The organism is Ruegeria sp. P10, from assembly GCF_056534925.1.
Genome location: NZ_JBQERJ010000012.1, coordinates 1 through 109433 on the forward strand (window position 1 = coordinate 1; position 109433 = coordinate 109433).

A 109433-nucleotide genomic window follows, 5' to 3' on the forward strand; every position below is an offset into this window, starting at 1 on the left:
CTGCGGTCAGCGTGGTCTTGCCGTGGTCAACGTGGCCAATCGTGCCGATGTTGACGTGCGGTTTTGTACGCTCAAACTTTTCCTTTGCCATTCCTCAGGCGCCCTTTTGCGATTTGGGGGACCCTTGGTCCCGTGGTTACATCTGCGCGCGCGAGATATTTGGTTCAAAGGGGAAAATCAAGCACATCCTGAGGGAAAAGCGCTTATCCTGCCGGATTTTGCGTGACCTCGACAGATTCCAACGGCTGGATAAGGTCCGGCCGTTTGTCGAACCAGCCATTTTCCTTGTGCTCTTCAGCCAGCCATTCCTCGACCCGGTCGGCTATCTTGAGGGCCAGACCGCTCATCTGTTCTTCTTTTGTGCGCTCATGCCCCGATCCTTTGAGGGCACTTCCGCCGGTGGTGTCTTCCAGCACCTGGAATTGCTTACCCTTGGCCAGAAACTCTTTTTTCTTCACGTCATAGACGTTGACCAACACAATCGCAGTGCTTTTGGGGTTGTAGATCACAGGGATCCCCGGCGGGGCCAGCATGTAACCTTCAAGGCTGATGCCAAGGTCATAATCCTGTGAGCCTTCGTAACGCCCCAAACGAATATCAACCGCGTTCTGGATCGCTTTTGTCCATTCGTCAGGTGTGGCGTCCCGCGATACAGGTCCCTGAACGGCCTTGTCCGCAAAGGCATAATTCACACGAAGCTTGAATTCTCCGAGGGATTCAGGCGGCTCATACACCTGTGTCTGTGTGCAAGCGGCCATCAGGGCCAGTCCGGTGATCAGCGTCAGAATGCGCAACATGTGTCGTCTCGATAGGCCTGTTTTTGTTGATCTAGCGCACCGATACGGGTTGTGCAAAGCCGTATCGGCGGAAATTCACCCGCGCAGCAGCGCGATCACGAAAACTTATAGTCGCGCGGGAAGCCATAGGGCGGTTTTTTCCCGACACTGGCGCGTTTTGCCAGCCATTGCGTCATATCCGCCTCATGTCGGGTCTTGTCGCCGCCCATGGACCATTTGAGACCGTCTTCCCAGTTGAACGTCGTGATGTCGGACAAGCCCCCATCCAGCTCAAGCGTTCCCTGACGGCCCCGCGCCATATTGTATTTCTGCAAACGCACGCCCTTGCCGCGACCCATCTCTGGCAGTTCTTCCGTGGGGAAGACCAGGAATTTGCCGTTTTGGGACACGACAGCGACATGATCGCCTTCCACAGGCTTACAGATCATGGCCGTCTCATCACCCTTGACGTTCAGCACTTGTTTGCCGTTGCGCGTCTGCGCCAGCACGTCATCTTCCGGCACCATAAAGCCGTTGCCCGCGTCCGAGGCCACCAGCAGCTTGCGCCCCGGCTTGTGGATCAGGATGTCGATGATCTGCGCCTCGTTGGGCAAATCCACCATCAGGCGCAAGGGCTCGCCCATGCCGCGCCCGCCAGGCAGGTTGGCTGCGCTGACAGTATAGAATCGGCCATTCGAGGCAAAGACCAGCAACCGGTCGGTCGTTTCCGCGTGGAAGATGAAACGCGGGCCGTCGCCGTCCTTGAACTTCAACTCTCGCTTCAGGTCGATATGGCCGGTCATGGCGCGAATCCAGCCCATCTGCGAGCAGACGACCGTGATCGGTTCCTTGTCGATCATCGCCTCAAGCGGAACTTCCTCGACCTGCCCCGCCTCGGCAAACCGGGTGCGGCGCGCACCGCCTTCATAATCTTTGCCAAAGGTCTTTTTCGTCTCTTTCAATTGCTCGGCAATCTTGGCCCATTGCAGGGCGGGGTCGGCCAGCAGATCTTCGAGATTGGCGCGTTCTTCCATCAGCGCGTCGCGTTCGCGAACCAGCTCCATCTCTTCCAGACGGCGCAAGGAGCGCAGGCGCATATTGAGGATGGCGTCGACCTGAACTTCCGACAGCTCGCCCTCGCCCGGCTTAGGCGTGACGTAGTCAGATTCGTCGGTGGCGCGAACGTGGTCGATGCCCCAATCCTCGCGCATCAGCGCGGCCTTGGGGTCGTCGTCATAACGGATGATGTCGATCACACGGTCGAGGTTCAGGAAGGCGACGATAAAGCCTTCGAGCACTTCCAACCGGTGGTCGATCTTGGCCATGCGGTGACGCGAGCGGCGCAGCAGCACCTCTTGCCGGTGATCGAGGAAGGCTCGCAAAACTTCCTTCATCGAACAGACCTTGGGCGTCACCCCATCGATCAGCACGTTCATGTTCAGGCTGAACCGCACCTCGAGGTCCGAGTTGCGATAAAGCATGCCCATCAGAACCTCGGGGTCCACGTTTTTCGAACGCGGTTCAAGGATCAGACGGATATCGTCGGCGGATTCGTCGCGCACATCTGCGAGGATCGGGATTTTCTTGGTCTGGATCAGTTCCGCGATCTTTTCGATCAGCTTGGATTTCTGAACCTGATAGGGAATCTCGGTGACCACGATCTGCCACTGGCCACGGCCCAGATCCTCGACCTCGAACTTGCAGCGCAGTCGGAACGAGCCGCGCCCGGTGCGATAGGCTTGCGCGATGTTCTCGGGCGGTTCGACGATCACGCCACCGGTCGGAAAATCCGGGCCGGGGACATAGTTCAGCAACGTGTCGTCCCGCGCGTCCGGTGTTTTGATCAGGTGCAGGCAGGCGTCGCAAAGCTCCGAGATGTTGTGCGGCGGGATGTTCGTGGCCATGCCGACGGCGATACCGCTGGCGCCGTTGGCCAAAAGATTCGGAAACTGCGCAGGCAGCACCACAGGTTCGGTCAGCGTGCCATCATAGTTGTCGCGGAAATCCACGGCGTCTTCGTTCAGACCTTCCAGCAGCGCCTCGGCCACGATGGTCATCCGCGCCTCGGTATATCGCGAGGCCGCCGGATTGTCGCCGTCGATATTCCCGAAATTCCCCTGCCCGTCGACCAGCGGGTAACGCACGTTGAAGTCCTGCGCCAGGCGCGCCATTGCGTCGTAAATCGCGGCGTCGCCATGCGGGTGGTAATTACCCATCACGTCGCCGGAAATCTTGGCGGATTTGCGAAAACCTCCGGTTGCGCTGAGTCGCAGCTCTCTCATCGCAAAGAGGATTCGCCGGTGCACCGGCTTCAATCCGTCCCGCGCGTCCGGCAGGGCGCGGTGCATGATTGTGGACAGCGCATAGGTCAGGTAACGCTCGCCTATCGCGCGGCGCAGCGGTTCTGCAACCTCACCCCCGTGGTCGGGGGCCTCCATGTTGGGGTCGTCGATCGTATCGTTCATATATGATGTGATACGACGCAAGAACGCCTTGGTAAAGCAAGCAACGCGTATTTTACTGGGGACAAGTCGGGCTTTTTGCAACAGGGGGAGGCAAGTCGGTGTTTTCCCCGAATTTTCGACTCTGCCCTTCTATTATGCTACCATTCCAACAATTGAATGATTGCTGCCTTTTTTGTTGTTACGATTGAATTGGGGGATGCGCCATGACGCGCCTTGTACTTGTTACTTTCGCCGCGCTCGGCTGGGCTTTTTACGTGATGAGCGGAGGTCCGGACTTTGAGCCGCGCGGGGTCCGCACAGCGGAGCCCGAGCGTGTTGCCATTGTCCCGAAACCTTCAAGACCAGCTATCGAACCCGCGCCCGCGGAAACGTTGGTCGTGCGCGCCGCGGTGAAGCCTCCGGCGCCGGTCGCACCGGTCACTGAACCTGTCGCCGAATTGGACGAAGCAGAAACCAAAGCGCTGTTGTCGCAAGTCGCGGCTGGTCTGAAGGCAAACCCCTCACTGTTCGCTGACGAAAACGTCACTCTGACCCTTGCATCGCTGGAACAGGGTCTGGCCTCTCTCGAACAGGTCACCACCGACGCCGAGCTACCAACGGTCGAACTGCCCGCCCCTGTCGAGGCCGCCAAGGATATCCGTGAAATTTCGGGAACCCGCGTGAACCTGCGCGATGGGCCGGGGACGATCTATCCGATCATCGGCAAAGCCAGGATCGGCCAGCAGGTTGAGGTATTTGGGGACTCAGGTACCGGCTGGTTGCGCCTGCGCGTGTTGCCGGGGCAACAGGTTGGGTGGATTTCGGCATCACTCGTCCGGAAAACAACGAACTGACATCGAAGTGTCATTGCCCTGCCGCAAACCCCGCCATAGCTATGGGCGGGGATCAGGCTCGGAAGGTATATGCAGAAATCGATTCTTATCACGGGATGCTCGTCAGGCATCGGTCTGGACGCAGCACACGGGATGCGTGCACGAGGCTGGCGCGTTTTTGCATCCTGCCGCCAGCAACGCGACTGTGATCGCCTACGCGCACAGGGCTTTGAAAGCCCCAGAATCGACTACACTGATGCAGACAGCATTACATCGGGCTTGTCCCACGTTCTCGAGGCTACAGGCGGCTCTCTGGATGCCCTTTTCAACAATGGCGCACATGGCTTGCCCGGCGCGGTTGAGGATGTTCCGACGGATGGCCTGCGCCATATATTTGAGACCAATGTCTTTGGCTGGCACGAGCTGACCCGACAGGTCATTCCCGTCATGCGGGAACAGGGTCATGGCCGGATTGTGCAGTGTTCCTCGGTTCTGGGGCTTGTCGCCTTCCCGTGGCGCGGCGCATATGTCGCCACAAAATACGCGATCGAAGGGCTGACCGACACGCTGCGGCTGGAACTTCGGGATACCGACATCCACGTCGCCCTGATCGAACCCGGCCCCATCACCTCAAAACTCCGGGAAAAGGCGATCCCATTGTTCGAGAAATACATCGACTGGGAAAACTCGGCCATTCGGGAGAAGTATGAAGGCTCACTGCTTAATCGCCTTTATGAAAGCAGTGGGCCAGACCGATTTGAACTGCCCGCCTCTGCCGTCACGGACAAGCTGGCCCATGCGGTCGAGGCCCGACGCCCCAAACCACGTTACTATGTGACCACTCCGACATATATCGCCGGGATACTGCGCCGCATTCTGCCTACAAACGCCTCTGATCGAATCCTTTCGGATATCTGAGACGATATTTCCCGTTCGCTTTTCGACGCCCTGACGCTAGATGGGTGGTAATCGAAAAAAACCGGACGGTGACTTCAAATGGACCTTGTGATGGTCATTCTGCTTCTGGCTATGGCGGCAGTTGTCGTAGTGCTGGCTTTAGGCATCGCGAATTTCGGCAAAGGCGGCATGGAAGCGGCCAAGAAAAGCAACAAGATGATGCGCCTGCGCATTCTCTTTCAGTTCATCGCCGTGTTGCTGATCGTGCTTTTCGTGTATCTGCGCGGACAGGGAGTTCAATAAATGGTCGTACTCAACAAAATCTACACACGCACTGGCGATGACGGGAAAACCGCCCTGGGCAACGGAGAGCGCGTGGCAAAATATTCGGGCCGCGTTGCAGCCTATGGCACCGTGGACGAACTGAACGCTTTTGTCGGCGTGGCACGGACCGAGGCCGAAGGTGATGTCGAAACCGCGCTGTCGCGCATTCAAAATGACCTGTTCGATCTGGGTGCCGACTTCTGTCGCCCCGACATGGAAAAAGACGCCGAGGCCGATTATCCCCCCCTACGCATCGTGCCTGCCCAGATCGACCGGCTGGAAGCCGAGATCGACGCAATGAACGAGACGCTGGAACCTCTGCGCAGTTTCATCCTGCCCGGTGGCTCGCGCTTGGCAGCACATCTGCATGTCTGCCGGACCGTTTCGCGCCGGGCGGAACGGCTTGCGGTCGAGCTGACGAATATGGAGCCCGTCAACGACGTGGCGGTCAAATACCTCAACCGTCTCAGCGACTGGTTCTTTGTTGCAGCACGCTGCGCAAACGCAAACGGCAAAGACGACGTGTTGTGGGTTCCGGGCGCGAACCGCTGATCGCGAAATACAGAGTCGCGGGTAATATTCTTTCGCCACTTGGCAAAAAAATTGCAAAACGCGACGTCCCGACGCCATGACGTGACGATTTTGCTCTGTTGTGCCACTGCGGCAGGCGCTATCTAGTCGGTCGAGAGCATTGGTGGAGTCGCCTGCGCGGCTTACCGTTTTTTTGAGGAGAAAGCGCTACAATGAAGGTACTGGTGCCTGTCAAACGCGTGATTGACTACAATGTGAAGGTCCGCGTGAAAGCGGACGGTAGCGGTGTTGATCTCGCCAATGTCAAAATGTCGATGAACCCGTTCGACGAGATTGCGGTGGAAGAAGCTATCCGCCTGAAAGAAGCCGGCAAGGCCGACGAGGTCGTTGCTGTTTCGATCGGCGTGAAGCAGGCGCAGGAGACGCTGCGCACGGCGCTGGCCATGGGGGCTGACCGCGCAATCCTGGTTGTGGCGACTGACGATGTACACACCGATATCGAGCCTCTGGCCGTTGCCAAGATCCTGGCCAAAGTGGTCGAAGAAGAGCAGCCCGGCATTGTTCTGGCAGGCAAGCAGGCGATCGACAACGACATGAACGCCACCGGCCAGATGCTGTCGGCGCTGTTGGGCTGGTCCCAGGGCACCTTCGCGTCCGAGCTGGACATCGAAGGCGACACCGCCAAGGTCACCCGCGAGGTCGATGGCGGCCTACAGACCATCAGCGTCAAGATGCCCGCCATCATCACCGTCGACCTGCGTCTGAACGAGCCGCGCTATGCCTCGCTGCCCAACATCATGAAGGCGAAGAAAAAGCCGCTGGACGAGAAAACCGCCGCCGATTACGGCGTCGACGTCACCCCGCGTCTGGAAATCGTCAAGACCGAAGAGCCGCCGGCGCGCGCGGCGGGCATCATCGTGGGCTCGGTTGACGAGCTGGTCGAGAAACTCAAAGAAGCGGGGGCTGTGTAATGGCTGTACTTCTGCTTGCCGAAGTGAACAACGGCGAATTGGCGATGGATGCGACCGCAAAGGCCGTGACCGCCGCGAAAGTGCTGGGCGACGTGACCGTTCTGGCCGCTGGTGGGTCTGCCGCTGCTGCCGGTGAGGCCGCCGCCAAGATCGACGGCGTATCCAAGGTTCTGGTCGCCGAAGACGCATCGCTGGGCCACCGCCTGGCGGAATCGACCGCAGCCCTGATCGTGGGCCTGGCCGATGGGTATGAGCACATCGTTGCCCCTGCCACCACCGACGCCAAGAACGTGATGCCGCGCGTTGCAGCGCTGCTGGACGTGATGGTGATCTCGGATGCCTCGGGCGTGGTCGATGGCTCTACGTTTGAGCGCCCAATCTATGCGGGCAACGCGATCCAGACCGTGAAGTCGAACGACGCCAAGAAGGTCGTCACCATCCGGACCGCCAGCTTTGACGCTGCCGGCGAAGGTGGTTCGGCCGCGGTCGAGACCGTGTCGGTCGGCGAGAACCCCGGCCTGTCGTCCTGGGTTGAGGACAAGGTTGCCGAAAGCGACCGTCCAGAGCTGACCTCGGCCGGCGTTGTTGTTTCGGGCGGCCGCGGTGTCGGCTCGGAAGAAGACTTCAAACTGATCGAAGCCCTGGCTGACAAGCTGGGCGCTGCGGTTGGTGCGTCGCGTGCGGCCGTTGACTCGGGCTATGCGCCGAACGACTGGCAGGTGGGTCAGACCGGCAAGGTTGTTGCCCCAGATCTGTATGTCGCCGTCGGTATTTCGGGCGCGATCCAGCACCTGGCCGGCATGAAGGACTCGAAGGTCATCGTGGCGATTAACAAGGACGAAGAGGCGCCGATCTTCCAGGTCGCCGATTTCGGCCTGGTCGCAGACCTGTTCCAGGCGGTACCGGAACTGACCGAAAAGCTCGGCTGAACCGGATATCCGGATTGATCTGTAAAGGCCCGCCAACAGGCGGGCCTTTTTCAGTTCAGGTTCCGCAAGGCGATTAGCAGGTGTTCGGCAATTTCTCGATGCGCGGACGGGCCGATCATATGTTCCGCAATTGGCTGCTGAAGCGTTCCGAACATTACGTCTTCGAGAGCATCCGATCGCGCGGATACAGCGACCGAAACCTCGACGACATCTGCGCATAGCGGGCGTAGCATTTCGATCATGGCGGCGTCGGGCACGATATGGTCGACATGCGATCCGGTTTGCCGCTGCACATGCAGCCAAAGCAGAACCACGCCGGGTTCGACCCGTTCTATCAAGTCCCCGGTGGCGCGTATCCAGACCTCTCGCAGCTCCTGCGTTACGACTTCGAATCGTGCGTCTTCTGTTGCGCTCAGCTGCTCCAACAAATGGCGCACAAAATGGATTTCCGTGAAGTCAACATCCGGGTACAGCCCCAGCAAGTCCGCGGTGGGTTCAAGGAACCGATCGTTGCGACGCGGGTGCACGCGGTAAAACCGGTTCGATTGACGCAGAAGATCGGGCACCTGCAACACGCACAGGTCTGACTGATTGACCAGATTCAGCACCCCCGGATCAGTGGACAACGCTTCGATTCCGCAAAACAGGCTGCCGAAGTTTACGCATGGCTTTCCCAATCGCTTCTCAAGCACGGCAGGAAACGGGTAATCGACGAATCTGCCGAAAGTTTCCTCTCCTCCCAGACAGGCCACATAGGGCTGGTTCAACGTGCCGGGTGGACCCCGGAACCAAAGTTTCGAGTTGGCATATTGGCAGGCGGACTCCCCGCCGCTGTTTGTCTGATGAAAGCTCATATCAAGCCCCCGTTTTCTCACCCGGTGCCATCTTGCGGCCTTAGATATTGAGATTTTCCTAATGCGCGCATTTGAAGCGAAATTGACCGCCTTGATCCTCTTGCCGCCTGCCCCGGTCTGCCGATACTGTCGCGGTATCCTACAGGGCAAAGGCAGCTGAACATGGAAGTTAAATCGGTCGGGGTGATTGGCGCGGGGCAAATGGGCAACGGCATTGCCCATGTTATGGCGTTGGCGGGATACGACGTCTTGCTGAACGATGTCAGCCAGGATGCTCTGGACAACGCCATTGCCACAATCGAAGGTAACCTGGCGCGGCAGGCGTCGCGTGGCAAAATCACCGAAGAGGCGATGAAGGCTGCACTGAAACGGATTACGACCACGCTTGAGTTGCCGAAACTGGGCCAAACCGATCTGGTTATCGAGGCAGCAACCGAGCGGGAAACGATCAAGCAGGCGATTTTCGAGGACCTGCAACCTCACCTGCTGCCGCATACGATTCTGACGTCAAATACATCCTCGATTTCCATCACCCGCCTGGCAAGCCGCACGGATCGGCCCGAACGGTTCATGGGTTTTCATTTCATGAACCCTGTCCCTGTTATGCAGCTGGTGGAATTGATCCGCGGCATCGCCACGGATGAAGAAACTTTCAAGGCCTGCAAAGCGGTGGTGGATCGGTTGGGCAAAACGGCGGCCAGCGCCGAGGACTTTCCGGCCTTTATCGTGAACCGGATCCTGATGCCCATGATCAACGAGGCTGTCTACACACTCTATGAAGGTGTGGGGAACGTTCAATCCATCGACCAGTCCATGAAACTTGGGGCGAATCATCCCATGGGCCCGCTGGAATTGGCGGACTTCATCGGGTTGGATACCTGTCTGGCGATCATGAACGTGTTGCATGACGGGTTGGCCGATACCAAATACCGCCCCTGCCCCCTGCTGACGAAATATGTCGAGGCCGGGTGGCTGGGGCGCAAGACCGAGCGCGGCTTTTATGATTACCGTGGTGAAGTTCCGGTACCGACACGCTGAAGGGGGCCAACCCCCTCGCCCGGACTTTGTCCGGGCTCACCCCCGGGATATTTTTGGCCAGATGAAGACGCGGGTCAGGTCTGTTCCGACTTGCCCAGAGACATGGTGTGATTTCTGAGCCAGGCCATGAAACCGCGCGGGTCGCGTTCCAGCAGTTCCATGTCGCGGTCTGAAATCGGTTCGCCGATCACCGGCGACTGAGGTTTGTTGCAGGATCGGACGATCTCGTGCAGCAACAATCCCTGCCGGAGAATTGCAGAGACACGGTTGGCGATCTGATACCAGCGCGAATTGCTGCCCGGAAAGAAAATCGGCACGACACGCGCGCCTGAACGGCGGATCATCTTGGCGGTGAACACGTTCCATTCCCGCTCGATCGCAGGCCCGAACCAATCATCCGAGGACATCACAACACCGGATGGGAACAGCGCCACAACGCCGCCGTTTTTGAGATGTTTCATGGCTTTGCCGCGCATTTCCAGCATCTTGGCCTGCGCCTCGGGGTCATGTGGGAACGGAACCGGAATCATGAATGACGTGGCCGCTTCGTCCAGCCCTGTCAGGACCGAACGGGTCAGGATGCGGTAATCGCTGCGCACCCGACCGATCAGTTCTGCCAAAATCATGCCATCGACCATACCGTGCGGGTGGTTCGCGACAACAACAACCGGGCCGGTCTTGGGAATGCGGTCAATCTGTTCCTGCGGTGTGGTCAGGTCGATTCCCATAGTCTTGAGGGCACCGCCCCAGAACCGCTGGCCGCGATAGTATTCGTTCTTTTTTTCGAACTTGTTGACCATGCGCAAAATGGTCAGCTTGCCTGTGCACCACTCGATGGCCCGAATGGCGGTCGCTGTCCAGGCATCGTCGAATGAATTCGCATAGGTCAGCGTTCTACGGTCGTAGATCTCACCCTGATCTGTGGTCCCATCCACCACCGGGTTTGTCTTGGTCTCGTGCGTCGTTTCCGCCAATTCCTGGTCTTCCCGTTCTTCCTGTCCCGGCGGGGTGGCTTAGAACCCCTCTCCGAACTTGTCGTTCACAAGCGTTTCCAGAGCTTCTGCCAATGCCTCAGCATCCGGCCCGGACGTCTCGACGTCAATAGTTGTTCCGCGCGATGCTGCCAACATCAAAAGGCCCATGATGCTGTCGCCCGATGCAGAAAGTCCGTCTTTTGACACCTCAGCATGTGCATCAAACCCCTCGACTACCTCAACCAGCTTTGCCGAGGCGCGTGCATGCAGGCCCTTTTCATTGATAATTTTTAGGCTTCGGCTCGTCATATTCAATAATCCGTTTTTAATCCAATGTCACATTCTGCGCATTGATGTACTTCCGTCCAGCCTCCATTGCCTGACGGACGGCATCACCAATGGGCAAGTGGCGACTTTTGGCCAATTTGATCAGCATCGGCAGGTTTGCCCCATACAGAATACGCCGATCCTGAGGCGCGCAGGCACGCAGGCTGAGATTCGAGGGGCTTCCGCCAAAGAGGTCGGTGACAACAACGACACCATCTCCGGTGTCCACTTCGTCCGCGGCACGGCAGATTTCGGCCTGTTTTTCGTCCCGATCATGGTCAGCCTCGATCGCGACCGCCACGAGGCTGGCCTGTGGTCCGACCACGTGTTGTGTGGCGGCCAGGTATTCCTGAGCCAACCCACCATGTGCAACGATCACAATTCCGATCAATCCGACCTCACATTCAACGACCGACGTTCCATCTCGCGATGCCTAATTGCCACCTGCTGCCCGTCTTCCGCAAGGGCCTTTGCAACGGCCTCTGCCAGGGCAACTGATCTGTGCTGGCCCCCTGTGCACCCAAACGCCACGGAAAGATGCGCTTTGCCCTCGGCCCGAAAAGCCGGCAGCAACAGGGTCAGCAAGTCCAGCACACGTTCAAAAAACGGTAAGTAGTTAGCGTCTGACTGCACATAGTGCGCAACGTCAGGGTTTCGACCATCCGCTGCGCGAAATTCCGGGCGCCAGTACGGATTCGCCAGAAATCTGCAATCGAACACCATGTCCAATCCACGCGGCAGACCGCGTTTGTAAGAAAAGGATTCGATGGAAACCGCCAGATGCCGCCCGCCTTGCGGGGCGAACCAGTTCTCGACCTCTTCCCGCAGCTGATGCACATTCAGAAGGCTGGTGTCGATCAGTGTATCCGCAATCTCACGTATCGGCGCCAGCAGCTCTTTTTCGCGCTGAACGCCGGTTTCCGGGCTGGCATTCTTGGCGACGGGATGCCGCCTTCGGGTTTCTGAAAACCTACGCACCAGAACATCATCACTGCAATCCAGGTACAGAACCGTCAGATCGACCTGCGCCAAACGGCCCAGCTTTTCAGCCAATTCTATGAAACCGATCGTCGAAAAATCACGGTTGCGGGCATCTATACCCAAAGCCATCGGACGGTCGCTGTCAGCACTGTCGAGCAAGCGCGACAAAAGACCCATCGGCAGATTGTCGATGGCTTCAAAGCCCAGATCTTCCAGCACATGAATGGCTGTGGATCTGCCTGCCCCAGAGGGCCCCGTGACAAGTACGATCCGTCTTTGCGATGTCATGTGTTCGGCCATTCCGGGTTTACGTGCCCATTTCCTAGAAGCTGCATCATCGCTACAGCCAAGTTGGGCACGCCCGCGCCCCTAAGCAAGGGAACAGTTTGCCTCAGCACGGAAACCGTCAAAGGGTCGGGCAGACGCTCGGGCTCAGGCTGATCCAGATCCACCACGTAATCCAGCGGAACCGGACCGCTGGGTTCGGCTTTGATCAGGCCAATTTGGCGCGCCTCGATCAAACCGCGAATCTGCGATACGGCCGAAGCGATCACCCGATTCTGCTGCATCTCTAGATTGACTCGGTCATCGGCGACCAGTTTCGCGCCGAACGCCATCATTTGCAACGCCAGCCCGGACTTCCCTGTGCCGGACGCACCGATGATCAAAAGCCCGCGTCCGGCAACCGAAACGCAGGAGGCATGAACACAGGCGCTGTCCTGATCTTTCGCGAGTGACAACGAATCAATATGCATGGATTTAGACGGGCAACCCCACGACAAAGCGGGCACCCAGCGGATCCGATGTGATATCGGCCTCTGTCGGGCGGATGTTCTCAGCCCAGATCACCCCGCCATGCGCTTCGACAATCTGCTTGGAGATCGCCAAGCCGAGACCCGAGTTATTGCCGAAATGTTCCGCCGGACGCTGCGAGTAGAAACGCTTGAACACTTTGGTAAGCGCCTGTTCGGGAATCCCCGGGCCAGTGTCTTCGACAACCACCAGCACGCGGTTGTCCCGCTGCCGGACCCAAACGCGAATTGCGTCATTTTCCTCGCAGAACGAAATGGCGTTGGTGATCAGATTGACAAAGACCTGCGCAAGACGCGCTTCCAGCCCGTTGATCACAATTGGCTCAGAGGGCAGATCCGTAATGTAATCGATGCCCTTGGAGCGTGCATCTTCACCCAGATACTGGCCGAGATTGCCCAGCAGCTTAAGCAGGTCAAAGGGCTGCTCTTCTTCCTTGACCAGTTCCGCATCCAGACGCGACGCATTTGATATGTCGCTGACCAGCCGGTCCAGACGCCGTACGTCATGCTCGATCACGTCCAGCAGCTTGTCGCGCTGATCCTCGCGCTTGACCATCCGCAGCGTTCCCACGGCGGATTGCAGGCTGGCCAGCGGGTTTTTGATTTCATGGGCGACATCGGCGGCAAACTGTTCGTTTGCGTCGATCCGGTTGTAGAGCGCGGTCACCATACCCCGCAAAGCGCGGCTGAGACGCCCGATTTCATCAGGACGGGCGCTGAGGTCGGGAATGCGGATGCGCCCGGGATTGACACCCGTGCCCCGGTCTTTGCCCATCTCTGCCGCGGATGCCAGATCGGCCAGCGGGTTCGCAATGGTCGAGGCCAGGACAAGGCTGAGGCCCACGGAAACCAGCAGGGCCACGACAAACATCTGAAGAATGCGCTCCTGCTCGCGGCGGGCAAGCGCGTCGATTTCACCAGCCGGGCCGGTAATCGCCACCGCGCCGGCGGGTACATCCTGATAAAGAACTGGTGCCGCAGCCACGATGACCGTCTCACCCGCTCCATCTTGTACCGCCTGCACCTGGCTTTGACCGGCAATCGCTTGTGGAATAATGGTCTGAACACGCTGCGCCAACGTCGGTGCCTCGGTGTCAGTCGACCAGTTCAGCAGGTTTGACAAACCCGTCCAAACGGCATGCAGCGTGTCGCTGATCACCGTACTGCCGGTCTGCATCTCGGCCTCGGATTGCAGAAGAACCGGCATGTCAGAGGCTTGCGGAGCACCACGTGTCCAGCCGATCAGCGTGCCACTGGCGTCATAAACAAAAACCTCGCCCCCTTCGGGTAAGGTGAGGCCAGACAGGGTATCCTTGACGTCCAGGTTCCCGGCATTCTGCCCGGATTGCTGTGCGCCCTGACGCAACTGGGTTTCAAAAACGTTGCTGACAAGTTGCGCATCGCCCAGCAGATTGCGGGCGGTCTGCTGAACCTTCTCTTTTCGCGAGTCGTCCAGATACAACAACCCAGTGACCAGGATCACCAGAGCGATCAGATTGAACGTGATGATTTTGCGCGCCAGAGGAGAACCACGCAGCGAAAACAGGTTTCTCCGCGATCGCTTTTCCCTCAGCTCCGCTGACTCGGGGTCCTGGGGAATGACCCAGTCATCCCCAAGAACGACGTCACCGTCGCGCAATTCGCTGGCTTGTTCGGTGTCGCGCACGAGACCCCATTACCTCTTGCAGGCGGCGGCGCCTATTCTTCGTTGTACCGGTAACCGATACCATACAAGGTTTCGATCGCCGAGAACTCGGGATCAGCCGCGCGCATCTTTTTCCGCAGACGCTTTATGTGGCTGTCGATCGTCCGGTCATCCACATAGACCTGATCATCATAGGCGACATCCATCAGCTGGTCGCGGCTTTTGACGAATCCCGGACGTTGGGCCAGCGCCTGAAGCAGCAGGAACTCGGTCACGGTCAGGGACACATCATTACCTTTCCAGCTGACCGCATGGCGCAGCGGGTCCATCCGCAAGTCGCCGCGCTCCATGACTTTGGTGTCATTGCTGTTGGATGCGACCGCATCGCCGCTTGTCGCCTCTTGCCGGCGCAGCAAGGCCCGAATGCGTTCGACCAGCAGACGCTGCGAAAAAGGTTTCTTTACATAGTCATCCGCGCCCATGCGCAGGCCCAAAACCTCGTCGATCTCATCGTCTTTCGAGGTCAGAAAGATCACCGGCATCTGCGTCTTCTGACGCAGCCGTTGCAACAGATCCATGCCGTCCATCCGCGGCATCTTAATATCCAGAACAGCCATGTCCGGCAGTTTCTTGTTGAACGCATCCAACGCGGCCTGGCCATCATTATATGTTTCAACCTCGAAACCTTCGGCTTCGAGGGTCATGGATACAGACGTCAGAATGTTTCTATCGTCATCCACAAGTGCAATCTTTGACATCGGGCTCACCCCTATTCCTGCTCACTCGCGCAATAATTCGCTTATTTGTAAGGCATTGTTGGCGGTTTTAAGACGCCGAATCAATCCGTAACTGCGAATCATGCCTTTGTTGCGGCAGGTCTGCGGCAAATTTGCCTTTATGCCCGCAAAAATCTGCCCGCTTTTCCGACATTGAATTTCTGATGGCGCTAAACCCGGACTTGGTTGCGCTAACTGCGTCAAACCCGCCTGTTCATGCCATGAACGACCGTGATAAGACGCGCTCAGCCGCCGGTTTTCCCGGCTCACTGCCCCAAAGGCGCAACGGCCAACGACCTTCGCGCCGCCACAGGAGAAGACACACATGACATCTGGACGGGTTAACCCGCAATTCCGCCTCGAAGATCAGGGCATCGAGGGTCTGGGCAATGTCTATTACAACTTCATGGAGCCGGCGCTGATCGAAGAGGCGCTGAAGCGCGGCGAAGGCACACTTGGCAATGGTGGAGCGTTCCTGGTTACCACAGGCAAGTTCACCGGCCGGTCGCCAAAGGACAAACACGTCGTCAAGACCGACACCGTTGCCGACACCATCTGGTGGGAAAACAATGCCGAAATGAGCCCCGAGGGCTTTGACGCGCTGTACGAAGACATGCTGGCTCACATGAAGGGCCGCGATTATTTCGTGCAGGACCTCGTCGGTGGTGCGGACCCGGCTTACGCAATCAATGTACGAATGGTTACCGAGCTGGCGTGGCACAACCTGTTCATCCGCCACCTTCTGCGTCGCCCGGACCGCGAAGATCTGGATGAGTTCACGGCCGATTTCACTGTCATCAACTGCCCCAGCTTTCAGGCCGACCCGGCAAAGCATGGCTGCCGCAGCGAGACTGTGATTGCGATGAACTTCGACCGCAAACTGATCCTGATCGGCGGCACTGAATATGCCGGTGAAAACAAGAAGTCCGTTTTCACCCTGCTGAACTACATGCTTCCTGAAAAAGGCGTGATGCCGATGCACTGCTCGGCCAACCATGCTGTTGGCAACCCGGTCGATACGGCCGTGTTCTTTGGCCTGTCCGGCACCGGAAAGACCACCTTGTCCGCAGATCCTTCGCGCATACTGATCGGGGATGACGAGCACGGCTGGTCCGATCGCGGCACCTTCAACTTCGAAGGCGGTTGCTATGCCAAGACCATTAACCTGAATGCCGAGGCAGAGCCGGAAATCTATGCCACCACTTCGAAGTTCGGAACCGTGATCGAAAACATGGTCTTCGACCCCGAAACCAAGGAACTGGATTTCGACGATGACTCGCTGACCGCCAACATGCGCTGCGCCTATCCGCTTGAATATATCTCGAACGCATCCAAAAGCGCACTGGGTGGTCACCCGAAGAATATTATCATGCTGACCTGCGACGCGTTTGGCGTTCTGCCTCCGATCGCGCGGCTGACGCCGGCACAGGCCATGTATCACTTCCTGTCGGGTTTCACGTCAAAAGTCGCCGGGACCGAACGCGGCATCACCGAGCCGCAGCCGACATTCTCGACCTGTTTCGGCGCGCCGTTCATGCCCCGTCGCCCTGAGGAATACGGCAATCTGCTGCGGGACAAGATCGCCCAGCACGGCGCGACCTGCTGGCTTGTGAACACCGGCTGGACCGGCGGCGCCTATGGCGTGGGCAGCCGGATGCCGATCCGCGCGACACGCGCCTTGCTGACCGCCGCTCTGGAAGGGTCCCTGCGCGACGCCGAGTTCCGCAAGGATGCCAATTTCGGCTTTGACGTTCCAGTCTCTGTCCCGGGGGTTGCCGAAGTTCTGCTGGACCCGCGCCGTACCTGGGACGATCAGGCAGCCTTTGACAAACAGGCCGAAAAACTGGTGCAGATGTTTGCCGAGAACTTTGAACAATATCTGCCCTTCATTGACGATGACATCAAAGCCGTCGCAATCGGATAAATCAGGAAAAGGGGCCACAGCGCCCCTTTTTTACTACACTCACTGTGCTTCTCCCTAAGGTTGTTTGTCGCAAAAAGCACATACAATTGCGTTGTTTCAAAATGAAATTTGCGCTAGCCCTGGTAATCGCTGAGACGAAAAAACCCGGCACTTTTGCGCCGGGCACTGACTGAAATTAGATTGGGGGTTGCTCATGTGCGCACACTCACAACGCTGGATTGAGCAACCTAATCAGTCACCTAGTCTAAGTAAATGGGGATGAGTGTCAACACGAGACCGGCTGACTTGCGCGTCATTCAGCATGGCTCAAACAGTCGCAATTAGGCGGCAAATGACACGGCAAACGATAGGTAACATTATGACTGAGATCTCGAAACTCACCGAACTGCGCAAATTGATGCAAAGCATGGAGCGCACTTTAGGCCTGGAAAAACTATCTCCGGTTGAACGCGACATCTACTATGCCGCCGAAGAGCTTTCCAAGTCCGATCAGGAAGTGCGCACATTCGGCCTGATCGAGCACACGTTGGTTCAAAGTGTTTCGCGCCCAACATTCTTTCGCGCACTGAAGTCGCTGGTCGAAAAAGGCTATCTTTCTCAAAGCGGCAGCGCCAACCGGGGACGGTATATCGTTCATGCACCCAAATGATGCGATCCACCCGCGCAAGAGGCCGTGATTACTTTGCGCGGGTGGGCTACTGAAACGCTTCTGGCCTCATTGGCCTATGTGCTGGCGTCGTTCCTTACATTCGCCGTCCTCATGCCGTTACAGAACGTGTTTTTCCCGGAATACCCAAGCAGGGCGAGCCTGTTGTTTCTGCCGCATGGCGTGCGGGTTCTGTCGGCGTGGCTGTTGGGGTGGCGCGCCGTTTTCGCATTGTTGCCCGGCGTGTTCATCGTTTTTGCCTATTTGGGTCAAACGGATGTGTTCCTGCCCAGCCGCCTGATGGCCATGGCGATTGCGGTTCTGACGGCCCCGATCGTGTTCTATCTTCTCAAGGCAATCGGGTGGGATCTGTTTCCCCGTCCGGATCGCAAACCCTGTTGGATATGTGTGATGGGCATCGGAATCGTAACGTCCTTCCTTGTCTCCGGGTTGACCAACCTGGCTTTTGGCAGCGCGACGGTGGAATATATCGCATTCCTGATCGGCGATATCTCGGGTTTGTTCTTTCTGATGCTGGGCCTGTATTTTGCTTTCCGGTTTGCCGACAAGCGCTCGGGCTGACGTGTTACCCCACCAAACCGCGTCGAAGCAGGTTCAGGCCCGCGATCAGCAATACCAACAAGGTCGCCTTGCGAAAGCTTGCCTGATCAATACGGTCCTGCAGCTTCATGCCGATCCACATCCCGGCCAGGGCCGGAACGATCAGGGCTGCCGAAAACTCAAGTGTTTCTGCATACAGAATGCCTGATCCAAGATGTGCGACCAGCAACAAAACCGCCCCCAAACCGTAGATTACGCCCTGAATTCGAATCTGTTCGGTCTTGGGGGTGTTCAGCGCCGTCAGATAGGCAACTGTCGGAGGCCCCCAAACTCCTGACATGCCGCCAACAAACCCAGCCAAGCCACCAACCACAGCCTCGACTGCGGTCGAGGGTTGGTTCAGCGCCATTCTGAACCCCAGAACCTGTAACAGCGCAAAAACTGACACAAAGCCGCCCATCAGAACCAGAAAGACAGACCCTGGGATCAATGCGACCAACTGTGCGCTCAGCAGCAGAAGAAGACCGCCAACAACAAGGAAGACCCGAAAGCGCCGAATCGAGGCAAACGCGGCGACACGGCCACCGCGAAGGGCCTGCAGCCCATTGGTCACCAGCGTCGGCAGGATAAGTCCCGCCAGGGTCAGATCCGGCGGCAGAAATGAATTCAACCCTGATACCAAAATCATGGGCATCGCGAAACCAACCATGCCCTTGACCCACCCAGAGGCAAACGCGATTGCCATGGCCAACAACAGTTCCTGCGGGGAAAGAATGGAAAACAGGGTCATGCCCCCTAGATATCATCTGGATTTTCTTCTGCATTGCAAAAATGGTGGGGTAATTTTTGAACTTTTTCGCAGCGTAATAAGTATTTTTGTTGCGCTGCACGTGCAGCATGATATGACCAGACGACCGAGGAAAGGACGCGATTCATGGCCCACGACGGACAGGATATGACCGAGATGACAACTGCTGCAGTTTTGCCCGATCTTCTGAATTTGACCCGGGCTGCCCTACCCGCGGTAGAAGCTGTTTTTGAAAAAGCCCGTGAATCCGTGCGCGACATGGTCTCGGCGGATGGCCGTATCTCTGGCGCTCTGATCGAGGCAAACCAGACCGCCGCGCATGGCCTGGCCTGGCTGGCCACGTATAACCAGTCGCTGCAACAGATGCAGCGCTGGGCCGAAGCACTTCAGGCCGAAGGCAAGTTCGGTGAGGTCGAGCAGTTGCTTCACCAGATCGCCTTTGGCGAGTACCTGCATCAGGTCGCAGGCGGCATCCCGATGAACCAGGGCGAAGTCGTGCGCCTTCAGGATATGGGTCTCGGCTGGGATGCGCTGTCGGGCTTTCAGTCGTCCGAAGTACAGACCTTGATGGCGCAGGCGAATTCACAAGCCGCACGCAGCCGTTTGGTCGAGCTGATGCAAGATCAGGCCGGCGCCACAATGTTCGGCGCGTCGGGCCTGGACGAAGAACTGGAAATGATCCGCGACCAGTTCCGCCGCTATGCGCAGGAAAAGGTCGAACCGTATGCCCATGAATGGCACCTCAAGGATGAGCTGATCCCGCTGGAAATCATCGAAGAACTGGCGGAAATGGGCGTTTTCGGGCTGACCATCCCGGAAGAGTTTGGCGGTTTCGGACTGTCCAAAGCATCCATGTGCGTCGTTTCCGAAGAACTGTCGCGTGGCTATATCGGCGTCGGCTCGCTGGGCACGCGTTCGGAAATCGCGGCCGAGTTGATCATTGCCGGCGGTACGGACGAGCAAAAAGCCAACTGGCTGCCAAAACTGGCCAGCGCTGAAATTCTGCCGACGGCTGTCTTCACTGAACCCAACACCGGCTCGGATCTTGGCAGCCTGCGCACCCGTGCCGTGAAGGACGAGAACGGTGATTACCGGATCACCGGCAACAAGACCTGGATCACCCACGCCGCGCGGACCCATGTCATGACGTTGCTGGCGCGGACCGATCCCGACAGCACCGATCACCGCGGCCTGTCCATGTTCCTGGCGGAAAAGACACCCGGCACGGACGACAATCCCTTCCCCACCCCCGGCATGACCGGTGGTGAGATCGAGGTTCTGGGATACCGCGGCATGAAGGAATACGAGCTGGGCTTTGACGGCTTTCACGTCAAGGGTGAAAACCTGCTGGGCGGTGAAGAAGGCAAGGGTTTCAAACAGCTGATGGAAACCTTTGAAAGTGCCCGTATCCAGACCGCCGCGCGCGCCATCGGCGTGGCGCAAAGCGCGCTGGATATCGCCATGCAATATGCCGTCGACCGCAAGCAATTCGGCAAATCGCTGATCAACTTCCCGCGTGTCTCGGGCAAGCTGGCAATGATGGCGGTCGAGATCATGATCGCGCGCCAGCTGACCTATTTCAGCGCATGGGAAAAAGACCACGGCCAGCGCTGTGATCTAGAGGCCGGTATGGCCAAGCTGCTTGGCGCGCGTGTGGCCTGGGCTGCGGCGGACAACGGGCTGCAAATCCACGGCGGAAACGGCTTTGCACTGGAATACAAGATCAGCCGCGTTCTGTGCGACGCGCGTATTCTTAACATTTTCGAAGGGGCGGCCGAGATTCAGGCACAGGTCATCGCACGACGTCTGCTCGGGTGACCCATTCCGGCAGCCCTGTTTCCCCGACTGGCCCGGCGCTTGCGCCGGGTCTTTTTCCTGTTTTGTACAATCTGTACGCGGTCCGAACCATGCAGAGTGTGTTTTGTACAAAACATACCATCGCCCCTCGTAGCCCGCGTGACGGTCACAAATGACCCACGTGTTTCAAAACTTCCCCCTTTGATCCCGCCCCTTTCACCGGTAGAGCATCAGCCGAACACGAGACGTCGAAATTAACTTTTGGGATACCGCATGACCCGATCTTTCCTTGCCATGTGTGCTGTTCTTGCGGCTCTTGCTCTGGCGGCTTGCACCACGTCTCAACCGACGGTGAGCCGGAACGATATTGATGCGCTGGCTCAGTCGATCCAGGCGCTCGGGTCGGATGTCGATCCGGCCGAGGCTCAGAGGGCGGCCACAATCGCCTATTCCTACTCGCAGCAGTTGGCACGGGATTGGAATGTCACCGACCCGGCTATCATCCACAACGCCAAGGTCATCAACGGGTTCCGCGAAAAGGGCCTGTGCAATGACTGGGCCGAAGCGATGACCAAACGCTTGCGGCAGGAAAATTTCCTGACGCTGGACCTGAACTGGGCCACGTCGCCGCCGACCCCGTTTCGCATCATCCACCATTCGGCATCGATCAGCGCCAAGGGGGACACAATGTATGACGGTATCATCCTCGACCCATGGCGCAACAGCGGTGCCTTGTTCTGGGCGCCGGTGCGTGAAGATACGCGCTATAACTGGAAACCCCGGCAGGAAGTGCGTGCGCAACTGCTGAACGGGTCTCTTCCTTACTGATCCGGTTCCAACAACATCCCCTATGCGCTAAGACCCAGCCATGACTCGTCTGATCCTGACCCTGCCCTTGTTGGCACTGTTCCAATGCGACAAGGACGAAACCGTCGCCGCCTATGGTGCGGCGGACCAGATTTGGGTGCTGCAGGAGATCGATGGTCAGCCCTATGAGGCGAGCGCTCTGCTGCGGTTTCCGGAAGAAGGCAGGATTGCCGGCAACGCTCCGTGCAACAGCTATGACGGAACACTCAACGCGCCTTACCCTTGGTTTGAGGTTCAGAACCTCAACGCGACGCGCGCCGCCTGCGCGGGACTCGAGGCGGAAGGGGTCTACTTTGCCGCCCTCATGGCCATGACCCAATCCGAGGTGTCAGGCAATGTTCTGATCCTGCGCAATGAGGACGGGCACGAGATGGTGTTCACAGCCGCCGAGTGACCTGATCCACGAACCGAGCCCGCGCTTCGGGCAGCGGATTATGCCCCAAAGACGGAGCAACGCGGTGCTCCAGGAAATATCCGGTTGTGCGCAGGGCCTCTGCGACCTCGGCATCGGGCGCAGTGCCCTCACCTCGCAGACAAGGCGGCAGAGGCAACAGCTTGTCAGCCCATTCCCCGGCGCCATTGGCGCTGACGGAACGGCCTGTTTTGGGGGATACATAGATCAATCCTTCGGTCACACCGGTCACGGCGCAGGCTGTCAGATCAAGGCCAAAGCCAAGTTCGTCAAGCAACGCGACCTCCCATCGCAGATAGGCCAGAGGCCAGACCTCGTCCTGCCCCAACAGATCCATCAACTGTTCCGTCCGGGAATAAAGCGCGGGGTGTGGTTCCCGTTCGGGCAGACAAAAGGACAACAGCGAAACGACCGCGTTCAGCCCGGACAAGGCCAGCCGCCCTGAAAAAGCGGCTGCCGCGCGGGACCGCAGGGGTTCGACCTGAAAGGTGCCGATATGTTCTTCCAGCCGCGCACGCCACAGCACGTCCAATTGCGCCCCAGGTTGCAGGATCGGCGCGATCTTGCGGCTGGTCCCGCCGCGCATCACACCTGCGTGGCGCCCGTGGCCTTCGGTAAAGACCTCGATGATCGCCGCTGTTTCACCATGGCGGCGTAATGTCAGGAGTATTCCGTGATCGCGCCAGTCCAAAACCTGACCCTGTTGCTGGTTTGGTTGGTTCGCAGAAAATCCCAAGCGACGTTGGCACGCAAGAGCGGAAGTGCTTCAACCCCTTTTCAGCGCGTGTTCTTTTCCGAAGCTGCCATAGTTTTGTGACTTCGCGCCACCCGGCTTGTACGTGTTTTTACGACCCCCAACTGCGCTTCAACAAAAGGGGCCGCAGCATGATCGATGACGAACCGAAACCCGCCACATATTACGACGAACTCGAAATCTGGACACCGGATCCAACGGCGGCAGACATGCAGGTCTATGAGACATTTGCGTCAGCCATCGTCGAACTTGTGCAGGTTTTGGATGACAACAAGCCGATGTTGTCGAGGGATGTCTACGCACGCTTTTCTGCCTCTCTGCTGCACCTGTCCAGGGTGTTGGGCGAGTATGAAGACGGGTGGAACGGCGGACATGGCGCGTAATCCCAAGACATGCAAAGACTGAAGGGCAGAGCATCGGCTTTTCATTGCAACGGTCCAGTCCGATATAGCGACCAGACCTGACCACGGTGGATTCCGTTGTGCCTCAACATGAACCCGCCGCCATTCCTCAGATCACCAATGTGCCCCGGCAGAACGCGCCTGCTGCCCCTTGGTCGATGGAAACCCCTCTGTCGTCCGGGGTATCGCCAACTGCGGGCAAAAGAATGCGTTGCTTTAATCCCGTTCAGGCCATAATGTTCTACTTATGTTCCAAAACGGGATTCCCAAAATGTCTCTTAATTACGTCATGATCGGTTCCAACGACGTTGCCAAGGCACGCAGCTATTACGACGCGGTTATGCCCCGGATCGGCGGAAAGGTCGTCGCTGAGTATATGCCGCATGCCGTATGTTATGAGCTGCGCGGCGGCGGATGCATATGGGTCGCGACACCGTTCGACAAAAAAGACGCGACGATCGGCAACGGAAACATGGTTGGCCTGCTGTGCCAAAGCACAGAGGAAGTGCGTGAGGCGCACGCGGCCGCGCTTGCAAATGGCGGAACAAACGAAGGTGATCCGGGGGACCGCCCCCAATATGGCCCAAACTTTTTTGGTGCCTACGCACGCGACCCCGATGGGAACAAGATGAGCTTTGTCTATTTTGGCGACGCGGATTGATGGCCCCGAGCATCGTCTGCGACCGCGAACAAGAAAGACCCAAGCCAGCGTGAAGTTCAGAACGTCACACCCGCATGAACCAGAATTCCTATGACCATCAGCAGGTTCAGCACCATCGAGATACCGTTGCCCACATAGATGGGCAACTTGCCGACCACCAGACCATATGCGAACCACAGGAAGGACAGCCCGGCATAAAGCGACCAGGACAGAAGCGACTGACCAGTAGCGTGTTCGGAATGGGTGAAGTAGAGCTTGATCAGTTGCGGAAGCGTGGCAAAAGGACCAACAACCCCGACAAAGACCATGAAGCTTTCGAAACGCTGCATCCAGTGGCCGAGTTCCGATTTTTCCAGTTTCTCAGCAAGCGTTTTAGCCACGAAAGCACCTCTTGGTTGCGCCTGTCCACAGGGCAAGCCAGCCCTGCCAGTGTAATTGCCGGGGTAAAATAGTCATTTTGGTCTCTGCGTCAAAGACCCGTCTGTACCGTGGTCACTCCAGCCCTTCTTCGCCCAGCAGGTGCCGCCCCTGCCGGTCTTCGACCTCGATCACCCAGAGGTCGGGGTCAAAGCTGCGTTGGCGCTGAATGGCCTGGTCCACGTCACCTTCAAGGCCGGACGAGAGTTCGACCCATTTCCGTTCGCCACTCATCAGATCAAAGCTGCGTTGGAAGGCAACGGCCTGCCCGTTTAGTGTGTTCAGCTTGACCAGAACTGCGCCTGCGGTGTCATCGCCATGGGCAACCACATAGGCCGGGATATCCTGAAATCGCAGCCGCGCCAGATAGGCGTGAACCCAGAATTCCGCCGTCAGCCGCGTCATGCGTTTCCGTCTTTGAAATCCAGCCCCATTTCCGAATACCGCTCGGATTCTTCCAGCCAATTGGGCCGGACCTTCACTTGCAGGAACAGGTGAATCCTGCGGTCGAGGAATTCTTCCAGCTCGGCCCGTGCGGCCTGACTGACGGCCTTGATCGTCTCGCCCTTCTTGCCCAGAACGATGCCCTTGTGGCCGTCGCGCATGACATAGATGACCTGATCGATCTTGGCAGAGCCGTCTTTGCGCTCTTCCCAGTTTTCGGTCTCGACGGTCAGTTGATAGGGCAATTCCTGATGCAGACGCAGGGTCAGCTTCTCGCGCGTCATTTCGGCGGCGATCATGCGCAGGGGCAGATCGGCGATCTGGTCTTCGGGATACAACCACGGGCCTTCAGGCAGTTCAGAGGCCAGCCACTTGCGCAAATCCTCGACGCCGTGTCCCTTTTCAGCAGAGATCATGAAGGTTTCGGCAAACGGGTAGCGCGCGTTCAGGTCACTGGTCAGCGCCAGCAGCTTCTCGGACGGCACCTTGTCGATCTTGTTGATGGCCAACGCGATCGTGCGGCCCTGCCCGATCTCTTCCAGACCTTCTAGAATGCGCTCGACGCCTTCAGTAATGCCACGATGCGCCTCGACCATGAGCACAACGATGTCGGCATCCGCGGCCCCGCCCCATGCGGCGGCGACCATGGCGCGATCCAGTCGGCGGCGGGGTTTGAACAGGCCCGGCGTGTCGACGAAGACCAGTTGCGCGTCGCCTTCCATCGCCACGCCGCGGATACGCGCGCGGGTGGTCTGCACCTTATGCGTCACGATCGACACCTTGGCCCCGACCATGCGGTTCAGGAGGGTGGATTTGCCCGCATTGGGCTCTCCGATCAGGGCGATAAATCCGGCGCGTGTGGTCATGTGTCTGGCAATCCTGTCTGCAACTGCGCCCCCCTATAGCAGAAAGGGGCGGCGGGCCAGAGGGATTTGTCGCATTGCAGCCCTGCACTTGCAGTGGCAGGACAGGATTAGATGCCCAGCCAGTTCCAGCCCGGCAGCAAATCCTTTCAGTGAGGTTGTCATGAAACGTCGCGAGTTTCTTCTTGGAAGCGGTGCCGCCGCTGGTGCGTTTGGGTTGGGCGGATGGTCGCTGGCGGCAGGCAATGCGGCGCAGGAGCTGGTGCTGCAACCCGCCAGTTACCGGCTGCGCGAAGGGCTGACCACAGGGATGGTCAGCCTGTCGCCCGATGCGCCGCCGCCGATTCTGTATGGGCGGCAGGGCGAGCCTATGCGGCTGAGCGTTCGCAACACCTTGCCGGATTATACCTCGATGCACTGGCACGGGCTGCGCATTCGAAACGGGATGGACGGGGTGCCCTACCTGACCCAAATGCCCATCGGCGAGGGCGAAAGTTTCGCCTATGAGTTCACGCCGCCGGATGCGGGCACGTATTGGTATCATCCCCATTGCATGACGATGGACCAGATGGCGCGCGGGCTGACCGGCGTGATGGTGATTGCCGAGCCGGACGAGCCGGGGTTCGACAGCGAACAGGTGATCAATCTGCGGGATTTCCGTCTGGACGAGGATGACGCGTTCCTGCCTGCCTATACGGCGCGAGGTGCGGCGCGGGCGGGCACGTTTGGCACGGTGCAGACCGCCAACTGGCAGAGCGAGGCGGTCTATGAACACACGGCGGGTAGTCTGGTGCGACTGCGGGTGGTCAACACGGACACGACCCGCATCTATAGGTTGCATCCTGAGGGGGCCGAGACCCGGATCATCGCCTGGGACGGGCATCCGGTCGAGATCGATCTGCCGGTGCCAACGGCGGACGAACCGCTGTTTCTGGGCCCCGGTCAACGGGTGGATATTGCCGTCCGGATGCCCGAGGGCGAAGGGCAGTCGGCGGACCTGATAGCCAAGTTTCCCGGTCAACCACATCGCGCCATGGCGCGCTTGCGGGCGACCGGCACATCAGCGGCGCGCGATCTGCGAGAGCTGCGCCCATTGCGTGCAAACCCTGTCGCGCGCCCAGATCTTGATCAGGCCGAGTTGCATGAATTCGTGTTCGGCTGGACCCCGGAAGGCGGCGCCCCGAATGACGGGTTCTGCGGGTCGTTGGGCTATAGTTTCTGGTCGATCAACCGCACACCCTGGCCGGGCGATGCGGCGCAGGAAACCGGGCCGCTGGCCGTGCTGCAACGGGGCAAGAGCTATGTTTTGCGATTGCGCAATGAATCGCCCAATCTGCACCCGATCCACCTGCACGGGCTGGCCTTCGTGCCGCTGCGATCCAACCTGCGCACCCTGCCACCGCTGATGACGGACACGATGCTGCTGTTGAAGGATGAGGTGGCGGATATCGCACTGGTGGCGGACAACCCCGGCGACTGGGCGTTTCATTGCCATGTGATCGAACATCAGAAAACCGGGCTGACCGGGTTCATTCGCGTGGAGTGATCAATGAAAACCGTCGGCCCGACACCGGACCGACGGATAGTACGGGTCAGATCACGGGTGACGGCGCAGGATGGGGTTCAGCACGGCCACAAACACGATACCGTACAAAACGTGTCCGATCAGCGCGACCCATGTGATGCCGACAAAGTTCAGGAACGGTGGCAGACCGGCAAAGGTCGTGACACCTCCGATAGCAAACACCCACAGACCGAAACCATAGATTGCCGAGGCTACAAAGATGTGGGCCGGACCCAGAACCTTGACCCAGATTGGCTGGAAAATAAGGAACCAACCCAAAGGATAGGCAATCAGGCCGACAATGTAGAAATGCACAAAGAAGCCCAGAAAAGCGTTGCTGGGCAGGCCCAGACTGGACAGCAAACTCTGCGCCAGACCTTCGGGTGACAGGTTGGCCCAGCCGATCCCGGGACTGACAACCTGCCCCCAGAAATCGAAGGCCATGGTTGCCACAAACCCGGCAATGAACAGAAAGCCGATATTGACGAGCGAGAGTTTAGCACGTTGCATTAGATTGCCTTTTTTATGTTGTTTCCTGAGTGCTTTGACCTGCCGTAGCCTGACTGGTGCCAAAACGACTGATACCCAGATACAGGTCGTCTGTCGTGGCTTCTATAGTCTTCAAGTTAGATTGAAGTTTGTGACAGGTCGAGCTTAGACAGAGATCAGCCGACCCGCTCCAGCAAGGCCTTGGCGGCCGCCTGTTCGGCCTGGCGCTTGGAACCTGCCGTGGCTTGTGCCTCGGTTCCGTCCTGAAGGCGGGCGGCGATGGTGAAGACGGGGGCGTGGTCGGGGCCGCTGCGTTTGACCTCGACATAGCTGGGTGGTTTCTGGCCGCGCGCCTGCGCCCATTCCTGAAGCGCGGTTTTGGCGTCGCGGGCGTCGGCCTCGACCTTGTGGATGCGGTCCCCCCAGAGGGCGAGGATGACATCGCGGGCGGCCTCAAACCCCGTATCCCGATAGATTGCAGCGATCACGGCCTCCATCGCGTCGCCCAGCAGCGCTTGCTTGCGACGGCCACCGGACAGCATCTCGGACCGGCCTAGTTTCAACACCGCGCCCAGGTCAATCTGGCGGGCCACATCAGCGCAGGCTTCTTTGCGGACCAGTGCGTTGAACCGTGGGGCCAACTGACCCTCGGACGCCTTCTTGTCTGCTTCAAGCAGCGCAGTGGCCATGACAAGGCCCAGCACCCGGTCTCCCAGAAACTCCAGCCGCTGATTGTCGGGGCGGGTGGACGAAGACACCGAGCCATGGGTCAGCGCGCGCACCAGCAGTTCGGGGTTTTTGAACTCATACCCCAATCGCCGCTGGAACGCCTTTATTTCAGCCGAGAGCTTCATTTGACCGCCTTGAAGAACCGATCACCGCGCCATGTCCAGAAGAACAGCATCGAACGGCCCGCGGACGAGAACATGATCCGGTCGGCACGACCGATCAGGTTTTCGTAAGGCACGTATCCGACACCACCGGCAGATTGCGGCAGACGGCTGTCGCTGGAATTGTCACGGTTGTCACCCATGAAGAAATAATGACCCTCGGGCACGGTATAGATGCCGGTATTGTCCGATGCCTGGTTGCCGATATTCAGCACGTCATAGGACACACCGTTGGGCAGGGTTTCGATCAGGCGCGACTTTTCACAGGTACCACCGATTCCAACAGGGCCGTTTTCACAGCGGGGGCGCAGGCGCTGCGGGCCTTGCGGTTCGGCAATTTCAGTAAACACGCCGTCGGGCTGCTGAGGAACCGGAGTGCCATTGAGGATGATCTGGCCATTGCGGACCTGGATCCGGTCGCCCGGCAACCCAATCAGGCGTTTGATATAATCACGCCCGGTGACCGGATGGCGAAAGACGATGACATCGCCACGTTCGGGATCACCGCCCCAGATACGGGTATTGTCTTCGCCCTGCATCCAGCCACAGATATCTTCGGCATCCACGTTCAGGCCGACGCTGGGGATGATCAGGCTGGGGCAGGATGCGTAGGAATAGCCATAGGCCATCTTGTTGACGAAGAGGAAATCGCCGATCAGCAGCGTCTGCTTCATCGAGCCCGAGGGGATCCAGAACGGTTGAAAGAAGAGGGTGCGGAACACGCCGGCAATCAACAGCGCGTAGACGATGGTCTTGATCGTCTCCCAGACGGGATTTCCGGTTTTGGCGTCCTCGGCCATTCTGCTCGCTCCAGTTCTTTGCTTGGCTTCGCTGCTACATGCGGGGGGGATGGGGGCAAGTCAAGGCTGCGCGGGCTGATCTTGAACCGGACGCGCCTCGATCACCACAAAAGCCTGCGCCCAAGGGTGATCATCGGTCAGGGTGACGTGGATGATCGCCTCGTGCCCGTCGGGGGTCATTTCCTTGAGGCGCTCGGCGGCCCAGCCGGTCACGTGCATCACCGGTTGGCCGGTGCGCAGATTGGTGACGGCCATGTCCTTCCACGAAATGCCCATGCGCAGGCCGGTGCCGAGCGCTTTGGAACAGGCCTCTTTCGCGGCCCAGCGTTTGGCATAGGTTCCGGCCGTATCGGCGCGGCGTTCGGCCTTGCGCTGTTCGGTGTCGGTGAAGACCCGGTTGCGGAAGCGGTCGCCGAACCGGTCGAGCGTGCCCTGGATGCGGTCGATGTTTGCGAGGTCTGTGCCGATTCCGAGGATCATGACAACCGCACCGTGAGGATCTTGTAACTCGCCACCCCGAAGAACCCGGCAAAGGCGAAATCGAACCAGCGGCGGGCGCGGCGGTAGGTTCGAACCAGGCGTTCGGAGGAAAACAGAAACGCATAGCCGATAAAAATCATCAACGATCCAGCATAGAGCATGGTGAAATAGCCCAGCAGCATCGAAAGGCTGGCATCGCTGGGGGCGACGATGGCATAGATCGAGCCCCAGCTGAGGATCGCCTTGGGGTTCGTCAGGTGGATGGCGGCACCTTTGGCGAAGATCGTCGGCAGCGCGCCCGTGACCGGTCTGCCCAAAGCGACCTCATCCGCGGTCATCGCGCGGCGCAGGGCCTTGAGGGCCAGCCAACCCAGATAGGCCACGCCGACATAGCGGATCACTTCGAACACCCAGACATTGGCCAGCATGATCGCCGACAGGCCAAGCGCTGCAGCAATGCCCCAGGCGGCGGACCCGGCACAGATGCCCAGCGCGAAGACCAGACCAGCGCGGCGGCCTTCGTTCATGGCGGTTCCGGCAATGCCCATCGTGGCGGGGCCCGGAGAGCCCCCGGCCATCAGCCAGGCGAACCAGATGGCGACAAAGCCGGGGGTGATCACGCGCGCGCCTCGTCCATCAGGCGACGCATTGCCTGAATGGCCGGGGTCATGCCCAGAAAAATCGCCTCGCCAATCAGGAAATGACCGATATTCAGCTCTTTTACTTCTGGGAAAGCGGCAACCGGTTTTACGGTGTCATAGGTCAGGCCATGGCCCGCATGAACCTCGAGCCCAAGCGAATGGGCGAAGGTGGACATCTGGCGCAGCGACTCAAGCTCGCGTTCGGCATCTTCCATGCGACCTTCGGCATGGGCGTCGCAATAGGCGCCGGTGTGCAGCTCGATCACTTCGGCACCAATGCGATGCGCGGCTTCGATCTGACGCTGATCGGCGGCAATGAAGATCGACACGCGGCAGCCGGCCTCACGCAGGGGCGCGATGAAATGCGCCAGCTTGTTTTCCTCGCGCGCGACTTCAAGCCCGCCTTCGGTCGTGCGCTCTTCGCGCTTTTCAGGCACGATGCAGACCGCGTGAGGATTGTGGCGCAGGGCGATTTTCTGCATCTCGGGCGTCGCGGCCATCTCAAAATTCAGCGGCACCGACAGAACCTCCATCAACCCGTCGATATCGGCGTCCGAGATATGGCGTCGATCTTCGCGCAGATGCGCGGTGATGCCATCCGCCCCCGCTTCTTCCGCCAGTTTGGCAGCGCGCAGCGGATCTGGATAATCCCCACCCCGCGCATTGCGCACGGTGGCCACGTGATCGATGTTCACACCCAGACGCAGATGGTTCTCAGACATCACTCGATTCCTTTTGCATGTTTCTGCCCGAGCCTAGAGGCTCTGCCGAAGAAACGGCAGCCGAATCTTCGGCCAAACGCTTGATTTCCTCGAACTTCGCCTTGATCCTGGCGCGGCGGCGCTGCTGATACGTCAGGATCAGCGGCAGGCTGAGGTAATAGCAGATCACCCCCGCAACGACGCCCGGAATGATCCCACCGATCATATAGGGATAGAAGACGTCATCGTAGAACTGCGACAGCCCGTGCCAGTCGGCCACGCGATCCGTAAACAACGCCAGAAAATTGTTCTTGAGGTCCCCTATGGCGCTGGCGAATTTGCCCATCAGCCCTTGTGTGTCGCCTTCTTCGTATTCTGTCCCCAGCAGGAAATGCCCAGTCTGAAGACAGATCACCCCGATCGGAACATAGGTGAGCGGGTTGCCAAAAAACGTGCCGCTGAGCGCGGCCAGAATATTTCCCTTGATCAGCCGGGCACCGATGGCGGCGACAAGAAAATGCAACCCGTAAAACGGCGTAAAGGCCGCGAAAACACCCGCCCCTATACCGCGCGCGATCCGGTCAGGGGTATCCGGCAAGCGCCGGACGCGGTGTTTCACGTAATGGAAGGCGCGGGTCCATCCGCCACGCGGATAGACGAAATCCGATGCAATCTGGACTGGAGAGCGTCGGTCTCGGCGCTTGAATACCACCCGTGATCACCCCTTCTCAGCCAGCCGCGGTCGCGGTTTTGGTCCGGTCCCGATAACGTTCGACCGCTGCAACGTCGCTTTCCGCCTCCAGCATCAGCATGAGTGAATGAAGCTGTTCAAGGTCGCGCAGTTCGACATTGATCAGAAGGCGGTAAAAATCCGGTTTGCGGTCAACAAATTCCAGGTTCGAGATATTGGCCTTTTTCTCGCCGATCAATGTGCAAATACGCCCCAGAACCCCGGCATCGTTGCCAATGGTCAGATCCAGCGTCGCGCCATAGACGGCCGGGTGCGTGCCCGAATGCCAGTGCAGATCGACCCACCGGTCAGGTTCGCCTTCGAACTCGCTGAGCCGATCGCAATCGATGGCATGCACGACCACGCCCTTGCCCCGATAGGTGATACCGACGATACGTTCCCCCGGCAGCGGCTGACAGCAGGGGGCCCGGTCGAACTTCTGCCCCGGCTCCAGGCCAATCACCGCACGGCGCAGCGGAATGGCGTCGCCGTCGTCCTTGGCAAGTTCGGGATAGACGGCCTGAACCACCTCATGTGCGGTCAGTTCGGCGCTGCCAAGGCGGGCCAGCAGCTCGTGCCGGTCTTTCAGGCGCAGGTGTTTTGCTGCGGTATCCAGCGCCTTGTCGGTCGCCTTGCGGCCCACGTGCTCGAACCCGGAACGGGCAAGTTCCTTGCCCAGCTTGATGAATCGTTCCCGATCCACCTCGCGCAGGGCGCGGCGAATGGCGGTACGGGCCTTGCCGGTGACTGCAATCTCCAGCCACGTGACCTGCGGCGTCTGACCATCGGCGGTAATGATGTCCACGGACTGGCCATTCTTGAGCCGCGTCCAGAGCGGAACGCGGATCCCGTCAACCTTGGCCCCGACACAGGCATGACCGATCCGGGTGTGAATGGCATAGGCAAAATCGATCGGCGTCGCGCCACGCGGCAGCTTCACCACGTCGCCCTTGGGGGTGAAACAGAACACCTGGTCCGAATACATCTCGAGCTTGACGGCCTCGAGGAAGTCTTCGTGATCTTCCTCGTTGTCGAACTGCTCGGTCAGATTGGAAATCCATTTGGCCGGGTCGACGGCGAACGGGTTCTCGGTGCGCACACCGTCGCGATAGGACCAATGCGCCGCGACCCCGGTTTCGGCCACGTCGTGCATCTGGCGGGTGCGGATCTGGACCTCGACCCGTTTGCCGTCCCGGCCCGACACCGTGGTGTGGATCGAACGGTAACCGTTCGATTTGGGCTGGCTGATGTAGTCCTTGAAGCGCCCCGGCACCGCGCGCCAGCGCTGGTGGATGGCCCCCAGGGTTCGATAGCAGTCTTCCTCGGTCTGGGTGATGATGCGGAACCCATAGATGTCGGACAGGCGCGAAAAGCCCTGATCCTTTTCCTGCATCTTGCGCCAGATCGAATAGGGTTTCTTGGCGCGGCCGAACACCTCGGCCTCGATCCCGGCCTTTTCCAACTCGTGCCGCATGTCGCCGGTGATGCGATGGATCACGTCGCCGGTCTCGCGTTGCAGGGTAATAAAGCGACGGATGATCGACTGGCGGCCTTCGGGATTGAGAACACGGAAAGCCAGGTCTTCCAGTTCCTCGCGCATCCACTGCATACCCATCCGGCCCGCAAGCGGTGCGTAGATGTCCATCGTCTCGCGGGCCTTGACGATCTGTTTTTCGGGACGCATCGCCTTGATCGTCCGCATGTTGTGCAAACGGTCGGCCAGCTTGACCAGGATCACGCGCAAGTCCTTGGACATGGCCATGAACAGCTTGCGGAAGTTCTCGGCCTGCTTGGTCTCGCGACTGGACAGTTGCAGATTGGTCAGCTTGGTGACGCCGTCGACCAGTTTGGCGACTTCATCCCCAAAAAGTTCAGCCACCTTGCCATAGTTGGCCTTGGTGTCTTCGATCGTGTCGTGAAGCAGCGCCGTGATTATGGTCGCATCATCCAGACGCTGTTCGGTCAGGATAGCGGCAACGGCAACGGGATGAGTGAAATAGGGCTCGCCGGAATGGCGGAACTGCCCTTCGTGCATCTGCTGGCCAAATTCATAGGCCAGCGCAATGCGGTCAGCATTCGTCTTGGGATTGTAGTTGCGGACCAGCGCAATCAGATCGTCAGCAGAAATCATCCGGTCCGCACCTTCGTCTTCAGGGCTTACCCCTGCCCTTGAGCCTCCATCAGAGCGCGCAGGAGCTTCTCTTCCGACATGTCGTCCATGGCGGGTCTGTCCGTTTCGGCACCCATCAGCAGCGCCATCTGATCTTCTTCGGGCTCATCAACCTCGATCTGGGTCTGGTTGGCCTCGATCAGGCGCTCGCGCAGTTCGTCCGCGCTTTGGGTTTCATCGGCGATCTCACGCAGAGACACGACAGGGTTCTTGTCGTTGTCGCGGTCAACGGTAATCGATGCACCGGCGGAAATCTCACGCGCCCGATGGGCGGCGAGCATCACCAGCTCGAACCGGTTTGGAACCTTGTCTACGCAATCTTCAACCGTCACGCGGGCCATTGGGCGCTCTCCGTTTCTGAATCCATGTCAGGAAGGGGTTTATCTAAGCGCGAATCCGCGCCTTGACAAGCAGGAAATGCTGCATTTGCACGGATCACAGCGCCGTGACCGCCGCAACCTCTGCCGCGGGAAGGGTCTGGATCATCTCGCAGACCGTGCGACCCAGAACCGGATGACGCCAGTCGGGCACGATATCGGCCATCGGCACCAGGACAAAGGCGCGATCCTGAAGGCGCGGATGCGGCAAGATCAACTGATCCGGTGCCTCTTGCCTTTGCGCGTCGGTCGGCAGGGTCCGCCAGCGATCAAACGTGGCGCGATTCGGCAGGACCTGATCTTCGAAACAGACCAGATCCAGATCCAGCGTCCGCATCCCCCAGCGCTGCACCCGTTCACGCCCGAATTCCTGTTCCACCTCGTGCAGCACCTGCAACAGCTGCGACGGAGATTTCTCGGTCGCAATCAGCGCCGCAGCATTCACATAATCCGGGCCTGCCCCGGCGGGAAAGCACGGGGTGGAAAAAAAACGACTGACGGAGCGAATCACCACATCGTGACGCGATAACGCGTCAAGCGCGTTCTGAAGTGTTACAGCGGGACCATTTCCTCTCAAATCGAGATTTGCGCCCAGCGCAACAACGGCATTTGGCATGGATTTGCTCATGTGATACCCTACATTCGACCCATTGCATACTTGCGATAATCGACAGAAGTTCTAATTATAGGCGTACCAGGGCGCGTCATTTTATCACTCACTCACTCACGTAACGCGGCACGCACTGGATTATACCGGAAGGGAACATTTATGTTTTATAAAGACGAACGGCTAGCGCTGTTCATCGACGGCTCGAATCTTTATGCCGCGGCAAAAGCACTCGGTTTCGACATTGACTACAAACTTCTGCGGCAGGAATTCATGCGCCGCGGCAAGCTTCTTCGGGCCTTCTATTATACAGCGCTGCTGGAAAACGACGAGTATTCGCCGATCCGCCCATTGGTTGACTGGCTGCATTACAACGGCTTCACCATGGTTACGAAACCGGCCAAGGAATACACCGACAGCATGGGGCGTCGGAAAGTCAAAGGAAATATGGATATCGAGCTTACCGTCGATGCCATGGAACTGGCGCCGCGCGTCGATCATATCGTGCTGTTCTCGGGTGATGGGGATTTCCGCCCGCTGATCGCCAGCCTGCAACGGCAGGGCGTGCGCGTATCTGTGGTTTCGACCATCCGCAGCCAACCGCCGATGATCTCGGACGAACTGCGCCGCCAGGCCGACAATTTCATCGAACTGGAAGATCTGCGCGATGTCATCGGTCGCCCGCCGCGTGAAATGCCGACGGAGCATCGCAGCGTCGCTGTTGCCAGCAACAGCTGACAAGGCGACAAGCCTGTCATGATGGGGAAAAAATTTGCGCGGTCAGGACATCAGTCCTGGCCGCGCTTCTTTAACAAGGTACAGGTGCTTAAACATCACCCGAGTAGCAACGATTCGTGTCAGATGAATGACAATGTCCTGTCTGGACCAAGGCCGGGAAAAGACTTACCTGTGCCACAAGGAGACAGCCTGATGAAAAAGCCGCCACTGACACTTTACCTTGCCGCCCCACGCGGGTTCTGCGCCGGTGTGGACCGTGCCATCAAAATCGTTGAGATGGCTTTGCAGAAATGGGGACCACCGGTCTATGTGCGCCACGAGATCGTGCACAACAAATTCGTGGTCGATGGCCTTCGCGCCAAAGGGGCTGTGTTTGTCGAAGAATTGCAGGAATGCCCCGATGACCGCCCGGTGATCTTTTCCGCCCACGGTGTTCCGAAATCCGTTCCCGCCGAGGCTGCCCAGCGCGAGATGATCTATGTGGACGCCACCTGTCCTCTGGTTTCCAAGGTGCATGTCGAGGCGCAGCGCCACGCGGACGCGGGGTTGCAGATGATCATGATCGGCCATAAAGGCCATCCCGAAACCGTGGGCACCATGGGGCAGCTGCCCGAGGGCGATGTGCTGCTGGTCGAGACCGTGGACGACGTGGCCACGGTGCAGGTGCGTGACCCGGATAAGCTGGCCTTTGTCACCCAAACCACCCTTTCGGTCGATGACACCAAGGATATCATAGCCGCCCTTCAGGCCCGGTTCCCGGCCATTGTCGGACCGCACAAGGAAGATATCTGTTACGCCACCACCAACCGGCAGGAAGCGGTGAAAGCCGTGGCCCCCAAGGCGGACGCCTTGCTGGTAGTAGGCGCGCCGAACTCATCGAACTCGCGCCGTCTGGTCGAGGTTGCCTCGCGCGAGGGGTGCCAGTACGCGCAGCTGGTCCAGCGCGCCACCGAGATTGACTGGCGCGCGCTCGAGGGTATCTCGACCGTGGCTGTCACCGCAGGCGCGTCGGCCCCGGAGGTTCTGGTAAACGAGGTGATCGAAGCGTTCAGCGCGCATTATGATGTCACCGTCGAGCCGGTCGAGACCGCCGTTGAAAACGTCGAGTTCAAAGTTCCCCGCGTGTTGAGGCAACCGGCGTGAACGGAGTGCCGAAAGCGCCTCTCTATCTGGGGCTGGCGGGACTGATCCCGTTTATCTGGGGCGCCCTGACCTATCTGAATGGCGATCTGAATGCCTGGGGCGCGCAAACCTTTGGCCCGCGTTTCGTGGGCCCTTATGTGCAACTGTTCTATGGATCAGTCATCCTCAGCTTCATGTCCGGTGTACTCTGGGGTTTTGCCACCAAGACATCGGGCAGCAAGGCGGCCCTGTGTTATCTGTTGTCGGTTCTGCCCGCGCTTTGGGCCTTTGCCATGACAGGTGGTGGGCCGGTGAATGCGGGCACCAATCTGATGTATGGGTTCGCTGGTTTGTTGTTGCTGGATGCCCTGTTTTCCTACTGGCGCCTGACACCGGTCTGGTGGATGCGGTTGCGCATCCTGCTGACCGCGGTCGTATTGGCCAGTCTTGCAGTCGGAGTCTATCTGTGACCGATGAACGTACGATCACCGCTTATACCAACAGGGTGGCGGAATATCTGAAGATCCCTCTGCCGCCCGAGCAGCTTGAGGCCCGACAGGCTTTTGCTGATGCGGTCGGCCCAAGCAGCTATGTGCTGGATTTGGGGTCCGGGCCGGGATCGGACAGCGGGTTCCTGATGCGTCAGGGGCTGAAGGTTCGCGCGCTGGATGCAACGCCGGCCTTTGTTGAACATGCGCGCGAAAACGGTGTGGATGCTCATCTGGGTACGTTCGATGACGTCACCGAGACAGCCGAATATGACGGTGTTTACGCCAGCTTTTCCCTGCTGCACGCGCCGCGCGCTGATTTCCAGCGGCATCTGAATGCGATCCACAGGGCTCTGAAACCCGGTGGACAGCTGTTTCTGGGGATGAAGCTGGGCACTGGTGAACATCGGGATGATCTGGATCGTTATTATTCCTATTACACGGAGGCCGAGATCGAGGACGCCTTGAACAAGGCCGGGTTCACGATTGACCGCGCAGTCCATGGCATGGGCAAAGGCCTGGCCGGATCGTATGACGGATATATCCTGGTGTTCGCCCATGCCTGAATTGTTTGCCTATACAGACGGTGCCTGTTCCGGAAACCCCGGCCCCGGAGGCTGGGGCGTGCTGTTGCGCGCGATGGACGGGGACAGCGTTCTGAAAGAGCGTGAGCTGAACGGGGGTGAGGCCGAGACGACCAACAACCGGATGGAGTTGCTGGCCGCCATCAGCGCGCTTGAAGCGCTGGAGCGACCGTCGAAGATAACCGTCGTCACCGACAGTGCCTATGTGAAGAACGGCGTCACTGGCTGGATTTTTGGTTGGAAACGCAACGGCTGGAAAACCTCGAACAAGAAACCGGTCAAGAATGTCGATCTTTGGCAGCGTCTGGACGAGGCGCAGGAACGGCATGATGTGACATGGGAATGGGTCAAGGGCCACGCAGGCCACCCCGAGAATGAAAAAGCTGATGAGCTGGCCCGGGCCGGAATGGCGCCGTTCAAACCGAAAAAGGCACAGGCGTGACCGCGCTGACGCTGCTGGACTATGCCTCGGTTCTGATCTTCGCGTTGACGGGGGCACTGGTGGCCAGCCGTGCCCAGCTGGATCTGGTGGGATTTGCCTTCATGGCCTGCCTGACTGCCGTCGGGGGCGGCACTGTACGAGACCTTTTGCTGGATCGTCACCCGATCTTTTGGGTCGGGCAGCCGGATTACATCCTGATCGCAGTCGCGGCGTCGGTCCTGGTGTTCTTTACCGCACATCTGGTGGAAAGCCGCTATAACTGGCTGGTCTGGCTGGACAGTTTTGCACTGTCAGTGGCTGTTGCGGCCGGAACCGGCGCGGCATTGTCGCTGGATCAGTCCGGGGTCATTGTCGTTTTGATGGGTGTGACGACCGGATGCCTGGGCGGGCTGATGCGCGATGTGGTCTGCAACGAAGTGCCGCTGGTGCTGAAACAAGGTGAGCTTTATGTGTCCTGCGCCTTTACAGGTGCCCTGACGGCGGTTCTGGCTGCCCGATTGGGGACAGAGCCTGCGTTTTCTCTGGCTCTCTGCGCCTTGGTGTGCTGGGCGTTGCGTGCCGGGTCGTTGATGTTTGGCTGGCAATTGCCGGTCTACAAAAGCCGTCCGCCGCGCAACTGAGCCCGATAGTGGACGCCAAAGCGGCTGGCTGATACCCCTTTTGAAAGCACAGCCCGGAGGCCAACGTGACATTCAGACTTGCATCCATCACAGCCTGCCTGGCCCTGCTCGCCTCATGCGGCGCGTATTACACCCCTGTCAGTTTTGTTGCGCAGGGCGACCAGATCATCGCCTCGGGCACGATTGACGAGACAACGCTGTCTGCCTTTGAGGAAGTGACAGCCCAAAACCCCGAAGCCCGCACTTTGGTTCTGCAATACATTGAAGGATCGGTTGATGATGACGCCAATGTCATCTTCGCCCGCGAAGTGCACAGGGCCGGGTTCGATACTGTTGTTCCATCGAACGGTCTGGTTGCCAGCGGCGGCACCGATCTGTTCCTGGCCGGAAACCGCCGCGTGCTGCAACCGGGGGCCTGTGTCGGTGTCCACAGCTGGGCCGGGTCGGGTCTGGTGGCCACCGACTTGCCCGAGGACGATCCCGAACATGACCGATACCTGGATTATTTCAAGGATATCGGCGTGGACGAGGAGTTTTACTGGTACACTCTGTTCGCAGCCCCGGCCGACAGCATCCACTGGATGACCGCCGCCGAGGCGAACCGGTTCGATTTGACCACCAGGGGTGCTCCGGCACTTGGGTCTGCGACGGTGTGCGACGAACGGTAAGTCAACCGTTCAGCAAGCGCGCGCCGATTTCCTTGACGAATTTCGCGGCCACCATCGCCGTCATGCCATAGGGGTCGCGATGCGGGTTGAGCTCGACGATATCCGCCCCGACCAGCTGACCTTTGAACCGGTGGATCAGGTCGATAACCTCGCGCGTGCTCAGCCCACCGGGTTCATAGTGCGAGACGCCCGGGGCAAAGGCCGGGTCCAGCGCGTCCAGATCAAGGGACAGATAGACCGGGCCATCGAATGAAATCTGCAAGTCGGGGCGCCAGTTGCGCATGTCGATCACCTCGACGCCGAACTTGTTGGCCTGTTCGCGCTGATGGGCGTTCATGGTGCGGATGCCGACCTGCACCAGACGCTTGACCGGGCAGGTCTCCATCACCCGCGCAAAGGGGCAGCCATGGCCGAGCGGGCCGATATCCTGCGTGTCGTACAGATCCGGGTGGCTGTCGATATGCAGGATGTTCAGGCCTTCGTACCGATCTGCATGGGCCTTGATCAGCGGATAGGCCACGGAATGGTCGCCGCCCAGCGACAACAGGCGTGCGCCGGTTGCGATCCGCTTCGCCGCTTCGGCCTCGATCCGGTCAATCGGTTCCTGCCCGCGCATTTCGAACACATCCAGATCGCCGGTATCCCTGAATTTGGCGCTTTCACCCAGATCGGTACCATCTTCGGCGGTCAGGTTGGCGGCACCGGAATGCAGCGCTTCGCGGATGCGTCCGGGTGCGAAGGCCGGCCCTTGCAGGAACGAGGAATGCAGATCCAAAGGAACACCCATCAGAGCGACATCACCCGGCTTCAAATCATACGGCATCATCATTCCCCTTTTTCGTTGAATGTGATCTGGACGGAGGAAGGGCACCGGGTCAAGGGGTTAGCGGCGCAGGTAGGTCTGCCAGATCCAAATCACAAGCAACGCGCCCAGAACCGCCCCGACAAAACCAGACAGCCACCCCATAACGGTAACAAGAAACCGCAGCAGCGCCCCTCCGATCAGGGCCCCCACGATACCGATCAACATGGTCGTCGGGATATCCGCCTCGATCCGCATCAGGCGGGTGGCAAGAAACCCTGCCGCTGCACCGATGATGATCAGGGCGACGATTGGCATGTCACTTCCTCCAGTGGGTCGGCACGATGATCAGGGCACCAACAGAGGAAATCACCGCATCCAGCCCCGGAGGACCAAAGCTGATACCGAACATGATACGGACGAAATAGAACAGGAACGCCCCGCCCACACAGATGATGATGGATTGCAAATAGCCGTTATGGGTGAAACCGGTCTGTTCGGACAGATATCCGACGATCCCGGCAATCACGACAGTGCCCACCATCACCATGAACATATGGCTTTACTCCGAAGACATCCGGGTGCCGATCGGGATTGGCCAGCCCCGCACGAACGTTTCCTTATCCTGCGCGCCTTTGCCCGCCCTTTGCAAGCGCAGCAGTTCTATGGCGCCCTGCCCGCAAGCCACATACAGATCGTCATTCAGAACTTCGCCCGGCGCGCCCTGCCCTTCGGCCAGACGCGAAGCGAGGAGTTTTACCCGGTTGCCGTCGATCTCGGTCCAGGCCCCGGGAAAGGGCGACAGCCCGCGGACCTGCCGATCGACCTCAACCGCCGGGCGCGACCAGTCCACGCGGGCCTCGGACTTGTCGATCTTGGCGGCATAGGTGACACCAATCTCGGGCTGCGGATCAGGGGTCAGGCCGGGCAGCTTTGCCAACGCCTCAACGATCAAGGCCGCGCCCATCGCCGAGAGCCGGTCATGCAGTTTCGCAGTGGTTTCCTCGGGCCCGATATCGGTGGCCTGCCGCAACAGCACGGGGCCGGTATCAAGGCCCGCCTCCATTTGCATGATACAGACGCCAGTTTGCGCATCGCCCGCCATGATCGCGCGGTGGATCGGAGCCGCCCCGCGCCAGCGCGGTAACAGGCTGGCATGAATGTTCAGGCAGCCATGAGCCGGCGCATCAAGGATGGGCTGGGGCAGGATCAGCCCATAAGCCACAACCACCGCCACATCCGCGTTCAGTGCCGCAAAACTGTCCTGCTCCTCGGCCGGTTTCAGCGAGGTTGGGTGACGCACGTCCAGACCCAGCGCCAGGGCCCGCGCGTGAACCGGTGTCGGGCGATCCTTCTTGCCCCGCCCCGCCGGGCGCGGGGGTTGGCAATAGACGGCGGCGATCTCATGCCCGGCCTCGACCAGCGCATCCAGAACCGGCACCGAGAAGTCAGGGGTTCCCATGAAAACAACGCGCATCTTTACCCCTGTTTCTTGGCTTTGCGCAGCAGCATGTCGCGTTTGACCTTGCTGAGCCGGTCAAAATACATCCGGCCATTCAGATGGTCGATCTGGTGCTGGACACTGGTGGCCTCGATGCCGACAAAATCGCGACGGTCCACCACGCCCTGCTCGTTCAGGAATTTGACAGTCACCGCGCGCGGGCGTTTTACCTTGGCCGACACGCCCGGCAGGTTCGGACTGGCTTCTTCATGTTCACGCAGTTCGATCGAGCTGTGCAGGATTTCCGGGTTCGCCAGACGCACGGCCTTGCCCCGCTCGGCCGACCCATCGACCACGGCCAGACGCAACATCACTCCGATCTGCGGCGCGGCCAGACCGACACCGGGCATCGCCTCCATCGTGTCGATCATGTCCTGCCAAATCCGGCGAATGTCATCGGTGATTTCAGTCACCTCATCCGCCTTTGTGCGCAAGCGTTTGTCAGGCCAAGGCAGACAGGTGCGGACGGTCATGCGCGCGCCCGTTCACGTTTGAGCTTTTGCATCTTGCGGGTAATCATCTGCCGTTTCAGCGGTTTGAGGTAATCGATGAACAGCTTGCCGTTCAGATGGTCGATTTCATGCTGCACGCAAGTGGCCCAAAGACCGTCGAACGTCTCCTGTCGCAGGTTTCCCTTCTCGTCCATCCAGGTGACATCGACCACCTTGGGGCGGGTCACTTCGGCATATTGATCCGGGATCGACAGGCATCCTTCTTCGTATACATTGGTTTCCTCGGAAGAGGCGATGACCTCGGGGTTGAACATGATCAGCGGGCGCGGGGTCTCGCCTTCTTCCTTGATGCAATCCAGCACGATCAACCGTTCCAGCACACCGATCTGCGGGGCGGCAAGGCCAATCCCGGGCGCGTCATACATGGTTTCCAGCATGTCGTCAGCCAGCGTGCGCAGCTCGTCCGTCAGGTCGGATACGGGCGCGCAGACCTTTTTCAGGCGGGGATCGGGATGGATCAGGATAGTGCGTTTCATGAGGCTGATTTAGGCCATCCCGCCCCGCGCCGCAACGCCCCCCTTGCACCTGCCCGATTTGCGGTTAGCTTTCGGTCGAGAAAATGGAGCAGACATGACTTTCAACGACCTGATCGACCGCCGGGGCACCAACAGTTCAAAATGGGACAAGATGGAGATGCTGTATGGCGTCTCGCCCGAGGGCGGTCTGGCCATGTGGACGGCCGATTCCGATTACAAAACGGCACCCTGCGTGATCGAGGCCGTGCGCAAAGCCGCAGATCACGGCGTGTTCGGCTATTCATGGATGCACCAGGACTATCTGGCCTCGGTTCAATGGTGGATGAAAACCCGCCACGATTGGGAAATCGACACGGATTGGATTCTGACCACCCAGGGCTTGGGCAATGCAATCGCCCTGTCGCTGGATGTCTGGACCGATCCCGGTGATGGCATCGTGATCTTTACCCCCGTTTACCATGAGTTTGCCCACAAGGTGAACAAATCCGGCCGCCGGGTCGTGGAATGCCCTTTGGTGCGGGACGGGGAAAGTTACGGCCTGGATCTGGACGACGCCCAGTCCCGGTTGGACGGGTCCGAGAAGATGCTGCTGTGGTGTTCGCCGCAAAACCCGTCGGGTCGTGTCTGGACGCCCGACGAGTTGCAGGCCGTTGCTGCGTTTGCCGAACGGAACGGTTTGATCCTGGTATCGGACGAGATTCACCACGATCTGGTCTATCCCGGCGCCAAATTTGTGCCGATGGACGTGGCGGCCCCGGATGCACGCCCGTGGACCGTGACGCTGACTGCGGCGTCGAAGACCTTCAACATCGCCGGGCAGCGGACCGGCAACATGATCATTCCCGATCCCAAACTGCGCGCGGCCATGAAGCAACGGCTGCAAACATTGGATTACGATCCCGGCGCGTTGGGCGTGGCGATGATCACCGCCGCCTACAGCCCCGAAGGGGCCGAATGGGTAGATGCCCAGATCGCGCATCTGGAGGGAAACAGGCGTCTGTTCGATCAGACCATCACCGAGATTCCGGGGCTCTGGTCGATGCCCTTGCAGGCGACCTATCTGGCCTGGGTCGATTTCTCGGGCACCGGCATGGATCACGCCGAATTTGTCCGCCGATTGCGCGAGGACGCGCGGATCGCGACATCGTCAGGTCCGGGTTTCGGCACTGGAGGAGAAACGTTTGAACGGTTCAACCTCGCCACTCAACGGGCGCGGGTCGAGGAAGCTTGCCTGCGGCTGAAACGTGCTTTCGGGGATCTGCAATAAGTACGTGCTGGCCAGAGCTTGAAAGCCCTGCCCTGTTTTCACAGGTGCCGGTTGACTTGGTTGAGGCCGCTTTGGCCCGCGCGTGCCTGTCTTTAGGCTGGCACCGCTGGCTTTTGGCATCGACCAAACCCGGGCCAAATCGGAATACCGGTTGAAATTCGCCCCTAGTCGTCACGCCCCAGCAGGGCGATCGGCGCATCGGGCGCGCGGTAAAAGTCAAGCGGCGCGCTGTCATGGGCGGCCGTGCTGCGTTTGAATTCATACCGCATCTCACCGCCTTCATCCTCATCCGCGACGATGAGGCATTGATAGAGGTGGTTGGCCCCGTCAAAGATATCGACAAGCCCGCGCAGGCGCGGCGTGGTTTCCGCCTCAACCGTAAAACCGTCTTTCCACAATTTGAGTATTTTGTAGGTATTGTCGCCCATCTCCACCCGTAAACGGCTGGCTTTTTTCAATGTGGCGATTCGGGCCGCGTCCAACTCGGCGCGTATTTCCTTTGAAACATAGGTACTCATTAATCCGTTCCCCCGTGAATGACTTCTATTGTGCGGGACAAGTTGTAAAAATCCAGTGAACCACGTCACAGAAACACGATCCAGCCGAGGTTTGTTGCACAGAAATCCCGAACTCGACTGTGCGCGGATGCAGAGCATTTGCGCGGGCGCTCGCATAGGAAGATGCAAGCCCTGGCCCTATGTTTTTCGAAACGCACATGCGGAGGAAAAGACATGGGCCTGCTGGTCGACGGAAAATGGCACGATACCTGGTATGATACCAAGTCCACGGGCGGTGCATTCAAGCGCAGCGCAGCGCAGTTTCGCAATTGGTTGACAGCTGACGGCGAGGCGGGGCCATCAGGCAAAGGCGGGTTCAAAGCAGAACCCGGGCGCTATCACCTTTACGTCAGCTATGCCTGCCCCTGGGCCCATCGCACGCTGATTTTTCGCGAGTTGAAAGGGCTGAGCGATCTGATCTCGGTGTCGGTCGTGCATCCGGACATGCTGGATCAGGGTTGGACCTTTGAAACAGACGCTCACGGCGCGACGGGAGATGACCTTTACGGGCTGGGTTTTGCGCACCAGATCTATACCAAAGCCGATCCAGCCTATTCGGGGCGCGTGACCGTGCCGATCCTGTGGGACAAGCGGCAGGAAACCATTGTGTCGAACGAAAGCTCGGAAATCATCCGCATGTTCAATTCGGCCTTCAACGGGATCACCGGCAATACCGATGATTACTGGCCCGAAGCGATGCGCGATGAAATCGAAGAGGTCAACGCGCGCATCTATACAGACGTCAACAACGGCGTCTACAAGTCCGGCTTTGCCACTTCGCAAGCGGCCTATGACGCCGCCGTGGGCCCGTTGTTCGACACGCTGGACTGGTTGGAAGATCGTCTGGCCCGGAACCGTTACCTGATGGGGGATCGGATTACCGAGGCTGACTGGCGGCTGTTTACGACGCTGATCCGCTTTGATCCGGTCTATCATCTGCACTTCAAATGCAACAAGCGGCGCCTGATCGATTACCCGAACCTATGGGCCTATACGCGTGAACTGTACCAATGGCCCGGCGTGGCGCCCACGGTGAACATGAACCATATCGTGCGCCACTATCACTACAGCCATGACAGCATCAATCCACACCGGATCATTCCGGTTAACCCGGTGCTGGATTACACAGAACCGCACCACCGCGATCAGCGCCCTGCTGCGTAATGCTCGACCATCGCCGCCAGATCCTCTGGCGGTGTTTCGCTTTGCACATAAGCACAGGCGTTCGGGCTGTGGGCAAATATCGATCCATCCGAGAAGAAGGTGGTGTTGGTGACAAAGATCACCCGCGCCTGGGGGCGGCGATAGCTTGCGAAATCGGCCACAGCCAGTGCACTGCCAGTTTCCAGAACCAGATCCAGCACGATGATTTCGAAATCCGTGCCGTACAGCGCCAGAATGGCGGCTTCCTGCGTCTCGACCAGCGTGACCTCGGCGCCCTGCCGTTCCAGATGCCTTTTCCAGACCCGACCAAGGTCGGGATTACTCTCAACAATCAGAACTTTCATTTGCAACAACCTCGGCACTTGGTATGGTGAGTGGTGCCGACCCCCATGGTCCGTGATCTCGTTATTTCCTTAACAAAGTGTTAACAGCAGCCCCACAGGCCCGTGAACAGGCGGATTTGCTTGTGTAAGAGGCGAAAATCCGCTTGAAGCGGTCCAAAAGCGGTAATTTCTCGCAGAGAGAGCAGATGAGCACATTCGATGAAAGTCTGAATCCACGCGCGGTTCGTGACCACGGCGGCGGGTTGGACAAGGCAATTGTCAAATATGGTGGGCAACGCACCGACTGGATCGACCTGTCCACCGGCATCAATCCACATGCCTATCCCGTGTCCGGCCTGACGGCCGGGGATTGGGCCGAATTGCCGGATCACGGGGAGTTCGAACGGCTCAGCGATGCCGCGCGCCGGTTCTGGAACGTGCCGCAGCGTGCCGCGATCCTGCCCGCGCCCGGAGCGTCGGCGATCATCGCGCGTCTGCCGGCTCTGGCCGCGACGGGTACGGTACAGATCACGCCGCCCACCTATAACGAACACGCCGCCGCCTTTTCGGCGCAGGGGTGGAAGGTACGGCAAGACGGGCCCAGCGACGCCCGCGTGATCGTACATCCAAACAACCCGGACGGGCGTATCTGGCAGGAAAGCGACGTATCGGCACCACTTACCGTGATTGACGAAAGCTTTTGCGACGTCATGCCTGACAAGTCCCTGATCCATCTGGCAGACCGCCCCGGCGTGATCGTGCTGAAGAGTTTTGGCAAATTCTGGGGGCTGGCCGGGGTTAGGCTGGGGTTTGCCATCGGACGGCCGGATATGATCAGCCGGTTGAACGATCTGACCGGCCCTTGGTCGGTATCCGGTCCGGCCTTGCGGATCGGCACACAGGCTTTGATGGACAACCGTTGGGCGGAAGCCACGCATGCGCGTCTGGCTGACGAAGCCTCAAGGCTGGATGCGCTGGTCACGAGAAAAGGGGCCAAAGTGATCGGCGGCACCAGCCTGTTCCGACTTTATCAGGTCGACAACGCCGCCCATTGGCAAGGTCGTCTGGCACGGTCCCACATCTGGAGCCGCATCTTCCCCTATTCTGAAACCTATCTGCGCCTTGGGCTCCCGCCCGAGGATGGATGGAACAGGTTGGAGGCCGCCCTGTGAGCCCTGGCCTGATGCTGGTCTGTGCCATGTGTCTGGACGCAGCACTGGGGGAACCCGACTGGCTCTGGTCGCGCATCAGGCATCCGGCGGTGATGATCGGCAACCTGATCGGCTGGCTGGATACACGCTTGAACCACGGGGCCCTGCGCCGTTCAAAAGGGGTGGGTGTGCTTGTCCTGCTGGTTTGCGGCGCAGGGGCGCTTGGCTGGGGTTTGTCTCTGCTAGGGCCGGTGGTTGAAATCCTGGTCTGCGCGATCCTGTTGGCGCAAAAATCGTTGGTCACCCATGTGCGCGCCGTGGGCGAAGGGCTGATGGCCTCGCTGTCAGAGGGGCGGGCACGGGTGGCCATGATCGTCTCACGCGATACACGGGACATGACCGAGGCACAGGTGGCACGCTCGGCCATCGAAAGCGCCGCTGAAAACCTCAGCGACGGCGTCATCGCGCCTGCTTTCTGGTTTCTGATTGCCGGGTTGCCGGGGCTGCTGGTCTACAAGGCGGTGAACACGGCCGACAGCATGATCGGGTATCGCAATGAAACGTACCGCGCGTTTGGCTGGGCTTCGGCCCGGTTCGACGACCTGATGAACCTGATCCCGGCCCGCCTGACCTGCCTGATGATCGTGGCGCTGTCGGGCCAGTGGTCGCGCTGGCGCGAAATCGTGGCAGATGCGCACCGTCACATCTCGCCCAATGCGGGCTGGCCCGAGGCCGCCATGGCCCGCGCCTTGAAAGTCGCCCTGGCCGGGCCGCGCAGCTATGACGGCAAGGTGCGGGATCTGGCATGGGTCAATGGCAATGCTCAGCGCGAAATCGGAGCCTTGGACATTTTCCGCGCATGTCGCATGTTGTGGCGTGTTTGGGGGCTTGCGCTTGGGCTCGTGTCGGTGTCGGTTGGGATCGACCTGATTTACTGACGGACATTTGTCATGCGTTTTCTTTCCGGCCTGATCGCCGCCACCCTGTTTGCCCAACCTGCCCTGGCCCAATGTGGTGGCGGCTTCAATTCCTTTGTCAAAGGGCTAAAGGCCGAGGCCACGCAGCAAGGCTTTGACAAATCCACCGTGAACGCGTTTTTCAAAGGCGTGCAGCAGGACAGCGCCGTGCTGAAGGCCGATCGGGCGCAAGGGGTGTTTCAGAAACCCTTTATCGAGTTTTCCCGTCGTCTGATTTCGCAAAACCGGATCGAACGCGGGCAGGCGATGTCGCGCAAATACGACGCGGTGTTTGACCGGATCGAAAAGCAATACGGAATCTCACGCGGGGTGTTGCTGGCCTTCTGGGCGTTCGAGACCGATTACGGATCATTTCAGGGCGACTTCAACACCCGCAATGCGCTGGTGACGTTGGCCCATGACTGCCGTCGCCCCGACCTGTTCCGCCCTCAAATCTTCGCCGCCATCGAACTTTATCAGAATGGTGATTTCGACCCGGCCCGCACAACGGGCGCATGGGCCGGCGAAATCGGTATGGTCCAGATGCTGCCGCAGGACATTCTTGAAAACGGTGTCGATGGTGACGGCGACGGGCATGTCCGCCTGAAAACCTCGGCCCCCGATGCACTGATGTCTGGCGCCAAGATGCTGTCGCATCTGGGCTGGCGCGCAGGCGAACCGTGGCTGCAAGAGGTCACTGTGCCCGCGCAGATGGACTGGTCGCTGTCCGGCCCCGGCAAGCCCCGGTCGGTGGCCGATTGGCAGGCCATGGGCGTTCAGGCACGCAGCGGGTCGCTGGCAAACCTGCCTGCCTCGCTGATCCTGCCCCAAGGGCACCAGGGCCCGGCCTTTCTGGCCTATCCGAATTTCGACGTCTATTTCGAATGGAACCAGAGCTTTGTTTATGTATTGACCGCCGCCTATTTCGGGACACGTCTGGAAGGGGCACAGATCTATGATGCCGGCAATCCCGCACAGGGTCTGAACGGTGCACAGATGAAGCAGCTGCAAAGCAAGCTTCAGGCCAAGGGGTATGACGTTGGCAAGGTCGACGGGATCCTGGGCGCTGGCACGCGGGCGGCCGTGCAGGCGGAACAGAAGCGGCTTGGCCTGCCGGCCGATGCATGGCCGACAGTGGATCTGCTAAACCGGCTTTAGGCGGCAACCACGCTTACGCGACCCATTCCCGTTGCTGCGGAACACAGGGCGCAAAGGCGTGCGTCGTCACCGTGGCACCCTCGGTTTCGATTGCCGTGTTGGGCTGTATCTCGAGCCATCCCTCGTTGTTGGCATCCAATGGCTCGGACGAAATGATGATACCGTCTTTGCAGGCCTTGTAGTGCAAGCTGGGGGCAAACCGATCCGAGGCATAACGGGCCGCAAAAACCCGTTTGCCGTCCGACCAGCAGGCGGCAAACCGAAGATAGGGTGATGCTCCGCGGCGCCTGGAAAGGGCTTCGACCCGACCGACCGCACGGGCCATTGCACCCACAGGATCGGTGTCCAGCCCTTCGCCATGAGCGATGAGAAAGATCGCCTCGCTCTCGGTTGCGCCCATACGATGCTGGTACAGATGCGCCGGGATCATGGCGTCAAGCTCTTGCCGGATTCGTTCATGACCCCCGGCCTGACCGTTATGCATGAAACTCCACCTGCCGACGCCAAAGGGGTGACAGTTGTTGCGCGAGGTCGCCGTACCGGTCGAGGCCCGTACATGGGCCAGAAACAGCCGGGATTTCGTGTGATGCGCCAATTGCTTCAGATTGGCATCGGACCACGCCGGATGGGTGTCCTTGTAAAAACACGGCGTATCACGATCAGAATACCATGCCAGACCGAACCCATCCGCGTTTATCGGCGTTTTTCCGATCAATGCATTTCGGCTTTGAATGACAAGCGATTGTTCTTGCTCAAGGACCAGTTCGTCCAGGTATCGCTGCCGCCCAACCCAAGCCAAGAATCGGCACATTGCCTGTCTCCGTCCGTCAGTGAAAATTTTCGGGACAATACCACCTTGGTTATCAGATTTTCTCCCATACATTATCTGATTTTTCGGATTTCCCCTATCAAATGCGCAGAAACTGCAAGAACCTCAGATCAATTTCACTTACTACGCACCGGATACCGATCGCCTTTTTCGTCAATCAGGATCAACCTGTCCCCGTTGCGTACGTACAAATCGCATCGGCTGAACCCATTGCGGTAAGCGATGCACACGCTGCCATCATCGGCAATCGCGTAAGTTCCAAAGGCAGAATCTCCGCTTGCATATGTATAGGAATAGGCGCCCCCGGCCGAGAATTTGGCCTGTCCGTCGTCGAAAAAGGTCAGCGTCTGCCCCGCCAAAGCATCAAGCTCTGCGGCTGTAAGGGGCGTATCCCCGGTTTTGACGGGCCAGTCGGCTGCAAAGACAGGGCCGGCGGCGATGAGGGCGGGGATCAGAAAGCGCGTCATGCGCTCAGGTTAGCGCGATAAAGCCGCAATCGTCATAAATTTGCAGTGAGCGGTCAGGCGACCATCTGTTCGGCCTTCTTCAGATCGACCGAAACCAGCTGGCTGACGCCCTGTTCCTGCATGGTGACACCGAACAGGCGATCCATGCGCGCCATCGTCACCGCATGGTGAGTGATTATCAGGAACCGCGTGTCAGTTTGGCGGCACATCTCGTCCAGCAGATCACAGAAACGCGTCACGTTTGCATCATCTAGAGGCGCATCAACCTCGTCCAGCACGCAGATCGGAGCTGGATTGGCAAGGAAGACGCCGAAAATCAGCGCGGTCGCCGTCAGGGTCTGTTCTCCGCCCGACAGCAGGCTGAGAGTCGACAGTTTCTTGCCAGGCGGCTGGCACATGATCTCAAGGCCCGCATCCAGCGGGTCGTCACTTTCGACCATCACAAGATTGGCCTCGCCACCCCCAAATAGATGCTTGAACAGCATCGCAAAGTTTGAATTCACCTGTTCAAACGCAGTCAGCAACCGCTCGCGCCCTTCGCGGTTGAGGCTAGCGATCCCGCTGCGCAGCGCCTTGATTGCCTCTTCCAGATCGGCTTTTTCGCTGCTGAGCGTATCGAATTCTTCCTGAACTTCCTTGCTGTCTTCCTCGGCCCTCAGGTTCACGGCCCCCATCGCGTCGCGCTGACGTTTGTGACGGTTCACTTCGGATTCCAGAACGTCCGCAGCTGGCATCTGGTCGGGGTTCACGTCCAGCTGGTTCAGCAATTGGTTTGGGGTCAGTTGCTGATCCTCGGCAATCCGTTCGGCCGCCGCGACAACACTTTCCTTGGCCGCGTCACAACGCGCCTCGGCCGCGGCACGGCTTTCGCGCGCTTCTGATGCCAGACGCTCGGCCTCCCGTTCGGCCAAAACGATTTCACGATGCATAGCCTCGGCTTCGGCCAATTTGTCGGCGGCTTCGGCGCGCCGTGCTTCGGCGGCTTCGATCTGTTCGTTCAGCTCCTCACGCGCCTCGGCGATTTCGCCGGGCATGGCCATGGCCTCCGTCAGCTCTTCTTCCGAACTTTCCTTGCGCTCGGCAAGTTCGGAAATCCGCTTTTCAGCCGTTTCCAAACGGTGGCGCCACCCGCTGAGATCTTTCGCGACCTCCTGGGTGCGACGCGTGCGGGCGTCCCCCTCACGGCGCAGCTCGTCATGGGTCGAGCGGTGGGTCAGCATGGTGATCCGCGCCGCCTCGACCGTCTGCTTGATGTCTTCGACCTGCGCGCGGGCACTGTCCAGATCACCCAGACCGGCCAAAGCCGCTTCGGCCTCGCGCAGTTGCGCGCGGGCGGCCATGGCGTCGTCCTTGTGGCGGTCAACGGCGAGGGTCAGGGTTTCCAGCTTGCCCTGGGCCAGATTGCGGTCGGCCTCGGCCCGCGACAGTGCGCGCGCGGTTTCGGCCATGCGCTGATCAGCAGCACGGCGGGCCTCACGCGCGCGCCGGTCTGCTTCGGTCACGTCCGCCAATTGCTGTGACAGCGCCTCATGCGCGGCCCGGGCACCGTCAGCCTGTGCTTCGGCACGGGCAAGGTCCTGTTTCAGTGCTTCCAGCCTGTTGAGCTGCTCCAACCGCAGAGCAGCAGCACTTGGCGCGTCTTCGGCCCAGGCACGGAACCCGTCCCAGCGCCAAAGGTCGCCCGAGCGGGACACGAGCCGCTGGCCCGGCTTCAGCGATGCCTGCAACCGTCCGCCCTGATCCGCATCCACCAACCCGATCTGCGCAATGCGTCGGCTGAGACGATCGGGGCCCGATACATGAAGCGCCAGAGGCTCGGCCCCTTCAGGCAATGGCTGGTCGCTGTCATATCCAGCCACCTGCACCCAGCCGGATGGCCCGTCACCCTCGACCAGCGGCGCGCGAAGATCGTCGGCCAGAGCAGCACCCAAAGCCTTTTCATAGCCGGGTTCGACGCGCAGCAGGTCCAGCACCTGACCGCCTTCCGCCGTGTCGCGCTCCACCAGCTTGGCCAGCGCCGTGGTTTCGGCCCGGATCGCGCCCAGCTCGCCTTCTGCCTCGGACCGTCTTGCCCGGGCCTCGGCTTCGCGCGCCTGCGTTTCGTTGCGCAGTTCATCCGCCGCGGCAAGCGCCTCTTCGGCGGCTTCCACCGCTTCACGGGCTTCTTCTTCGCCCGATTGGGCGTCTTCAAACGCCTCGCTGGCGCGGATCAGGGCCGTCTTGGCCTCGTCCACGGCTTTCCGGGCTTCTTCCTCTTCACTCTCGGATCGGGCCAGTGTCTTGCGACTGTCTTCGACCAGACGCTGGGCGGACTGGTGCCGGGCGACAAGACGGGCCATATCCTCGGTTTGCTGCGACAGGTGGTCTTCGCGTTCCTGTAAGATCGAGGCTGCCTCGCGGGCGATTTCCGCCGCTTCGGCCACTTTCTCATCGTGACCTTCTGCTGCCTTGGCCAATTCGCGCGCTTCCCATTCCAGCCGTTCAATCATTTGTCCCGCATCGCGGTTCAGACCGGCTTCGCGTTCGATATCGTTGGCCAGCTGCTGAATCCGGTTGGTCAGCGTCTCGATCGTTTGACGGGCGCGGGTTTCCTGATCGGACAATTGATCGCGCTGCACCTGCTGGCGTTGCAGCACGGCGGCGGCAATGGCCTCCTCCTCGCGCAGAGGCGGCAGGGTTTCCTCGATCTCGGCACGTTTTGCGGCGGCGGCGCGGGCTTCGACCTCGGCACGGGAGGCTTCGGTGATCCGCTCACGGAGTTTTTCTTCGGCCTGCTGGCGGGCCATGTCGGCCTCTTTCCAACGTCGATAAAGCAGCATCCCCTCGGCCTGACGCAGCTGTTCGCCAATTTCACGATAGCGGGCCGCCTGACGGGCCTGACGCGCAAGCTGGGCCAGTTGTCCGCCCAACTGCTCCAGCACGTCATCGACGCGGGTCAGGTTGGCTTCGGTGCCTTTCAGCTTGAGCTCGGCCTCATGGCGACGCTGATACAGGCCCGAGATCCCGGCGGCCTCTTCCAGAATGCGCCGACGGGCACGCGGCTTGGCGTTGATCAGTTCGGCAATGCGGTTCTGCCCGACCAAAGCGGGCGAATGCGCACCGGTCGAAGCATCCGCAAACAACATCTGCACATCGCGCGCGCGCACATCCTTGCCGTTGGTCTTGTAGGCGCTGCCCACATCGCGGGTGATGCGGCGAACGATTTCGAGTTGATCGCTGTCGTTGAACCCTGACGGTGCCAGACGTTCCGAGTTGTCCATGGTCAGGACAACTTCGGCAAAGTTGCGCGCGGGTCGCGTGGCGGCCCCGGCAAAGATCACGTCTTCCATCGCGCCACCGCGCATGGATTTGGGGCGGTTTTCGCCCATCACCCAACGCAAAGCTTCCAGAAGGTTGGATTTGCCGCAACCATTCGGGCCCACCACACCGGTCAACCCGTCCGCGATGATCAAATCGGTCGGATCAACAAAGCTTTTGAAGCCGGTCAGTTTGAGCTTGCTGAAACGCAATGGCTGCGTGTCCCATGATTCCTGTGCATTGGAAGTCTGCGCAAGGGATGGGGTCCGAGTCAACGGAGTTGCGCAGGATATGGGATATCAGCCCGAGTTATCCACAACATCTTGCCGAAATACGCAAGAACGCGCGCATCTCAATATGGGGTGCATTCAAAGACCTGATACCCGTTTTCCCCACCGACGTTTTCATAAAGACCAAAGTCGATGCATTCGTAATTGGGGGTCGAGACGGCCGTCAGCAAAAGCCGCTCACCCGCATCGCGGTCACACCCCAAAACCCCAACGGTCACGGCTGCGTCCCCCAGCACGTCCAGGATCGGACATCCCGAAACCTGCGCCATCGCCAAAGCGGCGCGATCCCGGACCGGGCCCAGCCGAGGGGCGTATTGCGCGTTGATCCGCACAGCCTCGGCCAGGTCGCCGCGCACACGCACATCAAAGACACTGCCATTCACAGCCACGCGCGTGGCGGGAACGTCGCGGAAATGCGGAGTGCCGGCGGCGCAGGCGGCCAGCAAGAGAGGTGCGAGAAACCGGATCATGCCGCAGAGTTGCAGCATTTTGGTTAACAGAACCTTTCCGAACATCAGGCCCGCAGCACCTCTCCCAGCCGGCGAATACCTTCGCGGATTGTCGCCTCGTCAGAATTCGAAAAACTGAGACGGATCGTGTTTGCCCCGCTGCCATCCGGGAAGAACGCCTGCCCCGGAACAAATGCTACTTTGACGGTGTCCAACGCACGCGCCAGCAGGTCAGAGCCAACCATCCCCTCGGGCAACGTGACCCAGATGAACATCCCCCCTTCGGGACGTGTCCAATCCACCCCGTCAGGCATATGCTGGTCCATCGCGTTCAGCATCACATCACGACGGGCGCGATAGGCGTTTCGTACTTTCGGAATATGGGTGTCGAAACAGGCCTGCGCCACCTGATGCACGGCCATCTGGTTGATGGTCGCGGAGTGAAGGTCCGCTGCCTGTTTCAGCAGCACCATCTGGGAAATGACTGGCTTGGCCGCAACCACCCACCCCATGCGCAAACCCGGCGACAGCGTTTTCGAGAAACTGCCGCAATAGATCGTCCGACAGTCCTCGATTGACCCTTTGCGGGCCTGCTCCAATGACAGTATGGGTGGGATCGGGTCCCCGTCATAGCGCAGAGCCTGATAGGCTCCGTCCTCTATCAACGCGCAATCCAGTTCCTCGGCCAGATCCAGCAACGCCTCTCTGCCCTGCAAGTCCACGGTTTCTCCTGTCGGGTTCGCAAAATCCGCCGACAGATAGGCAAATTTCACTGCGCCTTCGCCCGCTGCGGCCTTGTATTCCTTGGCCCCCTGATTGCCATTGAGCCGGTCAAAGCGCGGCTCGTAGGCGTTGAATGCCGCCAGCGCACCCAGATAAGTGGGCCACCCGACCAGGGCCGTGTCGCCGGGGGACAGGAACAGCTTGCCCAGATAGTCCAGCGCCTGCTGCGACCCCGAGGTGATCAGGATGTTGTCGATGTTACAGGCCACCCCGATTTCGCGCACGTGCTGCGCCAGCCACTGCCGCAATGGGACATAGCCTTCGCTAACCGAATATTGCAGCGCCTGCGCTTGAAAATCCGGCCCCAGAGCCTGCTGAAACGCCTGTGCAAACGCATCGGCGGGAAACAATGCGGGATCAGGAATCCCACCGGCAAAGGAAATGATGCCGGGTTGGTCGAGCAGCTTCAGCAATTCGCGGATCTCTGACGCTTTCATTCGCGAGGCCCGGGTGGCAAACAAAGGGTGTTGGGACATGAGGCTCCTCCGATCTCAATTCGGTGCAGCCTAAGCTCTCCCCCATTAAAGTCAATATTGCTGACCTAATTAATCAGCGGATGCGATCGGGGATTCTTGAACAGTACCGGCGTCCATGGTCAAATGAGTTGACCACTTTCGGAAGATGAGATGCCATTTCACAAAGTTCAGACGGAAAAGCTGTCGCTCGCAGTTGTTCGCCAGATCGAGCTTTTGATCCTGCGAGGCATCCTGCGCCCCGGCGAGCGCCTACCATCCGAGCGGGAGTTGGCAGAGCGCATGGGCGTTTCGCGCCCGTCCCTGCGAGATGCAATTTCTGACCTTCAGGAACAGGGGCTTTTGACTGCGAAAGCCGGATCCGGGATCTATGTGGCCGAGGTTCTGGGCTCTGCCTTTTCACCGGCACTGATCCGTCTGTTCGGCAGCCATGAAGAAGCTGTATTCGATTACCTGTCCTTTCGCCGAGACATGGAAGGGCTGGCGGCGGAACGAGCCGCGCGCCTGGGATCAGACAGCGACCTGAAGGTCGTTCAGGCGATCTTTGACAAGATGCAGGCGGCCCACAACCGAAACGCAGCGAATGACGAGGCGCAGCTGGACGCCGAATTCCACATGGCCATCATCGAAGCCAGCCACAATGTGGTGATGCTGCACATGATGCGGTCGATGTATGACCTTCTGGTGCAGGGGGTGTTCTACAACCGTCAGACCATGTTCCGTCAACGCGCCACCCGCGAGGCTATCCTGGACCAGCACCGCGCCATCAATGCGGCGCTGCAAGAGCGTGATCCCCTGGCCGCCCGAAATGCAATCGAACGCCATTTGGATTTTGTGGAACGCTGTATGGCGGACCAGCAAAAGGCCGATCGAAACGAAGCTATTGCGCAACAAAGGCTGCAACACGAAACCGGGCGGGGCTGAGCGCGGCCCCGATTTTGCAGACTAGGCAGGGCAAGGCCGGGACTAGGCAGCGCCCGACGCGGCTGGCAGCAGATGTCGGGGGAACGGCGCGCCGCTGCCTTCTCCCAAACGGTCCTCAGCGGCCAGTGTCGTCAGCGCCGGGTCGATGAACAGCCTTGCGCCGCGATCTCTCAGATGTTTGTGCAGCATTACATGTTCGCACACCTGTTGGCCTTTTTCGTCCCGGCAAGAATAGCGCAACCCTCGCAGCGCGCGGGATTTGTACAACCCGGCACCGCCGAATGCGCTGTCGACCGGGATTAGGGGCGTATCGGCAGGAATGTGGAACTGGCGGTCAAAAACAGCGGACTTCATGACAGACCGGCGCCATTTGCGACGCCCGAACAGCGGCCTGCGCGTGCTTTGAATGCGTTGCCATACGTCCTCATCACACCAACCCGAACAACGCAGGGCGTGGATATCATCATATGCTGGTTTGGGGTTGGCGAAAACGCCCTCCCACAACGGGGCGACCCGCTGTGCTGCTGTCAGAACCGCCTGAGCATCCAGGCAGGTATTCGGCCCATCCAGATCCAACACCAGCGTCAACTCCAGATCCCTGTCCTGATCCTCGAGTTTTTTGAGAACTGCGTTTCTGGCCGCCGTGATACGCTCGACCCGGTTTGGCAATTCTGACGCAAGACCATCCAGTCGCAGGATATCGACATGCCTGTTTTGCCCCGCATAGTCGGACAACACCTGATCCGTACCGTCCGTGTTGTCGTTCGTGGCAATGGTGACGGTGAACCGGTGCAACTGCGCAGACAGGTTTTCGATCCTGTTGATCGTGTCGATCAGCGCCGACCCGCCATTTCGGACGACGCCGACAATATTCATCGAAACTGCGTTGCCTGACACCGCCTGTCTTTCCCTGTTGTTTTCACGCCCCCATCAGGGCGCTCCTATCAACCTGATCCCCGGCAGGTCGTAGGATTCGGAGTGTTCCAAACAACAGAAACAGAAGCACGGCAAAAACAAAAGACCCGACAGCCAAAAGCTCTCGGGTCGTCTGTATCACGTGTCTGTCGGGGTCACCCGTCAGTGCAGCTTGGCATCCACATCTGCAATCGATGCATCGATCAGCTTGTTGGCCTGCGCTGCGGTCATTTGCTTTGCCAGAACCGAGCTGGCCGCCGAAACCGCAACCGAAACGGCCTGATCACGCACTTCCTTCAGTGCAGACGCTTCGGCCGAAGCGATCTGGTCCTGAGCTGCGGCCAGACGACGTTCGATCGACTTTTCCAAGTCAGCTTTCGCCTGTTCTGCTGCCAAGGCCGCGTCTTCCTTCGCTGCCGCGACAATCGCATCGGCCTGCCCCTGAACTTCACGCTGCTTGCGCTCGTACGAGGCCAGCAAACTGCGGGCTTCTTCATGCAGAGCACGGGCTTCGTCCAGTTCGGATTTGATGCCTTCGGCACGTTTGTCCAGCGCACCGCCGATCATACCGGGTACCTTGAAATAGAACAGGACCGCGATGAAGACGATGAAGCCCAGAAGGACGACAAAGTCGGTATTGCCAAGCGAGAAGAACGGGCCGCTTGCAGCCAGCGCGGGGCTGGCGGCACCAACGGTCAGGATAAGGGCAAGAGTGTTCCGCATGTCACTTATCCTTTCGTCTGTGCGTCTACTGCACTGTTGATGGCTTTGGCATCTGCCTCGCCGCCCAGTGCGGTGACCAGTTCAGCCGCCGTATCCTTGGCAACCACTTGAATGCTTTCCAGCGCACCGGCACGGATTTCGGCGATTGCCTTTTCCGATTCAGCCGCCTTGGCAGCGATTTCCGCATCCGCCTTGGCAATCGCATCATCCAGACCTGCCTGGATTTCCGCACGTGCTTCGGCAGCGATACGCTGCGCTTCGGCACGGGCATCGGCCAGCGCCTTGTTATAGGCCTCTTCGGCCTCGACCGCCTTGGCCTTCAGATCTTCGGCCGCAGCCAGGTCATTTGTAATGGTCCCCTGACGTTCAGCCAGGATTGCCGCGATGCGGGGCAGAGCCACGCGGGACAGGACCAGAAAGATGACGACCAGCGTAATGACCAGCCAGAAAATCTGGTTGGGGAACCAATCGAAGCAGAGCTGTGGCATCCCGATGGCAGAGCCATAGGAGTCGACGCACGAGCCAGCTACCTCTTTTGTAAGGGGTTCAGTCGCCATGATATCCTCCGTCGGAAACGTGTCTTTACAACAGGTGGGCCGCTATGGCTTGGACCCACCTGCGCGTAAGGATCAGGTTCCGCAGATTATACGGCGAACATCAGCAGCAGCGAGACCAGGAATGCGAAGATCCCCAGGGCTTCTGCGAACGCGATACCGATGAAGAGGGTTGCGGTCTGCGAAGCTGCCGCCGAAGGGTTGCGCAGGGCGCCGGCCAGGAAGTTGCCTGCAACGTTGCCCACCCCGATTGCGGCTGCGCCGGAACCGATTGCTGCCAGGCCTGCGCCGATGTGTGCGAGATCGCCTTCCATGATGTGTCTCCTTACGAATTGGAAGTTTCGATGTTGGGGTATCGGACCTTAGTGCGAAGGATGCAGCGCATCTTTCAGATAAACACAGGTCAGAATGGTGAATACGTAGGCCTGAATGAAGGCCACCAGGACCTCAAGACCATACATTGCAGTGATCGCCAGAACCGACACGGGCGAGATCACGGCAATCGCGGCGAAGCCTGCGAAAACCTTGATAACCGCGTGACCTGCCATGACGTTACCGGCAAGACGGATGGAGTGGCTGACAGGGCGTACGAAGTACGAGATCAGCTCGATGAGCGCCAGGATCGGGCGCAGCGCCAGAGGCGCGCTGGAGACCCAAAACAGGCCCAGGAATGCGGCGCCGTTCTTCACGAAACCCAGCACGGTCACGGTCAGGAACACAGCCAGTGCCAGCGGGATGGTCACGGCGAAATGCGACGTGGTGGTGAACGAGGTCGGGATCAGCCCCAGGAAGTTTGCGCAGACGATGAACATGAACAAAGTCATGACATAGGGGAAGTATTTCACGCCCTCCTTGCCGCAGATGTCTTCCAGCATCTTGTAGATGAAGCCATAGGCCAGCTCGGCCACCGACTGCATACGGGTCGGAACGATGGCGCGTTTCGAAGTGGGCAGCACCAGCAGAGCGATTATGGCCAGCACCGCAAAGAACAACCACAGGGTCACGTTGGTGACCGTGAACATGCCTACTGCACCGTCGCCGAACAGCGGCTTGACGATGAACTGATCCATCGGGTGGAATACCAGGCTGCTGCCTTCTGCTGCGGTGGTCTCGGTTGCCACGTTCAGTCCCTCTCGTCCTTCTCGGCAGCCGTTGCCGCCGTTTGTTTCTCTTGAGCCTCTTTCGCGCTGCGGAGCATAACCTTCACGCCCGCGACAAGGCCCAGCAATGTAAACAGCACCAGAAAGATCGGGATCGTCCCGAGCAGGCTGTCCAGCCCGTATCCGATGCCAAATCCGATCCCCAGACCGGATACCATTTCGATGACCATCCGCCAGGCAAGCTCGCCCCCGGACACGTCAGCATCCGCACGAGGCTTTGGCGCTTTGGCCTTTTTCGCCGCTTCGATCTTGGCCTCAAGCTGCGCCATACGCTGCTTTTGGTCATCATCGGTCACGGGCGTTTCCCTCGTACAATCTTGGGCATGGTGCTAAGGCGCGAAGCGCCCAGAGTCAACGACCTTGAATGCCCTCATTGACGCAGCCTAAAGCATTGAAAATTTTATGATTTTCAGAACCCACAGGGCGTGTCATTGGTTTCGAGGGCCACCATTGCGCCGCCAAGGCCCTGAATCCGCATATTCAACCAAATGGTTGACCAATCCCGGCAGCTATGGTTGAGCGGACGCATGTCCAACGATCTCGACACCGTCTTTGCAGCCCTCGCCGACCCCACCCGCCGCGCCATTCTGGCGATGCTGCTGGAGGATGACATGGCGGTGACGGATGTGGCCGAACCGTTCGAGATGTCGCTGGCGGCGATTTCCAAACACCTGGTCATACTGACCAAGGCCGGTCTGATCAGTCAGGAAAAACGCGGGCGGGTAAAATGGTGCAAGCTGGAACCCGACGCCTTGCGCGCCGCTTCGGTCTGGATGCAGGGGTTCGGACAATTCGAGCCCGTCAATCTGGACGCGTTCGAACGGTTTCTGGAAGCTGAACTGCCAAAGTCGGGCGAGGCCTAGCGCACCACAAAAACAGACATGCTGGCGTGTTTCGCCAGATAACCGGCGTGGCTGGAAAAAATATAGTCGGTGATCCGGGGCGCGTGGGTGCCGACAATGACCAGATCTGCGCCAATCTCCTCGGCCGCGCGGTTCAGATCGCTGTCCACCTCTGCGGCAACGTCGACCGAGTGGATTTTGCGCATGGAAACGTCTGATCCACTTTCTGCGGCCAACTGTTCGGTGAACTCCGCCAACTCCTTGTCGATCTCGGCCTCGGTTTCCGAGGATTCACCCATATGGGCCCCGGTAACGCTGACCAGAGTGATTTTGGCGCCCTGCCATTTTGCAACCTGCGCGGCAACATCGGCTGCTTTGCGAACTTCGGGCGGTAGATGCCGGTCAACCGGCAACATGATATGTTTGAACATGATCTCCTCCATTTGCCTGCCAAAGAGGTTATGGAAGAGCCCGCAGGGGCGCCTTGATCTGGCTCAACAAATTCCACCTCTGGAATGCATCTAGGATCTGTCGGGTTTTTCCAGCGAAGACATGGCTTATTCCACGGCGCGGCGAACAGGCACCGAGGGCGGGACTTCCTCTTTCAACAACATCAGCAGGGCGATGATTGTCAGCGCCACACCACCCAGGATCAAACCGGTTGGCACGCCTTTGCCCAGCGCAATCTCCCACAGAATGACCCAGCTGGGAACCAGGTAGGTATAGGCCATGACCTTGGCCGACGGCAGCCGCAAAGAAGAAAACTGCACCAGCACGAAGCTGGCTGCCGTTGCAAATAACGAAATATAGAACAGACCGATCCAGACAATAGCCGGAAGCCCGGCCCAATCGGTTGCCATCAGGTCCGACCAGCCGAAGACGACCAACAACAGACACCCGGCGACCAGCGTACCGAAGGTGAATACCACGGCGGGCTCTCCTCGGTTCAGCTTGCGTATCATGGGCGTATAGATCGCATGGGCGACGCAGCCCCAGAAATAGATGATTTCGCCGCCACCGATTTCAAAGGCGCGGAACATTTGCCAATCGGCCCGGAAAATCACCCAAAGCGCCCCCACGGCGCCAATGGTCAGGGCCAGCGCCATGCGCGGAGTCGTGATCTGGCGCAACAAGACCCAACCGGCCATGGCAGAGACAACTGGTGTCAGGGTGAACACCGCCGCTGCACTGACAGGTGGGGCGGTTCGCAACCCATAGAACATCAGGACGAAATAGGTGGCGAACAACGCCCCGAGCACCAGATAGCGCCAAGGGGCCTGCGCGGCGCTGCGCGGCAGGCCGGTTGTCGCCAAGGCGGCCAAACCAATCACGGCAGCGGCAATCGCAAAGCGAACCGCATTCAGGGCGGCTGGCGCGATTTCGTTGGCGATCATGGACCCCAGCGAAAAGCTGCCTGCCACAAGGGCTGAAAAGGCAAGCATGGCCAGATGGCCACGCATCTGCGGGCTCATGGCTGCCAGCCTTTGGCTTCTTCTTTCAGAAAGCTCAGAAAGGCCTGTACCTTGGTGGTGCGGTGCAAATCCACGTGGGTCACCAGCCACAAATTGCCGAACCATTCCGGCAGCGGATCAATCACCTCGACCAGATTGTCGTGGCGGGCAGCCTCCCAACGAGCCATGAAGCCGATGCCGGCACCGGCCAGAACGGCCTCGCGCATGCAGAAGTTGTTGGTACAGCGGAAGGTGATGCGATCGGCGGGTACCGTCGCGCGCAGCCAGCGTGTGAACGGCGCGCGGCTGGTCTCATCATCGGAACTGACGAAGTGATGGCGTGCAAAATCTTCGATTCCGGATGGCTTGCCGAACCGTTCGATGTACGAGGCGCTGGCATAAAGACCAACTTCCTCTTGTCGGAAAGGCTGGACGACATTGTCGGGTTGATCAGGGGCCGATCCGGCGCGGATCGCCACATGCGCCTCACCGTATTCCAACCGGAACAGCCGGTCGCCCGTCAGGTATCGCACGATCAGGTCCGGATGCATCTTTTGAAACGCGGTGAGCGTCGGCACCACCAACGGGGCAAGAGACCCCAGGGATGTCACGACCAATTCACCCGAGACATCGTCTCCGCGACCCTTCATCCGGCCGACAAGCTGGTTGAACTGATCTTCGGTCGCCTGTGCCACGCGCAACAGATCGTCGCCTGCTTCGGTAGGCGTATACCCACGGGCATGGCGCTGGAACAGTTTGACACCCAATCGCGCCTCGATCGCATCAATGTGACGGATCACGGTGGCGTGGTGAACACCCAGAACCTCTGCCGCGCCGCTGACCGTCCCCATGCGTGCCACCTGATAGGCGGTTCTCACTTCATCCCAATTATCCATGGCAATGTCGTCACTGTGCAATTTCCAACAATAACTGTTGATGTATCCGAGTTTTGTTCATCAACGCAACAATCATATTGGGCGCAGGACAAGATTCCCCTGACCAAAAGGACCAAAACAATGACCAAAACGATCCTTCACATCGACTCATCCGCCCGCCGCGTGAACTCGACCACGCGCGATCTGTCTGACCGTGTGGTCAAGCAACTGGGCGCAGACCGTATCATCCGCCGCGATCTGGCCACCCCCCTTCCCCTGCTGACAGAAGACTGGATCGCCGCCAATTTCACCCCCGCCGAGCAGCGCGACGATCTACAGCGCGACCGGCTGGCCCTGTCGGACGAACTCGTTTCCGAACTGCAAGAGGCCGACACCATCGTCATCGGCCTGCCGATCTACAACTTTTCGGTGCCAGCCGCATTCAAGGCCTGGGTCGACCTCGTGGCGCGCGCGGGCCTGACCTTTTCCTACACGGAAAACGGCCCCAAAGGCCTGCTGGAAGGGAAACGTGCGATTCTGGCCATCGCATCGGGCGGTGTTCCCGTCGGATCCGAAGCTGATTTCGCCACCAATTACGCGCGCCACGTTCTGGGTTTCATCGGCATTCATGACATCGACGTCATCGCCGCTGATCAGATGGCCGTGAACCCGGATGCGGCGCTGGAAAATGCCCACAAGGCGGTTGCGGAGCTTGCAGCCTGATCGCCTCTGGCCAACGAGCGTGGAAACGTCCAGTCTGCATGCGAGCAAACAGGCAGACTGGATGGGCCACATGAAGAAAATCGGCATTCTGGGCGGTGTGGGCTGGGCCTCGACCGTCGATTATTACCGGGCGATTGCCGAAGGGGCCGGGCGTTATCACGCGGAACGCGGCCATGGTTCGCCTTTGCCAATCCCACCGATGACCATCGAATCTGTTACGCAGGCCAGAACGCGCGCCCTGCGCGGTGTCGCCGGTGATGAGGCAAGCTGGGCGGATTTTGACGCGGTGTTCCGCGACGCCCTGCTGACTCTCGAACGCGCCGGGTGCGATTTTGGCATTATCGCGTCCAACACCCCCCATGCGCGGCTTCACGCGATACGGCAGGGTGTTTCGATGCCGATCCTCAACATCTTTGACGCAACCGCCGAGGCGACGGCAGGTACCGGCGCATCACGGGCTCTGGTCCTGGGAACAACCGTGACGATGCAGGCCACCAACTATGCGGATCGACTGGCCGCCGAAGGCATTACCGCGAATGAACGGTTGCCCGAACCCGAGATTTCCCAGATGCAGGCCATGATCGACAGTGATTTCTATGGTGGTGCAACCGACACGGCCCGCGCTCGTCTGCTGGCGTTTTGCGACAAGCACGCCAGCCCCGGAACCGCGATCCTGCTGGCCTGTACCGAGCTTCCACTGGCTTTTCCGAACCACCTGGACGATCCGGTGTTCGAAGCTGACGGGCATCTGTTCGTCAACCCGTCAGCCGCGCATGTTGCCGCCGCATTGAAAGAGGCGCTGATGTAATCAGGGCAACCACGTGACCGCGCAGCCGATGCGCTCGAAAAAGGCCATCATGTCGGCCCGCGTCAGGGCCACGGTGCGGTCGTTGACAAGGGGGTGCATGTAAATCACCTCGGCCTGCTGTGCCGCCGCATCCATGAAGAACCTGACATCATTCTGAACACCGTTGATCATCGCCAGCGGACTGACCGCGCCGGGGCGTATGCCGAGATTCTGAAACAACCGGTCCGCCGAGCCGAAGGACAGGTTGCCTATGCCCAACTCGGCCCCCAAAGCCTTGAGATCAATCTCGCGACTTTGTTCCAAGGTCACCAGAAAGTTGCGCTTTTTCTTGTCGCGCAGGTACAGGTTCTTGACCCTCAGCGCGTTCTCTCCCGGTGTCATGAACTGGTCTTCGACCGCCTTTGCATCCTCAACCGTACGCAATGGCACATGGGTATGCAGGCGATAGGTCAGCCCCCAATCTTCCATCTGCGCCAGCAATGCGTCCGAACTCAGCGGCAACGTGTCCTGATAGGTGGATGAAGCGTCCATGAAGCCCTCGCTTTTTTGGGATTGCTCATCGCGCAACAAAGCTTGGAATTCAAGCGCGGGACATACAATTGCCAGGGTGACACCCGCCCGAATGAAAATCGCGCGCATCACTGGCGCAGTCAGTGTCTGGCGTGCCGAACCTGGCCTTGACCCCGCCAACCACACTGCCCGAGATCAAGGACGGTGCTGTCCTTGCCCCGCGCGTTTCAGCCTGATTTCACGCAAGACGGTGATGAAACAAACTGGAACAGGGTGTTGGAACGGTGCTAGCGTACCGCCATGAAAGTGACCCGAGACACCCCGAACCAACTGATCATCGCCAATACGCCCTGGTTCATCGGTATCACGCTGGTCATTTTCATTCTGGCCTTTGTCGGCCCCAGTATTTTTCTGATGAGCACGGGCGGCGAAGGCATCTGGTTCGGCCTGATCTTCGCCCTTGGCGGAGGAGGTCTTGGGTTTGGTGCGTTTTGCGTTTTCGTAAGACGGGTTCAGATCATTCTGGATCGGAACAAGGACAGTATCCTGATCCGCCGCCAATCGGTTTTTGGTTACGAAGCGGTTGAACACAAACTGTCCAACCTGTCCCACGCAGAAATCGAAAGCACGACATCCCGAAGCAAAAACGGCACCTCGACGCTGTATCGCCCGGTCCTTGTTCTTGAGAAAGGCATGAGCGCGGGCCGCCATCCCATTGTCGAAGCGTTTTCCAGCGGCTCCGGCTCTCGCCGGTTGGCCGAGGCGGTGAATGACTGGCTTCCATCTAAGCCCGGCCAAGACCGTCGCGCAGTCGGGACGAACTAAGAGGTCAGGCCGCGTTCCAGCCACAATCGTTCTTCGGCTGAGACCAGCCGGGACATGCAGGAGTCATATCGCGCCATGTCCTGCTCGGTCAGCTTGCCTTCCCACTTGTTGCTTGTGCCCGAAGAGAAGAACTGCGCAAAGTCGTGAAAACCGCTGGTGAATCCGGGGGTTTGCTCCAGACGTATGGCATTGTTTTTCATCGATCCGAAACTGCCGGCCCCGGCTATGTCCTTGACCAGATCCGGGTTAATTTCGATGTCCATGATCCGTGCAAGCCGCGCGACCTGTCCCGGAAGATCCCGGCTGAGCTCGGCATAGTGCAGAAAATGGATGTTGGACAGGTCGCGATACATCCAAAAGGAATGGAAGTGATGAATGATCGATCTGAGGGTCAGGTCATCTGTGCCCTTGGACGACGCGGGCCGGTTCAAAAACATGTCGAAAGCTTCCGACAGATCGTCGGGGAACAGGTAATCAAGCCAGTCATGCTTCATATTCTCGACATGGCGGCGCATTGAAAAATGAACGTCAACCGGGTGGCGGTGAACAACCAGATATTGCGCATTTGGCGAGAACAAGATGCCATCAAGCGGGGTATGTGTCTTGATACAGCGCCGATGGCTTTGCGCGCTCAGTTCATCCGCCTGCGCGACCCGATCGCGAAAACTGCAATCAAGCCACGGTGAGACCCTGTTGTCGTACACACTGGGGTCGGCCGTTTCGGTGATGAGCATGCGCACCAGTGTTTGCGTCCAAGTGGTGCCGCATTTGGGCGGTGTGCACACAAAGACGTCGCTGGGCCGGATCTCGAATCCGGACCATATATCGGTGTTGGTCACTTCGCCGACATAGTCGGTCGTCTTTCGCGGCAGACCATTCTTCATCGCCCCCTCCCTCAGCTTCAATCACGCAGAATAGCCCGCAATGTGACACTCACATAGCTTATCTTGACTCACACGGCCCAGAGGCGTAGATGATCGCCAAACATCCGGAAGCCTTTCGATCTTCCGGTCCCTTGAGTCGTTCAGGGATCGCCCCCCACCAGCGAGTTTCGCCCGTGGGGGCGTTTGTGCATTGACCCGTCTGCCCTTATCTAAGGGGCGCCAAATCACAACCGGCTAAGGAGGCCGCAGGCATGTTTGAAAATCTATCCGAACGCCTCTCTGGCGTCTTCGACCGGTTGACCAAACAGGGCGCCCTGTCCGAGGAAGACGTCAAAACCGCCCTGCGTGAGGTCCGCGTTGCCCTACTTGAGGCCGACGTCTCGCTGCCGGTTGCAAGGGAATTCGTCAAGAAAGTTCAAAGCCAGGCCACCGGTCAGGCAGTCACCAAGTCGATCACCCCCGGTCAGCAGGTCGTCAAGATCGTGCATGACGCTTTGGTTGACACCCTGCGTGGCGAGGAAGACCCCGGTGCGCTGAAGATCGACAACCCGCCCGCACCGATCCTGATGGTCGGCTTGCAGGGTTCGGGTAAGACGACGACCACCGGCAAGCTGGCGAAACGTCTGAAAGAGAAAGAGGGCAAAAAGGTCCTGATGGCCTCGCTGGACGTCTACCGCCCGGCGGCGATGGATCAGCTGGCGGTTCTGGGCACCCAGATCGGAGTGGACACCCTGCCGATCGTTCCCGGCCAGAAACCTGTCGATATTGCCAAGCGCGCCAAACAGCAGGCGACGCTGGGTGGCTACGACGTGTACATGCTCGACACCGCGGGTCGTCTGCACATCGACGAAGTCCTGATGGATGAGGTCGAACAGGTCCGCAACGCCGTTGACCCGCGCGAGACGCTGCTGGTGGTTGACGGCCTGACCGGGCAGGTCGCCGTCGAGGTCGCTGAAGAGTTCGACGCCAAGGTCGGCATCTCGGGCGTGGTTCTGACACGGATGGACGGCGACGGGCGCGGTGGTGCGGCGCTGTCGATGCGCGCAGTCACCGGCAAGCCGATCCGCTTTGTCGGTCTGGGCGAGAAGATGGACGCGCTCGAAACCTTCGAGCCGGACCGGATCGCCGGTCGGATTCTGGGCATGGGTGACATCGTTGCCCTGGTCGAAAAGGCCCAGGAAACGATGGAGATGGAACAGACCGAGCGCATGATGAAGCGCATGGTCAAGGGTCAGTTCAACATGAACGACCTGAAAATGCAGCTGGAACAGATGATCCAGATGGGCGGCATGCAGGGCCTGATGGGTATGATGCCGGGCATGGGCAAGATGGCCAAGCAGATGGATCAGGCCGGTCTGGACGACAGGATTCTGCGCCAGCAGATCGCCATGATCCAGTCGATGACCAAGCGCGAACGCGCCAACCCGCAGATCCTTCAGGCCAGCCGCAAGAAACGCATCGCGGCGGGGTCCGGGATGGAGGTCAGCGACCTCAACAAGCTGCTCAAGATGCACCGGCAGATGTCGGACATGATGAAGAAGATGGGCAAGATGGGCAAAGGCAAGATGCTGAAACAGGCCATGAAAGGCATGTTCGGCAAAGGCGGCCCCAGCCCCGAGGAGATGGCCGCAGGCATGGACCCCAAGGCGCTGGAACAGGCGGCCAAGGCCATGGGTGGCAAAATGCCCGGTCTGGGCGGCGGCATGGGTCTGCCTCCGGGCCTGAGCGGGTTCGGAAAGAAAAAGTGACCCCCGCACGCTGTACCCAGCCCCCGTCCGGAAAGGCGGCGATGGCAGCAGCGCAATATCGCGCAGCCCTGCCGGTCATTCAGACCCGGCGGCTGGTACTGCGCGTGCCCACACTGGACGACCTGCCGGTGTGGACGTCGATCTGCAAAGAAAGCTTTGGTGACACCGCGCAAGCCGCGTGGACCGAGTTTTCCTATTATACTGCGGGCTGGCTTCTGCATGGTCACGGCCTGTTCACGGTCACGCTCAAAGGAAATGATCAGGCCATTGGCTTCGTCGTTCTGGGCTTGGAATGGGACGATCACGAACCGGAACTTGGCTATATGTTCGGCGCTGAACACCGGATGCAGGGCTATGCCACCGAAGCTTGCGCCGCCGTGCGTGATTTCGGATTTGACCTGCTGGGATCGGGGCAGTTCGTAAGCTATGTTTCGCAATCCAACGCCCGTTCGAACGCGCTTGCCCAACGACTGGGCGCAGCGCGTGATGCCGATGCAGAAAGCGCCTTCGGGCCAACCCAGCATGTCTGGCGCTACCGCGAGGTGCAGGCATGACATTCGCGTTGCCGATCCCGACGCTGGAAACCGAACGCCTGATCCTGCGCGCGCCGTCCGAGGCCGATGTCGATGCGGACACTGCCTTCTTTGCAAGCGATGCGGCCAAGTTCGTCGGCGGCCCTCTGCGGAAGGATGAGGTTTGGCGGGTGGTCGCCTCGCTGCTGGGGCACTGGGCTTTGCGCGGCTATGGGTATTGGAGCGTCGATGAAAAAGACACCGGCACCTATGTCGGGCGGATCGGGCTTTGGTTTCCCGAAGGCTGGCCGGAACCCGAAGTTGGCTGGACCCTGTTGAACCACGCCACCGGCAAGGGCTATGCGACCGAGGCCGCGCTGACCGCACGCGCCTACGCCTATGATGTATTGGGCTGGGAAACCGCGATCTCACTGATCGACCTGGACAATCACGCCAGCAAGGCCGTGGCCAAGCGTCTGGGCGCGCAGTTCGAGTATCACTATGACCACCCCAAGTACGGAAAATCCGAAATCTGGCGGCACCCGGCGCCCTCGGATCTGGTGAATGGCGGAATGGAGGCATACGCATGACCTCTTTCACCATTCCCACCATTGAAACCGAACGCCTGATCCTGCGCGCGCCGCATCTGGATGACCTGCCCGCAATGACCGCATTCTTCGCGACCGAGCGCAGCCATATGGTGGGCGGCCCGAAGGATTCGTTCGAATGCTGGAACTCTCTGTCGAACCGGCTGGGTCATTGGGCGTTGCGGGGTTATGGCCTGTGGCACCTGACCGAAAAGGCCGGCGGCACATTCGTCGGCTGGGCCGGAATGATCTACGTACCGGGCTGGGCCGAACCGGAACTGGGTTGGACCCTGATGGAAGAAGCCGAAGGCAAGGGGCTGGCCTTTGAAGCTGCATCGGCTGCGCGTGATCATGCCGCCCGGCATCAGGGCCTGAACGGTGTGATCTCTTACATCGCCCATGCAAATGATCGTTCGCGCGCTTTGGCTGAACGGCTTGGTGCAACGCTGGAGCTTGAGAATGCCGAACTTCTGGGCAAGCACGCTCAGATCTGGCGCCATCCGCAGATTGACTTGACCACCGAAAGGACCGGCCAATGACCAACCCCGTGACACAGGCTGCCACGCTGTTGAAAGAGCATCGCGAAAGCATCGACAGGCTGGATGCGATCCTCGTCTACACGCTTGGCGAGCGGTTCAAGCACACGCAGGCCGTTGGCAAGCTCAAGGCCGAACACGACCTTCCCCCGTCCGATCCCTCGCGCGAAGCTGCGCAGATCGCACGGTTAGAAGACCTGGCGAATGAGGCCGATCTGGACCCCGATTTCGCCAAGGCTTTCCTGAATTTCATCATTCAGGAAGTCATCCGACACCACCGGAAGCATCAAGAGTGAACCTCCGGTTCAACAAGCACCAGAACTAACCGGCACCCACGCCGGCTCAAACAAAGACACGCCTCTGGCGTGATGCCATTCAAAGGAGATACCACCATGGCAATGAAAATTCGTCTCGCCCGCGGCGGCTCGAAAAAACGTCCTTTCTATCGCATCGTTGCGGCTGACAGCCGTATGCCGCGCGATGGCCGTTTCATCGAGAAACTGGGCACCTACAACCCGCTGCTGCCGAAAGACAGTGAAGAGCGCGTGAAAATGAACATGGAGCGCATCCAGTACTGGCTGGATCAGGGCGCACAGCCCACCGACCGTATCGCACGCATGCTGGAAGCGGCCGGTGCCCGTGACAAGGCCGAGCGCAACAACCCCAACAAGGGAACTCCGGGCAAGAAAGCCCAGGAGCGCGCCGAAGAGAAAGCCGCCAAGGCCGCTGAAGCAGCCGAAGCCGCTGCTGCTCCGGCGGAAGAAGCCGCAGCAGAAGAATAAGCAGGCGCACGCGTGCGGGATCATTCCTTTACAGACGATTTTCGCACGCGGTTCGACCTGTTGTTGCGGCTCCGGCGGGATGTGCGCCGGTTCCGCACCGATACGATTGACGAGGCAGTGCTGGCGCGCTGCCTCGACGCATTTCGACTGGCCCCTTCGGTGGGGCTCAGCGAACCCTGGCGCGTGATCCGCGTCGAAAGCGAAGCGGCAAGGGCCGCAGCGCTGAAGAATTTTCGCACCGCCAATGACCACGCTTTGGCGGGCTACTCGGGGGACAAGGCGCAGCTATACAGCAGTCTGAAGCTTTCCGGGATGCAGGAAGCGCCTGTGCAACTGGCCGTCTTCTGCGACGACAGCACCGAAAAAGGGCTGGGACTTGGCGCCGGCACGATGCCCGAGATGCGGCGCTACTCTGTCGTGTCGGCGATCACTTTGTTCTGGCTTGCACTTCGGGTCGAAGGGCTGGGGCTGGGCTGGGTTTCCATTCTGGATCCCGACCAGATGAAGCGCGATCTGAATGCTCCTGAAACCTGGCGCCTGATCGGCTATTTCTGTGTCGGCCGGCCGGAACAGATGTCGGATACACCTGAACTGGAACAGGTCGGCTGGGAAACCCGGGCGCAGGGCCTGACGATCGAAACAAGGTAGGGCCTCATGTTCGGATTGATACGACTTCCCATTCTGCTGTTGATCGCCTTTATTGTGGGCGTGTTCTTCGAGCGCAACAACCAGCGTGAAGCCTGCAACGGGCTTGGCGAATGGAGAAACGGGATATGTTTGACGACTGGGGCAGCCAATGAGTGATCTGATCTGCGTCGGCAGCATTGCGGGGGCTTACGGTGTGCGAGGCGAGGTGAGGCTGAAAAGCTTTTGCGCCGTTCCCGAAGATATCGAGACCTATTCGCCGCTGACCGATGAAGCGGGCAAAGAGCGTTATCCGGTGGTACTGACGCGCGCCATCAAGAACGGATTCGCGGCCCGCCTTGGTGGCGTTGAAACCAAGGAACAGGCGGATGCCCTGAATGGGTTGCGCCTTTATGCAAGGCGCGATCAGCTGCCGTCGCTGCCCGATGATGAATTCTACCACAACGATCTGATCGGGCTGGATGTCTATGACACCGGAGGCACCTTGCTGGGCAAGGTCAAATCGGTGCAGAACCACGGCGCCGCGGACTTGTTGGAATTGCACGGGCCGGGCCTGAAAACCACGGTTTTGCTGCCTTTCACGATGCAAGTTGTGCCCACGGTGGATCTGGAACAAGGCCGTATCGTGGCCGACCCGCCCGAAGGCCTGATCTGATGCGTCGGGTCCTGCTGCATCTGGGCCTGCACAAGACAGGCATGACCGCAGCACAGTCCTTCCTCCATGAAAACCGGAAACTGATCTGGCCGCGCTTCGCGTTGGTACTGCCCTACAAAACGCGCAACAGCGGCTTGAGCGAGAGCGCCACGCGTCACTCGCTTTACCGGCTGGATTCCACATTGGCGGGTTTTGGAAGCCACCTGCACGCGTTTCTGGACGATCTGGATTTCGGCGCACGCCGGGGGTTGATCCTGAGCGAAGAGAATTTCGCAGGCTTGCGCCCCAGCAGAAACAAGCGAGAAGGATACGGTGCTGCACCGGAACTGGCGGAAACTCTGGTCAGCGTCGTGCGGCGTCGGTTTCTGGGTCATGAAACCGACATCACGATCTACATATCCTTGCGCGCCCGCGATCAATGGCTGCGGAGCCTGTGGGCACACGACTTGCAGAAATCACGCATGGTGCAGGATTTGGACGCCTTTTCCTCCGAACTTGCCCATTTGCCATCCCTTAAGGAAACTGCTGATGCGGTCCGGAATCGGCTGCCATCCGTTACGGTCAGAACAGAGTGGATGGAAGCGTTGCAGAACCACCGCCTTGGTGCAGGTGCGCCGTTGGCCGAATTTTTGAACCTGCCACCCGAGCTTTCGTCACAGCTTGTCGGGCCTGCACATGGCACGCCAACATTTTCAGACGATGTGCTACAGGAAATCCTGGCGCTGAACCGATCCTCGCTGGACGACGCCGCCATGATCACCCAGAAGAAAGCTCTGATTCAATCCGCACAGAACGAACTGGCCCGCCAGACATGACAGAGAAACCCAGCAGATCCCACGGCCGCAAGGCGATCCGTCCTTCCCTGAAACCACGCGAGCTGATGACGCCGAGCCCTGATCTGCACGGGGTCTGGAAAGCCAAGATCATCACTTTGTTCCCGTCCGCCTTTCCCGGTGTTCTGGGTGAAAGCCTGACAGGCAAGGCCTTGCAGGAGGGGCTTTGGCAACTGGAAACAGTGGATCTGCGACAGTTCGGAATAGGCAAACATCGCAATGTTGATGACACCCCGGCCGGGGGTGGCGCGGGCATGGTTCTGCGGGCCGATGTTCTGGGTGACGCGATCGAACATGCGATGGCAGGCATTCAAGGAAACTGGCCGCTGATCTACCTCAGCCCGCGCGGGCGTCGCATGGACCAGCGCATGATGCAGAATCTTGCCCGTTGTGACGGCATGACCCTTCTGTGCGGTCGTTTTGAAGGCGTGGACGAGCGCGTTTTGGAACATTACGGCGTTCAAGAGGTATCGTTGGGTGATTTCGTCATGACCGGCGGCGAAATCGCGGCACAAGCCCTGATCGATGCCACGGTACGGCTGATTCCCGGAGTGCTTGGAAATCAGGCTTCGACAGAAGAGGAAAGTTTTGCCTCGGGTTTGCTGGAACACCCCCAGTATACCCGCCCCGCAAATTGGAAAGGGCGCCCGATCCCCGAGGTTCTGATGTCGGGCCATCATGGCCGGATCGCGGAATGGCGGCATAAAATGGCAGAAGACATCACGCGCGAACGGCGTCCTGATATCTGGGCGGAATATGTCAAAGCCACATCGGAAACCCAGGACTAGACCCGCTCGTTGTGGCCGGGATGCCTCAGTTTCGATGTTTGTCAGAATGCCATTTGAAGTTGAACACACCTAAACTTATTCACTTCCATGCCCCATTGGTTTTTGGGTAATAAGAAGTGAAATAGAAGGCATTATGAAAAAGCTATTGCTTGGCACGTTACTGGTTGTCTCCGCCTGTACCACCAAACCGCTTGGGATGTCCGTTCCGACGCAAGCCGGTCACAATCTGCACTCTGCGAAGGTTGCCGTTGATTCCTGCTCTCAGGAAGCTGACGAGGGCGGCAACAGCGCCGTAATTGGCGGTTATGCAACCAATATCCTGCTTTGGGGCATTATCATCGGGCCTGCGGTCACCGCGCCATTTCAGGACGAGCTGCGTCATCAGGGCGAAATCGATCAGGTTGATCGCTGCCTGCGCGCACGCGGTTTCGAGCGGCGCGAACTGACCGCGGGTGAATCGTTCTGAGTGCGCAACGCCTTTGGTGATGAACGCGAACGGCGGCTGGACCACCTGGTCGGGGGCGGCACTATCGAAACCTACGGAACAGCCAAAAACTAGCGGCGCGCTTTCCAGCTGGCCCAAGTTTCTGGGGTGCCGTTGAACGTGTTGATGTCCACCCTGCCCTGAACCCCCGGCACCAGCCCGGTGCCGGTGTATTGCCAAAACCGCCAGACTGTGCGGGGATAGACCTGACGCGGATGGCCTGCGACGGATCGCAACCAGAACTCGGTTTTGGGCAAACGCCCGATATCCGTATCCGCAAAGAAATCCACTGTCGTATAGACGATGGGACGCCGGCCATAATGCCGTTCGAGAATGCCCAGAAAGCGCTGCGCTTCGGCGCGGACGGTTCTGCCATCGGGCCGCAACGTGCAGGTCTTGGAACGCGGCGTCCACTCCATGTCAAGAACATGCGGCAGATCTGCCCCTTTCGGGACGTTCTGAATGAACCAACGCGCCTGTTCCTGGGCCGATCGGCAGAAATAATAGTAATGATAAGCCCCCCACGGCACGCCCGCTGCCTGAGCACCGCGCCTGTGGTCGTCGAACAATGGATCCGCCACATCGCCGCCTTCGGTTGCTTTCAGAAATGCAAAGCTTACGCCCGAAGCTTTGGCCGTACGCCAGTCTATCGGTCCCTGCCAGCGCGAGACGTCAAGCCCGTGGATCGGATACAAGCCAGGGTGACGGCCTTCCCACTCATGCGGATCGGCGTCCCCAAAATCAGGATAGATTACGGACGGTGCCGTCCTGTCCACGCCAGGCGTGGGCTCCACGACCTGCGGTTTCGGGCCGCCGCGTCCGCACGACATAAGCAAAGCGGTTGCAATCGTCAGCATAAGTGCAATTCGCATCATGGGATCCTGTCTGAAATTTCTGCTCTTTCAATTTCCTTCAGAATGCCTGATCTGACCGCTGTGGCAACGGTGGGATTTTCGAAAGGCGGATTCCCACTGCTTCGCCATACGATTTGTTCTTGATCCCGGCACTCAATACCCTTAAACGACCGCAATCCGGTGCCGCATTCTGCGACTCCGGTGTTTTGGTTTGATTATCGGCTTAAAGCCCGGCTTTCTTCGGCGGGGATGTGTCAGATCAAACCAGACCAAAGGAACATTCGATCTGACCTCTGGCGGGCTGCATGCAGGACCCGGTGAAGACCAAGAGCTCTCAGGCCGTGCCCAAACTTCGTGGGCCAACCACGAGCATATAGGAGTACCTGCGATGGATCTTATCGCACAGCTTGAGGCGGAACAGATTGCCGCCCTGGGGAAAGACATCCCCGACTTCAAGGCCGGTGACACCATTCGTGTCGGCTATAAGGTGACCGAAGGGTCGCGCACCCGTGTGCAGAACTACGAAGGCGTCTGCATCGCGCGCAACAACGGCAATGGCATTGCCGGTTCGTTCACCGTTCGCAAGATTTCGTTCGGCGAAGGCGTGGAGCGTGTGTTCCCGCTGTATTCGACCAACATCGACAGCATCACCGTTGTCCGCCGTGGCCGCGTTCGTCGCGCCAAACTGTACTATCTGCGCACCCGCCGCGGTAAATCCGCACGTATCGCAGAGGTCACGAACTACAAGCCCAAGGCTGGCGCCGAAGCGTAAGGAACGGAAAGATGAAAAAAGACATCCATCCCGATTATCACGTCATCGACGTCAAAATGACCGATGGCACCGTGGTTCAGATGAAATCCACCTGGGGCGCCGAAGGCGACCAGCTGGCTCTGGAAATCGACCCCTCCGTGCACCCTGCATGGACTGGTGGTTCGTCGCGCCTGATGGACGCCGGCGGCCGCGTGTCGAAATTCAAAAAGAAATACGAAGGTCTGGGCTTCTAAGTCTGACCGGTTTCGATTTCGAAAGGCCGTCCCTTGGGGGCGGCCTTTTTGTTGGAAGCTTCCATGTGTCTTATGGACGCGAAACCGGACTAACCGAACAAGATGCGTTTTGGCAAAGGCCCAGGGATGCTACACTCCGGTTGACCAACGCTCAGCTTCCACGGAGATCCGGACATGCCCCAGTACAATGACATGATCGAGCTTTCAGTCGATGATATGGATCTGATTGAAACGGCGTTGCGCGACTCGATCGCTTCGTTGTCACATGTTGCTTCGGATGAACCAGAGGACAGCAGGACCGACCGGGAAGACACGTTGAGGCGCATTCACGAACTTCTGGGCAAGCTACACGATCAGAAGGTCTTTTTTCGCCCGCAGAAAGGGGTTTACCTCGGCGGTTAGGGGCTTGGTTGTCGCGGATTGCGGGTCAATGCCGCCGCACTGTGTACAGGGGGAACCGGCCCGCGCAACAACATCAGCGCCAGTGTCATTCCGGCCAGTGCCGCAATCGCGGCAACTAACATGGCATTGTCAAAGGCGTTGTCCTGCACATCCCGCAGGGCCTTCGCCAATGTGTCTCCCGCAGTCGGATCCATCCCCGAGATCAATTGCTGTATCTGGTTCGGCGTTCCGTGTGTCAGCGCATGGGCCAGATTCTCGCGCTGGGTTGACCCGGCAGGCAACGCGTCGATCACCTCGGACAGACCTCGGCGTCTGGTAATCGCTTCAGCCAGACCGCCCACCACGGCACCAAGGGTTGCTCCGAAGTAGAGACAGGCGTTGATGACCCCAGAACCCTGCCCCACATGCTGCTCGGGCAGCAGGCGCAGACCCAGACGTGGCAACAGCGAAAAGCAGATGCCCAACCCGACACCGACGATCAGCAGCTTCCACCAGATTTCGGAAAACTGCGTTGTGTTCGTTGTTGTCATCAGCAGCAGGAACCCGCAGGCCATCGCCCCCAGGCCAATGGCGATCGGCCATTGAAAGCTGTAGGGGGCAAGAAAGCGGGGTGCGGTGGCCGATATCAAAAACATGCTGAGGCTGAGCGGCATGATCGCCAGCCCCGCACCGATGGACGAATACCCAAAGGCATCGGGCGATTGGACGAATGTATTGAAATAGACGAAGAAGCAGAACAGCGTGAAGCCAGTAAAGAACATCCCCGCCGCAGCCATCAGATAACGCGGATGGCGAAAGTACCGAAGCTCGATCAAAGGATCGTCGCTGCGGCGGGATACGATGACAAGGGCAATTGTCGACACGGCCGCCACGACCAGGGGCACCAGTGTCAAAGGCGAAGTCCACCCGCCGCTTTCCCCGTTGCTGAGCGCAAAGGACAATGGCCCGAGGAAAAACAGAATGGCAACGGCCCCCGCATAATCGAACTTTGCCCCGGCAAGGCGGGTATCGGGAACGTATTTCCGTTTGCTGACATGCAGCCCGATGGCAAAGGCCACAGCCAGCAGAACCAGGTCGGCTGCAAAGACGGCGCGCCAGCTGACATAGTGGCCGAAAGCGCCACCGACGATGGGCCCGACACCGATCGCCAGACCGACAATCGCCCCCCAGACGCCGGTAACGCTGGCGCGCTGCTCTTCAGGCGTGGCCGCCGTCAACAGTGACAGGGACGTGCCGAACAAAGCAGCCGCGCCCGCGCCTTGCGCGCCGCGCCCGATAAGCAGCATCGCCCCATCCTGCGCCAACAGGGCAAAGGCAGACCCGATTGCAAAGACGATCATGCCAAAAAAGAACACGCCCATCTTGCCGGTAATGTCACCCAGCCGGCTGACGATGCAGACAAGTGTGGCGCTGGTCACGGAATACGTGGCCATCACCCATTGCAAACCTGACGGGGTCAAATCGAACTCGGCCCTGAGATTGGGCAATATGGTGGACACAGCGGTGGTGTTGAACCCCACGACCATCATGCAGATGGCCGTCATGGCCAGCACCACGCGGGCGCGGGACTGCGGAGATACACTTGCCGAGCTCTCATCGGCCATAAAACACCCACTGACCAAGAATGTTAAATACAATCATCATCAGTTTAACGATTTCTGGCCCTGCGCATAGAGTTGCGTCAGATCCAGTAAGACAGCGCAACGGGCAGCACCAGCACAGTACCGAGCGTCGAGACAAGAATGAACCCCGCCACATCCGGCCCGTATTCCGGAACATGCTGGTCGATAAACAGATAAGTCGCCACGGAAGAAGGCATCAGGCAACACAGGATCAGCGCACCCCGCTCGGTTCCCGTGAAACCAAACAACCAGATCAGAACACTGGCAATTGCAACCGCCATCGCCAGATGCAGGGCCGTTAGCAGAACCGCGCGACCCAGGCTTTTCACACGCAGCGTCGCGAGCGTATGCCCCAGGGTCAGCAGCATGAGCGGGATGGACAATCCACCCAAGATGTCAAAGGACTTTGCGACCGGTTGCGGCAGGCTCTGCCCCGTTGCCATCAGGATCAGGGCGAGGCCCACGGCATATATAATCGGGGACGTCGCCAGTTTCTTGGGCGAGAATTCTCCGGCCGGGATCCACATGCCGACGGTGAAGATGCTGATCAGCACAACCACCACGAACGCCATGGTATAGGCCATACCTGCATCGCCCAGCGCCAGCAAAGTGATTGGCAGGCCGATGTTGCCGACATTCCCGTGCATCAACGGCGTCAGAAAGGCCCTCACCGGCAAGCGAAGAGCCTTGAGCCCGACATACCCCAACACCCCGAAACCGGCCACCGCAAGGGCAGCGGCGGTCATCATGTCAAGAAACGTGCCCACGGCCAGTTTGGTGCTCGACAGATGAGAAATGATCAATGTCGGATAGCCGACTTTTGAGACGATCCCGCCAATGACCTTGTTGTCGAAAGGCGCCTGAATCACGGCAAGAACATAGCCAATACCAGCGCAGATCAGGACAGGCAGAACCACGTTCAAAACATTCAGGAACAGGTGCTCCAAGCAAAAAACTCCTTGCCGAAACCGTTTGTCGACAGTGAATCAGTGCCATTGCAATGGCAAGCGCCCTGTGTAACCCGTGCACGGCGTTGGGTTTTCCCGATTGGAGTCTGATATTGCCCGAAAGCGCCGCTTGAGGTTCTTTCCTTCGCCGCCGACACAACATATAGTGGCTGACAACAACGTGTAGTGAAGCACGGCGGGACTTGGGAATACAAGCATGGCACATATCATTGTGGTCGGGAACGAAAAGGGTGGCGCAGGCAAATCGACCGTGTCGATGCATGTGGCGACCGCGCTGGCCCGATTGGGGCACAAGGTCAGCACGTTGGATCTGGATCTGCGTCAGCGCAGTCTGGGACGATACTTCGAGAACCGCAACAACTTCCTCAAGAGCTCGGACCTGACCCTTCCCAGCCCGCGCCATCACGACCTGCCCGAGATCGATGCCGCAACGTTGAAACCGGGCGAGAACATCTATGACCATCGCCTGTCTGCTGCCGTATCCCAGCTGGAAAGCGACAGCGACTTTATTCTGATCGACTGCCCGGGGTCTCACACCCGTCTGAGTCAGGTGGCGCATTCGCTGGCCGACACCCTGATCACCCCGTTGAACGACAGCTTCATTGACTTCGACCTTTTGGCGCGGATCGACTCGAAGGGCGAAAAAATCCTTGGCCCGTCCGTCTATTCCGAAATGGTCTGGAACGCTCGTCAACTGCGGGCACAGGCGGGGCTGAAGCCGATCGACTGGGTCGTTGTCCGCAACCGGGTCGGTACGCAGCGCATGGTCAACAAGGAAAAGATGCAACGCGCGATCGAAATGCTGTCCCAGCGCATCGGCTTCCGCGTCGCCTCGGGCTTTTCCGAGAGGGTTATCTTCCGCGAACTGTTCCCGCGCGGCCTGACCCTGTTGGACCTGAAGGACATAGGCGTCAAACAGCTGAACATCTCGAACATCGCCGCCCGGCAGGAATTGCGTGACATGATGAAAGAGCTGAACCTGCCGGGTGTAGAGATTGATTTCTGATCAGCTGTCCCGGCGACCGCCATGCCGACAAAGTGAGCTGCGCGGCGGCTGAGCGTCACACAGCTCGCCCTGGCCGACCCGCGAGGCGATGTCTATCTCATGACGGAGAGTACGTTTTGCGTTGGATGCTCAGACTGCATTTCCCGGATCGCATGGCGAAGGGATCTCCGAGAGCGGGCTTCGTCGGTGGCCGGATGCGGTGAAAGCCGGGCGGTCAGCTGCGGCTGATCTTCGGCGACGTGACGGTCGAGCCCGCCGCCGACACCTCGGCACGGCTCGGGGGCGACGGCATTCAGAATTCCCGGCTTCGAAGATTTCCTTCGGTCAGATGTCGTCAAGCTTCGGCTTGCAGGCCGGCTTTACGAAGACTGTTCATCAGTTTCCTCTGAAACGAGTCATCGAATTGCCAGATTGAAAAAATGTCCCGCGCCTTTGATGCGAAATTTGGCTGTAGCGCCCGCAGTTCATTCAATGACGCCTGGGCCGCTTCTTGATTCCCCAACTCACCATTCAAGGCAGCCCCCCACAGATGCGTCCAAAAGAAGTTCGGCATGTCGATTTGATCCAGAATTGTCAGGGCCTGCTGGTGGTTTCCCTGATCGAACTCATAAATGACACGCGGGAAACGATACCAGTGCGGATGGACCGGGTTCAGGGCGATGGCCCGTTCCACGAAGGTCAGCCCTTCGTCCCATTCGCCACTGAAGGCCAATCTCATTCCGTAATGCGCCAGAACAGCCGTGTCATTCGGGCTCAGATCAATTGCGACCTGACCCGCCTGGCGAAACCCCTGAATATCGCCAAGAACAAAGCGCATGTTGGCCAGCATCAAATACCCGGCAGCCAAATTTGGATCAATCTCCACCGCCCGACGCGCAGCCGCATCCGCGGCGGCAAAAAGATCTTGGCGGTCCCCGCCAAGACTAAACCGGACTTGTTGAAGATACAGGTTGGACAGTACTGCCCACGCTTCGGCATAGTCGGGGTTTTGTTCAAGCGCTCTCAGGATACAGGCCTTGATTGCGTGGTGCCGATCAAGATCGATTGTGACCTGATAGCTGTAGTAACTCAACACGCAGTCAAGGGCATCACGGTTTCCGGGCGGGGTGCGCGCCGCCTTCTTCATCGCGTCTTGCGTAAGAACACCGTATTTACCCGCAAGTTTTCCGATCACATCCTGTATGACCATGTCTTGCGCGGCATAGATGTCACTGGGTGAGCTGCCAACCTTGTATTCGTGAACCCAGATGTAGCGCTGGCTCTTGAGGTCTATGAGACGGGCAGACAATTCTACCGTGTCGCCCATGTCCATGACACTGCCTTCCAGCGCGAAATCCGCGTCGAACTCTGCGCGCAAAGCTTGTGAATCCGTGCCCCCTTGCGAAAACCTCCGCACGCTGCCCAAAGGGAGAACCCAAATATCACGAAACCGGACCAGCTCGCTGGTCAGTTGCTGTGTAATGCCATCGGCGAAATAGCTTGGCCCCTCACCCAGAGTGTCGAATGGCAGTACCGCAACCACAGGACCCTGCGGCAACGGTTGAACCGAGAGCTGAGCCGTTTTTGTGGACGACGCAAAAAAAGAAACCCAGATCAAGGCGCAAAGCACCAAAGCCCCGAAAACAGCCAACCCAGCCCTGAAAAATCGCCGGGGGCCGAAGCCGGAAACATGAGGGGGCGCAGGCTGTGCCGGTACTGGTTCCGCCGGGGGGGCAACGCTTTCAAACCTTGGGGCATAGCCGCCCTTGGGAATGGTCAATCGAATGGGATCTGATCGGCCGGGTCCAGCATAGTAGCCGTCTATATCTTGACGCAGTCGCCTCGCTTCAAGCCTGACAATCGGATCAATTTGCTGATCGAAGGTTTCATCCCGGCCGAAAACGGACATGGCGATGGACACGCCTTTGATTTGGTCCGCGCGCCCGGCCAGATACTCATCCACGATATAAGACAGAAAAGCGCGGCGCTGGGGTGTGGCGGTGAAATCTTGATGCTTCAAAAGGCGGTGCAACTGCGCCCGAATGTCATTTTCCGAAAAGCCCAACTGAAGAGTCCCGGTCCCGTAAAAAGTTCCTATAAATTAAGCACTCAGAGAGCTACGGGAACGTTCATACATGGGATTGAACTCGGGTGGCAACATGTTCGCACTTCACTGATCTTTTTCTCAGGTTAGCAGGAACGTGCAGTTTGCCACGCAGGCAGGCGCCGGAGCCTCAAGGAAGTGGCATTTGTGTTCAAAACAGCTACCGTCCCGTGCGGACGGTCTGATTTTCCCTAGTGGTGTGATTTTATTGCTGCTTCCTTGTCGCTTTCGTTATTTGCATTCAACTCGACAGGAACCGTTTGAACATGGCACGCCGACATACACTTTTTTTCTCTACCGCGCTTTCGATTTTGACGGCTGGTGCCGCGGTCGCGCAGGATCACTTTGACCCCAAGGGCAAGATGCCATCGAAATTCACGGTCGAATTTCAGGAGCAGATGCGCGACTCTCTACCATTTGACGATCAGCGCGATTTTGAAGAAAGCCGCAAAGGTCTGATCGCCGTTCCGGATTATCGCCAAATCAAGACCGAAGACGGCACTGTCGCGTGGGACATCGGCAGCTATGACTTCCTGTTGGAAGAAGGGCAGGATTTCGACTCGATCCATCCATCGCTGCAACGTCAGGCGATCCTGAACATGAACTATGGTCTTTACGAGATTCTGGAAGGCAAGATCTATCAGGTGCGCGGCTTCGATCTGTCGAACATCTCGTTCATCCGCGGCGAGACCGGCTGGATCATCTTCGATCCACTGGCATCGAAGGAAACGGCGGCGGCGGCGTTGAAACTGTTGAATGACACGGTAGGCGAGTTGCCGGTCAAGGCGGTTGTCTATTCGCACTCACATGCCGACCATTACGGCGGTGTCCGTGGTGTCATCACGGATGAAGATGTGGCCAATGGGGTCGAGGTCATCGCACCCGAAGGGTTCATGGAACATGCAGTGTCCGAGAACGTCTATGCAGGAAACGTGATGAACCGCCGTCTGTTCTTCCAATACGGTGTTTTGCTGCCGCGCGATCCGCATGGTCATGTGGATCAGTCGATCGGCAAGAACATCTCGGCCGGAACCACCGGCTTGATCGAGCCGACCCGCTATGTCTCGGACGATTATGAAGAGATCACCATCGACGGTGTGCGCATGATCTTCCAGAATACGCCTGGCACCGAAGCCCCTGCCGAGATGAACACCTATTTCCCCGACCTCAAGGCGTTCTGGGCTGCGGAAAACATCACCGGCACGATCCACAACATCTATACCCTGCGCGGCGCGCTGGTCCGCGATGCGCTCAGCTGGTCGAAGCATATCAATGACGCGCTTTATGAGTTCGGGCAGGAAGCTGAGTTGATGTTCGCTTCGCATTCCTGGCCGCGTTTCGGCAATGATCGCATTCAAGAGGTCATGCGTGCACAGCGCGACACCTACGCCAACCTCAACAACGGAGTGTTGAATCTGGCTAACAAGGGTGTGACCATCAATGAGGTCCATAATGTCTATGAGGTCCCCGAAAGTCTTCGGCAGCAATGGGCTGCGCGCAGCTATCACGGCTCGGTCGAACATAACAGCCGGGCAGTGATCAACCGGTATCTTGGGTATTGGGATGCGAACCCGACCACCTTGACGCCTCTGTCGCCCCAGGACAGCGCACCACTGTATGTCGAGATGATGGGCGGTGCCGATCCGATCCTGTCCAAGGGGCAGGGCTTGATTGACGCAGGGCAATACTTGCACGCAACCGAGATCCTGAACAAACTGGTCTATGCCGAACCGGAAAATCAGCAAGCCAAGGACCTGCTGGCTGATGCGTTCGAGCAGATCGGCTATCAAAAAGAAAGCCCTTCGGTTCGCAACTCGTTCCTTGGTGCCGCTTACGAATTGCGCAACGGCATCCCGCAAGGTGCAACTATCGAAACCACCGGCCCTGACACGATCCGGGCGATGGAAACCTCAATGTGGCTTGATTTCATAGCCATCCGCGTCAACAGCGAAAAGGCGGCGGGTATGGAATTCACGATCAACCTGTCGATTCCGGACCGGGATGAAAACATCGTCGTCGAGATGAGCAACGCCACGCTGACCCACATCGTGGATCGAAAGGCACCCGACGCAGACCTGTCGATCGTCTTGAACAGAGCGGATCTGGAGAAAGTCATGACCGGAGAGAGCAAGCTTGTCGATATGCTGGCGGACGGAACCGCTCAATCCGAGGGCAACACCGATGTTGTGTCGCAATTGGCTTCGACTCTGGACCAGTTTGATCTTGGGTTCGAGTTGATGCCCGGAACCGGAGCCGCGGACCTGACAGCGCCAGCCAATGACTTTGCTCAACCGCCGCTGGCGAACTCAAACGGAGGCTGAGTTCTACATGGATTGAAACTGGCAAGACCCAAGTCGGCATGGATTCATGGCAGCAGGAATAAAGCTGGCAAAACCCAAAACCGGCTTGGGTCACCTTTTCCGGCAGATATCAGAATTATGTGAGGTTCTGTCGCTTGTCCCCGGTGCAGCATCGGTGGATCTGGGTTCGAACCAGATACTGGCTCAAATCCACAACATACGCGATTATCCGATCAATCCCGGCGGGTTAAAGGCGTTCCATCACGTCTTTCAGCTTCGGCACCGCTGGAAGGAATAGCCGCAGTTTCAATTGGTTTCCGATGGCCCGCCGGGGCTGTACACCGTAAACAGCTCTTTTGGTTCATTCACCCCGCGCAGCATGTAGCGACCGACAGAGACAAGCTCCTGCGCGCAGGGCTGTGCAGCGCGGGCGACATCATCCGAGATCAGGATCCTCTGACCCAAAGACCGGTGCATTCCCGCAATGCGGGCGGCCTGGTTGACAGCCGGGCCGATCACCGTGAAGTCCAGCCGGGTCTCGGACCCGATATTGCCATAGAGAATCTCGCCCGAATGCAAGGCCAGCGTATAGTTGGCCACCGGCAGACCCTGCGCGCGGCGCCTTGCGTTCAGTTCATCCATGCGGGACTGCAATAAGGGCACGGCCTCAAGCGCGGCACGGGCGTCTTCGTCGATCTCTCCGACATCGAACATTGCCATCAGGCCGTCACCCATGAATTTCAGGATGTTGCCGCCCTTGTCATGCACCACACCCACGGCGACGGCCAGATAGTCGTTCAGCATGTCGATGATCTCATGCCCCGGCAGGTCTTCGGACAGCGTGGTGAAGCCTTCGAGGTCGAAATTCCAGATCACAGCGTCGATTTGCTGCAAAGACCCACGCCGAATTTCACCCGACAGAACCCGGCGACCGGCATCCCGCCCCAGATAAACCCGCATCAAATCCTTGGCCAGTTCCTGGTTCTTGGCGGATTTGAGCGCCAGCCCCAGATGCGGCAGTACAGTTTGTATTTGGTTCAGATCGCTGTCTTCGAATCCGTTCGGTGCGTCGCTGGTCCAGGACATCAGAACACCATCGCTGACCTTTTTCGTACCGTCGGGGCGCAGTTGTCTGGCCCCTTCATATGACAGGCCGGTGGCATAATAATCGGTCGCTCCGATTTCACGCAGATCATTCAACAAGGGAAAGCGGCTGGGTTCATTATGGTCGACCAGTTTGACCCGGATTTCATCCTGATCACCGTTCAGCAGCGTATAGAGTGGGCTTTGCTGCCAAACTTCGCTGGGCGTTTCCGTGAACTCAAATTTCTCGGATTCACCGCCCGCGCCGTTGTACCAACTGTAACCGGTACCTCCGTAAACCGGATGCAGAGTCGACTGCGCCGCATGAAAGCGCATCAACGGAATACCCATTTCCACCAATCGGGCACAAAACCCTTCCAACAGCTCTTCTTGCCCCGCGCCCTCCAGCCCCTTGCTGACCAGCCATTCGATCAGGGAATGTGAGAAAACTGAAGCGGAATCTGGCAATGTCATTTTGTTGTCCGTATCAAGTATGATCCCCATTTGGGGGCAGGCCGCGTCAATTGCCATAGATCAGTCCAAACCAGCCAACCTTTGCAGCATTTGTCGCAATAACGCGGCCTCTTCCGGTTTGAACAGGCCTGACAGTTTCGCATCGTAATTGGCAGCAACGCCGCGCAGGTCACGATACACAGCTTGCCCTGCTGGTGTTAGTGTCAACCATTCCGCCCGCCGATCCGCTTCGTCCCGTGTGCGTTTCAGGTATCGACGCTGTTCCAGCTTGGCGACAGCACGGCTGATTTTGGTTTTGTGCATTCTGGCGCGCTCGCCGATTTCTTTGGCGGTCATCTCGCCAAACAAACCCAGATGGAACAATACCCGCCATTCGGTTCTGAGCATCCCATAGCGGCCCTTGTAAACTGCCTGAAACTCTAGCGAAGCCCGTTCGGCCGCCTGATTCAGCAGGAAGGGCAGAAAATTTTGCAGATAAAAGTCATCATTTTTTTCGGATTCATCGTGTGTCATGCTTGTTAGTTACAAAATCAACTATTACCCGACAAGCAGCAAACGGAGGAAAACGCAATGAATCGTCCGACTGATCCGCATACGCTGACACAGGCTGCGACGCCTGTCGGAACTCATGCAGGCTATATGCCTGGCTTTGGAAATGACTTTGAAACCGAGGCCCTGCCCGAGGCCCTGCCGCAAGGCATGAACAGCCCGCAACGGTGCAACTATGGTCTTTACGGAGAGCAGCTGAGCGGCACCGCCTTTACCGCCAACCCGCCCGAGCGCACCTGGTGCTATCGAATTCGCCCATCGGTAAAGCACTCACACCGTTATGAAAAAATCGATCTTCCCTACTGGAAATCGGCCCCCTGCATTGATCCGGATGTGATCAGCCTTGGCCAGTACCGCTGGGATCCCATCCCGCATTCCGATGAAGGTCTGAACTGGATGACGGGTATGCGGACCATGACGACCGCAGGTGACGTGAACACGCAGGTCGGCATGGCAAGCCACATCTATCTGGTCACGGAATCCATGGTGGATGACTATTTCTTTTCGGCTGATTCCGAATTGCTGGTTGTGCCACAGGAAGGACGCCTGCGATTTGCGACGGAATTGGGAATCATCGACCTGGAACCCAAGGAGATCGCTATCATTCCACGCGGTTTGCTGTACCGGGTCGAGGTTCTGGAAGGCCCTGCGCGCGGCTTTGTCTGCGAGAATTACGGTCAGAAGTTTGAACTGCCGGGTCGCGGACCAATCGGTGCCAACTGCATGGCCAACCCGCGCGACTTCAAGGCGCCGGTGGCCGCTTATGAGGATCGTGAAACCCCTTCTACCGTGACAATCAAATGGTGCGGGCAATTCCACACAACCAAGATCGGCCACAGCCCGCTGGATGTCGTGGCATGGCACGGCAACTATGCGCCCTACAAATACGACCTGCGCAACTATTGCCCCGTCGGCGCGATCCTGTTTGACCACCCCGACCCGTCGATCTTTACAGTTCTGACGGCTCCGTCCGGCCAGCCCGGTACGGCCAATATCGACTTTGTCCTGTTCCGTGAACGCTGGATGGTGATGGAAGACACGTTCCGCCCGCCGTGGTACCACAAGAACATCATGTCCGAGCTGATGGGCAACATCTACGGCCAATACGACGCGAAACCGCAGGGCTTTGTTCCCGGCGGCACAAGCCTACACAACATGATGATCCCACACGGCCCCGACAGGGAGGCCTTCGACAAGGCGTCATACTCGAACCTGGGGCCGGACAAGCTGGACCAGACAATGTCGTTCATGTTCGAAACCCGCTTCCCGCAGCACCTGACCTCGTTTGCCGCCACCGAAGCGCCGTTGCAGGATGACTATATCGACTGCTGGACATCGCTTGAGAAGAAGTTCGACGGAACGCCGGGCAAGAAATGAGCCACCCATCGGTTCAGTTTCATTGCCGTCGTCCTGCCCGCGCTGAACATGCCGGAGTTGAACCGGTTGCCGAGCCAACGTGCCTCGGCAACCGGTGTGCAGTGACGCCTCGTGCATATGACATGCCACAACCGCCGCGGCTTCGTGCTTTTGCTATCGCCGTTCCAAAGCTAAAATCCTCTCGAACCTCTTAGAACACAACAAAATAGGGGCAAGATATGCCTTTGATGACTTCGTGGGTGGCGTCGGCCAATGACGCGACACATCCGTTCCCACTGAACAATTTGCCTTATGGTGTCTTCTCGACCGAAGGTGATGATCCCCGCTGTGGTGTGGCCATCGGTGACATGATCCTCGACGTCACCGCCGCCGAAGCCGAGGGGTTGATCACCCTGAGCGATGAGCCGCTGTTCGACATGCCGTTCTGGAACCCTCTCATGGAGGAAGGCCCAGCCGTCTGGGCGGCCCTGCGTGAGCGGCTGATCAGCCTGCTGACCGAGGGTTCAGATGAACAAGCCAAGGTCGAACCGCTGCTTGTCAAACAAGAAGATGCGGAAATGCATCTGCCCTTTGCGGTCAGCGAATACACCGATTTCTACGCAGGCCGAAACCATGCCTTCAACGTGGGCACCATGTTCCGGGGGCCGGAAAACGCCCTGCCACCGAACTGGCTGCACATTCCCATTGGTTACAACGGCCGCGCATCTTCGGTCGTGGTATCAGGCACGGATATTCGCCGCCCCTGGGGTCAGCTGAAAGCCCCCGATCAGGACTTGCCCGCCTTCCTGCCCAGTCGCCGTTTTGACATCGAGCTTGAGATGGGCGCGATTGTCGGAACACCCTCGGATGGTCCGATCACCGTTCAGGAAGCGGATGACAATATCTTCGGCTACGTGCTTCTGAATGACTGGTCTGCGCGCGACATCCAGGCATGGGAATATCAGCCGCTGGGCCCGTTTCAGGCAAAGGCCACGGCAACCTCGATCAGCCCGTGGATCGTGACCAAGGCGGCGCTCGAGCCATTCCGCTGTGACACGCCACCCCGCGAGTTCGAGCTTCTGGATCACCTCAAGGATTGCGGCCCGATGCTTTATGACATCGATCTGGCGATCACCATGGCACCTGCCGGACAGCCCGCCACGACGATTGCCCGGACCAATTACAACCAGATGTACTATTCCGCTGCGCAACAATTGGCGCATCACACCACATCAGGATGCCCCATGAACACGGGCGACCTGCTGGGATCGGGAACCATTTCCGGGCCAACCAAACCTGAACGTGGCTCGTTGCTGGAGCTTAGCTGGGGCGGCAAGGAACCTCTGACATTGGACAGCGGTGAAACCCGCAGCTTCATCGACGATGGCGACACGTTGACCCTTACCGGCGCAGCTCGTGGCGACGGCTACACGATCGGCTTCGGTGAATGTGTCGGCACCGTTTTGCCCGCTCTTGAAAACCCATATTCACGATAAGGAACCCACCATGGCCAAGGCATTCGCGTCCCAGGGGGACATGTCGGAAAAAAAGATCAGCTTTACTGAAGTCGGAGATGGGCTTTATGCCTTTACCGCCGAAGGCGACCCGAATTCGGGTGTAATCATTGGCGACGACAGCGTGATGATTGTCGAGGCGCAGGCGACTCCGCGTCTGGCAAATAAGGTGATCGAATGCGTGCGTTCCGTCACCGACAAACCGATCACGCATGTGGCTCTGACCCACTACCACGCAGTGCGTGTTCTGGGCGCAAGCGCATTCGGCGCACAGCAGATCCTGATGTCGGACATGGCCCGCGCCATGGTCGTCGAGCGGGGTCAAGAAGACTGGGACAGCGAATTCCAGCGCTTCCCACGCCTCTTTGAAGGGCATGAAAGCATCCCTGGCCTGACATGGCCCACCACCACCTTCAGCGATACGATGACGGTGTATCTGGGCAACCGCCGGATCGACCTGATGCATCTGGGCCGCGCGCATACAGCTGGCGATATCGTCATCCATGTGCCGGATCAGAACGTGATGTTCACCGGCGATATCGTCGAATATCACTCGGCCTGCTATTGCGGCGACGGTCATTTTAGCGATTGGGGCGACACGCTGGACGAGATCAAGTGGTTCGACGTCGACGCCATCGCACCGGGGCGCGGTGACGCGCTGGTTGGCAAGGACATGGTGAATGCGGCCATCGAGAACACCCGCGATTTTGTCGAAAGCACATACCGGCCGGCGGCGAAGGTTGCCGCGCGCGGCGGGTCCCTGAAAGAGGCCTGGGACGCAGTCCGCGCTGAATGCGATCCGAAGTTCGCCGACTACGCAATCTACGAGCACTGCCTGCCGTTCAACGTGGCCCGCGCCTATGACGAGGCGCGCGGCATTGACACGCCCCGCATCTGGACCGCCCAGCGCGACCTCGAGATGTGGGAAGCCCTGCAAGGCTGACGAAAAACGGTCGAGTTTGATCCAGATCGTTTTTTGCGGCGGGATTCGATGAAACCATAATCTAAGACCTCCGGCGCCCGTCGCCGGGGGACAGGACATGCAGCACATCGGTGCATCTGTTTCGGGGGGAGCCCATGAACAAGATCTTTGAAACGCCGCTTTACGGATATGAACGCAGCCCGGATCAGGACAGCCCGACGCCCGTCAGGCGCAAGGTGATCGTTATCGGTGCGGGGCCGGTTGGTCTGGCCGCCGCCATCGATCTGGCCCAGCAAGGGGTCGAAGTTGTGGTTCTGGACGAGAATGACAAAGTCAGCTTCGGCAGCCGCGCCATCTGTTTTTCTCAGCGCACGCTGGAAATCGCAGACCGGCTGGGTTGCGGCCAGCAATTGGTCGACAAAGGTGTGCTGTGGGACCGGGGCAAGGTCTTTTTCGACGACCGTCAGGTCTATGATTTCAACCTTCAGCCGGACGAAGGTTATGCCAACCCGGCCTTCATAAACTTGCAGCAATACCATTTTGAAAACTTCTTTGTGGAACGCGTGCGCGAGTTGCAGACAGAAGGCGCACCGATTGAAATTCGCGGGCGCAACAAGGTTGACGCAATCGGTACGCACGAAGATCACGTTCGGCTGGAGGTCGAAACCCCCGAAGGCCCTTATACACTCGAGGCCGAATGGCTGATCGCCTGCGATGGTGCCGCGTCCCCCACCCGGCGCATGCTGGGCATCGATTTCGAAGGGCGTGTTTTCGAAGACAATTTCCTGATCGCGGACGTGATCATGGATGCCGATTTCCCCTCGGAACGCTGGTTCTGGTTTGACCCGCCGTTCAATCGCGGGCAATCCGCGCTTTTGCACAAACAACCCGACAATGTCTGGCGTATTGACCTGCAACTGGGTTGGGACATCGACAAGGAACGCGAAAAGCGCCCCGAGAATGTGATCCCGCGCCTCAAGGCGATGCTGGGCGATGACGTCGAGTTTCAGCTGGAGTGGGTCTCGATCTATACGTTCCAGTGTCGCCGCATGGAGAGCTTCCGCAAAGGGCGTGTCCTATTCGCAGGCGACAGCGCGCACCAGGTCAGCCCCTTTGGCGCGCGCGGTGCCAATTCCGGCCTGCAAGACACTGACAACCTGTGCTGGAAACTGAAACTGGTGCTGGATGGGAAAGCCCCCGAAAGCCTGCTAGACAGCTACAACGCGGAACGCGTGCACGGGGCTGATGAGAACATCCAGAAATCCAGCCGCTCCACCGATTTCATCACGCCGAAATCCGAAATGTCGCGGGTTCTGCGGGATGCGGTTCTGGACCTCAGCGAGAAGTACGAATTTGCGCGTCCGTTGGTGAATTCGGGACGCCTGAGTCAACCTTGCACCTATGACGGCTCGACCCTGAATTCTGCCGACGCGCTGGATGGCCCAGCCGAAACGCGCCCCGGCTCGGCCTGCCCGGACGCGCCGCTGGGTGATGCGTTCCTGTTGCCCAAACTGGCAGGCAAATTCACCCTTTTGACGATTGACGCGGATGCCCCGGAGGTGCTGGAAGAAGACGGGGTCGAGGTCACGCGGTTGGCGCTGTCGGTCAAGGATGACCAGACCCTGGCGCTGAAACGTCGCTATCTAGGCGACGCAACCAGCGCGGTTTATCTGATCCGTCCTGATCAGCACGTGGCGGCGCGCCGGGACAGTTATGAAGAAAACAGTTTCCGCCATGCAATCCGCAGAGCCTGTGGTAAGGAGTGAGCGAGATGTCTGACCTGATCCTTTCCCCGAATATCGACGATGCTGACGACTTCTATGCCGAGCTGCTGGCCGCGCATGAAGGGCTTGAAAAAGCCGACAGTGACGCGCTGAACGCCCGACTGGTTCTGGTGCTGGCCAATCACATCGGCGACAAGGCGGTGTTGTCTGACGCTATTCGCGCCGCCACCCTGGCCGACACGTGACGGATTCGAATGTGAGCAAAACCGTCCTTTATGACTATTGGCGGTCCTCGGCCAGCTATCGGGTGCGGATCGCCCTGAATCTGGCCGGGATCGACTATCGCGCGGTTGTCGTCGACCTGGTGGGCGGCGAACACAAAAGCGATGCACATATTGCGCGAAATCCACAAGGGTTGGTTCCGGTGCTGGATATTGACGGGCAGCGGCTGACTCAGTCTCTGGCCATTCTCGACTATCTGGACAAGACACGTGAATTGAACCTTCTGCCCGACGATGCAGCAGGGCGCGCGCGCGTGCAGGCGCTGGCCTATGCGATTGCGGTGGACATTCACCCTGTTTGCAACCTTTCAGTTGCTCGCCATGCGACCACCCTCAGCAAAGATCCGACCGACATGCCCGGAGAGTGGATGCGGCACTTCATCCGGCCGGGGTTGCAGGCCTTCGAGACCATGTTGGGTGAGTTTGAACAAACCCCCTATTGCGTTGGTTCACAGCCCGGCCTCGCCGACATCTGCCTGATCCCGCAGATCTACAATGCACGCCGGTGGAAGGTCGACTTGTCGGACATGCCGCGTCTGCTGGGTGTCGAAAAGGCCTGTGCCGATCACCCCGCATTTGTCGCGGCGCATCCTGACAGGCACGCACCCCAATAAGCTTGCACAGGTCCTGTGTGCCGGTGTGCCTAGGCGTTCGTCGCAATCGGACTTAGCTTTGTTTCATCAAAGCAAAAGAGGTTCTGATGCCCGAGATCACCGGATACCACGCCCATGTCTATTTCGACGCCGATACGCAGCACACGGCGCAACAGGTCTGCGAAGAGGCCGCCCGTCTGTTCCCCGTCCGGATGGGGCGCATGCATAGCCGCAATGTTGGCCCCCACCCGCGCTGGAGCTGCCAGTTGAGCTTTGCCGCTGATGCCTTCGATCAGGTCACTCCGTGGTTGATGCTGAACCGGCGAGGTCTTACCGTTTTCACCCACCCGGAAACCGGCGACCATCTGGCCGATCACCGCGATCGCGCGATTTGGATGGGTGAAATGCTGGATCTGGACCTGTCGATCTTTGACACGCTTCAGCCCAGCGCCCGCGCCTGATCCCGCAGAACGAATTTCTGCACCTTGCCGGTTGAAGTCTTCGGCAGGGTGCCAAACACCACGGTCTTGGGCGCTTTGAAATGGGCCATGTTGTCCCGGCAAAAGGCAATCAGCTCCGCCTCGGTCGCGGTTGTACCAGGCTTCAGCTCGACAAAGGCACAGGGGGTTTCGCCCCATTTCTCGTCTGGCCGGGCCACAACCGCCGCTTCCATTACTGCCGGGTGTTTGTAGAGAATGCCCTCGACCTCGACGGAGGAAATGTTCTCGCCGCCTGAAATGATAATGTCCTTGGACCGATCTTTGAGCGCGATATAGCCATCCGGATGCATGACGCCCAAATCGCCGGATGCAAACCAGCCGCCCTTGAAGGCCCCATCGGTGGCATCAGGGTTCTTGAGATACCCTTTCATCACCACGTTGCCCTGCATAAAGATCTCGCCCATGGTTTCGCCATCCGCGGGCACGGGCTCCATCGTTTCGGGATCGGCCACCATCAGGCCAGACAGTGCCGTATACCGCACGCCCTGCCGTACTTTCAGGGCAGCACGGTCTTCGGGTCCCTTGTCGTTCCATTCATCCTTCCAGGCACAAACGACCGAGGGCCCGTAAGTCTCGGTCAGGCCATAAACGTGCGTGACTTCGACCCCCATCGCCTCCATCGCTTCGATCACGGCGGCCGGCGGCGGAGCACCAGCGGTCATCACCTTAATCTGATGGTCAAAGTCTTTCAGTTCATGCGGCGCGTGGGCCAGCATGTTCAAAACGATAGGAGCACCGCAGAAATGGGTGACCTTCTCGTCGCGGAATGCCGCATAGATCGGCTCGGCACGCACGGCGCGCAGACAGACGGACACGCCCGCATTGGCGGCCATGGCCCAGGGGAAGCACCAGCCGTTGCAGTGAAACATCGGCAAGGTCCACAGATAGATCGAATGCTTGGGCATGTCCCAGTCCAGCAAATCCGATTGTGCATTCAGGGTGGCGCCGCGGTGGTGATAAACCACGCCCTTGGGATTGCCCGTTGTGCCGGACGTATAGTTCAGGGTGATCGCGTCCCATTCGTCCTCGGGCAGTGACCAATCAAATTCCAGGTCGCCCCCTGATATCAGGGCGTCATAGGTCAGGCTGCCAAGCCTTTCACCGCCTTCAAAGCTGGGATCCTCGATGTCAATTACCAGAATATCATGATCAACCTGCTCCAGCGCCTCCTTCACGACGCCGGAAAACTCGGGGTCAACCAACAACGCCTTGGTTTCGGCGTGGTTCAGGATGAAAGCGACTATCGAAGCATCCAGACGCGTGTTGATGGCATTCAAAACGGCGCCCGCCATGGGCACACCAAAATGCGCTTCGTACATCTCGGGGATGTTTGCGGCGATAATTGATACGGTATCTCCCTTTCCGATACCCCGCGCATTCAGGGCCCCCGCCAGCCGGCGGCACCGGGCATAGGTTTCAGCCCAGGTATACCGCCGCTCACCATAAACGACCGACGGGTAATCGGGATAAACCTGCGCCGTGCGCTCAATGAAGGAGAGGGGCGACAAGGGTGTGTAATTCGCCCGGCATTTGTCCAAATGACGCTCATAGATATTGGTCGCTGCCAACTGCTGATCCTCCCTGCACTCGGTTTGCGCGACTTGAGCATAAACTTGGTGCTCTGACAAATCCGTAGTATTACGGTCCCCTTATTGACTGGCAATACGGGATGGTGCGATCTGGCCCTACTTAGATCCGGCCATTCGCGGTGATCTGAAGTATCTTAAACATATGCCGGGGCACGCCATCTCCGCACCCCGTGCACCGCACCTCACTGAAAGGACTTGTCATGGACGGCACGTTCAACGAAAACGATCTTTCCCGCGTGGTCGAAGCCGACCGCGCCCATATCTGGCACCATCTGATTCAGCATAAACCCTTTGAAACCAATGATCCCCGCATCATTGTCGAAGGCAAAGGCATGCGCGTCTGGGACCAGAAAGGCAAAGAGCATCTGGATGCGGTTTCCGGCGGCGTCTGGACTGTGAACGTCGGCTATGGCCGCGAATCGATTTGCAAGGCCGTTTACGACCAGCTGATGAAACTGTGCTATTTCGCCAATACCGCAGGCTCGATCCCCGGCTCCATCTTCGCGGAAAAACTGATCGACAAGATGCCCGGCATGAGCCGCGTGTATTACACCAATTCGGGCTCTGAAGCGAACGAGAAGGCGTTCAAGATGGTGCGCCAGATCGCGCACAAGAAGTACGGCGGCAAGAAGACCAAGATTCTGTATCGCGACCGCGACTATCACGGTTCGACTCTGGCAACCATGTCGGCAGGCGGTCAGGACGAGCGCACCGCTCAATACGGACCTTTTGCACCTGATTTCGTCCGCGTGCCGCACTGCATGGAATACCGCAAGCACGAGCTGGATGGCGCACCGGAAGAGAACTTCGGCGAATGGGCCGCAGATCAGATCGAACAGGTCATCCTGCGCGAAGGTCCCGACACCGTTGGCGCGCTGTGCCTTGAGCCAGTGACCGCAGGTGGCGGCGTGATCGAAGCGCCCGAAGGATACTGGCAGCGCGTGCAGGAGATCTGCAAGAAATACGACGTGCTGCTGCATATCGACGAGGTTGTCTGCGGCGTGGGCCGCACCGGCACATGGTTCGGTTATCAGCAATACGGCATCAAGCCGGATTTCGTGACCATGGCCAAAGGCGTCGCCTCGGGCTATGCCGCGATTGCCTGCATGGTCACCACCGAGGAAGTCTTTGACATGTTCAAGGATGATGCTTCGGACCCGATGAGCTATTTCCGCGACATCTCGACCTTTGGTGGCTGCACTGCCGGTCCGGCGGCTGCGATCGAAAACATGCGCATCATCGAGGATGAAAACCTGCTGGGCAATTGCGCGGCCATGGGTGACCGCATGATGGGCAACCTTCAGGCGCTGATGGAAAAGCACAAGGTTATTGGCGACGTGCGCGGCAAGGGCCTGTTCCTGGGTGCCGAGCTGGTCGCAGACCGTGGTTCTAAAGAGCCGGTGGACGAGAAACTGGCGCAGGCGGTTGTGGCCGACTGTATGAACCAGGGCGTGATCATCGGCGTCACCAACCGCTCGATCCCAAGCCGCAACAACACGCTATGCTTCTCGCCCGCCCTGATCGCCACGGCGGATGACATCGACCAGATCACCGACGCGGTCGATGGCGCGCTGGGGCGTGTGTTCGGATAAGTTACCTTAACGGAACCTATGAAAACCGGCGCTAAAATGCGCCGGTTTTTTCGCTCGCATGGCATCTACGCGGACTTTCCTGCCATTCCTCTAATTTCTCAGACTTCTGAGAATTCGTTGATAGAACGCGCCGTTTGCATCTTCAGCGGTAGGTTCGTTGATCAATTCCCAATCCAAATCCAGTGGTCCAGCCGGAACTAGTTGCCGCGCGATCTCGGCTGGTGTGGTTTCATCGCTGGTTCCGCTCTCCCAATCGTGAAAAGCCGATGAGTATCGAACGACCGCCCCGCTGGTGGGCAAATCGAGCGAACCTCCCTCGGCAAAAAACGTCAACCCGTCACCCATTTCTTCCCCTATGAGCTTGAGCCTAGGTCCCAATCGATGTTTGAGGATGGCGACAAAAACTATCGCAGCCGAAAACGTGAATTTATCGACAAGCACAACAACCTGCCTGCTTGCGTTTTCAGAGATGGCGTCGATCAAGGGCATCGTTTTAAGAAAGTCGCCACCGGTGTTTCCACGAATATCAATCAAGAGCGTTTTTTCCGAGCAAACGCGTACTTGTTCTGCTGCACCTGAGATGGCTTTCGGCAGCGCACCTTCTCCTGAATCGAGAAAACTGGGCAACAGTATCGAAAGCCCAAGTCCCCGCCAGCCCTTAGTCTCCACAAGTCTCTCGGGTGTCCAAGCCGGATCGGCCCGGCCATGCTCGTTTCTCGGGTAGAGCGTTGATGCAGGAACCGTATGACTGTTTTCCACTTTGAATTCGGATATCTGACCGTTCTCGTCTTGCACGCGATACTCGGTCGTTTCGTCTTTTGAGGAAAAACCGAGACGAGCCAAAGCATAGGGCCACACCAGTATAATCGATCCGATTACCCGTTTCCTTTGGCGCGTTCCTGCCAGAAATGTTCCTGAAGCGGCTTCGATTCGGCTTAATGGTGTACCGTTGACTGCAACCAGCTTTCCTCTGGGCGCAGTTGTTTCTGGTGCCTTACCAACTAACTGGATGGCAGTTCCGATGCTCACGAATCTCAGCGGGAGCACCGAGATGGCATCATTCGGAATCAGCCGTGTGTGCCCGTTGTCGGGAAGTGCCAGTAGGCGCATTGTTGAAAACAGAAAGGCCTCTTTTAGACCTTCTGAAGCGTATCTTCGGGCATCACTAATGCAACTGTCTATCGCCGTCTGTTCGATCCGCCGAAAGCTGGGATCACGTGGCAAGGCAGTTTCTAAAACTTGCTCAAAGTCTTGTACCAGCGACATAGTTTAAGGTGCGCACGACTGCCGGACGATGTCCAGAGTGTGCTTAACACCGACGTCCAATCCATGGAAAACAAAAAAGCCGCCCCAAATGGGACGGCCTTTCTTTCACTGTCTCTCGAAAGAGGATCAGGCAGCCAGAGCGGCCTGAGCTTTGGCGACGATCGCGCCGAACGCTTCCGGTTCGTGCACGGCCAAATCAGCCAGAACTTTGCGGTCCACTTCGATACCGGCCAGGTTCAGGCCATTGATGAAGCGGGAATATGTCAGTGCTTCGTCATGCGAACGGACAGCAGCATTGATACGCTGGATCCACAGCGCGCGGAAGTTGCGCTTGCGGTTCTTACGGTCGCGGGTTGCATACTGGTTCGCCTTGTCGACGGCCTGACGGGCAACCTTGAAGGTGCTCTTGCGGCGGCCATAGTAACCTTTGGCGGCCTTGATGACCTTCTTGTGACGGGCGTGAGTTACGGTTCCACCTTTAACGCGGGACATCTCTTAATCTCCTCTTAGCGGTCGTAGGGCATGTAGCCCTTGACGATCTTGGCGTCGGGGGCGGACAGGGTGGTGTTGCCACGGGCGTCGCGGATGAATTTCTTGGTCCGCTTGATCATGCCGTGCCGTTTGCCGGCCTGGCCAGCAAGGACCTTACCGGTCGCAGTCACCTTGAAGCGCTTTTTGGCGCTCGACTTGGTCTTCATCTTAGGCATTTCCGTCTCCTTTTTCGGGTTCGGTTCCAGACGCGACTCGGCATGCCATCTCGGCCGGTCACGCGATCAGAAGCGCCGTTTACGCAAGTTCGGTCATACTGGCAAGGGGGTTTGGATCAGATTCTGCGCTTTTTGCCGGCTGATCGGGCACTGGGGCGACAAAGGCCGCCCCAGTGATTGGGTTTAGTGTTCGAATTTCCGGATTTCACCGGTTTTCAGGCGCTCGGAATACGAAGCCAGCTCCTGACGCACCACTTTCATCAGGAAGTAGAGCGCAAAGACGTTGACCACCGCCATCGCAAAGATCGCCGCATCCGAGAAGTCGATGACCGGGCCAAGGTTGGCTGCGGCACCGATGACGACGAAGATGCAGAAGATGATCTTGAACACCAGCTCTTTGGTGTGACCCTCACCAAACAGGTAGGTCCAGGCCTTGAGGCCATAGTAGGACCAGCTGATCATGGTCGAGAAGGCAAACAGGATCACCGCAACCGCCAGGATATACGGGAAGAAACCGAACGCGCTGCCGAAGGCGGCAGAAGTCAGGCTGACACCCGAGTTGCCGTCAACAGTGGCAATCGCCGTGCCGGCCTCATTCAGCATGTAGTTTCCGGTTTCCGGATCGATGATCAATTGCTGGGTGATGATGATGACCAGAGCGGTCATTGTGCAGATCACCACTGTGTCGATGAACGGTTCCAGCAAGGAAACGAAGCCTTCCGTGATCGGTTCCTTGGTCCGAACAGCCGAGTGCGCAATCGCTGCCGAGCCAACACCCGCTTCGTTCGAAAACGCCGCACGTTTGAAGCCCTGGATCAACGCCCCGACCATGCCGCCTGCAACACCCAGACCGGTGAAGGCGCCGGCGAAGATCTGACCAAAGGCCCAGCCGATCATATCCGCATTCATCAAGATGATGACCAGAGCGGTCAGAACGTAGAGAACGCCCATGAACGGCACCACCTTCTCGGTCACCCGTGCGATAGACTTCAAGCCGCCGACGATGACCATGAAAACAACCGCTGCGAAGACCAGCCCGGTAATCCAGCCCGGATAGTCACCCACGATTCCCGCGATCTGCTGATGCGCCTGATTGGCCTGGAACATGTTGCCCCCACCCAGCGCGCCAAGGATACAGAAGATCGAGAACAAAACCGCAAGGATCTTGCCGCCCGGCAAGCCCAGTTCGTTGAACCCTTTGGACATATAGTACATCGGGCCACCCGAAACGGTGCCATCTTCGTACTCGTTGCGGTATTTCACGCCCAGCGTACATTCGGTGAATTTCGACGCCATCCCCAGAAGACCGGCCAGGATCATCCAGAAGGTTGCGCCCGGTCCGCCGATGCCGACGGCGACGGCAACACCCGCGATATTCCCCAGACCGACTGTTCCGGACAGCGCCGTGGCCAGAGCCTGAAAATGGCTGACCTCGCCTGCATCATTGGGGTCGGAATAGTCACCTTTGACAAGACTGATTGCGTGGCCAAAAAACCGCATCTGCACAAAAGCAAAATACAGCGTGAAGACCGTCGCAGCGATCACCAGCCACATCACGATCCATGGGAAGCTGGTCCCGGGGAATGGCGCGAAGATGAAGCTGACGAATGGACCGGTCAGATCAGCGAATGTCTGATTGATTTTTTCATCAAGCCCCGGAGCATCTTGCGCAAAGGCAGGGCTGGCGACAATGGCGGCTGCCATCGAGGCGCCGAGTTGTTTGAGCATTCTCATTTTGTCCCTCCCTTCAGTTCACAACCGTGACCGGAACATCGGCATGCATCACAAGGTTCTGGGTCGAGCTGCCGAAGATACGTTTCTTGATCCCGTCCGCCGAAGACCGGCCGACAACGATCTGCGAGCCGCCCATTTCCATTGTAATGGCGTTCAAGGTCTCGGCCACGTCGCCGTGGCGAACAACACCGTGCGCTTCAAAACCAGCCTCTCTGAGGGCCTCAACGGCAGGTGTCACGATACGTGACGTCGCCAGATCAACCTCTTCTTCCCGTCGCTTGTGACGCTGTGCGTTTTCTTCCGGTGTCTGAAAGGTGTAAGGGGACCATTCGATCACATAAGCGACCACCAGTTCACACGACCCGATCAACTTTGCCAAATCCTTGGCAAAGGCAATCACGCGCTCACCGGTCTCTGTCCCGTCGAGTCCTATGACAATCTTTGTTGTCATGTCGTTCCTCCATTATTTTTCATTTGGCCGAGGCCCGTGCCCCCGGCAGGGCAGCCGGAACTTGGAACTTTCAATAAGACCACCCTTTGGTAAGTATCAGGAATTTTCACTAGGAATTGGGGATTTTTTTGGTCTATATTCAGTGGAAATTGTCGTTTTGCACTAAAATAACAGGAAGTTTTACTGATTAGTAGAGAATTGGACAATATCGATCAACGCATCCTGCACGAGCTTGAGGCCAATGGCCGGCTCTCAATAGTTGAGCTTGCGGCGCGCGTAAACCTTACGAATACGCCCTGTTCCGAACGTGTGAAACGGCTGGAAAAGAACGGCTATATCAAGGGCTATAGCGCCATCGTCGACAAAGAGAGAATGGGCCTGGCCCTTCTGACCGTCGTACAGGTGTCGTTGACCGCAACGGCCGAGCAATCCCTGGAAAAATTCAACGAGGCCGTACGCGATGTGCCGGAAATCGAAAGCTGCCTGATGGTGGCAGGGTCGTTCGATTATCTTTTGACTGTCCGCACCCGCGATATCGCGCATTTCCGGATGATACTGGGCGAGAAAATCAACAAGCTGCCCGGGATTCACCAAACCAGCTCATTCACGGTCATGGAGGCCGTGAAAGAGCCGGTTGGTCAACGGGTGTCCGGGCTTTGATACCCGTTCTGGTTATTCGGGATCCGTGCTGTAGATCAGTCGCTCGTCACAAGGTGCCACGCGCAGAATGTTGGTGGTACCCGGTACGTTGAACGGCACCCCGGCGGTGACAACGATCTGGTCAGTTTCAGTTGCAAAGCCCCCTGCCCTTGCGGCGCGCGCTGCGTTTACAACCGCGCTTTTGAACCGTTCAAGCTCGGGCGTCATGACGCAGTTGCAACCCCAGCTCAGGCAGAGTCTGCGCGCCGTTCCCATCAGCGACGTCATCGCGATAATCGGAACACCGGGACGTTCGCGCGCGGTCAATGCGGCTGTCGTGCCACTTTGCGTAAAGCAGCAGATCGCTTTGATATCGGTTTTCTCGGCTATTTCACGCGCGGCGGCAACGATCCCGTCCGCAACGGTGGTTCCCTTGGCGGTACGCGAGGCTGCGATGATCTGCGTATACGTCGGGTCGGCTTCGACTTCGATGGCAACCTTGTTCATCGTCTGCACCGCTTCGATCGGATAGGCACCGGCAGCCGATTCCGCGCTGAGCATGATGGCATCAGTGCCTTCGTAGATCGCCGTCGCAACGTCCGACACTTCGGCACGGGTCGGCATCGGGCTTTCGATCATGCTTTCCAGCATCTGTGTGGCGACGATGACGGGCTTGGCTGCCCCACGGCATTTACGGACCAGTCGTTTCTGGATCGGAGGCACGGCAGACACGGGCAGTTCCACACCCAGGTCGCCGCGTGCCACCATGATCCCGTCCGACGCATCAAGGATGTCGTCAAACGCCTCAACTGCCGCAGGCTTTTCAATCTTGGACAGGATCGCTGCGCGACCATCCGCAAGCGCGCGAGCCTCGAAAACGTCCTTGGCGCGCTGCACGAAGCTCAGCGCCAACCAGTCCACACCCAGTTGGCAGACAAACTCCAGATCCTCTCGGTCCTTGGCCGACAAAGCCGCCAGCGGCAGCACCACATCAGGAACGTTGACACCCTTGCGGTTCGAGATCGTGCCACCCACCTCGACCGTGCAATTTGCAAAATCCTGCCCACAGTCCTGAACGATCAGTCGGATCTTGCCGTCATTCACCAGCAGGCGCGCGCCCGGCTCAAGCGCCGCAAAAATCTCGGGATGCGGCAGGCAGACACGTTTGGTGTCGCCCGCAGCAGGGTCGAGGTCGAGCCGGAAGGACGCACCTTCTTCCAGCTCCTCTGCTTCATTGGCAAAGACACCAACGCGCAGCTTGGGCCCCTGAAGGTCGGCCAGAATGGCAATCGGGCTGTCCAGATCCTTTTCCACCTGCCGAATGATCTTGTGCCGTTCGCGGATCTCATCATGGCTGCCATGGCTCATGTTCAGACGAAAGACATCCGCGCCAGCCTCGTGCAGGGCACGAATTGTGTCATAGTCATTTGACGCTGGCCCCAGCGTCGCCACGATTTTCACATTTCTCAGGCGTCGCATTGGCATAGACCTCCTTACGTCATCTCAAGTTTGCAGATCAGATTTCGCGAAATGTTACCGCAAACATCATTTCGATGCTTATTGCGCAATTCCCTTTCCAAAGCAACTGCCCTACATCTGCGGCAAACAAGATGACAGGCTCATGACATACACTCCATTTTTCGTCCACGGTGCGGATCGCCCGTCTCGCTGGCTGATTACATGCGACCATGCAACCAACACTGTTCCCCCAGACGTAAATGGTGGCGACCTCGGCCTGCCGCGCGAGGATATGGAACGCCACATCGCCTATGATGTGGGCGCGTATGAGGTGTCTAAACACTTGGGCGAGATCCTGAACGCACCGGTGATTGCCGCCAACTTCTCGCGGTTGGTCATCGACCCTAACCGGGGTGAAAACGATCCCACGCTGTTGATGAAGCTCTATGACGGGTCAATCATCCCCGGAAATCGCCATGCAGATGATGACGAACGCGAGCGTCGCCTGAATATGTGCTACCGCCCTTACCACGAGGCACTGGCACAAATGGCGGCCCTGCCCCATGCTGTGATTGTTTCGATGCATTCCTTTACGCGCCAGCTGCGCGGTCGTGAGCCCCGCCCATGGCACATTGGCGTGCTGCACACCTCGGACGAGCGGTTCTCTGGCCCGCTGATCGAAAGGCTTCAGGCCGAGGAAGATCTGTGCGTTGGCGTCAACGAGCCGTATACCGGAGTTCTGCCGGGGGATGCGATCGACAAACACTGTACCGCGTTCGGACGCCCCAACGCACTGATCGAGCTGCGCAACGACTTGATCGCAGACCATACGGGTCAAAGGGAATGGGCCGAGCGGTTGGCGGTAATCCTGCAGGACGCATTGGAAGCCAGCGACCTTTGACCGCAAGTCCTGCGCATGCTTTTCCGCGCATCACGCTGTTGTGAGCACGGCCTTCATTTCCCATATCAACGGGGAAAGGGGGTCATCATGACACAAGAGTTTTTGACGATGTTTTTTGGTTGGATGGCCGTGCTCAATATCGCGGTGCTTCTGTTTACCACCCTGATGGTTCTGCTTTTGCAGGATTGGATTGCCGGCATTCACGGCAGGATGTTTCGGATGGAACGCCCGGATGTGAAACGCGCCTATTTCAGGTATCTTGCGAACTACAAAATCCTGACGCTGGTTTTCTGCATCGTGCCGTGGCTGGCTTTGAAACTGATGTGAAAAGGCGCTTCGGCACGTCCGTTTCTTGTAACGGGTCCACTGGATTGTTAGGTCAGAAGCAACTCAATCGCCATCCGGAGCCAGATCATGGACAAGCAAACCGAAATTGAACTTCAGGCTGCCGCATTTCGCCGGTTGCAAAAGCACCTGATGGAAGACCGCACGGACGTTCAGAACATCGACATGATGAACCTCGCCGGGTTTTGTCGCAACTGCCTGTCGCGCTGGTATCAGGAAGCGGCAAACGAAAAGGGAATCGAACTGGGCAAGGATGAAGCCCGCGAGATTTTCTACGGCATGACGATGGATGAATGGAAATCGAAATATCAAACCGAGGCCAGCCCCGAGAAACAGGCCGCCTTCAAGGTTGCGTTCGAAGAAAACGTCGGCACGAAAGACTGACAGCTCAGAGCTCATGCTCTGAAACCTGATTTGCCGGCCTTTTGTGATTAGAGTATTCCGCGACGAATCCCTCGTTGGAGCGGGATCGGAAGCGATGAAAGCAGCGAGATTTACGGACGCACAGAAGGCGTTTGTTTTGACGCAGGTCGAAGAAGGCAAGACGGTTGCCGAAGTGTGCTGAGAAGCTGGGATCAGCTCGGCAATCTACTTCAAATGGAAGAAGAAGTATGCGGGGATGTTGCCATCCGACATGCGGCGGTTGCGAAAGCTTGAAGGCGAGAACGGCCGTCTGAAACGCATCGTGGCCGAACTGACGCTGGATCGGGAGATGTTGCAGGACGTCATCAAGCGAAAGCTCTGAGGCCGGATCGGAAGCGCGAGCTTATCGACGGTGTTCGGGAAGACTGGCGAGTGTCTGTCAAACGCACCTGCAAGGTGTTGCGGTTCGACAGATCGACCTGCCAGTATGTTTCCCGGCGCACCGATCCGGCCGTCCTGAATCGGCGTATCAAGGAGATCTGCGAGACCCGTGTTCGCTATGGATACAGGCGTGTGCACTATGTGTTGCGCCCGGAGGGTTGGGCAGCCAACGTCAAGAAAGTCCACAGGATTTACCACGCAATGAGGCTGCAATTACGGAACAAATCACCAAAACGGCGGGTGAAAGCCAAGCTGAAAGAGGATCGTTCGGATGCCGCGAGGCCCAATGATGTGTGGGTCATGCCTTGCCCGATAGGCGATTGCGCAAGTGCAATCTGCCGAAAGGGACTTCGTTCATGATCAGCTTGCGACTGGCCGCAAGCTACGTATTCTGACCGTGGTCGATACGTTCTCGCGCGTCTCACCCGCCATTGCCCCAAGGTTCAGCTAAAAAGGGCGAAAACGTTGTTGTAACGCTGGATCGAGTGTGTCGGCAGATCGGATTCCCAGCGACGATACGGGGGGACAACGGCAGCGATTTCATCTCTCGGGACTTTTGGATCTATGGGCCTACCACAACGGCGTTACGCTCGACTTCTCCCGCCCTGGCAAACCGACCGACAATGCTTTCATCGAAGCGTTCAACTCAAAGTTCAGGGCAGAATGCCTGAACACGCATTGGTTCCTGTCGCTGGCAGATGCTTGCGAAAAGATGGAGGAATGGCGTAGATACGACAACGAAGAAAGACCGCACAGCACCATCGGGAACATCCCACCGGCAATGCTGGCAAACCCACATGGCGATACCAGCCCGCCATGCTGAGACAAGGTGGAAGACTCTATGCCCAAGTGGCAGAAGGTTGGGTATCAGAGCAACTTACAGAACGAGCGATGAGTTGCACGAACTTCTGAGTTGAACGAACTGCTGAATCGGGTTGTTGTTTCATACGACCATGGAGCCAAGAACCGCATCCTGGACATGCAGGGCGCTTTGATCACTATGCCCAAAAAAGCAAAACCCGCTGATGAGGCGGGCCTTGATTCCGACGACTGTTCGCTAAAGTTGGTTGCGGGAGTAGGATTTGAACCTACGACCTTCAGGTTATGAGCCTCACGGGCACTGTTTGCTGATATTTGTTAAAGCTGTTTCTTTATTTACTTATCAGTATGTTGCCACTTTTTCCGATTGCTTCATGTATTCTCAACATTGTTCAAATTTGCTCCCTGATGTAGCACCAGTGTAGCACCGTCAACTTTTTGGTAGCACCAAGACAATTCAAGGATACACCGTGGCCAGTCACCGTTTGAACTTCACCAAAGCCGCCCTTTTGAAAGCACCCGCCGCGAAGAAAGGTTCGAGGGACTACTACTATGACGAACGGGAAGCGGGGTTGATACTGGCAGTGACAGCGGCAGGATCAAAGAGCTTCTACTTGTACAAACGGATTGAAGGGCGTCCAGAACGGCTACTTCTGGGCAAGTTTCCAGACATGACTGTGGAACAAGCCCGCAAGGCAGCAGCAAAGGCCAAGGGTGGCATTGCGTCTGGGGCTAACCCTCAAAAAGAGAAAAAGGCCGTGCGTGATGAAATGACCTTTGGAGCGCTCTTTGCCGAATACATGGACAAGTACTCCAAAGTTCACAAGAAATCATGGAAGTATGACGAGCGGGAAGTAAACAAATATCTGTCGCATTGGTTCCGCAGAAAGATATCCAGCATTGATCGGGCCGAGGTAGAAAGGCTTCATGCGAAGATCGGCAAGGACAACGGCTTGTATCAAGCCAATCGTTTGCTTGAACGTATTCGCTCCATCTTCAACAAGGCGATTGAATGGGGATGGAAGGGCGTGAACCCCGCTGTCGGCATCAAAAAGTTTCGGGAACAAAGCCGCGACAGATTCTTGCAGCCTGACGAGTTGCCCCGGTTCTTCGAGGCACTGGCAAATGAACCCAACGAAGTCGCACGGGACTTCTTCATGATTTCCCTTCTCACAGGTGCGCGGAAGTCCAATACGCTGGCGATGATGTGGAAGGATATCAGTTTTCAATCGGCGACATGGCGGATTGAGGAAACCAAGAACGCCGACCCACTGACTGTTCACCTTCCCCAGCAGGCAATTGAACTGCTGATCGAACGGAAATTGAAGTCAGACAGCCCCTATGTGTTCGAAGGCTCAGGCAAGAGCGGCCATCTTGCGGACCCCAAGAAGGCGTGGAACCGGATTCTAGAAGAAGCTGGAATCGACAACCTGCGCATTCATGACTTGCGCCGTACCTTGGGCAGCTATCAAGCGGCAACCGGGGCCAATGGATACATCATTGGGAAGTCACTTGGGCATCGGTCGCAGCAATCTACCGCAATCTATGCACGACTGAACCTTGATCCGGTCCGGGAGAGTGTGGACAAGGCGACCGAGTTGATGTTTTCAAGAGCAACCTAGCGTGGGAATGAGCCCATAGCTGCCCTTCACGATGCCATGTATTTTATGAAATTGGGATGCTTGCAAAGTAGATGATATGTCGAAAACCTCGCAGAAAATCTCATAAAGCGGTCACTCAAAGTACCGCGAGTGGAGGCGCTAAGCACCTAAGTCTTCCCTAAATTAGCTCTTCTGGAATTCCTTCCCCTCTTCACAGTGGGCATTGTAATAGTCGATCAATTGGTCTTGGAACCTCATGAGAACCGCCATGTCGTGCTGCATCTCAGGGATTCTCGCTATTTGGTCACATTCCGGAATGAGGTGTTCTGCCAGACTGAGTGCCATCAGCTTTTCGGTGTGGCGATCAGAATCCGCCATTTCGCGCATTTTGTCGTACAGTTCCACGATTTTCTTGTCCTTCAACTTCGCCATCTTAAGGACGAAATAGAAGAATTTTTGATTGGAAACTTTGAGCTCTATGGCAACAGCCAGCTTAATATCATTTGCACGATTTCCCGCACCAGAAAACAATCCAAACATCTAACTTCTCGCACCATTTCAAATTGATAGCACCGAACATCATATTGATACTTTCGTCAAGTCGCTGTTTTCTGACATGGATCGGTCGTTCAGGAAGCTGAATTGGTCCCAAAGCACATCTCGCGTTGCTGATCCTGATGCTAAGTGGAGCGCTAGTCCGGATTGCATGTGCCATTCCAAATTCACCGTCAACACTGTCAGCCTTGTCAGCCTCTGGCGTTTTGCTTGGTTTTCCTGAACAAGCGGCATTATGGAACAGGCTGACAACACCCTACCCGACAGTGAACCAGCATCGACCGTGCCTTGGCAGCGCCTCATGGCGGGCCACGGTTTCTTATCGGAACTTCACCGCCTATATGATGCCCGGTTCATGCTCGAACTTGAGATGCTGGTTGGCCCAAAGGCCAATGTTGACGAACTGCGCAAAGGGGTTGAGGCAGCGGCGCGAGCCTACGTCCGCGAGCGCCGCAAAATGCGCCGACGCAAACCGGGGGCAATAGAATACCGCCGCCTGTCCGCATTGTCTGCCAAGCTTGAGCCGGTTTTAGTGGACCTTGCCCGTGTGCAGGCTTCACCAAACTGTTCCGGGAAACTGGCCGACGCGCTGGAAACGCAAGCCCGATCAGCCGACCCAAGCGCCGCCGGAATTGCAAACCTGATCGACGGCGCATTTGGCCCGGGCGATCCTGTTGGCCATATCGCGGCGTTTCTGGAACTGTTGCATAAGGCGACCGCAGAAACGGTTGCTTTGGGC

The 109433-nt window shown here is 58.5% G+C and carries 129 protein-coding genes and 1 pseudogene (1 of these 130 running past the window's edge); 66 read left to right on the forward strand and 64 right to left on the reverse strand.

The genetic code is table 11. The features are described 5' to 3' along the window. The 3 genes from ACR0FB_RS17910 to parC all read right to left on the reverse strand — a co-directional run. The coding region (locus ACR0FB_RS17910) for a GTP-binding protein (RefSeq protein WP_215675807.1) at positions 1–91 on the reverse strand (91 nt) is incomplete at its 3' end. A 112-nt stretch (positions 92–203) separates the two neighbouring features. Beyond that, a complete protein-coding gene (locus tag ACR0FB_RS17915; protein ID WP_480621542.1) occupies positions 204–797 on the reverse strand; it encodes a hypothetical protein in 594 nt (197 codons plus the stop codon). A 95-nt stretch (positions 798–892) separates the two neighbouring features. Next, positions 893–3241, reverse strand: coding sequence for a DNA topoisomerase IV subunit A (parC, locus tag ACR0FB_RS17920; RefSeq protein ID WP_171724866.1), 2349 nt, complete (start codon positions 3239–3241; stop codon positions 893–895). Positions 3242–3444: 203 nt separating this feature from the next. On the opposite strand from parC, the gene ACR0FB_RS17925 reads away from it, so the two are divergent. The 6 genes from ACR0FB_RS17925 (at position 3445) to ACR0FB_RS17950 (ending at position 7705) form a co-directional block, all read left to right on the forward strand. Continuing rightward, positions 3445–4074: an SH3 domain-containing protein gene (locus tag ACR0FB_RS17925; protein ID WP_480621543.1), complete on the forward strand. Its 630-nt coding sequence runs from the start codon at positions 3445–3447 to the stop codon at positions 4072–4074. Positions 4075–4143: 69 nt separating this feature from the next. Next, a complete protein-coding gene (locus ACR0FB_RS17930; RefSeq protein WP_480621544.1) occupies positions 4144–4971 on the forward strand; it encodes an SDR family NAD(P)-dependent oxidoreductase in 828 nt (275 codons plus the stop codon). A 78-nt stretch (positions 4972–5049) separates the two neighbouring features. Beyond that, positions 5050–5253, forward strand: a complete 204-nt coding sequence (locus tag ACR0FB_RS17935) for a twin transmembrane helix small protein (protein ID WP_152457110.1) — start codon at positions 5050–5052, stop codon at positions 5251–5253. Further along, complete coding sequence (locus ACR0FB_RS17940) at positions 5254–5826, forward strand: cob(I)yrinic acid a,c-diamide adenosyltransferase (protein ID WP_152457109.1); 573 nt, start codon at positions 5254–5256, stop codon at positions 5824–5826. It begins immediately after the preceding gene. Positions 5827–6017: 191 nt separating this feature from the next. Continuing rightward, positions 6018–6776: an electron transfer flavoprotein subunit beta/FixA family protein gene (locus tag ACR0FB_RS17945; protein ID WP_171637528.1), complete on the forward strand. Its 759-nt coding sequence runs from the start codon at positions 6018–6020 to the stop codon at positions 6774–6776. Continuing rightward, on the forward strand, positions 6776–7705 hold the full coding sequence (locus ACR0FB_RS17950; RefSeq protein WP_480621545.1) for an electron transfer flavoprotein subunit alpha/FixB family protein: 930 nt from the start codon (positions 6776–6778) through the stop codon (positions 7703–7705). Before ACR0FB_RS17945 ends, ACR0FB_RS17950 begins: the two co-directional genes overlap by 1 nt. Before the next feature lie 50 nt (positions 7706–7755). Here the strand turns inward: ACR0FB_RS17950 and ACR0FB_RS17955 are convergent, their stop codons facing one another. Further along, positions 7756–8559, reverse strand: a complete 804-nt coding sequence (locus ACR0FB_RS17955; RefSeq protein WP_480621546.1) for a DUF6473 family protein — start codon at positions 8557–8559, stop codon at positions 7756–7758. 162 nt (positions 8560–8721) lie between these two features. On the opposite strand from ACR0FB_RS17955, the gene ACR0FB_RS17960 reads away from it, so the two are divergent. Further along, positions 8722–9597 carry a 3-hydroxybutyryl-CoA dehydrogenase gene (locus tag ACR0FB_RS17960; RefSeq protein WP_171637532.1) on the forward strand — a complete coding sequence of 292 codons (876 nt, stop codon included), beginning with the start codon at positions 8722–8724 and terminating at the stop codon, positions 9595–9597. Between the two features lie 74 nt (positions 9598–9671). Here ACR0FB_RS17960 and ACR0FB_RS17965 read toward each other — a convergent pair whose 3' ends face one another. From ACR0FB_RS17965 to ACR0FB_RS17995, 7 genes are read right to left on the reverse strand one after another with little or no spacing between them, the layout of a single operon-like run. Then, positions 9672–10571: a lysophospholipid acyltransferase family protein gene (locus ACR0FB_RS17965; protein WP_480621547.1), complete on the reverse strand. Its 900-nt coding sequence runs from the start codon at positions 10569–10571 to the stop codon at positions 9672–9674. 39 nt (positions 10572–10610) lie between these two features. Further along, positions 10611–10880 carry an HPr family phosphocarrier protein gene (locus ACR0FB_RS17970; RefSeq protein ID WP_152457104.1) on the reverse strand — a complete coding sequence of 90 codons (270 nt, stop codon included), beginning with the start codon at positions 10878–10880 and terminating at the stop codon, positions 10611–10613. Positions 10881–10896: 16 nt separating this feature from the next. Next, positions 10897–11289, reverse strand: a complete 393-nt coding sequence (locus ACR0FB_RS17975; RefSeq protein ID WP_152457103.1) for a PTS sugar transporter subunit IIA — start codon at positions 11287–11289, stop codon at positions 10897–10899. Continuing rightward, entirely contained in the window at positions 11286–12167 is an 882-nt protein-coding gene (gene rapZ / locus ACR0FB_RS17980) for an RNase adapter RapZ (protein WP_152457102.1), read from the reverse strand. Before rapZ ends, ACR0FB_RS17975 begins: the two co-directional genes overlap by 4 nt. Next, positions 12164–12619: an HPr kinase/phosphorylase gene (locus ACR0FB_RS17985; protein ID WP_480492386.1), complete on the reverse strand. Its 456-nt coding sequence runs from the start codon at positions 12617–12619 to the stop codon at positions 12164–12166. The genes rapZ and ACR0FB_RS17985 overlap by 4 nt, the downstream gene beginning before the upstream one ends. 19 nt (positions 12620–12638) lie before the next feature. Then, entirely contained in the window at positions 12639–14357 is a 1719-nt protein-coding gene (locus tag ACR0FB_RS17990; RefSeq protein WP_480621548.1) for an ATP-binding protein, read from the reverse strand. A gap of 32 nt (positions 14358–14389) precedes the next feature. After that, complete coding sequence (locus ACR0FB_RS17995) at positions 14390–15094, reverse strand: response regulator transcription factor (protein WP_171169148.1); 705 nt, start codon at positions 15092–15094, stop codon at positions 14390–14392. Positions 15095–15437: 343 nt separating this feature from the next. Here ACR0FB_RS17995 and ACR0FB_RS18000 point away from each other — a divergent pair, with 343 nt between their 5' ends. The 3 genes from ACR0FB_RS18000 (at position 15438) to ACR0FB_RS18010 (ending at position 18264) form a co-directional block, all read left to right on the forward strand. Then, positions 15438–17036 (forward strand): phosphoenolpyruvate carboxykinase, encoded by a 1599-nt coding sequence (locus ACR0FB_RS18000; protein ID WP_209835297.1) that lies wholly within the window; start codon positions 15438–15440, stop codon positions 17034–17036. Between the two features lie 358 nt (positions 17037–17394). Continuing rightward, positions 17395–17685 (forward strand): hypothetical protein, encoded by a 291-nt coding sequence (locus ACR0FB_RS18005; RefSeq protein ID WP_152457096.1) that lies wholly within the window; start codon positions 17395–17397, stop codon positions 17683–17685. Positions 17686–17709: 24 nt separating this feature from the next. Beyond that, on the forward strand, positions 17710–18264 hold the full coding sequence (locus ACR0FB_RS18010; RefSeq protein WP_348539545.1) for a hypothetical protein: 555 nt from the start codon (positions 17710–17712) through the stop codon (positions 18262–18264). 4 nt (positions 18265–18268) lie between these two features. Here ACR0FB_RS18010 and ACR0FB_RS18015 read toward each other — a convergent pair whose 3' ends face one another. Then, on the reverse strand, positions 18269–19033 hold the full coding sequence (locus ACR0FB_RS18015) for a sulfite exporter TauE/SafE family protein (protein ID WP_171637544.1): 765 nt from the start codon (positions 19031–19033) through the stop codon (positions 18269–18271). A gap of 144 nt (positions 19034–19177) precedes the next feature. On the opposite strand from ACR0FB_RS18015, the gene ACR0FB_RS18020 reads away from it, so the two are divergent. From ACR0FB_RS18020 to ACR0FB_RS18030, 3 genes are all read left to right on the forward strand, one after another. Beyond that, on the forward strand, positions 19178–20869 hold the full coding sequence (locus ACR0FB_RS18020; protein ID WP_210093768.1) for an acyl-CoA dehydrogenase family protein: 1692 nt from the start codon (positions 19178–19180) through the stop codon (positions 20867–20869). 252 nt (positions 20870–21121) lie between these two features. Beyond that, on the forward strand, positions 21122–21676 hold the full coding sequence (locus tag ACR0FB_RS18025) for a hypothetical protein (protein ID WP_480621549.1): 555 nt from the start codon (positions 21122–21124) through the stop codon (positions 21674–21676). A gap of 40 nt (positions 21677–21716) precedes the next feature. Further along, a complete protein-coding gene (locus ACR0FB_RS18030; RefSeq protein WP_171637551.1) occupies positions 21717–22109 on the forward strand; it encodes an META domain-containing protein in 393 nt (130 codons plus the stop codon). Here the strand turns inward: ACR0FB_RS18030 and recO are convergent. Next, positions 22093–22818, reverse strand: coding sequence for a DNA repair protein RecO (recO, locus tag ACR0FB_RS18035; protein WP_480621550.1), 726 nt, complete (start codon positions 22816–22818; stop codon positions 22093–22095). The two genes, ACR0FB_RS18030 and recO, sit on opposite strands and share 17 nt — an antisense overlap. A 194-nt stretch (positions 22819–23012) precedes the next feature. Here recO and ACR0FB_RS18040 point away from each other — a divergent pair, with 194 nt between their 5' ends. Continuing rightward, positions 23013–23264 (forward strand): hypothetical protein, encoded by a 252-nt coding sequence (locus ACR0FB_RS18040; protein WP_171637553.1) that lies wholly within the window; start codon positions 23013–23015, stop codon positions 23262–23264. 289 nt (positions 23265–23553) lie between these two features. Then, positions 23554–23943, forward strand: a complete 390-nt coding sequence (locus ACR0FB_RS18045; RefSeq protein ID WP_171637555.1) for a VOC family protein — start codon at positions 23554–23556, stop codon at positions 23941–23943. Between the two features lie 56 nt (positions 23944–23999). Here ACR0FB_RS18045 and ACR0FB_RS18050 read toward each other — a convergent pair whose 3' ends face one another. The 3 genes from ACR0FB_RS18050 to era form a co-directional block, all read right to left on the reverse strand. Then, complete coding sequence (locus ACR0FB_RS18050) at positions 24000–24323, reverse strand: SemiSWEET transporter (protein WP_171637557.1); 324 nt, start codon at positions 24321–24323, stop codon at positions 24000–24002. Between the two features lie 112 nt (positions 24324–24435). Further along, complete coding sequence (locus tag ACR0FB_RS18055) at positions 24436–24765, reverse strand: DUF1491 family protein (protein WP_171724856.1); 330 nt, start codon at positions 24763–24765, stop codon at positions 24436–24438. Further along, positions 24762–25670, reverse strand: coding sequence for a GTPase Era (gene era, locus ACR0FB_RS18060; RefSeq protein WP_171169156.1), 909 nt, complete (start codon positions 25668–25670; stop codon positions 24762–24764). Before era ends, ACR0FB_RS18055 begins: the two co-directional genes overlap by 4 nt. A 160-nt stretch (positions 25671–25830) precedes the next feature. On the opposite strand from era, the gene ACR0FB_RS18065 reads away from it, so the two are divergent. After that, entirely contained in the window at positions 25831–27213 is a 1383-nt protein-coding gene (locus ACR0FB_RS18065) for a multicopper oxidase family protein (protein ID WP_480621551.1), read from the forward strand. Between the two features lie 51 nt (positions 27214–27264). Here ACR0FB_RS18065 and ACR0FB_RS18070 read toward each other — a convergent pair whose 3' ends face one another. The 10 genes from ACR0FB_RS18070 to folK form a co-directional block, all read right to left on the reverse strand. Further along, the gene (locus ACR0FB_RS18070; protein WP_171637561.1) at positions 27265–27741 is read right to left on the reverse strand and encodes a hypothetical protein; all 477 of its coding nucleotides are present in this window, start codon (positions 27739–27741) and stop codon (positions 27265–27267) included. Positions 27742–27896: 155 nt separating this feature from the next. Next, positions 27897–28574, reverse strand: a complete 678-nt coding sequence (rnc, locus tag ACR0FB_RS18075) for a ribonuclease III (RefSeq protein WP_171637563.1) — start codon at positions 28572–28574, stop codon at positions 27897–27899. Further along, on the reverse strand, positions 28571–29410 hold the full coding sequence (gene lepB / locus ACR0FB_RS18080; protein WP_480621552.1) for a signal peptidase I: 840 nt from the start codon (positions 29408–29410) through the stop codon (positions 28571–28573). The genes rnc and lepB overlap by 4 nt, the downstream gene beginning before the upstream one ends. A 60-nt stretch (positions 29411–29470) precedes the next feature. Then, the gene (gene acpS, locus ACR0FB_RS18085; protein ID WP_171637565.1) at positions 29471–29890 is read right to left on the reverse strand and encodes a holo-ACP synthase; all 420 of its coding nucleotides are present in this window, start codon (positions 29888–29890) and stop codon (positions 29471–29473) included. Further along, a complete protein-coding gene (locus tag ACR0FB_RS18090) occupies positions 29887–30510 on the reverse strand; it encodes a LysE family translocator (protein WP_209835292.1) in 624 nt (207 codons plus the stop codon). The genes acpS and ACR0FB_RS18090 overlap by 4 nt, the downstream gene beginning before the upstream one ends. Then, positions 30507–31253 (reverse strand): pyridoxine 5'-phosphate synthase, encoded by a 747-nt coding sequence (locus tag ACR0FB_RS18095; protein ID WP_480621553.1) that lies wholly within the window; start codon positions 31251–31253, stop codon positions 30507–30509. Before ACR0FB_RS18095 ends, ACR0FB_RS18090 begins: the two co-directional genes overlap by 4 nt. Further along, a complete protein-coding gene (locus ACR0FB_RS18100; RefSeq protein ID WP_171724853.1) occupies positions 31246–31944 on the reverse strand; it encodes a DUF2062 domain-containing protein in 699 nt (232 codons plus the stop codon). Before ACR0FB_RS18100 ends, ACR0FB_RS18095 begins: the two co-directional genes overlap by 8 nt. Before the next feature lie 16 nt (positions 31945–31960). Next, positions 31961–34093 (reverse strand): RelA/SpoT family protein, encoded by a 2133-nt coding sequence (locus ACR0FB_RS18105; RefSeq protein WP_171637571.1) that lies wholly within the window; start codon positions 34091–34093, stop codon positions 31961–31963. Between the two features lie 26 nt (positions 34094–34119). Further along, positions 34120–34473, reverse strand: coding sequence for a DNA-directed RNA polymerase subunit omega (rpoZ, locus tag ACR0FB_RS18110; protein WP_480621554.1), 354 nt, complete (start codon positions 34471–34473; stop codon positions 34120–34122). Between the two features lie 94 nt (positions 34474–34567). After that, the gene (folK, locus tag ACR0FB_RS18115; RefSeq protein ID WP_480621555.1) at positions 34568–35137 is read right to left on the reverse strand and encodes a 2-amino-4-hydroxy-6-hydroxymethyldihydropteridine diphosphokinase; all 570 of its coding nucleotides are present in this window, start codon (positions 35135–35137) and stop codon (positions 34568–34570) included. Positions 35138–35278: 141 nt separating this feature from the next. On the opposite strand from folK, the gene ACR0FB_RS18120 reads away from it, so the two are divergent. The 7 genes from ACR0FB_RS18120 (at position 35279) to ACR0FB_RS18150 (ending at position 39778) form a co-directional block, all read left to right on the forward strand. After that, on the forward strand, positions 35279–35854 hold the full coding sequence (locus tag ACR0FB_RS18120; RefSeq protein WP_117869875.1) for a LabA-like NYN domain-containing protein: 576 nt from the start codon (positions 35279–35281) through the stop codon (positions 35852–35854). Positions 35855–36046: 192 nt separating this feature from the next. After that, positions 36047–36997 carry a 4-hydroxy-3-methylbut-2-enyl diphosphate reductase gene (gene ispH / locus ACR0FB_RS18125; RefSeq protein WP_152457074.1) on the forward strand — a complete coding sequence of 317 codons (951 nt, stop codon included), beginning with the start codon at positions 36047–36049 and terminating at the stop codon, positions 36995–36997. Continuing rightward, positions 36994–37446 (forward strand): DUF3429 domain-containing protein, encoded by a 453-nt coding sequence (locus ACR0FB_RS18130; protein WP_171637574.1) that lies wholly within the window; start codon positions 36994–36996, stop codon positions 37444–37446. Before ispH ends, ACR0FB_RS18130 begins: the two co-directional genes overlap by 4 nt. Next, positions 37443–38030 (forward strand): class I SAM-dependent methyltransferase, encoded by a 588-nt coding sequence (locus ACR0FB_RS18135; protein WP_480621556.1) that lies wholly within the window; start codon positions 37443–37445, stop codon positions 38028–38030. Before ACR0FB_RS18130 ends, ACR0FB_RS18135 begins: the two co-directional genes overlap by 4 nt. After that, positions 38023–38490: a ribonuclease HI gene (rnhA, locus tag ACR0FB_RS18140; protein WP_152457071.1), complete on the forward strand. Its 468-nt coding sequence runs from the start codon at positions 38023–38025 to the stop codon at positions 38488–38490. Before ACR0FB_RS18135 ends, rnhA begins: the two co-directional genes overlap by 8 nt. Further along, on the forward strand, positions 38487–39110 hold the full coding sequence (locus ACR0FB_RS18145; protein WP_171637576.1) for a TRIC cation channel family protein: 624 nt from the start codon (positions 38487–38489) through the stop codon (positions 39108–39110). Before rnhA ends, ACR0FB_RS18145 begins: the two co-directional genes overlap by 4 nt. Before the next feature lie 65 nt (positions 39111–39175). After that, the gene (locus ACR0FB_RS18150) at positions 39176–39778 is read left to right on the forward strand and encodes a COG3904 family protein (protein WP_171724849.1); all 603 of its coding nucleotides are present in this window, start codon (positions 39176–39178) and stop codon (positions 39776–39778) included. A gap of 1 nt (position 39779) precedes the next feature. Here the strand turns inward: ACR0FB_RS18150 and speB are convergent, their stop codons facing one another. Genes speB through def (ACR0FB_RS18180) form a run of 6 tightly spaced genes read right to left on the reverse strand, consistent with a single transcriptional unit; the run spans position 39780 to position 43069 of the window. Further along, a complete protein-coding gene (speB, locus tag ACR0FB_RS18155) occupies positions 39780–40601 on the reverse strand; it encodes an agmatinase (RefSeq protein ID WP_171724848.1) in 822 nt (273 codons plus the stop codon). A 60-nt stretch (positions 40602–40661) separates the two neighbouring features. After that, complete coding sequence (locus tag ACR0FB_RS18160; protein ID WP_171637580.1) at positions 40662–40898, reverse strand: GlsB/YeaQ/YmgE family stress response membrane protein; 237 nt, start codon at positions 40896–40898, stop codon at positions 40662–40664. Between the two features lies 1 nt (position 40899). Then, a complete protein-coding gene (locus ACR0FB_RS18165; RefSeq protein WP_480621557.1) occupies positions 40900–41136 on the reverse strand; it encodes a hypothetical protein in 237 nt (78 codons plus the stop codon). 6 nt (positions 41137–41142) lie between these two features. Then, a complete protein-coding gene (gene fmt, locus ACR0FB_RS18170) occupies positions 41143–42057 on the reverse strand; it encodes a methionyl-tRNA formyltransferase (RefSeq protein ID WP_480621558.1) in 915 nt (304 codons plus the stop codon). A gap of 2 nt (positions 42058–42059) precedes the next feature. Then, on the reverse strand, positions 42060–42554 hold the full coding sequence (def, locus tag ACR0FB_RS18175; RefSeq protein WP_171120283.1) for a peptide deformylase: 495 nt from the start codon (positions 42552–42554) through the stop codon (positions 42060–42062). After that, positions 42551–43069, reverse strand: a complete 519-nt coding sequence (gene def, locus ACR0FB_RS18180; protein ID WP_171637587.1) for a peptide deformylase — start codon at positions 43067–43069, stop codon at positions 42551–42553. The genes def (ACR0FB_RS18175) and def (ACR0FB_RS18180) overlap by 4 nt, the downstream gene beginning before the upstream one ends. Before the next feature lie 94 nt (positions 43070–43163). Here def (ACR0FB_RS18180) and ACR0FB_RS18185 point away from each other — a divergent pair, with 94 nt between their 5' ends. Then, positions 43164–44336, forward strand: a complete 1173-nt coding sequence (locus ACR0FB_RS18185; RefSeq protein WP_480621559.1) for a MalY/PatB family protein — start codon at positions 43164–43166, stop codon at positions 44334–44336. A gap of 164 nt (positions 44337–44500) precedes the next feature. Here ACR0FB_RS18185 and ACR0FB_RS18190 read toward each other — a convergent pair whose 3' ends face one another. Then, positions 44501–44854: a hypothetical protein gene (locus tag ACR0FB_RS18190; RefSeq protein ID WP_171169191.1), complete on the reverse strand. Its 354-nt coding sequence runs from the start codon at positions 44852–44854 to the stop codon at positions 44501–44503. A gap of 213 nt (positions 44855–45067) precedes the next feature. Between ACR0FB_RS18190 and ACR0FB_RS18195 the strand changes: the two genes are divergently transcribed. Then, positions 45068–46057 carry a glutathione S-transferase family protein gene (locus tag ACR0FB_RS18195; protein ID WP_480621560.1) on the forward strand — a complete coding sequence of 330 codons (990 nt, stop codon included), beginning with the start codon at positions 45068–45070 and terminating at the stop codon, positions 46055–46057. On the opposite strand, the gene ACR0FB_RS18200 is transcribed toward ACR0FB_RS18195, so the two are convergent. Next, complete coding sequence (locus tag ACR0FB_RS18200; RefSeq protein ID WP_117869888.1) at positions 46039–46401, reverse strand: response regulator transcription factor; 363 nt, start codon at positions 46399–46401, stop codon at positions 46039–46041. The two genes, ACR0FB_RS18195 and ACR0FB_RS18200, sit on opposite strands and share 19 nt — an antisense overlap. 185 nt (positions 46402–46586) lie before the next feature. On the opposite strand from ACR0FB_RS18200, the gene cobD reads away from it, so the two are divergent. From cobD to ACR0FB_RS18215, 3 genes are read left to right on the forward strand one after another with little or no spacing between them, the layout of a single operon-like run. Continuing rightward, positions 46587–47552: a threonine-phosphate decarboxylase CobD gene (cobD, locus tag ACR0FB_RS18205; protein WP_480621561.1), complete on the forward strand. Its 966-nt coding sequence runs from the start codon at positions 46587–46589 to the stop codon at positions 47550–47552. Then, entirely contained in the window at positions 47549–48469 is a 921-nt protein-coding gene (gene cbiB, locus ACR0FB_RS18210; protein WP_480621562.1) for an adenosylcobinamide-phosphate synthase CbiB, read from the forward strand. The genes cobD and cbiB overlap by 4 nt, the downstream gene beginning before the upstream one ends. Before the next feature lie 12 nt (positions 48470–48481). After that, a complete protein-coding gene (locus ACR0FB_RS18215) occupies positions 48482–49645 on the forward strand; it encodes a lytic murein transglycosylase (protein WP_171637596.1) in 1164 nt (387 codons plus the stop codon). 13 nt (positions 49646–49658) lie between these two features. Here ACR0FB_RS18215 and ACR0FB_RS18220 read toward each other — a convergent pair whose 3' ends face one another. The 5 genes from ACR0FB_RS18220 to ACR0FB_RS18240 form a co-directional block, all read right to left on the reverse strand. Further along, the gene (locus tag ACR0FB_RS18220; protein WP_209835282.1) at positions 49659–50456 is read right to left on the reverse strand and encodes a class II glutamine amidotransferase; all 798 of its coding nucleotides are present in this window, start codon (positions 50454–50456) and stop codon (positions 49659–49661) included. 134 nt (positions 50457–50590) lie between these two features. Next, entirely contained in the window at positions 50591–50941 is a 351-nt protein-coding gene (locus ACR0FB_RS18225; RefSeq protein ID WP_171637600.1) for a hypothetical protein, read from the reverse strand. A gap of 53 nt (positions 50942–50994) precedes the next feature. Beyond that, positions 50995–54450 carry a chromosome segregation SMC family protein gene (locus tag ACR0FB_RS18230; RefSeq protein ID WP_480621563.1) on the reverse strand — a complete coding sequence of 1152 codons (3456 nt, stop codon included), beginning with the start codon at positions 54448–54450 and terminating at the stop codon, positions 50995–50997. Positions 54451–54590: 140 nt separating this feature from the next. Continuing rightward, positions 54591–55043, reverse strand: coding sequence for a hypothetical protein (locus tag ACR0FB_RS18235; RefSeq protein WP_245218195.1), 453 nt, complete (start codon positions 55041–55043; stop codon positions 54591–54593). After that, the gene (locus ACR0FB_RS18240; protein WP_480621564.1) at positions 55043–56236 is read right to left on the reverse strand and encodes an aminotransferase-like domain-containing protein; all 1194 of its coding nucleotides are present in this window, start codon (positions 56234–56236) and stop codon (positions 55043–55045) included. The genes ACR0FB_RS18235 and ACR0FB_RS18240 overlap by 1 nt, the downstream gene beginning before the upstream one ends. A 150-nt stretch (positions 56237–56386) precedes the next feature. Between ACR0FB_RS18240 and ACR0FB_RS18245 the strand changes: the two genes are divergently transcribed. Continuing rightward, the gene (locus ACR0FB_RS18245; RefSeq protein ID WP_152457051.1) at positions 56387–57157 is read left to right on the forward strand and encodes a FadR/GntR family transcriptional regulator; all 771 of its coding nucleotides are present in this window, start codon (positions 56387–56389) and stop codon (positions 57155–57157) included. 42 nt (positions 57158–57199) lie between these two features. Here ACR0FB_RS18245 and ACR0FB_RS18250 read toward each other — a convergent pair whose 3' ends face one another. The 6 genes from ACR0FB_RS18250 to ACR0FB_RS18275 form a co-directional block, all read right to left on the reverse strand. Next, positions 57200–58033, reverse strand: a complete 834-nt coding sequence (locus ACR0FB_RS18250; protein ID WP_210093786.1) for a hypothetical protein — start codon at positions 58031–58033, stop codon at positions 57200–57202. A gap of 201 nt (positions 58034–58234) precedes the next feature. After that, positions 58235–58795 carry a F0F1 ATP synthase subunit B gene (locus ACR0FB_RS18255; protein ID WP_152457049.1) on the reverse strand — a complete coding sequence of 187 codons (561 nt, stop codon included), beginning with the start codon at positions 58793–58795 and terminating at the stop codon, positions 58235–58237. Positions 58796–58800: 5 nt separating this feature from the next. Continuing rightward, complete coding sequence (locus tag ACR0FB_RS18260) at positions 58801–59352, reverse strand: F0F1 ATP synthase subunit B' (protein ID WP_171120301.1); 552 nt, start codon at positions 59350–59352, stop codon at positions 58801–58803. An 86-nt stretch (positions 59353–59438) separates the two neighbouring features. Next, the gene (locus ACR0FB_RS18265) at positions 59439–59663 is read right to left on the reverse strand and encodes a F0F1 ATP synthase subunit C (protein WP_005981269.1); all 225 of its coding nucleotides are present in this window, start codon (positions 59661–59663) and stop codon (positions 59439–59441) included. Between the two features lie 48 nt (positions 59664–59711). Then, positions 59712–60470, reverse strand: a complete 759-nt coding sequence (locus ACR0FB_RS18270; RefSeq protein ID WP_171637610.1) for a F0F1 ATP synthase subunit A — start codon at positions 60468–60470, stop codon at positions 59712–59714. A gap of 2 nt (positions 60471–60472) precedes the next feature. Continuing rightward, complete coding sequence (locus ACR0FB_RS18275) at positions 60473–60805, reverse strand: AtpZ/AtpI family protein (protein ID WP_171637611.1); 333 nt, start codon at positions 60803–60805, stop codon at positions 60473–60475. A 231-nt stretch (positions 60806–61036) separates the two neighbouring features. Between ACR0FB_RS18275 and ACR0FB_RS18280 the strand changes: the two genes are divergently transcribed. Beyond that, positions 61037–61372: an ArsR/SmtB family transcription factor gene (locus ACR0FB_RS18280; protein WP_170344797.1), complete on the forward strand. Its 336-nt coding sequence runs from the start codon at positions 61037–61039 to the stop codon at positions 61370–61372. On the opposite strand, the gene ACR0FB_RS18285 is transcribed toward ACR0FB_RS18280, so the two are convergent. The 3 genes from ACR0FB_RS18285 to ACR0FB_RS18295 all read right to left on the reverse strand — a co-directional run bounded on the left by ACR0FB_RS18285 (position 61369) and on the right by ACR0FB_RS18295 (position 63698). Beyond that, on the reverse strand, positions 61369–61782 hold the full coding sequence (locus ACR0FB_RS18285; protein WP_171637612.1) for a universal stress protein: 414 nt from the start codon (positions 61780–61782) through the stop codon (positions 61369–61371). The genes ACR0FB_RS18280 and ACR0FB_RS18285 overlap by 4 nt on opposite strands. A gap of 126 nt (positions 61783–61908) precedes the next feature. Further along, positions 61909–62823, reverse strand: a complete 915-nt coding sequence (locus tag ACR0FB_RS18290; RefSeq protein WP_210093788.1) for a DMT family transporter — start codon at positions 62821–62823, stop codon at positions 61909–61911. Beyond that, on the reverse strand, positions 62820–63698 hold the full coding sequence (locus ACR0FB_RS18295) for a LysR family transcriptional regulator (RefSeq protein WP_152457042.1): 879 nt from the start codon (positions 63696–63698) through the stop codon (positions 62820–62822). Before ACR0FB_RS18295 ends, ACR0FB_RS18290 begins: the two co-directional genes overlap by 4 nt. A gap of 120 nt (positions 63699–63818) precedes the next feature. Between ACR0FB_RS18295 and ACR0FB_RS18300 the strand changes: the two genes are divergently transcribed. Both ACR0FB_RS18300 and ACR0FB_RS18305 read left to right on the forward strand, forming a co-directional pair. Next, positions 63819–64400 (forward strand): FMN-dependent NADH-azoreductase, encoded by a 582-nt coding sequence (locus ACR0FB_RS18300; protein WP_171724834.1) that lies wholly within the window; start codon positions 63819–63821, stop codon positions 64398–64400. Between the two features lie 70 nt (positions 64401–64470). Next, positions 64471–65208 (forward strand): aspartate/glutamate racemase family protein, encoded by a 738-nt coding sequence (locus tag ACR0FB_RS18305; protein ID WP_171724833.1) that lies wholly within the window; start codon positions 64471–64473, stop codon positions 65206–65208. Here ACR0FB_RS18305 and ACR0FB_RS18310 read toward each other — a convergent pair whose 3' ends face one another. Further along, complete coding sequence (locus ACR0FB_RS18310) at positions 65209–65739, reverse strand: prolyl-tRNA synthetase associated domain-containing protein (RefSeq protein WP_480492345.1); 531 nt, start codon at positions 65737–65739, stop codon at positions 65209–65211. A 279-nt stretch (positions 65740–66018) separates the two neighbouring features. Here ACR0FB_RS18310 and ACR0FB_RS18315 point away from each other — a divergent pair, with 279 nt between their 5' ends. Next, on the forward strand, positions 66019–66543 hold the full coding sequence (locus ACR0FB_RS18315) for a hypothetical protein (RefSeq protein ID WP_480621565.1): 525 nt from the start codon (positions 66019–66021) through the stop codon (positions 66541–66543). On the opposite strand, the gene ACR0FB_RS18320 is transcribed toward ACR0FB_RS18315, so the two are convergent. Then, complete coding sequence (locus ACR0FB_RS18320) at positions 66540–67427, reverse strand: sulfotransferase domain-containing protein (RefSeq protein WP_171637624.1); 888 nt, start codon at positions 67425–67427, stop codon at positions 66540–66542. The two genes, ACR0FB_RS18315 and ACR0FB_RS18320, sit on opposite strands and share 4 nt — an antisense overlap. 251 nt (positions 67428–67678) lie before the next feature. Between ACR0FB_RS18320 and ffh the strand changes: the two genes are divergently transcribed. From ffh to ACR0FB_RS18380, 12 genes are all read left to right on the forward strand, one after another. Then, the gene (ffh, locus tag ACR0FB_RS18325) at positions 67679–69175 is read left to right on the forward strand and encodes a signal recognition particle protein (RefSeq protein WP_480621566.1); all 1497 of its coding nucleotides are present in this window, start codon (positions 67679–67681) and stop codon (positions 69173–69175) included. 41 nt (positions 69176–69216) lie between these two features. Continuing rightward, on the forward strand, positions 69217–69729 hold the full coding sequence (locus ACR0FB_RS18330; protein WP_480621567.1) for a GNAT family N-acetyltransferase: 513 nt from the start codon (positions 69217–69219) through the stop codon (positions 69727–69729). Beyond that, positions 69726–70277 carry a GNAT family N-acetyltransferase gene (locus ACR0FB_RS18335; RefSeq protein WP_171724828.1) on the forward strand — a complete coding sequence of 184 codons (552 nt, stop codon included), beginning with the start codon at positions 69726–69728 and terminating at the stop codon, positions 70275–70277. The genes ACR0FB_RS18330 and ACR0FB_RS18335 overlap by 4 nt, the downstream gene beginning before the upstream one ends. Then, entirely contained in the window at positions 70274–70813 is a 540-nt protein-coding gene (locus ACR0FB_RS18340) for a GNAT family N-acetyltransferase (RefSeq protein WP_171724827.1), read from the forward strand. The genes ACR0FB_RS18335 and ACR0FB_RS18340 overlap by 4 nt, the downstream gene beginning before the upstream one ends. Further along, complete coding sequence (locus ACR0FB_RS18345) at positions 70810–71106, forward strand: chorismate mutase (protein ID WP_170344783.1); 297 nt, start codon at positions 70810–70812, stop codon at positions 71104–71106. Before ACR0FB_RS18340 ends, ACR0FB_RS18345 begins: the two co-directional genes overlap by 4 nt. Positions 71107–71202: 96 nt before the next feature. After that, positions 71203–71592: a 30S ribosomal protein S16 gene (gene rpsP / locus ACR0FB_RS18350; protein ID WP_010437590.1), complete on the forward strand. Its 390-nt coding sequence runs from the start codon at positions 71203–71205 to the stop codon at positions 71590–71592. Positions 71593–71604: 12 nt separating this feature from the next. Next, positions 71605–72240 (forward strand): 5,6-dimethylbenzimidazole synthase, encoded by a 636-nt coding sequence (gene bluB / locus ACR0FB_RS18355; RefSeq protein WP_480492340.1) that lies wholly within the window; start codon positions 71605–71607, stop codon positions 72238–72240. 6 nt (positions 72241–72246) lie between these two features. After that, positions 72247–72396 carry a hypothetical protein gene (locus ACR0FB_RS18360; RefSeq protein ID WP_162896811.1) on the forward strand — a complete coding sequence of 50 codons (150 nt, stop codon included), beginning with the start codon at positions 72247–72249 and terminating at the stop codon, positions 72394–72396. After that, positions 72389–72892: a ribosome maturation factor RimM gene (gene rimM / locus ACR0FB_RS18365; protein ID WP_171120329.1), complete on the forward strand. Its 504-nt coding sequence runs from the start codon at positions 72389–72391 to the stop codon at positions 72890–72892. The genes ACR0FB_RS18360 and rimM overlap by 8 nt, the downstream gene beginning before the upstream one ends. Then, a complete protein-coding gene (locus ACR0FB_RS18370) occupies positions 72892–73707 on the forward strand; it encodes a hypothetical protein (RefSeq protein WP_171724823.1) in 816 nt (271 codons plus the stop codon). Before rimM ends, ACR0FB_RS18370 begins: the two co-directional genes overlap by 1 nt. Next, the gene (gene trmD, locus ACR0FB_RS18375) at positions 73704–74513 is read left to right on the forward strand and encodes a tRNA (guanosine(37)-N1)-methyltransferase TrmD (RefSeq protein ID WP_480492336.1); all 810 of its coding nucleotides are present in this window, start codon (positions 73704–73706) and stop codon (positions 74511–74513) included. The genes ACR0FB_RS18370 and trmD overlap by 4 nt, the downstream gene beginning before the upstream one ends. Positions 74514–74646: 133 nt before the next feature. Next, the gene (locus ACR0FB_RS18380; RefSeq protein WP_480621568.1) at positions 74647–74979 is read left to right on the forward strand and encodes a hypothetical protein; all 333 of its coding nucleotides are present in this window, start codon (positions 74647–74649) and stop codon (positions 74977–74979) included. Between the two features lie 89 nt (positions 74980–75068). On the opposite strand, the gene ACR0FB_RS18385 is transcribed toward ACR0FB_RS18380, so the two are convergent. Further along, positions 75069–75869, reverse strand: coding sequence for a glycoside hydrolase family 25 protein (locus ACR0FB_RS18385; RefSeq protein WP_480621569.1), 801 nt, complete (start codon positions 75867–75869; stop codon positions 75069–75071). A gap of 370 nt (positions 75870–76239) precedes the next feature. Here ACR0FB_RS18385 and rplS point away from each other — a divergent pair, with 370 nt between their 5' ends. The 3 genes from rplS (at position 76240) to ACR0FB_RS18400 (ending at position 77258) form a co-directional block, all read left to right on the forward strand. After that, positions 76240–76623, forward strand: coding sequence for a 50S ribosomal protein L19 (rplS, locus tag ACR0FB_RS18390; RefSeq protein WP_152457026.1), 384 nt, complete (start codon positions 76240–76242; stop codon positions 76621–76623). 11 nt (positions 76624–76634) lie between these two features. Then, complete coding sequence (gene rpmE, locus ACR0FB_RS18395; protein ID WP_050605278.1) at positions 76635–76856, forward strand: 50S ribosomal protein L31; 222 nt, start codon at positions 76635–76637, stop codon at positions 76854–76856. Positions 76857–77030: 174 nt separating this feature from the next. After that, the gene (locus tag ACR0FB_RS18400) at positions 77031–77258 is read left to right on the forward strand and encodes a hypothetical protein (RefSeq protein ID WP_171637644.1); all 228 of its coding nucleotides are present in this window, start codon (positions 77031–77033) and stop codon (positions 77256–77258) included. Here ACR0FB_RS18400 and ACR0FB_RS18405 read toward each other — a convergent pair. Both ACR0FB_RS18405 and ACR0FB_RS18410 read right to left on the reverse strand, forming a co-directional pair. Further along, a complete protein-coding gene (locus ACR0FB_RS18405; protein WP_480621570.1) occupies positions 77255–78862 on the reverse strand; it encodes an MFS transporter in 1608 nt (535 codons plus the stop codon). The genes ACR0FB_RS18400 and ACR0FB_RS18405 overlap by 4 nt on opposite strands. Before the next feature lie 77 nt (positions 78863–78939). Further along, a complete protein-coding gene (locus ACR0FB_RS18410; RefSeq protein ID WP_171724819.1) occupies positions 78940–79827 on the reverse strand; it encodes an AEC family transporter in 888 nt (295 codons plus the stop codon). Positions 79828–80044: 217 nt separating this feature from the next. Between ACR0FB_RS18410 and ACR0FB_RS18415 the strand changes: the two genes are divergently transcribed. Beyond that, positions 80045–80854 (forward strand): division plane positioning ATPase MipZ, encoded by an 810-nt coding sequence (locus ACR0FB_RS18415; protein ID WP_152457022.1) that lies wholly within the window; start codon positions 80045–80047, stop codon positions 80852–80854. Positions 80855–81188: 334 nt separating this feature from the next. On the opposite strand, the gene ACR0FB_RS18420 is transcribed toward ACR0FB_RS18415, so the two are convergent. Continuing rightward, positions 81189–82853 (reverse strand): tetratricopeptide repeat protein, encoded by a 1665-nt coding sequence (locus tag ACR0FB_RS18420; RefSeq protein WP_480621571.1) that lies wholly within the window; start codon positions 82851–82853, stop codon positions 81189–81191. Positions 82854–83203: 350 nt separating this feature from the next. Here ACR0FB_RS18420 and ACR0FB_RS18425 point away from each other — a divergent pair, with 350 nt between their 5' ends. Next, on the forward strand, positions 83204–85258 hold the full coding sequence (locus tag ACR0FB_RS18425; RefSeq protein WP_480621572.1) for an alkyl/aryl-sulfatase: 2055 nt from the start codon (positions 83204–83206) through the stop codon (positions 85256–85258). A gap of 46 nt (positions 85259–85304) precedes the next feature. Then, entirely contained in the window at positions 85305–85535 is a 231-nt protein-coding gene (locus ACR0FB_RS18430) for a hypothetical protein (protein WP_171637652.1), read from the forward strand. Between the two features lie 8 nt (positions 85536–85543). Here ACR0FB_RS18430 and ACR0FB_RS18435 read toward each other — a convergent pair whose 3' ends face one another. Together ACR0FB_RS18435 and ACR0FB_RS18440 are read right to left on the reverse strand one after the other, a co-directional pair. Continuing rightward, on the reverse strand, positions 85544–86794 hold the full coding sequence (locus ACR0FB_RS18435; RefSeq protein WP_480621573.1) for an adenylate/guanylate cyclase domain-containing protein: 1251 nt from the start codon (positions 86792–86794) through the stop codon (positions 85544–85546). A 60-nt stretch (positions 86795–86854) separates the two neighbouring features. Beyond that, positions 86855–87307, reverse strand: coding sequence for a MarR family winged helix-turn-helix transcriptional regulator (locus ACR0FB_RS18440; RefSeq protein ID WP_171120356.1), 453 nt, complete (start codon positions 87305–87307; stop codon positions 86855–86857). Between the two features lie 57 nt (positions 87308–87364). Between ACR0FB_RS18440 and hmgA the strand changes: the two genes are divergently transcribed. From hmgA to ACR0FB_RS18475, 7 genes are all read left to right on the forward strand, one after another. Continuing rightward, on the forward strand, positions 87365–88720 hold the full coding sequence (hmgA, locus tag ACR0FB_RS18445; protein WP_171232726.1) for a homogentisate 1,2-dioxygenase: 1356 nt from the start codon (positions 87365–87367) through the stop codon (positions 88718–88720). A gap of 218 nt (positions 88721–88938) precedes the next feature. After that, positions 88939–90195 carry a fumarylacetoacetase gene (fahA, locus tag ACR0FB_RS18450; protein WP_480621574.1) on the forward strand — a complete coding sequence of 419 codons (1257 nt, stop codon included), beginning with the start codon at positions 88939–88941 and terminating at the stop codon, positions 90193–90195. A gap of 10 nt (positions 90196–90205) precedes the next feature. Next, on the forward strand, positions 90206–91156 hold the full coding sequence (locus tag ACR0FB_RS18455; RefSeq protein ID WP_480621575.1) for an MBL fold metallo-hydrolase: 951 nt from the start codon (positions 90206–90208) through the stop codon (positions 91154–91156). A 134-nt stretch (positions 91157–91290) separates the two neighbouring features. Beyond that, positions 91291–92901, forward strand: a complete 1611-nt coding sequence (locus tag ACR0FB_RS18460) for an FAD-dependent oxidoreductase (RefSeq protein WP_171637659.1) — start codon at positions 91291–91293, stop codon at positions 92899–92901. A gap of 5 nt (positions 92902–92906) precedes the next feature. Beyond that, positions 92907–93104, forward strand: a complete 198-nt coding sequence (locus ACR0FB_RS18465; protein ID WP_171637661.1) for a DUF2783 domain-containing protein — start codon at positions 92907–92909, stop codon at positions 93102–93104. 11 nt (positions 93105–93115) lie between these two features. Beyond that, a complete protein-coding gene (gene maiA / locus ACR0FB_RS18470; protein WP_171724816.1) occupies positions 93116–93754 on the forward strand; it encodes a maleylacetoacetate isomerase in 639 nt (212 codons plus the stop codon). Between the two features lie 86 nt (positions 93755–93840). Beyond that, positions 93841–94194, forward strand: a complete 354-nt coding sequence (locus tag ACR0FB_RS18475; RefSeq protein ID WP_152457005.1) for a DOPA 4,5-dioxygenase family protein — start codon at positions 93841–93843, stop codon at positions 94192–94194. On the opposite strand, the gene ACR0FB_RS18480 is transcribed toward ACR0FB_RS18475, so the two are convergent. Beyond that, positions 94173–95801 (reverse strand): acyl-CoA synthetase, encoded by a 1629-nt coding sequence (locus tag ACR0FB_RS18480; protein WP_480621576.1) that lies wholly within the window; start codon positions 95799–95801, stop codon positions 94173–94175. The two genes, ACR0FB_RS18475 and ACR0FB_RS18480, sit on opposite strands and share 22 nt — an antisense overlap. 221 nt (positions 95802–96022) lie before the next feature. On the opposite strand from ACR0FB_RS18480, the gene ACR0FB_RS18485 reads away from it, so the two are divergent. Next, positions 96023–97414 (forward strand): aminotransferase family protein, encoded by a 1392-nt coding sequence (locus ACR0FB_RS18485; protein ID WP_171637665.1) that lies wholly within the window; start codon positions 96023–96025, stop codon positions 97412–97414. 90 nt (positions 97415–97504) lie between these two features. Here the strand turns inward: ACR0FB_RS18485 and ACR0FB_RS18490 are convergent, their stop codons facing one another. The 5 genes from ACR0FB_RS18490 to ACR0FB_RS18510 form a co-directional block, all read right to left on the reverse strand. Continuing rightward, a complete protein-coding gene (locus ACR0FB_RS18490) occupies positions 97505–98680 on the reverse strand; it encodes a S41 family peptidase (RefSeq protein ID WP_480621577.1) in 1176 nt (391 codons plus the stop codon). Positions 98681–98806: 126 nt separating this feature from the next. After that, on the reverse strand, positions 98807–99172 hold the full coding sequence (gene rplT / locus ACR0FB_RS18495) for a 50S ribosomal protein L20 (protein WP_008756009.1): 366 nt from the start codon (positions 99170–99172) through the stop codon (positions 98807–98809). Positions 99173–99186: 14 nt separating this feature from the next. After that, entirely contained in the window at positions 99187–99387 is a 201-nt protein-coding gene (gene rpmI, locus ACR0FB_RS18500; protein WP_010443552.1) for a 50S ribosomal protein L35, read from the reverse strand. A 183-nt stretch (positions 99388–99570) separates the two neighbouring features. Further along, complete coding sequence (locus ACR0FB_RS18505; protein ID WP_171724813.1) at positions 99571–101121, reverse strand: alanine/glycine:cation symporter family protein; 1551 nt, start codon at positions 101119–101121, stop codon at positions 99571–99573. A 13-nt stretch (positions 101122–101134) separates the two neighbouring features. Beyond that, the gene (locus tag ACR0FB_RS18510; protein ID WP_171724812.1) at positions 101135–101572 is read right to left on the reverse strand and encodes a universal stress protein; all 438 of its coding nucleotides are present in this window, start codon (positions 101570–101572) and stop codon (positions 101135–101137) included. Positions 101573–101770: 198 nt separating this feature from the next. Between ACR0FB_RS18510 and ACR0FB_RS18515 the strand changes: the two genes are divergently transcribed. Next, the gene (locus tag ACR0FB_RS18515; RefSeq protein ID WP_245218193.1) at positions 101771–102232 is read left to right on the forward strand and encodes an Lrp/AsnC family transcriptional regulator; all 462 of its coding nucleotides are present in this window, start codon (positions 101771–101773) and stop codon (positions 102230–102232) included. A 12-nt stretch (positions 102233–102244) separates the two neighbouring features. Here the strand turns inward: ACR0FB_RS18515 and pyk are convergent, their stop codons facing one another. Then, a complete protein-coding gene (pyk, locus tag ACR0FB_RS18520) occupies positions 102245–103690 on the reverse strand; it encodes a pyruvate kinase (RefSeq protein WP_171637669.1) in 1446 nt (481 codons plus the stop codon). A gap of 142 nt (positions 103691–103832) precedes the next feature. On the opposite strand from pyk, the gene ACR0FB_RS18525 reads away from it, so the two are divergent. The 5 genes and pseudogenes from ACR0FB_RS18525 to ACR0FB_RS18545 all read left to right on the forward strand — a co-directional run bounded on the left by ACR0FB_RS18525 (position 103833) and on the right by ACR0FB_RS18545 (position 108160). Then, positions 103833–104570, forward strand: a complete 738-nt coding sequence (locus tag ACR0FB_RS18525) for an N-formylglutamate amidohydrolase (RefSeq protein WP_480621578.1) — start codon at positions 103833–103835, stop codon at positions 104568–104570. Between the two features lie 87 nt (positions 104571–104657). Continuing rightward, the gene (locus ACR0FB_RS18530) at positions 104658–104897 is read left to right on the forward strand and encodes a DUF6868 family protein (protein ID WP_171637671.1); all 240 of its coding nucleotides are present in this window, start codon (positions 104658–104660) and stop codon (positions 104895–104897) included. A gap of 87 nt (positions 104898–104984) precedes the next feature. Continuing rightward, positions 104985–105299 (forward strand): DUF1244 domain-containing protein, encoded by a 315-nt coding sequence (locus tag ACR0FB_RS18535; RefSeq protein ID WP_152456994.1) that lies wholly within the window; start codon positions 104985–104987, stop codon positions 105297–105299. A gap of 94 nt (positions 105300–105393) precedes the next feature. Continuing rightward, positions 105394–106542: pseudogene (locus ACR0FB_RS18540) on the forward strand (IS3 family transposase). 481 nt (positions 106543–107023) lie between these two features. Next, positions 107024–108160 carry a tyrosine-type recombinase/integrase gene (locus ACR0FB_RS18545; protein WP_216600226.1) on the forward strand — a complete coding sequence of 379 codons (1137 nt, stop codon included), beginning with the start codon at positions 107024–107026 and terminating at the stop codon, positions 108158–108160. Between the two features lie 162 nt (positions 108161–108322). Here the strand turns inward: ACR0FB_RS18545 and ACR0FB_RS18550 are convergent, their stop codons facing one another. Next, complete coding sequence (locus ACR0FB_RS18550) at positions 108323–108679, reverse strand: hypothetical protein (protein ID WP_171724788.1); 357 nt, start codon at positions 108677–108679, stop codon at positions 108323–108325. 370 nt (positions 108680–109049) lie between these two features. Here ACR0FB_RS18550 and ACR0FB_RS18555 point away from each other — a divergent pair, with 370 nt between their 5' ends. Next, positions 109050–109433: the 5' portion of a hypothetical protein gene (locus ACR0FB_RS18555; protein ID WP_480621579.1), read on the forward strand. It continues 273 nt past the right edge of the window; the window shows 384 of its 657 coding nt (coding positions 1–384); its start codon is at positions 109050–109052; its stop codon lies off the right edge, out of view.

Excerpts from the sequence above, each read along its gene's own strand:
- ACR0FB_RS17915 (WP_480621542.1), bottom strand. The coding sequence starts at position 797 with ATGTTGCGCATTCTGACGCTGATCACCGGACTGGCCCTGATGGCCGCT.
- parC (WP_171724866.1), bottom strand. The coding sequence starts at position 3,241 with ATGAACGATACGATCGACGACCCCAACATGGAGGCCCCCGACCACGGG.
- ACR0FB_RS17925 (WP_480621543.1), top strand. The coding sequence starts at position 3,445 with ATGACGCGCCTTGTACTTGTTACTTTCGCCGCGCTCGGCTGGGCTTTT.
- ACR0FB_RS17930 (WP_480621544.1), top strand. The coding sequence starts at position 4,144 with ATGCAGAAATCGATTCTTATCACGGGATGCTCGTCAGGCATCGGTCTG.
- ACR0FB_RS17935 (WP_152457110.1), top strand. The coding sequence starts at position 5,050 with ATGGACCTTGTGATGGTCATTCTGCTTCTGGCTATGGCGGCAGTTGTC.
- ACR0FB_RS17940 (WP_152457109.1), top strand. The coding sequence starts at position 5,254 with ATGGTCGTACTCAACAAAATCTACACACGCACTGGCGATGACGGGAAA.
- ACR0FB_RS17945 (WP_171637528.1), top strand. The coding sequence starts at position 6,018 with ATGAAGGTACTGGTGCCTGTCAAACGCGTGATTGACTACAATGTGAAG.
- ACR0FB_RS17950 (WP_480621545.1), top strand. The coding sequence starts at position 6,776 with ATGGCTGTACTTCTGCTTGCCGAAGTGAACAACGGCGAATTGGCGATG.
- ACR0FB_RS17955 (WP_480621546.1), bottom strand. The coding sequence starts at position 8,559 with ATGAGCTTTCATCAGACAAACAGCGGCGGGGAGTCCGCCTGCCAATAT.
- ACR0FB_RS17960 (WP_171637532.1), top strand. The coding sequence starts at position 8,722 with ATGGAAGTTAAATCGGTCGGGGTGATTGGCGCGGGGCAAATGGGCAAC.
- ACR0FB_RS17970 (WP_152457104.1), bottom strand. The coding sequence starts at position 10,880 with ATGACGAGCCGAAGCCTAAAAATTATCAATGAAAAGGGCCTGCATGCA.
- rapZ (WP_152457102.1), bottom strand. The coding sequence starts at position 12,167 with ATGACATCGCAAAGACGGATCGTACTTGTCACGGGGCCCTCTGGGGCA.
- ACR0FB_RS17995 (WP_171169148.1), bottom strand. The coding sequence starts at position 15,094 with ATGTCAAAGATTGCACTTGTGGATGACGATAGAAACATTCTGACGTCT.
- ACR0FB_RS18000 (WP_209835297.1), top strand. The coding sequence starts at position 15,438 with ATGACATCTGGACGGGTTAACCCGCAATTCCGCCTCGAAGATCAGGGC.
- ACR0FB_RS18005 (WP_152457096.1), top strand. The coding sequence starts at position 17,395 with ATGACTGAGATCTCGAAACTCACCGAACTGCGCAAATTGATGCAAAGC.
- ACR0FB_RS18015 (WP_171637544.1), bottom strand. The coding sequence starts at position 19,033 with ATGACCCTGTTTTCCATTCTTTCCCCGCAGGAACTGTTGTTGGCCATG.
- ACR0FB_RS18020 (WP_210093768.1), top strand. The coding sequence starts at position 19,178 with ATGGCCCACGACGGACAGGATATGACCGAGATGACAACTGCTGCAGTT.
- ACR0FB_RS18025 (WP_480621549.1), top strand. The coding sequence starts at position 21,122 with ATGACCCGATCTTTCCTTGCCATGTGTGCTGTTCTTGCGGCTCTTGCT.
- ACR0FB_RS18030 (WP_171637551.1), top strand. The coding sequence starts at position 21,717 with ATGACTCGTCTGATCCTGACCCTGCCCTTGTTGGCACTGTTCCAATGC.
- ACR0FB_RS18040 (WP_171637553.1), top strand. The coding sequence starts at position 23,013 with ATGATCGATGACGAACCGAAACCCGCCACATATTACGACGAACTCGAA.
- ACR0FB_RS18045 (WP_171637555.1), top strand. The coding sequence starts at position 23,554 with ATGTCTCTTAATTACGTCATGATCGGTTCCAACGACGTTGCCAAGGCA.
- ACR0FB_RS18055 (WP_171724856.1), bottom strand. The coding sequence starts at position 24,765 with ATGACGCGGCTGACGGCGGAATTCTGGGTTCACGCCTATCTGGCGCGG.
- era (WP_171169156.1), bottom strand. The coding sequence starts at position 25,670 with ATGACCACACGCGCCGGATTTATCGCCCTGATCGGAGAGCCCAATGCG.
- ACR0FB_RS18065 (WP_480621551.1), top strand. The coding sequence starts at position 25,831 with ATGAAACGTCGCGAGTTTCTTCTTGGAAGCGGTGCCGCCGCTGGTGCG.
- ACR0FB_RS18070 (WP_171637561.1), bottom strand. The coding sequence starts at position 27,741 with ATGCAACGTGCTAAACTCTCGCTCGTCAATATCGGCTTTCTGTTCATT.
- rnc (WP_171637563.1), bottom strand. The coding sequence starts at position 28,574 with ATGAAGCTCTCGGCTGAAATAAAGGCGTTCCAGCGGCGATTGGGGTAT.
- lepB (WP_480621552.1), bottom strand. The coding sequence starts at position 29,410 with ATGGCCGAGGACGCCAAAACCGGAAATCCCGTCTGGGAGACGATCAAG.
- acpS (WP_171637565.1), bottom strand. The coding sequence starts at position 29,890 with ATGATCCTCGGAATCGGCACAGACCTCGCAAACATCGACCGCATCCAG.
- ACR0FB_RS18095 (WP_480621553.1), bottom strand. The coding sequence starts at position 31,253 with ATGTCTGAGAACCATCTGCGTCTGGGTGTGAACATCGATCACGTGGCC.
- ACR0FB_RS18105 (WP_171637571.1), bottom strand. The coding sequence starts at position 34,093 with ATGATTTCTGCTGACGATCTGATTGCGCTGGTCCGCAACTACAATCCC.
- rpoZ (WP_480621554.1), bottom strand. The coding sequence starts at position 34,473 with ATGGCCCGCGTGACGGTTGAAGATTGCGTAGACAAGGTTCCAAACCGG.
- folK (WP_480621555.1), bottom strand. The coding sequence starts at position 35,137 with ATGAGCAAATCCATGCCAAATGCCGTTGTTGCGCTGGGCGCAAATCTC.
- ACR0FB_RS18120 (WP_117869875.1), top strand. The coding sequence starts at position 35,279 with ATGTTTTATAAAGACGAACGGCTAGCGCTGTTCATCGACGGCTCGAAT.
- ispH (WP_152457074.1), top strand. The coding sequence starts at position 36,047 with ATGAAAAAGCCGCCACTGACACTTTACCTTGCCGCCCCACGCGGGTTC.
- rnhA (WP_152457071.1), top strand. The coding sequence starts at position 38,023 with ATGCCTGAATTGTTTGCCTATACAGACGGTGCCTGTTCCGGAAACCCC.
- speB (WP_171724848.1), bottom strand. The coding sequence starts at position 40,601 with ATGCCGTATGATTTGAAGCCGGGTGATGTCGCTCTGATGGGTGTTCCT.
- ACR0FB_RS18160 (WP_171637580.1), bottom strand. The coding sequence starts at position 40,898 with ATGCCAATCGTCGCCCTGATCATCATCGGTGCAGCGGCAGGGTTTCTT.
- ACR0FB_RS18165 (WP_480621557.1), bottom strand. The coding sequence starts at position 41,136 with ATGTTCATGGTGATGGTGGGCACTGTCGTGATTGCCGGGATCGTCGGA.
- fmt (WP_480621558.1), bottom strand. The coding sequence starts at position 42,057 with ATGCGCGTTGTTTTCATGGGAACCCCTGACTTCTCGGTGCCGGTTCTG.
- def (WP_171120283.1), bottom strand. The coding sequence starts at position 42,554 with ATGACCGTCCGCACCTGTCTGCCTTGGCCTGACAAACGCTTGCGCACA.
- def (WP_171637587.1), bottom strand. The coding sequence starts at position 43,069 with ATGAAACGCACTATCCTGATCCATCCCGATCCCCGCCTGAAAAAGGTC.
- ACR0FB_RS18185 (WP_480621559.1), top strand. The coding sequence starts at position 43,164 with ATGACTTTCAACGACCTGATCGACCGCCGGGGCACCAACAGTTCAAAA.
- ACR0FB_RS18190 (WP_171169191.1), bottom strand. The coding sequence starts at position 44,854 with ATGAGTACCTATGTTTCAAAGGAAATACGCGCCGAGTTGGACGCGGCC.
- ACR0FB_RS18195 (WP_480621560.1), top strand. The coding sequence starts at position 45,068 with ATGGGCCTGCTGGTCGACGGAAAATGGCACGATACCTGGTATGATACC.
- ACR0FB_RS18200 (WP_117869888.1), bottom strand. The coding sequence starts at position 46,401 with ATGAAAGTTCTGATTGTTGAGAGTAATCCCGACCTTGGTCGGGTCTGG.
- cobD (WP_480621561.1), top strand. The coding sequence starts at position 46,587 with ATGAGCACATTCGATGAAAGTCTGAATCCACGCGCGGTTCGTGACCAC.
- ACR0FB_RS18215 (WP_171637596.1), top strand. The coding sequence starts at position 48,482 with ATGCGTTTTCTTTCCGGCCTGATCGCCGCCACCCTGTTTGCCCAACCT.
- ACR0FB_RS18220 (WP_209835282.1), bottom strand. The coding sequence starts at position 50,456 with ATGTGCCGATTCTTGGCTTGGGTTGGGCGGCAGCGATACCTGGACGAA.
- ACR0FB_RS18225 (WP_171637600.1), bottom strand. The coding sequence starts at position 50,941 with ATGACGCGCTTTCTGATCCCCGCCCTCATCGCCGCCGGCCCTGTCTTT.
- ACR0FB_RS18235 (WP_245218195.1), bottom strand. The coding sequence starts at position 55,043 with ATGTTCGGAAAGGTTCTGTTAACCAAAATGCTGCAACTCTGCGGCATG.
- ACR0FB_RS18240 (WP_480621564.1), bottom strand. The coding sequence starts at position 56,236 with ATGTCCCAACACCCTTTGTTTGCCACCCGGGCCTCGCGAATGAAAGCG.
- ACR0FB_RS18245 (WP_152457051.1), top strand. The coding sequence starts at position 56,387 with ATGCCATTTCACAAAGTTCAGACGGAAAAGCTGTCGCTCGCAGTTGTT.
- ACR0FB_RS18250 (WP_210093786.1), bottom strand. The coding sequence starts at position 58,033 with ATGAATATTGTCGGCGTCGTCCGAAATGGCGGGTCGGCGCTGATCGAC.
- ACR0FB_RS18255 (WP_152457049.1), bottom strand. The coding sequence starts at position 58,795 with ATGCGGAACACTCTTGCCCTTATCCTGACCGTTGGTGCCGCCAGCCCC.
- ACR0FB_RS18260 (WP_171120301.1), bottom strand. The coding sequence starts at position 59,352 with ATGGCGACTGAACCCCTTACAAAAGAGGTAGCTGGCTCGTGCGTCGAC.
- ACR0FB_RS18265 (WP_005981269.1), bottom strand. The coding sequence starts at position 59,663 with ATGGAAGGCGATCTCGCACACATCGGCGCAGGCCTGGCAGCAATCGGT.
- ACR0FB_RS18280 (WP_170344797.1), top strand. The coding sequence starts at position 61,037 with ATGTCCAACGATCTCGACACCGTCTTTGCAGCCCTCGCCGACCCCACC.
- ACR0FB_RS18285 (WP_171637612.1), bottom strand. The coding sequence starts at position 61,782 with ATGTTCAAACATATCATGTTGCCGGTTGACCGGCATCTACCGCCCGAA.
- ACR0FB_RS18290 (WP_210093788.1), bottom strand. The coding sequence starts at position 62,823 with ATGAGCCCGCAGATGCGTGGCCATCTGGCCATGCTTGCCTTTTCAGCC.
- ACR0FB_RS18295 (WP_152457042.1), bottom strand. The coding sequence starts at position 63,698 with ATGGATAATTGGGATGAAGTGAGAACCGCCTATCAGGTGGCACGCATG.
- ACR0FB_RS18300 (WP_171724834.1), top strand. The coding sequence starts at position 63,819 with ATGACCAAAACGATCCTTCACATCGACTCATCCGCCCGCCGCGTGAAC.
- ACR0FB_RS18305 (WP_171724833.1), top strand. The coding sequence starts at position 64,471 with ATGAAGAAAATCGGCATTCTGGGCGGTGTGGGCTGGGCCTCGACCGTC.
- ACR0FB_RS18310 (WP_480492345.1), bottom strand. The coding sequence starts at position 65,739 with ATGGACGCTTCATCCACCTATCAGGACACGTTGCCGCTGAGTTCGGAC.
- ACR0FB_RS18315 (WP_480621565.1), top strand. The coding sequence starts at position 66,019 with ATGAAAGTGACCCGAGACACCCCGAACCAACTGATCATCGCCAATACG.
- ACR0FB_RS18320 (WP_171637624.1), bottom strand. The coding sequence starts at position 67,427 with ATGAAGAATGGTCTGCCGCGAAAGACGACCGACTATGTCGGCGAAGTG.
- ffh (WP_480621566.1), top strand. The coding sequence starts at position 67,679 with ATGTTTGAAAATCTATCCGAACGCCTCTCTGGCGTCTTCGACCGGTTG.
- ACR0FB_RS18330 (WP_480621567.1), top strand. The coding sequence starts at position 69,217 with ATGGCAGCAGCGCAATATCGCGCAGCCCTGCCGGTCATTCAGACCCGG.
- ACR0FB_RS18335 (WP_171724828.1), top strand. The coding sequence starts at position 69,726 with ATGACATTCGCGTTGCCGATCCCGACGCTGGAAACCGAACGCCTGATC.
- ACR0FB_RS18340 (WP_171724827.1), top strand. The coding sequence starts at position 70,274 with ATGACCTCTTTCACCATTCCCACCATTGAAACCGAACGCCTGATCCTG.
- ACR0FB_RS18345 (WP_170344783.1), top strand. The coding sequence starts at position 70,810 with ATGACCAACCCCGTGACACAGGCTGCCACGCTGTTGAAAGAGCATCGC.
- rpsP (WP_010437590.1), top strand. The coding sequence starts at position 71,203 with ATGGCAATGAAAATTCGTCTCGCCCGCGGCGGCTCGAAAAAACGTCCT.
- ACR0FB_RS18360 (WP_162896811.1), top strand. The coding sequence starts at position 72,247 with ATGTTCGGATTGATACGACTTCCCATTCTGCTGTTGATCGCCTTTATT.
- rimM (WP_171120329.1), top strand. The coding sequence starts at position 72,389 with ATGAGTGATCTGATCTGCGTCGGCAGCATTGCGGGGGCTTACGGTGTG.
- ACR0FB_RS18370 (WP_171724823.1), top strand. The coding sequence starts at position 72,892 with ATGCGTCGGGTCCTGCTGCATCTGGGCCTGCACAAGACAGGCATGACC.
- trmD (WP_480492336.1), top strand. The coding sequence starts at position 73,704 with ATGACAGAGAAACCCAGCAGATCCCACGGCCGCAAGGCGATCCGTCCT.
- ACR0FB_RS18380 (WP_480621568.1), top strand. The coding sequence starts at position 74,647 with ATGAAAAAGCTATTGCTTGGCACGTTACTGGTTGTCTCCGCCTGTACC.
- ACR0FB_RS18385 (WP_480621569.1), bottom strand. The coding sequence starts at position 75,869 with ATGCGAATTGCACTTATGCTGACGATTGCAACCGCTTTGCTTATGTCG.
- rplS (WP_152457026.1), top strand. The coding sequence starts at position 76,240 with ATGGATCTTATCGCACAGCTTGAGGCGGAACAGATTGCCGCCCTGGGG.
- rpmE (WP_050605278.1), top strand. The coding sequence starts at position 76,635 with ATGAAAAAAGACATCCATCCCGATTATCACGTCATCGACGTCAAAATG.
- ACR0FB_RS18400 (WP_171637644.1), top strand. The coding sequence starts at position 77,031 with ATGCCCCAGTACAATGACATGATCGAGCTTTCAGTCGATGATATGGAT.
- ACR0FB_RS18405 (WP_480621570.1), bottom strand. The coding sequence starts at position 78,862 with ATGGCCGATGAGAGCTCGGCAAGTGTATCTCCGCAGTCCCGCGCCCGC.
- ACR0FB_RS18415 (WP_152457022.1), top strand. The coding sequence starts at position 80,045 with ATGGCACATATCATTGTGGTCGGGAACGAAAAGGGTGGCGCAGGCAAA.
- ACR0FB_RS18425 (WP_480621572.1), top strand. The coding sequence starts at position 83,204 with ATGGCACGCCGACATACACTTTTTTTCTCTACCGCGCTTTCGATTTTG.
- ACR0FB_RS18430 (WP_171637652.1), top strand. The coding sequence starts at position 85,305 with ATGGCAGCAGGAATAAAGCTGGCAAAACCCAAAACCGGCTTGGGTCAC.
- ACR0FB_RS18435 (WP_480621573.1), bottom strand. The coding sequence starts at position 86,794 with ATGACATTGCCAGATTCCGCTTCAGTTTTCTCACATTCCCTGATCGAA.
- ACR0FB_RS18440 (WP_171120356.1), bottom strand. The coding sequence starts at position 87,307 with ATGACACACGATGAATCCGAAAAAAATGATGACTTTTATCTGCAAAAT.
- hmgA (WP_171232726.1), top strand. The coding sequence starts at position 87,365 with ATGAATCGTCCGACTGATCCGCATACGCTGACACAGGCTGCGACGCCT.
- fahA (WP_480621574.1), top strand. The coding sequence starts at position 88,939 with ATGCCTTTGATGACTTCGTGGGTGGCGTCGGCCAATGACGCGACACAT.
- ACR0FB_RS18455 (WP_480621575.1), top strand. The coding sequence starts at position 90,206 with ATGGCCAAGGCATTCGCGTCCCAGGGGGACATGTCGGAAAAAAAGATC.
- ACR0FB_RS18460 (WP_171637659.1), top strand. The coding sequence starts at position 91,291 with ATGAACAAGATCTTTGAAACGCCGCTTTACGGATATGAACGCAGCCCG.
- ACR0FB_RS18465 (WP_171637661.1), top strand. The coding sequence starts at position 92,907 with ATGTCTGACCTGATCCTTTCCCCGAATATCGACGATGCTGACGACTTC.
- ACR0FB_RS18475 (WP_152457005.1), top strand. The coding sequence starts at position 93,841 with ATGCCCGAGATCACCGGATACCACGCCCATGTCTATTTCGACGCCGAT.
- ACR0FB_RS18485 (WP_171637665.1), top strand. The coding sequence starts at position 96,023 with ATGGACGGCACGTTCAACGAAAACGATCTTTCCCGCGTGGTCGAAGCC.
- ACR0FB_RS18490 (WP_480621577.1), bottom strand. The coding sequence starts at position 98,680 with ATGTCGCTGGTACAAGACTTTGAGCAAGTTTTAGAAACTGCCTTGCCA.
- rplT (WP_008756009.1), bottom strand. The coding sequence starts at position 99,172 with ATGTCCCGCGTTAAAGGTGGAACCGTAACTCACGCCCGTCACAAGAAG.
- rpmI (WP_010443552.1), bottom strand. The coding sequence starts at position 99,387 with ATGCCTAAGATGAAGACCAAGTCGAGCGCCAAAAAGCGCTTCAAGGTG.
- ACR0FB_RS18505 (WP_171724813.1), bottom strand. The coding sequence starts at position 101,121 with ATGAGAATGCTCAAACAACTCGGCGCCTCGATGGCAGCCGCCATTGTC.
- ACR0FB_RS18510 (WP_171724812.1), bottom strand. The coding sequence starts at position 101,572 with ATGACAACAAAGATTGTCATAGGACTCGACGGGACAGAGACCGGTGAG.
- pyk (WP_171637669.1), bottom strand. The coding sequence starts at position 103,690 with ATGCGACGCCTGAGAAATGTGAAAATCGTGGCGACGCTGGGGCCAGCG.
- ACR0FB_RS18525 (WP_480621578.1), top strand. The coding sequence starts at position 103,833 with ATGACATACACTCCATTTTTCGTCCACGGTGCGGATCGCCCGTCTCGC.
- ACR0FB_RS18530 (WP_171637671.1), top strand. The coding sequence starts at position 104,658 with ATGACACAAGAGTTTTTGACGATGTTTTTTGGTTGGATGGCCGTGCTC.
- ACR0FB_RS18535 (WP_152456994.1), top strand. The coding sequence starts at position 104,985 with ATGGACAAGCAAACCGAAATTGAACTTCAGGCTGCCGCATTTCGCCGG.
- ACR0FB_RS18550 (WP_171724788.1), bottom strand. The coding sequence starts at position 108,679 with ATGTTTGGATTGTTTTCTGGTGCGGGAAATCGTGCAAATGATATTAAG.